The following is a 112,252-nucleotide window of genomic DNA, read 5'->3' on the forward strand; positions in this document are numbered from 1 at the left end:
TCGCACCTGTAGCCTGCGGGCGTCCCGGCGCAGCATGCCGCGCCGGCCGCTCGCCCTGCACACCTTGCCGCGATGCCGGCCATTCCGGCATGGCGTGGCGCTGTCCATCGCTGCTATCCTCTCGACCGTGATTGACTCTCCACGGCGTCGCGATCCGCATGCTGCGGTGCGGCGATGCACGCGGGTGTGAACCCCGTGCGCGCTGAGGTAGCATGACTGAATATCCACGACGATCCGTGACCTGTTTCGTGACTGATTTCCTACCGTCCATGTCCACATGGTCAAGACAACGATGAGCGACGCACCTGAAGCCGCGGCGCCCGGCGACGACGAATCGTCCGGCGGCGCGTCGTCCTACCTGGTGCCGGGGCTCGAACGCGGGCTGCGGATCCTCGCCGAATTCTCCGCGCGCGAGCCGGTCCTCGGCGCGCCCGAACTGTCGAAGCGCATCGGCATTCCGCGCACGACCACGTTCCGCCTGCTGCAGACGCTCGAAGCGCTCGGTTTCCTCGAGCGCGTGAACGGCGACCGTTATTTCCGGCTCGGCGTCGGCGTGCTGCGGCTCGGCTTCGAATACCTGAATTCGCTCGAACTGACCGATCTCGGCACGCCCGTGCTCGAACGGCTGCGCGACGCGACCGGGCTGTCGACGCATCTGCTGATCCGCGACCAGCGTGACGTCGTGTTCGTCGCGAAGGCGCAGAGCAACGCGTCGATGTTCGGTTCGGTGAAGGTGCACGTCGGCACGCGCCTGCCCGCGCATGCGACCGTGCACGGCCACGTGCTGATGGGCGACCTGACGCGCGACGCACTGCGCCAGCTGTATCCGGAAAAGCGGCTCGAGCAGTTCACCGAGCGCACGCCGGGCACGGTCGACGAACTGTACGAACGCGTGCGCCACTATGCGCGGCTCGGCTACGCGGTGAGCGAGGCGGCGTTCGAGAGCGGCATATCGGCCGTGACCGCACCCGTACGCGATCATTCGGGCTCGATCGTCGCGGCCATCACCGCGACCGTGCCGCGCTCGGAGATCGGCGAGGCCCGCGAGAAGGAGAGGCTCGTCGAAGCCGTGTGCGGCGCGGCGGTCGACCTGTCACAGCGGCTGAACTATCGTCCGCTCGAAAGCGATCCGACATTCGCGCACGCGCGCCACAAGGTCGCGATGTTCTGAGTATGCCGATGCGCGGCCGGCGGCCGTGCAAATGCAACGCGCAAGACAAAAGCGGCCCGCGGGCCGCTTTTGTCGTTTCGGGCGACGCCCGCCCGACGTCGTTCAGAACGAGTGGTGGATCCCGGTGAGCACGATCACCTGGTTCGCGGTGCTCGACACACCCGCCGTGAAGAACGCGGCCTTCGCACCGCCCGAACCGTGCTCGTACAGCACGTTCGCATAAAGCTGCGTGCGCTTCGACAACGCATAGATGTCGCCGAGTTCGACCTGCGTCCAGCGGCGGCCGGCCAGCGTCGTGGTCGCCGCGCCGCCCGCGATCGTGTTGAACGCGCTGCTGCGGTAATTCACGCCCGCGTCGTAGCTCTGGAACGTGTCCGAAAAGCCGTTCGACTGCATCTTCGTGCGCGTGTACAGGCCATGCACGAGGAAGTCGCCGAACTGATAGGACGCACCCGCGCCGATGTTCTCGACCTTGCTCGCCGTGTAGCCGTTCGCGGTGTTCTGCCCCTGGAACGACGTGATGCCGGTCGTGCTGATCAGGATCGAGCGGTCATGCTCGTTCGAGTACACGGCCGATGCCTTGAACGGCCCGTTCGCATAGTTCAGCGCGACGCCGACCGACTTGCCGGTCGAGAAATTCGTCGTGTTGCCGAGCGCCATCGTCGCCGCGGCCGAGAAGCCCGCGAAGGTCGGTGAGCGGTACTTGACCGAATTGTTGTACGGCACGTTGCCGGTCGCGGCGAGCCCGTCGATGTTGCCGGGGTGGAACGCGTACCAGCTCATCGCGAGGTAGGCCGTGCTGAGCGGATCCAGATAGTCGAACGACAGCGGCGTCTGGCGGCCGAGCGTCAGCGTGCCGTAGCGTTCCGAGCCGAGGCCGACGAAGGCCGCGCGGTTCCAGATCGTGTTCGCGGTCGCGAACTGGCCGTTGTTCGTATAGAAGCCGTTTTCGAGCTGGAAGATCGCCGACAGGCCGTCGCCGAGGTCTTCCTTGCCCTTCAGGCCCCACCGATCGGGCTGCGTATTGCCCTGGATCATCGCCCACTTCGCATGGCCGCCGACGTTGTTCACGTACGCGACGCCCGCATCCATGCTGCCGTACAGCGTCACGCTGCTCTGCGCCCACGCGCCCGACACGGCGCCCACTCCGATCACTGCTGCTGCTACCGCATGCTTGACCATTTGATCTCCTGAATCTCCAACCTGATGAATACGTGCCGCGGCGGCATGCGCGGGAACGGCCGGACGTCGCGCATTTTCGCCATCGGATGGGCATTCGTATGTTCCATATAAGGAACAGTGTGCCTCTGATGGAATGGAGTATAGAGGCGTCGAGCACCGGATCAAAAATAATTTTTTCGGGACGGATGGATGTCGGGCCGATGCCCCGCGTCGGTGCGCGAAGCCCGCGTAAACCCGGTAAATACCCGTCCCATAACAAATAATTTCATTTGACGAGACAGGCGTGCGCGATCGCCGTCCCATCGGTCAGTGTTTTCCCTAGGACATGCAGCTTTTTGTTCTACTCGTGGAAAGTCACTTCTATAATCACCATCCATAAACTGCTGTTCCGGATATGGAACAAATCGGAACAAACCGAGAGTCGATCAGAAGGAAGGGTGTGAGATGTCTGAACAATGGGTTTGCGCCGGGCACGCCGGCGCGCTGTCGGAAGACACGCCGATCGAGTTCAAGCGGACCGACGGCGTCGAAATCGGGATCTACCGCGTCGGCGACGACGTGTATGCGCTCGAGAACGTGTGCCCGCATGCGTATGCGCTGCTGACGCAGGGGTTCGTCGACGAAGGCACGGTCGAATGCCCGCTGCACGAGGCCGTGTTCGACATCAAGACGGGCGAATGCCTGAAGGGTCCGGGCGGACGCGCACTGAAGCAGTACGCGGTGCGGCTCGCCGGCGAGGAAATCCAGATCAAGGTGGAGTGACATGAAAGAAGCGACCGTGAATTTCAATCCCTTCCTGAAGCCGTGGGTGGCGCCGCAGCCGAACAACGTCGCGGGCAAGGGGCAGATCGAGATCCCCGGCCAGGTCGAGAACCAGGTCTGGCAAAACCGCAAGGCCGCACCGACCCAGTATGAAAACGACCTCGGCGATGCGCTCGAACGCGTGTTCGAAGCCGGCGCGGTCGAGCTGGACGAGGTCGTCGCGGGCCTGAACCGCATCGGCTTTCGCGCGCCGGACGGCACGGTATGGACACCTGAGCGCTTTCGCGCCGAAATGGCCTCGCTCGCGGAATGACCGCGTAAGCGCCGACCGCCGACCCGACGACAACCGCATCCGGAGCACACTGATGACGTCCCCCGAACAACACGCAGCACAACACGACCCGGTCCGTGCGTACCTCGACCGCGGCATCAAGAACTACTGGTATCCCGTCGCGCCGAGCTGGCAGGTGTCGAATGCACCGGTCGGCCTCACGCGCCTGTCCGAGCAGATCGTGCTGTGGCGCGATCACGACGGCAAGGTCCACGCGCTCGAGGATCGCTGCCCGCATCGCGGCGCGCGCCTGTCGCTCGGCTGGAACCTCGGCGGCAACATCGCCTGCTGGTATCACGGCATCGAAGTCGACGGCGGCGGCACGGTCAATCGCGTGCCGGCCGTATCGAACTGTCCGCTCGAAGGCACGAAGTGCGTGAAGTCGTATCCGGTCGAGGAGAAGGCCGGTGCGATCTTCCTGTGGTTCGGCGACGAAGCGCACGGCGAGCCGGCGCCGCTGAACCTGCCCGAGGAACTGGTCGACGACGCGTACGGCCACTTCCTGTGCGTGTCGAACTGGAAGTGCAATTACCAGTACGCGATCGACAACGTGATGGACCCGATGCACGGCGCGTACCTGCATGCCACCTCGCACTCGATGGCCGAAGGCGACAAGCAGGCCGACATGCGCGTGCGCAAGACGGAAACGGGCCTGATGTTCGAGAAGATCGGCCAGCGCGACGTGAACTTCGACTGGGTCGAGCTCGGCGAAACGGGCTGCCTGTGGATGCGTCTCGCGATTCCGTACAAGCAGAAGTTCGGCCCGGGCGGCAACTTCGGGATCATCGGCTTCGCGACGCCGGTCGACGGCGACAACTGCCAGGTCTACTTCTGGCGCACCCGCAAGGTCAGCGGCTGGCAGCGCGACGTGTGGCGCTTCATGTATCGCAACCGCCTCGAGGGCCTGCACTGGGACGTGCTCGAGCAGGACCGCTACGTCCTCGAAAGCCTCGCGCCGAATGCGCGCGATCACGAGTACCTGTACCAGCACGACGTCGGCATGACGCGCGTGCGCCGGATGCTGCGCACACGTGCGCAGGAGCATCTCTCCGCGCTCGACGCGCATCGCGCGGCGCAGGCGCAGGCCGCATCGGAGCCGGCAAATGGCTGAGCGCGCTCCGGTCGTGTCGCTCGCGGGGCGCCGCGTGCTCGTCACGGGCGGCGCGCGCGGGCTCGGCGCGGCGTTCGTGAAGGCGCTCGTCGAAGCGGGCGCGCAGGTCGCGTTCGGCGACGTGCTGGCCGACGAAGGCCGCGCGCTTGCCGCGCAACTCGCCGAAGCCGGCCATGTCGCGCATTGCTTCGCACTCGACCTCGCCGATCCGGCGAGCGTCACCGCGTTCGTCGCGCAGGGCGCGGCGGCGCTCGGCGGTATCGATGCACTGATCAACAACGCGGCGATCACGAACTCGGGCGGCAAGCTGTCGACCGAGCTCGACGTGTCGACCTGGGACGCGGTGATGAACGTGAACGTGCGCGGCCTGTGGCTCGTCAGCAATGCGGCGCTGCCGTATCTCGCGCAGTCGGGCCGCGGCGCGATCGTGAACCTCGCATCGGACACCGCGCTGTGGGGCGCGCCGAAGTTGCTCGCGTACGTCGCGAGCAAGGGCGCGGTGATCGCGATGACCCATGCGCAGGCACGCGAGTTCGGCGCGCACGGCGTGACGGTCAATGCGATCGCGCCGGGGCTGACCGAAGTCGAGGCGACGGCCTACGTGCCGGCCGAGCGCCACGCGTTCTACATGCAGGGCCGCGCGCTGACGCGTGCGCAGGTGCCCGACGACGTGACGGGCCCCGTGCTGTTCCTGCTGTCGGACGGCGCGCGCTTCGTGACGGGTCAACTGCTGCCGGTAAACGGCGGCTTCGTGATGAATTGATTGAATTGAAGTTTTCACTCTGATGAAGGAGAGGACGATGGCGGACGCCGATCTCGAACGCAAGTCGTGGGACCAGCCGGAAGGCGCAAGCTTCAACGACTGGATGGAAGGGCGCGTGGCGCGCTATGCGACGCGTCGCTACGACTGGGACGCACTGAAGTTCCAGGCCGACTACGACCCGAAGTACCGCCGTGCGCAGATGCGCTACGTCGGCACGGGCGGCACGGGCGTCGCGAAAGACGTCAACACGGTGCCGGCCGGCGGCTTCACGTTCTCGACGATGGTCATCCCGGCCGGCAACATCGGCCCGAGCCACATCCACATGGACGTCGAGGAAATCTTCTTCGTGCTGCGCGGGAAGATGAAGGTGATCTGCGAGCGTGACGGCGAGACGTGGGAAGCGATCCTCGGCGAGCGCGACCTGATCTCGGTGCCGCCGGGCGTGTATCGCACGGAAATCAACATCGGCGAGGAAGATGCGCTGATGTGCGTGATGCTCGGTTCGCCGAAGCCGGTCACGCCGACGTATCCGCCCGATTCGCCGCTCGCGAAGATCAAGCGCTGAGACGGAGCGGGTAAAGCAATGAGTGTCATCGACAAACGTGAACGCGACCGCACCGCGGCGTTCGCCGCGCTGCTCGGGCAGTTCCCCGAACAGCGTTGCGCGGCCGGCGCGGCGGGCACGATCGGATATCGCGAGTCCGGCGCGCACCATGCGGGCCGTGCGTTGCCCGTCGTGCTGCTGCACGGCATCGGCTCGGGCGCCGCATCGTGGGTGCGCCAGCTCGACACGCTCGGCGCATCGCGGCGCGTGCTCGCGTGGGATGCGCCCGGTTACGGCGTGTCGACGCCGGTGCACGGCGCGTCGCCGGCCGCCACCGATTACGCGGCATCGCTGAACGCGTGGCTCGAGGCACTCGGCATCGAACGCTGCGTGCTGGTCGGTCATTCGCTCGGCGCGATCATCGCGGGCGGTCTCATCCGCGTGATGCCCGCGCGGATCGCCGGCCTGCTGCTGGTGTCGCCCGCGGGCGGCTACGGCAGCGCACCGGCCGAAACGCGCGACGCGCGCCGCGACGCGCGGCTCGCGATGCTCGCCGAACTCGGCCCGGCCGGGCTCGCCGAGCAGCGCAGCGGCAACATGCTGTCCGGTTTCGCGAACGAGGATGCGCGTGCGTGGGTGCGCTGGAACATGGCGCGCATCGTGCCGGCCGGCTACGCGCAGGCCACGCAACTGCTCGCGAATGCCGATCTCGCAACGGATCTCGCCGGCTTTCGCGGCCGCACGGCCGTGGCCGTCGGCGCGAACGACGCGATCACGCCGCCCGCCGCGTGCGAGCGGATTGCCGCGGCCGCGCACGTCGGGCTGCAGGTGATTCCACAAGCGGGCCATGCCGGCTACGTGGAAGCACCGGCCGTCTATTCCGCACTGATCGACGCGTTCTGCCGTCAGTGCGACCAACAGCGGGGGCTGGCATGAACGAACCGCTGCAACGACCCGAACTCGAAAACGGCAAGGCCGAAGCCAGCTACGTGGTGCCCGGCCTCGAACGCGGGCTGCGGATTCTCGCCGAATTCTCGCCGCGCGAGCCCGTGCTCGGCGCGCCCGAATTGTCGAAGCGGCTCGGCATTCCGCGCACGACGGTGTTCCGTCTGCTGCAGACGCTCGAATCGCTCGGCTTCCTCGAGCGCGCGGACAAGGATCGCAACTACAAGCTCGGCATCGCCGTGCTGCGGCTCGGTTTCGAATACCTGAGCTCGCTGGAGCTGACCGATCTCGGCCTGCCCGTGATCGAAAGCCTGCGCGATGCGACCGGCTTCACGACGCACATCGTGATCCGTGACGGCCGCGACGTGGTGTTCGTCGCGAAGGCGCAGAGCCAGGCGCCGGTGTTCAGCTCGATCCGCGTGAACGTCGGCACGCGCTTGCCCGCGCATGCGACGACGCACGGTCACGTGCTGATGGGCGACCTGTCGCTGAAGGAACTGCATGCGCTGTATCCGGAAGGCGCGCTGAACCGGATGACGAACGCGACGCCGGAAACGGTCGATGCGCTGTACGAAGTGATCCGCGAGGATGCGCTGCGCGGCTACGGCGTCAGCAATTCGTCGTTCGAGCGCGGCATCTCGGTGGTCACCGCGCCGGTGCGTAACGAGACACAGAGGATCGTGGCGTGCATCACGGTGACGGTGCCGAGGCCGGAAATCGACGCGGCGCTGATCGCGGACGGCCTGATCGACAAGGTACAGCGCGCGGCGGCGGAACTGTCGCGGCGGCTCAATTACCGCTCGGATGACGAGCACACGTTTTTGAAGGCTTTAGGACTCCGATGATTGAAATCGATCTGACCGGGCAAGTAGCGGTGGTGACGGGCGGTTCGTCCGGCATCGGCCTCGCGACGGCCGAACGGTTCCTGCAGGCCGGCGCATCGGTCGCAATCTGCGGCCGCGACAACGAACGCCTCGCGCGCGCCGAAGCGTTGCTGCGCGACAAGTACGCCGATGCACAACTGCTCGCCGCACGCTGCAACGTGCTCGACGAGCAGGATGTGGCCGCGTTCGCGCGAGCCGTATCGACGCGTTTCGGCCGCGCCGACATGCTGGTCAACAACGCGGGCCAGGGCCGGGTGTCGACTTTCGCCGACACGACCGACGACGCATGGCGCGAAGAACTCGAGCTGAAGTATTTCAGCATCATCCGCCCGACACGCGCATTCCTGCCGCTGCTGCGCGATGCAGCCGCGCCGACGATCACCTGCGTGAACTCGCTGCTCGCACTGCAGCCGGAGCCGCACATGGTTGCGACGTCGTCGGCGCGCGCGGGCGTGCTGAGTCTCGTGAAGTCGCTTGCCACCGAACTTGCGCCGCAGCGCATCCGCGTGAACTCGATCCTGATCGGCATCGTCGAGTCGGGCCAGTGGCGCCGCCGTTACGAAATGCAGGCGCAGTCCGGCGAAAGCTGGGAGGACTGGACGGGCGCGCTCGCCCGCACGAAGAACATTCCGCTGAACCGCTTCGGCAAGCCTGACGAGGCCGCTTGGGCACTGTTTTATCTCGCAACGCATCTGTCGTCCTACACGACGGGCAGCCATATCGACGTTTCTGGAGGCTTTGCACGCCATGTCTGAAAAAACCACGGTTGGCGAGCTGATTGCCGCCTTTCTCGAGCAGTGCGGCGTGAAGACCGCATTCGGTGTCATCTCGATCCACAACATGCCGATCCTCGACGCGATCAATTCGCGCGGCAACATCCGGTATGTCGGTGCACGCGGCGAAGCCGGCGCGCTGAACATGGCCGACGGGCTGGCGCGCGTATCGGGCGGCCTCGGCGTCGCGTTCACGAGCACGGGCACGGCGGCGGGCAACGCGGCCGGTGCGATGGTCGAGGCGCTGACGGCCGGCACCGCGCTGCTGCACGTCACGGGGCAGATCGAGACGCCGTACCTCGACCAGGATCTCGCGTATATCCACGAAGCGCCGGACCAGCTGTCGATGCTGCATTCGATTTCGAAGGCCGCGTTCCGTGTGCGCACCGTCGAAACCGTGCTGCCGACGATCCGCGAAGCCGTGCGCATCGCGCAGACCGCGCCGACGGGCCCGGTGTCGGTCGAGATTCCGATCGACATCCAGGCCGCTGAAATCGAATGGCCGGAGGACCTCGCGCCGGCACACGTCGCGGTGCGCGAGCACGACACCGCTCGCGTCGCGAAACTCGCCGATGCTCTCGCGGCCAAGCGCCGCCCGCTGCTGTGGCTCGGCGGCGGCGCGCGCCACGCACGCGAGGAAGTCGAGCGCCTCGTGAAGCTCGGCTTCGGCGTCGTGACGAGCGTGCAGGGTCGCGGCGTGCTGCCCGAAGATCACCCGGCGTCGCTCGGCGCGTTCAACGTGCATGCATCCGTCGAGGCGTTCTACAAGACCTGCGATGCGCTCGTCGTCGTCGGCTCGCGCCTGCGCGGCAACGAAACGCTGAAGTACAAGCTCGCGCTGCCGCAGCCGCTGTTTCGCGTCGATGCCGACGCGCTCGCCGACAACCGCGGCTATCGCAACGAGCTGTTCGTGCATGGCGATTCGAAGCGCGTGCTGGCCGAGCTGGCCGACCGGCTCGAAGGCCGCCTGTCGGTCGATCCGCAGTTCGCCGCCGATCTCGCGGCCGCCCGCGAGCAGGCGGTGGCCGACGTGTCGAAGGGCCTCGGGCCGTACAAGCAGCTCGTCGACACGCTGCAGGGCGCCGTCGGCCGCGACTACAACTGGGTGCGCGACGTGACGATCTCGAACAGCACGTGGGGCAACCGCCTGCTGAAGATCTTCGAGCCGCGCTCCGGCGTGCATGCGCTCGGCGGCGGCATCGGCCAGGGCATCCAGATGGGTATCGGCGCGGCGCTGGCCGGCGCGGCGGCGAAGACGGTGTGCCTCGTCGGCGACGGCGGCCTGATGGTCAACGTCGGCGAGCTCGTCACGGCCGTGCAGGAAAACGCGAACGTGATGATCGTGCTGATGAACGACCAGTGCTACGGCGTGATCCGCAACATCCAGGACGCGCACTACGGTGGCCGCCGCTGCTTCGTGCAGCTGCACCAGCCCGATTTCGCGCACTTCTGCGCGAGCTTCGGCCTCACGCACTACCGGATCACGTCGCTCGACCAGGCGGAAGCGATCGTGCGCGAAGGGATGGCGAAGGCCGGCCCGGTGATGGTCGAGGTCGACATGCTGTCGGTTGGCGCGTTCGCATCGAACTTCGCGGGCCCGCCGGTCAAGAAGGAAGAGCCGTCGGAGCGCCAATATGCTTAACGGGCAAAAGCGGGCGCACGCACCCGTCGACGTCGCGATGATCGGCTTCGGTGCGATCGGCGCGGCCGTGTACCACGCGGTCGAGCACGATGCGTCGCTGCGCGTCGCGCACGTGATCGTGCCGGAACACCAGCGCGCGGCGGTGCAGGGCGTGCTGGGCGGTGCGGTGGAGGTCGTGTCGTCGGTCGATGCACTGGCCCGCCGCCCCGAGTTCGCGCTCGAATGCGCAGGCCACAGCGCGCTCGTCGATCACGTCGTGCCGCTGCTGAAGGCCGGCACCGACTGCGCGGTCGCGTCGATCGGCGCGCTGTCCGATCTCGCGCTGCTGGACGTGCTGGCGCAGGCCGCCGACGAAGGCGACGCGACGGTGACGCTGCTGTCCGGCGCGATCGGCGGGATCGATGCGCTGGCATCCGCGAAGCAGGGCGGCCTCGACGAAGTGCTGTACGTGGGCCGCAAGCCGCCCCTCGGCTGGCTCGGCACGCCCGCCGAGGAACTGTGCGACCTGCGCGCGATGACCGCGGAAAAGGTGATCTTCGAAGGCAGCGCACGCGACGCCGCGCGCCTGTATCCGAAGAACGCGAACGTCGCGGCCACCGTCGCGCTCGCGGGCCTCGGCCTCGACGCGACGCACGTGCGCCTGATCGCCGATCCGGCCGTCGAGCGCAACGTGCACCGCATCACCGCGCGCGGCGCATTCGGCGAGATGTCGCTGGAGATGAGCGGCAAACCGCTTCCCGACAACCCGAAGACGTCCGCGCTGACGGCGTACAGCGCGATCCGCGCGCTGCGCAACCGCGCGGCCCGCTGCGTGATCTGACCGGGCCATTGAATGGCCGCCCGCGCCACGGCGGGGGCGGACGTGCAGAGACAGATATGTGGGACTTGTGACATGACTCCTTTCGATACGAGCCTCGTGCCCGACGGCAACATCCTGATCGGCGGCGAATGGCGGCGCGGCCGTGGCGCGCCTTACGCGAGCATCTATCCGGCCGACCAGTCGCTGAACATGGAAGTGTCGACCGCGAATGCGGAAGACGCGGCCGAAGCCGTCGTGGCCGCCGACGCCGCATGGCGCCGCGCCGACTGGGCCGGGCTGAAGCCGCACCTGCGCGCGCAGGTGCTGTACCGCATCGCCGATCTGATCATGCAGCGCCACGAAGCGCTCGCGAACCTGCAGCGCCGCGACAACGGCAAGCCGATCGGCGAGACGCGCGTGCTGGTGGCGAGCGCCGCGAACACATTCCGCTATTTCGCCGCGTGTCTCGAAACGCTCGACGAGGAACTGACGCCGTCGCGCGGCGACTACCTGACGATGAGCGTGTACGAGCCGATCGGCGTGATCGCAGCGATCACGCCGTGGAATTCGCCGATCGCGTCCGATGCGCAGAAGCTCGCACCGGCGCTGGCCGGCGGCAACGCGGTGGTGCTCAAGCCGGCCGAAGTCACGCCGCTCGTGTCGCTCGCGCTGGCACGCATCTGCGAGGAAGCCGGCGTGCCGAAGGGCGTGCTGAGCGTGCTGCCCGGCAAGGGCTCGGTGATCGGCGACGTGCTCGTGCGCCATCCGCTGGTGAAGAAGGTGTCGTTCACCGGCGGCACCGAAGTGGGCCGCGGCATCGCGCGCATCGCGGCCGAGAAGCTGATGCCCGTGTCGCTCGAACTCGGCGGCAAGTCGCCGACGATCGTATGCGATGACGCCGATCTCGATCATGCGGTCAACGGCGTGCTGTACGGCATCTTCAGTTCGTCGGGCGAAGCGTGCATCGCGGGTTCGCGGCTGTTCGTGCAGCGCGCGGTGTACGACGAATTCATGAAGCGTTTGGTGGCCGGCGCACGCAAGCTGCGCGTGGGCGACCCGACGCGGGCAGACACGCAGATGGGGCCGCTGATCACCGCGAAACATCGCGAATCGGTGGAGCGCTACGTGGCGCTCGGCCTCGAGGAAGGCGGCCGCCTGCTGTGCGGCGGCGAGCGGCCGTCGGGCGACGGGCGCGAGAACGGCTTCTTCTATCAGCCGACGATCCTCGAAGGCTTGCCGAACAGCGCGCGCATCTGCCAGGAAGAAATCTTCGGCCCGGTGCTCGTCGCGATGCCGTTCGACGACGAAGCGTCGCTGATCGCGCAGGCGAACGACAGCGTGTTCGGCCTGGCGGCCGGCATCTGGACGCGCGACTACAAGCGCGCCTGGCGTATCGCGCGTGCGCTGGAGACGGGCACGGTCTGGATCAACACGTACAAGCTGTTCTCGATCTCCACGCCGTTCTCGGGCTGGAAGGAGAGCGGGATGGGGTGCGAGAAAGGGCGTCTCGGTATCCGCGAGTACATGCAGCAGAAGAGCCTCTACTGGGGCTTGAACGACGCGCCGCTGCCGTGGGCGAACTGAGCGAAGGGGAATGACGCAATGAGCATTTTGGGAATCGAGCAGATCACGTACGGCGTCGACGATCTCGCGACCTGCCGGCGCTTTTTCGCCGACTGGGGGATGAAGGAAGTCTCGCACGACGACACGCGCGCACGCTTCGAGACGCTGAACGGCTGCACCGTGCTGGTCGTCAAGGCCGACGATCCGTCGCTGCCGCCCGCGTTCGAAGCGGGGCCGACGCTGCGGGAAGTCACGTGGGGCGTCGCGACGCAGGCCGAACTCGATGCACTACGCACGAAACTGGCCGGCCAGCCCGGCTATTACGCGCAGGACGATGCGGTCGGCTGCATCGACCCGAACGGGATGGCGATCCGCATCGAAGTCACGCGCAAGCGTGAACTCGACATCACGGGCTCGCCGTCGAACGTGTGGGGCCAGACGCTGCGCGTCGACCAGCCGAGCCCGATCTATGCACGCGCGGAACCGGTCGAGGTCGGGCACGTGGTGTTCTTCACGAACTGCCTCGACGCGCAGGAAAAGTTCTATCACGCGCTGCTGGGCTTCGAGACGTCCGACCGTTACCCGGGCCGTGGCGCGTTCATGCGCTGCGCACCGCACGGCGGCCACCACGACCTGTTCCTGCTCGCGCTGCCGAACGGCAAACGCGGCCTGAACCACGTCGCGTTCACCGTGCGCGACATCCACGAGGTGTTCGGCGGCGGCATGCACATCGACCGCTGCGGCTGGGAAACGCAACTCGGCCCGGGGCGCCATCCGGTGTCGTCCGCGTACTTCTGGTACTTCCAGAACCCGGCCGGCGCGCTGATCGAGTACTACGCGGATGAAGACGTGCTGACGCCCGAATGGCAGCCGCGAGAATTCGAGCCGGGCCCGACGGTGTTCGCCGAGTGGGCCGTCGACGGCGGCCTCGACGGCAACACGCGCCGGCAGAAGAACGCGAAGGCGCCGGAAGGCAAGTTCATGACGGAGCGCAAATCGTGAGCGAAGAGAACGCACAGGAGCAGCCCGCGCCGGGCACGGTCGTCGTGATCGGCGGCGGCCAGGCCGCCGGCTGGGTGCTGAAGACGCTGCGCGCGGAAGGCTTCGCGGGCCGCCTCGTGATGATCGCCGACGAACCGCATCTGCCGTACGAGCGCCCGCCACTGTCGAAGGCCGTGCTGGCCGGCGACGCCGACATCGAAACCGTGCGTGTCGTGCGTCCTGACGAATTCGACGCGCTGAACGTCGAAGCATGGCAGCCGGAACGCGCCGCGTCGATCGACCGCGCGCGTCGCGTCGTGACAACCGAAAGCGGCCGCGAGATCGCATACGACCGGCTCGTGATCGCGACCGGCGGCACGTCGCGCCGCTTGCCGGATTCGATCGTGAGGACCCCGAACCTGCATTACCTGCGCACGCTCGACGAAGCGGCCGCGCTCGGCGAGAAGCTGCGCGCGAGCCGGCGCGTGCTCGTGATCGGCGGCGGCTGGATCGGCCTCGAAGTCGCGGCGACCGCGCGCAAGCTCGGCGTCGACGCGGTGGTCGTCGAAGGCGCGCCGCGGCTGTGCGGCCGCTCGGTGCCGCAGATCGTGTCGGATTTCCTGCTCGACCTGCATCGCGCGAACGGTGTCGACGTACGCCTCGGCGCGGCGCTCGCATCGCTCGACGCGCAGCCGGACGACGCGTCGAAGGTTCGCGCGACGCTCGCCGACGGCACGACGATCGACGCCGATTTCGCGGTGGCCGGCATCGGCCTCGCGTTGAACGCGTCGCTCGCGAGCGACGCGGGGCTGGCCATCGACGACGGCATCGTCGTCGACGAATTCGGTGCGACGAGTGACCCGGCGATCTTCGCGTGCGGCGACGTCGCGAACCATCACAACGGCTGGCTGAAGCGGCGCGTGCGGCTCGAATCGTGGGCCAACGCGCAGAACCAGGCGATCGCGGCTGCGAAGGCCGTGCTCGGCGTACGTGCCCCGTACGCGGAGATTCCGTGGTTCTGGTCCGATCAGTACGACGTGAACCTGCAGATCCTCGGCGATCTGCCGGCCGATGCGCAGCTCGTCGTGCGCGGCGAGCTTGCCGCGCGACGCGCGACGCTGTTTTTCGTGGGCGAAGGGCATGTGAGAGGTGTCATCGCCGTCAACAACGCACGTGAGCTGAAGCTCGCGCGCAAGTGGATGAACCAGGGCCGGGCAGTGGATACGGAAGCCCTGGCAGACACGAGCAGGACACTGGCCTGACCGGCGACGAGATACAGGAGACACCCCGCATGAGCACTTTCGACAACGTCGTGGCCGGACGCGCCACGATGGAAGCTGCCGCCTCCACGCCCGGCGCGATCATCGCACGGCTCGAGCGGCTTCCGGCCAACGCGATGCAGATCCGCGCCCGCGTGCTGATCGGCACAGCGACGTTCTTCGACGGCTTCGACGTGATCACGATCGCGGCGACGCTGCCGCTGCTGATTCACAAATGGGGGCTGTCGCCGACGCAGATCGGCATGCTGATCGCGTCCGGCGCGATCGGCCAGCTGATCGGCGCCTTCCTGTTTCCCGCGCTGGCGGAGAAGCACGGCCGCGTGAAGGCGATCGCATGGAGCTCGGCCGTGATCGGCGTCACGAGCATCGCGTGCGGGTTCGCGCCGACCTTCGAGATCTTCGTGCTGCTGCGGATCCTGCAGGGCCTGGGTCTCGGCGGCGAGTTGCCGGTCGCCGCGACGTACATCAACGAGATCACGCGCGCGCATGGCCGCGGCCGCTTCGTGCTGCTGTACGAGATCGTGTTCCCGATCGGCCTGCTCGTGTCGATGGCGCTCGGTGCGTGGCTCGTGCCGCGCTTCGGCTGGGAGATCATGTACTTCGTCGGTGGCCTGCCGCTGATCCTGTCGCTCGTGCTCACGCGCCTCGTGCCGGAGTCGCCGCGCTGGCTCGCGTCACGCGGGCGGCTGGCAGAAGCCGGGCGGGCGGTCGGCGAGTTCGAAGCGTCGGTGCGCGGCGAGCTGCCGCCCGTCACGCAGGCGGCCGCGTTCGACGAGATGGTGCGCCAGCATCCGAAGCGCAAGATGAGCGACCTGTTCAGCGCCGCGTATCGCAAGCGCACGCTCGCGGTGGCGACGTTGTGGGCGACCTGCGGGTTCATCCAGTACGGGCTGTCGACGTGGCTGCCTACGATCTACAAGAACTTCTATCACGCACCGCTGCAGCTCGCGCTGAATCTTGCGGTGATCGGCTCGGTGATGGGCGTGCTCGGGTCGCTGGCGTCGGCGCTGCTCGTCGACAAGCTCGGCCGCAAGCCGGTGATCGTATGGTCGTTCGTACTGTGCGCGCTGTCGCTGGCGTTCGCGGGCTTCTATCACGCGTCGTCGGTGTATGTCGTGTCGATCTTCTGCTCGCTGTCGCTCGGGTTGATGGCGTCGGGGTTCATTACCGCGTACGTCTATACGCCGGAGCAGTATCCGACGAGCATCCGCGCGTCGGGCTGCGGCCTCGGCAGCGCGTGGCTGAAGATCGCATCGTTCGTCGCGCCGATGGTGGTGCCGCACGCGATCATCGGCGGCAACCTCGCGCCGGCGTTCTACCTGATCGGCATCGTGCCGCTGATCGCGGCGCTGACCGTGCACTTCGTCGGCATCGAAACGAAGGGGAAGGTGCTCGAAGCGCTCGAAGCGTAAGCGCGGTCGGCCGGCGGTATCGGATGAGGTGGAGAGGCCCGGGCGATGTCCGGGCCTTGTTGTTTGGCGGCGATCCGGTTGTTGCGGAGGGGCGCGACGGATCGTTCGAATGCGTGACATAGCCGACTTTCGGCTTGCATGTTCTAATTCACGATCCCGTTTTTCGACCGACCGTCGCCATGCCCCTGTTCGAACCCGTCACGCTGCATACCTCCCGCCTCGTCATGCGGCCGCTACGCGAAGCCGATGCGCATGCCTTCTTCGAGATCTGGTCGGATGCGGAAGCGATGCGCTATTTCTCGTTCTCGCCGATGACGCATATCGACCAGGCGATCGAGCGCGTCGCGCGCAACGTGAAGACGTCCGCGAGCGGGCAGGACCTGATCTGCGTGCTCGAATCGCGGGAAACCGGCGAGGCGCTCGGCGAATGCGTGCTGTTCCATGCGAACGAGCAATGCCGGCGCGCCGAGATCGGCTTCAGCCTGCGGCGGAAGTACTGGCGTGGCGGATACATGCGCGAGGCGGCATCGGCCATGATCGATCACGCGTTCGGCACGCTGCGGCTGAAACGGCTCGAAGCCGATATCGATCCGCGCAACGTCGCGTCTGCGGGGCTGCTCGAACGGCTGGGCTTCGTGCGGGAAGGGCTGCTGCGCGAACGCTGGATCGTCGGTGACGAAGTGTCGGACAGCGCGCTGTATGGGTTGCTGGCGAGCGACCGGCGCTGATGCGCTGCGGCGGCAGCGCATCATTTCTCGGCACGAACGATCGCGCGCGCGTTGATGCAACGACGCTGGGAAATCGGGTTCGGCTCGCCGGGTTCGACTCGGCGGCCGGCCGATGAGGTCGTATTCATAACTTCGCGAGCCAGCCCTCGACCATCTCTTTTCCGCGCAGCATTGCAACCCATCGATCGGGCAACGCCTGTTCGCCGTACTGCGCGCCGGCGAGGCCGCCGGCGATGGCCGCGGTCGTATCCGTGTCGTTGCCGAGCGCGATCGCGCGCTTCACGCAGTCCTCGTAGCTGCCCGTCGACAGCAGGCAATGGATCGCCGACCAGAAACTGTCGACCACATAACCCGATCCTTGCGGCGCGTCGAAGCGGCCGTCGAGCACGATCTTCAGTTCGATTTCGTCGGCCGTGCCTTCGTAGTGCGCGAGCAGTTCGTCCTCTGCCGCGCGCACCGCGTGGGGCGCGGGCTGGCCGTCGACGATCCTCAGCGCCGTCAGGCAATAGAGCGCGCAGCAAAGCTGCGAACGCACGTGGCCATGCGTGACGACGCTCTGCTTGTGCGCGAGCCGGATCGCGTCGTCGCGCGACGCGGCGACCATCACGACGGGGAAGCAGCGCATCAGCGAGCCGTTGCCGTTGTCGCGCTCGTCGCGGGGCCCGGCCGCTGCGGGCGCGGCGCCGGCCGCCAGCGCATGGAACGCGCGTTGAGTCTGCAGGCCGACGTCGAATACGCGGCCGTCCGGCGTGAATGCGCCGCGATGGAACCAGTTCAGCAGGTTGCCGGCGAACGTATCGAGATTCAGGTCGTGCTCGCGCAGCAGTGCGTCGAGCAGCGCGAGCGCCTGCGCACCGTCGTCGCTCCAGGTGCCGGGCGGTACGCCGTCGTGCGCGCGAGCGAAGCCCGGCGGCGGGATCATGTCGATCCCGGCAGGCGGAGGAATCGAAGCGGCGCCGTGGAATTCGTACGGCACGCCGAGCGCGTCGCCGATCAGCAGGCCAAGCAGGCCGCCGCGAAGGCGGGATCGTCGGTTCGGAATCGGTGTCATCAAAGGGAATTCGGATTGGGGCGGCTTGCGCCGGGGAAGACAATGCACAAGATCTCGAGCTGAACCGCGTCATTATGCAGTCGCCGCCAAGTGACGTACTGTTCCGGCTGTTCGCCGGGCGCCTTCGCGCGGTGGCGGCCGCAGTCGCTGTTGAAACGACCCACGACGATTACGTCAACGCCCGCCCGGCCAGCACGTCGACAGGCATTTCACGCTCCAGCGCCCTGGCGGCGAGTTCCCCGACCCAGTCTGCATCGGCGGGATCGACGACGCCATATTGGGCCGGCGGAAAAAAAGCAAAGAGGTGAGCCGCCGCAGTCAGGCGTTCGCATTCGGCGTGAGACAGCAGACAGGACGTCACGGTCAATGGCGCGGCCGGTCCACTCCATCTCAATCCGATGCGGATATGGGTGCGTGGCGCAAATGCGATTGCCAATTCTCGCCTCGGGATCAACCATTTCGTCTCCAAGGGGAACGTTGGCGGCCCGTACCAATTGTCAGCCGCAATCAGATCAGCCAGCACCAGCCAATGACCGACGGACGTTCGGGCCAGGATCCACTGTCTCATTCGGGCCTTGCTGGATCTGAGCTTGCCGTCGATCCATTCCTCGACGTAGAGGGGCTCCGGATCGTAGTCGTCCGACCACACGACGATGGCTGAACATAGCGTATGGCGCTCCAGTTCGACATGCCCGTTGGACGGCATTTCTCGCCAGTACCGCTGCCGGGTACCGTACGTCGCGACGCACCAGTTCAGGCCGATCCATGCTGCGATGAAGAGCGCCGTGACCCATATGAGGGTGACGACTGTTCCGTCAACTGCACGATCCAGATCAAAGGCCGGATCGACCATTCCGCGGTATGCAAGTATGCCCAGCAAATACGTGAGCACCGGGATCACAGGCCCGAATACGACCGGCAACGCCAGAATGGCGAGCCAGTTTCGGACATGCACGCTCCCCGCCGATTTGGCGCGCGCACGCTCCTCATCGCTCATCGCCGCGATTTCCCGCGCGGCAATCTCGTCGCTCGGCGTGTGGAACCGCTCATACGTATTCTGGCATTTGGGCATTCGTCGGGGCGTTCGATGAAAAGGGGGCGATAAGGCAGGGGTTTCCTCGAGGAACTGATTCTTGCATACGTCAGGGGCGGTTTTCAGGCGGACGCATATGCGTTCCCTGCGGAAAACAAAGCTGATGCGCTGCGGCCGGTGCGAAACCATGTCGCACGGGCCCGTATGCGCAGGAGGCCCGGAGTCGAACGGTAGCGATTGAAACGACGCCTGGAAGACACCGACGCGCGGGGATCATCGCGAGCGGGTGACTTGCCGGATTCACCGGGCGAACGTACGCTTGGTCGATACCACGATCGACCCACAGGCTCCCGACCATGCAAGCCCATCCTTTGCGACTTTCTCCCGGCGACGATCTGCGCGGCGCCATCGAAGCGGCACTCCGTCGACACGAAGCGCACGCCGCCTTCGTGATCCAGGGCATCGGCAGCCTGAGCGTCGCGCAGTTGCGTTTCGCCGGCGCGGACCAGCCGACCGAGCTGCGCGGCGACCTCGAAATCCTGACGCTGGCCGGCACGGTGTCGCCGGACGGCGCGCACCTGCACATGTCGATCTCGGATGCGGCCGGCCGCGTGACGGGCGGCCATGTGGCGAGCGGCTGCGTGGTGCGCACGACGGCCGAGATCCTGCTCGCGCTGCTGCCTGCGCATCGCTTCTCGCGCGAGCTCGACGCGGGCACCGGCTTCAACGAGCTGGTGATCCGGCGCGAGCCGGACGCCGACACCGAATGAAAAAAGGCGCCGCAGGCCTTTCAGCCCGCGGCGCCTTTTCGCGGTGGCGCTGCGACGTCGACCACCCGTCGCAGCCCGACTGCGTGCTTACACCTGCACGGTGTCGGCCACTTCCTTGAAGTCTTCGATCTGGTCGAAGTTCATGTACTTGTAGATCTTGTCGCCGTTCGCGCTGAGCACGCCCATGTCGGCCATGTACTCTTCCTTGGTCGGGATCTTGCCCAGACGCGAGCAGATCGCCGCCAGTTCCGCCGAGCCGAGATACACGTTCGTGTTCTTGCCGAGACGGTTCGGGAAGTTGCGGGTCGACGTCGACATGACCGTCGCGCCTTCGCGCACCTGAGCCTGGTTACCCATGCACAGCGAGCAGCCCGGCATTTCGGTGCGCGCACCGGCCGTGCCGAACACGCCGTAGTGGCCTTCTTCGGTCAGCTGCTTCTGGTCCATCTTGGTCGGCGGCGCGACCCACAGCTTGACCGGAATGTCGCGCTTGCCTTCGAGCAGCTTCGACGCCGCACGGAAGTGACCGATGTTGGTCATGCACGAGCCGATGAACACTTCGTCGATCTTCGCGCCGGCGACGTCCGACAGCGTCTTCACGTCGTCCGGGTCGTTCGGGCATGCGACGATCGGCTCGTGGATGTCGGCGAGGTCGATCTCGATGACGGCCGCGTACTCGGCGTCGGCATCCGGTGCGAGCAGTTGCGGGTCGGCCAGCCACTGTTCCATCGCCTGGATGCGGCGCTGCAGGCTGCGCGGATCCTGGTAGCCCTGCGCGATCATCCATTTCAGCAGCGTGATGTTGCTGTTCAGGTACTCGATGATCGGTTCCTTGTTCAGGTGGACCGAGCAACCGGCTGCCGAACGCTCGGCCGACGCATCCGACAGCTCGAACGCTTGCTCGACCTTCAGGTCGGGCAGGCCTTCGATTTCGAGGATGCGCCCCGAGAAGATGTTCTTCTTGCCTTGCTTGGCGACCGTCAGCATGCCTTGCTTGATCGCGTACAGCGGAATCGCGTTGACGAGGTCACGCAGCGTGACGCCCGGCTGCATCTTGCCCTTGAAGCGGACCAGCACCGATTCCGGCATGTCCAGCGGCATCGTGCCGGTGGCGGCCGCGAACGCGACCAGGCCCGAACCTGCCGGGAAGCTGATGCCGATCGGGAAGCGCGTGTGCGAATCGCCGCCGGTGCCGACGGTGTCGGGCAGCAGCATGCGGTTCAGCCACGAGTGGATCACGCCGTCGCCCGGGCGCAGCGCGATGCCGCCGCGCGTGCTGATGAAGTTCGGCAGCGTCTGGTGCGTCTTCACGTCGACCGGCTTCGGATAAGCGGCGGTGTGGCAGAACGACTGCATCACGAGATCGGCCGAGAAGCCGAGGCACGCGAGATCCTTCAGTTCGTCGCGGGTCATCGGGCCCGTGGTGTCCTGCGAGCCGACCGAGGTCATCTTCGGCTCGCAGTACGTGCCCGGGCGCACGCCCTGGCCTTCCGGCAGACCGCATGCGCGGCCGACCATCTTCTGTGCGAGCGAGAAGCCCTTGCCGCTGTCGGCCGGCTGGTGCGGCAGGCGGAACAGCGTCGACGGCGCGAGGCCGAGCGCTTCACGTGCCTTCGCGGTCAGGCCGCGGCCGATGATCAGCGGAATGCGGCCGCCGGCGCGCACTTCGTCGAACAGCACGTCGGACTTCACCTGGAATTCGGCGATGACCTTGCCGTCCTTCAGCGCCTTGCCTTCGTACGGGCGCAGTTCGACCACGTCGCCCATTTCCATCTGCGACACGTCGAGCTCGATCGGCAGTGCGCCGGCGTCTTCCATCGTGTTGTAGAAGATCGGGGCGATCTTGCCGCCGAGGCACACGCCGCCGAAGCGCTTGTTCGGCACGAATGGGATGTCTTCGCCCGTGAACCACAGCACCGAGTTGGTGGCCGACTTGCGCGAGGAGCCGGTGCCGACCACGTCGCCCACGTAGGCGACCAGGTGACCCTTTTCCTTCAGCGATTCGATGAACTTGACCGGGCCGCGCTTGCCGTCTTCTTCCGGCGTGATGCCCGGGCGTGCGTTCTTCAGCATCGCCAGTGCGTGCATCGGGATGTCCGGGCGGGTGGTGGCGTCCGGTGCCGGCGACAGGTCGTCGGTGTTGGTTTCGCCCGTCACCTTGAACACGGTGATGGTCAGGCTTTGCGGCACTTCCGGGCGGCTCGTGAACCATTCGGCATCGGCCCAGCTCTGCAGCACGGCCTTCGCGTGCGCGTTGCCCTTGTCGGCGAGTTCCTTGACGTCATGGAACTGGTCGAACATCAGCAGGGTTTTCTTCAGTGCGTTGGCAGCCACGGCAGCCACGGCTTCATCGGACAGCAGCTCGATCAGCGGCTGGATGTTGTAGCCGCCCAGCATCGTGCCGAGCAGTTCGGTCGCGCGTTCGCGCGAGATCAGCGGGCAGGCGGTCTCGCCCTTGGCCACGGCGGCCAGGAAGCCGGCCTTCACGCGGGCGGCTTCGTCGACGCCGGCAGGCACGCGATGGGTGATCAGGTCGAGCAGCGTCTGCTCTTCGCCGGCGGGCGGGTTCGTCAGCAGTTCCACCAGTTCGGCGGTCTGCTGAGCCGTCAGCGGCAGGGGAGGAATACCGAGCGCGGCGCGGGCGGCCACGTGAGCACGAAAGTTTTCAAGCATGGGGAGACCTGCTGATATTGCGTTTGAGGGGAAGGCCTTGCCGGCACTCCGGGGCTGTTCCAGACACTGCTTTGAGCGGGATTCTAATCTCAATGATCTTTAACGTCAAATGTCTTATGTCTTATATAAGACTTGGCGGTCGGGACACGGGGAAGCGTGGTGGCATGGAGGCGGCGGTGTTTGGAGGCGTGTTCCGGAGGTTCGCCTGGGCGCGGATGCGAGCAAGGTGTTCCGGGTGGTTCTGGCGAGGACTGCGGGAGGCGCGGAGGGCGGCGAGGTGCGCTACCGGTAACGAAGCCTGGGAGCCCGGTTGCCGGCGGCGCATATATCTGCACAAGCACGCAAGAAACGTCACATACGGGCCGCGTTCGCGCGCCGATGCTCTATTTCATGCGACTTTCAATCGAATTCATGCGACTTTCAATCGAATTTCAAAAGACGGAGCGGGCGTCGGTGCGTGCCGCTCGCCTGTCAAGGAACCGCGTGGAGGGCCGCGAGCCCTTGAATCCGGTCGATCGAGCACATGCCGATGAAGCCATGACGGTATGCGCTATTTCCGCTTGGCGCGATACGCGTCGAGGTTCTTCCGCGCCTGCGCACGGATCGCGCGTTGCACGAAAGGCGTCCAGCCGAGCAGGGCGCCTTTCAGCCCCAGTGCCTGTCGCGCCCAGCGCCACAGGTCGAAGCTGTCGCGATGCTCGGCAATGCGTCCGTCGCGAAACCGGAACCGTGCATCGATCCGGTTGACCACCATCCGGCCGGTCGCGGTGAAGCGGTACTGGGCGATCCACTCGGCACGCCCGGCCTGTTGATCCGCGGCGACGTCGCCGAACGTCAATGAAAAATCCTGCGCACGCGCCACCAGCATGCGCCACATGTCGCGTGCGAGGTCGCCGCGCAGCTCGCCGAATGCGGGATCGCTGAAGACGACGTCATCGGCATAGCAGTCGAGCATCGCGTCGATGTCGCGCTGCTGGAACGCCGTGTAGAAGCGCTGGATCAATTCGGTGTGCGGGTGGCTCATCTTGGGGTGTGTTGTCGTTGGAGATGAAGCGGGGTCTCGACGCGGCGGCTGGAAATTATGCCAGTTGAACGTCAGGTGCGTGCCATGCGGCAAGGACGCGCCGATCGACTCGATATCGACGCGTCTTCCACGCCGCGATGCAGGTTACATGCAGATGTATGGTGTGGCCACCGTCAAGGCCGTGACATGTGTCGCGACATCGATCGAAAAAGCGGGAATGAATGCGGGCGCGTGCGGTTCCGGTTCAGCCGTCGTGACCTGAGCGTGACCGGGGCGTCACCTGGCACCCGTCAGCGGTTCGCCAGCGCGACGTCCTGATTGCCGCGCCCCGTCACCAGGCAGCCCGACATGAAGGCTTCGCTCTGGCTGCTGGCGGCTGCTTCGCCGAAGCCGCGGCCGAGCGCGTCGACCTTCACCTGCGCGGCACCCTGTTCGCACGCGAGCGGGCTGGTGTCGCGGCCCTGCGCATGCAGGATCGCGCGATCGCCAATGAGATACGCCAGCAGCGCGAAAACAGCGATATGTACGGCTCGTCTCATGGTTCGTCTCCTCGTGGCTCAAGCGTAACGCGGACCCGTTCGACGAAGCACTTGGGGGTTCCCCCGGTAAACGTCTGCTGAAATGGGGGCGTGCCGAGTGATCCCGTCCCGTTTTTCGTGGTGTGCGGGAGGAGGGAAGGCGTCGCTTCAGTGCGCGTGGCAGGCGACACCGGACGGGCAGTGAGGCGTTCGCGCGACGGTCGTCCGTGCGACAGGCGCGCGATTCACGGGAGTTTGACGAATGTCAGGATACGGACGGGAGGGGGCGGTCGCGCAGCCGTTCAAGGCGATAGCATGAATTCATGATTTGACGGAACGCGATCGCAAAGGAATGCATCGGTTCCGGCAAGCAGGTGCGTGTTGAACATCGCTATCGAAATAGTGAGGAATCCAAATGCTTAACGTCTCTTCCGTCCTGATCAGCCTCGCCCCGATGTGGGCCATCCTGCTCGTTGCGTCAACGGCCGCCGCTTATTTCGTGTTCTGGCGCAAGGTCATCAAGTAAGCGCTGCAAACAGGTCGATCCGCGTGTGGGCGGCAGCGCGCACACGTGTCATACCGCTCATTGCAATTCATCGGCCCGTCACCGAACGAGCCGCCGCCGCGCGTCATCCCCGTCACTGCACGGCCGTGACCGGCACATTCGAAATCCGCACCAGCCGGCTCATCACGCTGCGACGGAACACCGACAGCAGCGCATGCAACGGGTCGTGTCGAGGCGCCACGACCACGATCTCGTCGCAGCCCGTTTCCGCCGCCACGGCCGCGATCGTATCGGCCACAGGGCCGACCTTCATCACGACGCTGTACTTGACGCCCGCTTCCTTCAGGATCCGCTCGGCCATGGCCAGATCGTCGGACGCGAATTTCTCCTCGATCGAACGCAGCCGCGACAGCGGATGGTAGGCCTCGAGCCGCGTCGATTCGAGCGGTGCCTGAACATTGATCAGCACGATCTCCGACGCGCACCGTTCGCGATACAGGAATGTCGCGTGGCGAACCGCCTGAAGCGAGCGGGGAGAGTGGCCGACCGGAACCAGCAGTTTGAGCATGAATGTTGTCCAGGGAACGAGATGATTCCAGCGTAGCGCGCCGCCGGGCCGGACGATCTAAAGAGAACGGGCGAGCGCGTAAAAATGTCGTTAACGCGCGCCGCCTCGTGTTGCGCCTAATAGAAATATAAGAAATTTAAGTTTATGCGCATAAACGATTTCATCGGCCGGGGCGGCGCGTGCGAAACGGGGGGCGCCGCTCCGATTCAGTCGGAACCGCAATGAATCGCGGCGGAAAATATCGGAGGTCGCCGCTCGGGCGTCGCGTAGAGTAGTGCATCGGCCGCGCCGCGGCCGCTCCCGGCTGGCTCGGGAGCGACCGCCGCCAAGCGGCCCGCCATTCCATTCCGATTCCAGGAGACTCCGCATGCCGCACGGCGCCCCGCAGCTTCTCGCCCCCGCTTCCATCCCCGTCGACCCGATCGTGCGCCTGTCGGCGGGCGAGCTCGCGTCGGCGATCCGCGGCAAGGCCGTGTCGTGCGTCGAGACGATGCGCGCGTATCTCGATCACGTCGAGCGCGTGAACGGCGCGGTCAATGCGATCGTCGCGCTGCGCGATCGAGACGTATTGCTTGCCGAGGCCGCGGAAAAGGATGCCGCGCTGGCGCGCGGCGAGTACCACGGCTGGATGCACGGGATGCCGCAGGCGCCGAAGGATCTGGCGATGACGAAGGGGCTGCGGACGACCTACGGCTCGCCGATCTTCCGCGAGAACGTGCCGCAGGCCGATTCCGTCGGCGTCGCGCGGATGCGCGCGGCCGGCGCGATCTTCATCGGCAAGACCAATACGCCCGAATTCGGCCTCGGCTCGCACACGTTCAACGAGGTCTACGGCGCGACGCGCAACCCGTACGACCTGACGAAGAGCGCGGGCGGCAGCAGCGGAGGCACAGCGGCTGCGCTCGCGTCACGGATGCTGCCGGTGGCGGACGGCAGCGATTTCGGCGGTTCGCTGCGCAATCCGGCTGCGTTCTGCAGCATCTACGGCTTTCGTCCGTCGCAGGGCCGCGTGCCGCGCTGGCCGGGCGTCGACGTGTTCGTGCAGCAGCTCGGCATCGAAGGGCCGATGGGCCGTACCGTCGGCGACGTCGCGCAACTGCTCGCGATCCAGGCCGGCTACGACCGCAACGATCCGCTGTCGCTCGCGGACGATTCGGCCGTGTTCGCGCAGCCGCTCGACGCCGACCTGCGCGGCAAGCGCATCGCGTGGGTCGGCGACTGGAACGGCTATCTCGCGACCGAGGCCGGCGTGCTCGCGCTGTGCGAACAAGGGCTGGCGACGCTGCGCGAGATCGGCTGCGACGTCGATGCCGCGCTGCCGGCGTTCGCGCCCGACCGGATCTGGCGCCTGTGGCTCGCGCACCGGCACCTGCTGTCCGGCGGCGGGCTGCTTGCCCTCTATCGCGACCCGGCGCGGCGCGCGCTGCTCAAGCCCGAGGCGATCTACGAGGTCGAAGGGCTGCTCGCGATGCAGGGTGCGGCCGTGTTCGACGCGAGCGTCGAGCGCACCGCGTGGCATCAGGCCGTGCTGAGCTTCTTCGACCGCTACGACTTCATCGCGGCGCCGACGGCGCAGGTGTTCCCGTTCGACGTCGACCAGCGCTGGCCGAAGGAGATCGCGGGCCGTGCGATGGATACCTATCACCGCTGGATGGAGACGGTCGTGCCGTGGACGCTGGCCGGCTGCCCGGTGATCAGCGTGCCGGTCGGCTTCAACGACGCGGGGCTGCCGATGGGGATGCAGCTGATCGGGCGTCCGCGTGCCGATCTCGCCGTGCTCCAGCTCGCGCGCGGTTACGAGCAGGCGGCTGACCGGGTCGGCGGGCGGGCGCCGGCGTGGATGGCTGCGTAACGGTGTTGCCGGCAGGCAGGGTGTCGCCGGCAGGCAGCCGGTCGCGGCTGGATGACGAAACGGGCAGCGACACGCTGCCCGTTTCTTTTACATCGCTCGACGCGGAGCGCGTCGGCGGATGCGTTCCGTCGCGTCGCCGGCGCAAGCCGGAACCGCCATCCATTGATGCAACCGGAGAAAGAATCGCGATGCGTGCGCGGCATCGCGCGGCAAACGCACGCGAATCTGCGCGACGGGGCCCGTCGGCTGCCGAATTGCAAGCCGCTGCGCGGCGTGATTTCGTTTCGATGTGTTTCAGTCGTTGCGGCCGTGCGCGGCGCGCTTCGACAATATCGGCCTCGACAAAATTCAGGCACGAGGGAAACACATGAAGCAGATTCTCGCGACGGGCCGGTACCTGGCCTCGGCAGGCATTGCGTTCGGCCTCCTGGCAAGCGGCGCCGCGCATGCGCAGCTCGACCTGCAGTCGATCGGCGCATCGCTGCTCGGCGGCGGGCAGCAGCAGGCGGCGCCCGCGCAGGGCGGCGTCGCGCAATTGCTGCAGGCCTATGTCGGCGCGAACCAGCAGGTGCTGACCGGCCAGTCGTCGCTTGCGTCGGCGATGGGCCTGACCGGCGCGGCCGGGCAGGCGCAACAGGCCGCGAGCCAGCTGACCGGCGGCGATGCGCTGACGCCGGCCGCGCTGTCGCAGATGGGCGGCGCGCAGCAATCGGTATCGCAGGCGCTCGGCCAGGCATTTGCGAGCGGCGGCGCGACGCACGGCCCGATCGACAAGCAGGCGTTCAGCAACGGCCTCGCGTCGCTCGGGCAGGGGCTCACGCGGTATTCGCAACTGCAGTCGGGGCTCGGCAATCTCGGGTCGACGAGCGCGGCGTCGCTGTTGCAGTCGGGCCTGAATCCGCAGAACATGCAGGCTGCGTCGTATATCGCGCAAAGCGCGCCGGGCCAGTTGCAGTCGCTCGCGACGACGCTCAGCCAGGCCGTGCAGTTCGCGACGAGCCAGGGCATTTCGGTGCCGTCGGTCGCATCGTCCGCGCTGAAGCTGCTGCCGTAACGTTGCGCGGGGCCGCGCGCGATGCGGCGCCGGCATCGCGCGACGACGAAGATGACCCCACCCGACATGGGGATGGCGCACGATGCTATCGTGGCGTGTCCCCTTTTTCGGTGCAGGTTCATGACAGACTCGTTCGACCTCTCGCGCTATTTCTCCCGCATCGGCTACGACGGCCCGGTCGAGCCGACGCTCGACGTGCTGCGCCGGCTGCATCTGCTGCACCCGCAGGCGATTCCGTTCGAAAACCTCAATCCGCTGACCGGTGCGCGCGTCGCGCTCGATCTGCCTTCGATCGCCGACAAGGTGCTCACGCATCGCCGTGGCGGCTACTGCTTCGAACTCAACAAACTGTTCCATGCCGCGCTCACGGCGATCGGTTTTCGCGTGACGCCGATGATCGCGCGCGTGCGCTGGATGCAGCCGCCGGAAGTCGCCACCGCGCATACGCACATGCTGCTGCGCATCGATCTCGACGGCGCGGCCTGGCTCGCGGACATCGGCTTCGGCAGCGCGACGCTCACCGCGCCGCTGCGTTTCGTGCGGGACGAGCGGCAACTGACGCCGCACGGCGCGTTTCGCGTCGTCGCCGCGCCGGTCGACGGTGAATTCGACATGCAGATCGAGACGCCCGACGGCTGGCAGACCACCTATCGTTTCCAGCCGAAGCGGGTCGAGTGGATCGATTACGACGCCGCGAACTGGTTCACGTCGACGTACCCCGAATCGATCTTTCTGCATAACCTGATCGCCTGCCGCGTGCTGCCGGACGGCCGTGCCGCGCTGCGCAACACCACGCTGACGATCCGCGACGCGGCGGGCGTCGGGCGCACCGTCACGTTCGACGATGCGGCCGCATGGGGCGCGTGCCTGCGCGACACGATCGGCATCGACACGACGGGATTCGATCTCGATGCGCTGTTTGCGCGACTGGCGGCGCCCGCCGCCGCGTAACCCGTATCACGATCGATAGCCGACGGCGGCCCGCGTCCACGGGCCGTGCCCTCGGTTGACTTTTGCTAGATTGCTAGCATACTAGCCATCATGACCGACGAAGAAGTGAAGCAGTTCAACGTGTACCTGCCGCTCAGCCTGATCCGGCAGGTCAAGCATCGCGCCATCGAAACGGAGCAATCGCTGTCCGCGCTGGTGGCCGACGCATTGCGCGCGTACCTGGCCGCGCCGCCGCCGGGCGCGGGGCCGTCCACCAAGGAGGAGTGACATGTCATCCGAGCGAATCGAAGCCGTGTACCTGACGACGCACAACTGGGGCAAGTCGGCGAAGTTCTTCCAGGCGCTGGGCTTCACGCTGGAGTTCGAAACCGATCACCACTCGGGCCAGCTGCGCAGCGGCGACGGCCCCTTTCTGTTCATCGCCGAAGTGCCGCCGGGCGAGACGCCGGACATGCAGGTCGTGCTCAAGGTGGCGGATGAGCAGGCAGTGCGGCCGCAGCCGATCGTCGACGTCGTCACGCCGTTCGAGGACACCCACTGGGGCACGCGCGACATGACCGTGCGCGATCCGGACGGTCGCGTGTGGCGCCTGCAGGCGCCGGGCAAGCAGGGCGCGTGAGGCGGCCATGACCGAACCCCGCGAAAGCGCCCCCGACAGCACCGCGGCGCGCGTCGCGCTGTGGCGCGCGCTGCACGTCGAACTCGACGCGCCGCCGCACGTGCTCGCCGACGAAGTCGGGCTGCAACTGCTCGCGCCGGAACCCGGCTGGCAGCAGCGCGGCGACATGGATCCGCAGTTCACGCGGCCGTTCCGCGCGTCGATCGTCGCCCGGGCACGCTTCATCGAGGATTGGGTGGTCGAACAGGCCGCGCGCGGCGTGAGCCAGTACGTGATCCTTGGCGCGGGCCTCGACAGTTTCGTGCAGCGCCGGCCGGAGATGGCGTCGCGCGTGATCGTCTTCGAAGTCGACCCGCCCGCGCCGCAGGCATGGAAGCAGCGCCGCCTGGTCGAGCTCGGTTTCGGCGTGCCCGACTGGCTGCGTTTCGTGCCGGTCGATTTCGAGGCGAAGCAGTCCTGGCGTGCTGCGCTGGTCGGCGCGGGCTTTGATGCCGGCAAGCCGGCGGTCGTGGTGTCGACCGGCGTCAGCATGTACCTGACGCACGAAGCGAACGCGGCCGCGTTGCGCGAAGTCGCGTCGCTCGCGCCGGGCTCGACGCTCGCGATGACGTTCCTGTTGCCGCTGGAGAATGCGGATCCGGACGTGCGCCCCGCGCTGGAAATGGCCGCGAAGGGCGCGCGCGCCAGCGGCACGCCGTTCATCAGCTTCTTCATGCCGGCGCAGATCCAGGCTCTCGCGCGGGAGGCCGGCTTCGCGCAAGCCGCGCACGTATCGGCCGCCGATCTGACGCGCCGTTACTTCGCCGATCGCACCGACGGCCTGCGGCCGCCGGACAACGCGGAAGAGCTGCTGATCGCGACGGTCTGAGCGGGCCCGGCCACAGCGACCACGGCAACCATCACGCCCGTTCGAGCACGGCCATCTCCCGCACGACCACGAGCAGCACCGCGAGGCTCGCGCCGCCTGATGCGCGCAGGTCCGCGAGCAGGTGCTCGTAGCGCGCGAGCGCGGTTTCGCGGCGCGCGCGCCACGCGCCGACGATCGTCTCCGGCGTCGTCGAATCCGGCGATTCCGCGAGAGCGCTCGTCGCGAGCGTGCGCTTGAGGCGCGCGACTTCCGCGAGCGCGGCCGCGCGCGCCAGCATGTCCCAGTGCGTCGGCGTCGGCAGCGTCGCCGCGCGTTCGCCGATCCAGCTGTAATTGAGCAGCGTGCCGAGCGAGAAATAGACGCCCGCGACGAGTTCGAGGCTGCGGTTGCCGGTCGCGGCCACTTCGGCGATATCGAGCAGCGCGGCCGAGATGTCGCCGCTCGCGACGCGCACCGCGAGCGCACTGTCGACACCGGCTTCGACCAGCACGCGCTGCCGTTCGGACAGCGCGTCGAGATCGCCGGCCGGCAGCAGCGACGGCAGTTGCGGCGCAAGCCGCTCCGCCGCGTCGCGGCAGCGCGCGATCAGCTCGGTGACGCCTCCGTCGGCCACCGCGCCGGATTGCAGGTGCCGCAGGAACCACAGCGCCGCGCGCTCCAGCAGCCGCGCGACGTCGACGAACATGCGCGCCTGCACGTCGTCGGCGACGCGGTTGTCGAGTGCGTCGATATCGCGCCACACCGCATCGAGGTCGAACACGTCGCGCGCCATGATGCACGCCCGCACGATGTCGCCGGGCTTCGCGTCGGTTTCCTCCATCAGCCGGTGCACGAACGTGCAGCCGACGCGGTTGACGAGCGCATTGGTCAGGTGCGTCGCGAGGATCTCGCGGCGCAGCGGATGGCGGCGCATCGGCTCGCTGAAGCGCTGCTGCAGCGGCTTCGGGAAGTAGTCGACGAGCATCGCGGCCACCAGCGGATCCTCGGGCACGTCGGATTCGAGCAGCGCGTCGTACAGCCACATCTTGCTGTACGCGAGCAGTACCGCGCGTTCCGGCGACGTGAGGCCGAGCTTCGCGGCCTGCCGTTCGGCGACTTCATCGTCGGTCGGCAGGAATTCGATCACGCGATTCAGGCGGCCCGCGCGTTCGAGCCAGCGCATCAGGCGCGCTTCGGCATCGAGCAGCTCCACCGCGTAGCGCCCGGCGATCGACAGCGCCTGCGTCTGGTAGTAGTTGTCGCGCAGCACGAGCAGCCCGACTTCGTCGGTCATCTCCGCGAGCAGCGCGTTGCGCTGCTTCTCGGTCATCTCGCCGTCGGACACGACGAGCCCGAGCAGGATCTTGATGTTGACTTCGTGATCCGAACAATCGACACCGGCCGAATTGTCGATCGCATCGGTGTTGATGCGCCCGCCGCGTTGCGCGAACTCGATCCGGCCGAACTGCGTGCAGCCGAGGTTGCCGCCTTCGCCGACTACCTTGCAGCGCAGGTCCGCGCCGTTCACGCGCACCGCGTCGTTCGCGCGGTCGCCCACCTGAAGATGGGTTTCGCGCGCCGCCTTCACGTAGGTGCCGATGCCGCCGTTGTACAGCAGGTCGACCGGCGCCTGGAGGATCGCGCGGATCAGCTCGGCCGGCGGCAGCGCATTCGCGTCGATGCCGAGCGCGGCCTGCACGGCCGGCGACAGCGGGATCGTCTTCGCGGTGCGCGGGTAGACGCCGCCGCCCGTCGAAATCGCGGCCGGATCGTAGTCGGCCCAGCTCGAGCGTTCGAGCGCGAACACGCGCGCGCGCTCGGCGAAGCTCGTCGCGGGATCGGGGTTCGGGTCGAGGAACACGTGCCGGTGATCGAATGCGGCGACGAGCCGGATATGCGGCGACAGCAGCATCCCGTTACCGAACACGTCGCCCGACATGTCGCCGACGCCGACTACCGTGAAGTCGGTCGTCTGCGTGTCGATGCCCATCTCGCGGAAGTGCCGCTTCACCGATTCCCACGCGCCGCGCGCGGTGATCGCCATTTTCTTGTGGTCGTAGCCGACCGAGCCGCCGGACGCGAATGCGTCGTCGAGCCAGAAGCCGTATTCGTGCGAGATCGCGTTCGCGTAGTCGGAGAAGGTGGCCGTGCCCTTGTCGGCCGCGACGACCAGGTAAGGGTCGTCCGGATCGTGACGCACGACGTCGGGCGGCGGCACGATCGCGTTGCTCACGAGGTTGTCGGTCAGGTCGAGCAGGCCGCGCAGGAAGGTCTGGTAGCACGCGATGCCTTCGCGCATCCACGCTTCGCGATCGCTCGGCGGCGGCGGGTGCTTCACGACGAAGCCGCCTTTCGAGCCGACCGGCACGATCACGACGTTCTTCACCATCTGCGCCTTCATCAGCCCGAGCACCTCGGTGCGGAAATCCTCGCGGCGATCCGACCAGCGCAGGCCGCCGCGCGCGACGCGCCCGCCGCGCAGGTGCACGCCTTCGACACGCGGCGAATACACCCAGATTTCGAACATCGGTTTCGGTTCGGGCAGCCCGGGCACCTTCGCCGGATTGAACTTGAACGACAGGTACGGTTTCGGTTCGCCGTTCGCATCGAGCAGGAAGTAGTTGGTGCGCTCGGTCGCGTTGATCACGCCGAGGAACTGGCGCAGGATGCGGTCCTCGTCGAGGTTCGGCACCTGGTCGAGCGCGCCCTCGATCGCCAACAGCAGCCGCTCGGCCTGCACATCGCGCGTGTCGCCGGTGGCCGGGTCGAAACGCAGCAGGAACAGCTCGACGAGCTGCCGCGCGATCGCCGGGTTGCCGGTCAGCGCGCGCTCGATATACGCGTCGCTGAAGGTCGAGCCGACTTGCCGCAGGTACTTCGCATACGCGCGCAGGATCGTCACTTCGCGTGCGCTCAGATGGGCGCGCAGCACGAGGCGGTTGAAGTCGTCGTTCTCGATCCGGCCGCTCCAGATCTGGTCGAACGCGTCCTCGAACAGGCCCTTCACGCGCTCGATGTCGAATTCGGTGTCGTCGGCGAGCTCGAGGCCGAAGTCGTGTACCCACGCATGCGCGGCGTCCTGCGTCTGGATCCGGTACGGCCGCTCCTCGTCGACGCGCACGCCGAGATGCTCGAGCATCGGCAGGCTGCGCGACAGCGCGATCGGGTCGCCTGCGCGATAGACCTTGAAGCGGAACGCACGCGCTTCGGCCTCGATCGGCCGGTACAGGTTCATCGCGAGCTGCCCCGAATCCTTCACGCGCTCGATCAGCTCGATGTCGCGCACGGCGGTGCGCGCCGGATAGTCGTCGCGATAGCCGGCCGGGAACGAATCGGCATAGCGCTGCAGCAGGCGGTTGCCTTGCTCTTCGCCGAATGCGTCGAGCAGCGCGTCGGCGAGATCGTCCTGCCAGCGGCGCGTGACCTGCACGAGCCGCGTTTCGAGCTCGCGCGTGTCGACGTCGGGCATCGTGCCCGGTTCCGCATGCACGACGAAATGAATGCGCGCGATCGCCGATTCCGACAGCAGCGGCGTGAATTCGACGGTCACGCCGTTGTACGCATCGATGAGCAGCTTCGCGATGCGCCGGCGCAGGTCGGTGTTGTACTTGTCGCGCGGCACGAACACGAGGCACGACACGAAGCGGTCGAAGCGGTCGCGGCGCACGAACAGGCGCGTGCGCTGGTGTTCCTGCAGCCGCAGGATACCGAGCGCGATGTCGTAGAGCTGGTCTTCGTCGGCCTGGAACAGCTCGTCGCGCGGATAGGTTTCCAGTACCGTCACGAGCGACTTGCCGAGATGCCCCTTCGGCAGGAAGCCCGCGCGCCGCACGATGTTCGCGCACTTGCGGCGCACGATCGGGATATCCGCATACGAGCCGAAATAGGCCGTCGACGTATAGAGCCCGATGAAGCGGCGCTCGCCCGCGACCTTGCCGTCCGGCCCGACGAGTTTCACGCCCACGTAGTCGAGATAGCCGGGCCGGTGCACGGTCGCGCGCGAATTCGCCTTGGTCAGGAAGATCGGCCACGCGCCGGTGATGATGTCGGCCGCGGCCGGCGGCAGCGGCGTGACGTCGGGCGTGCCCGACGTGCGCAGCGATTCGCGCAGGATGCCGAAGCCGGTGCCCTCGACGCCGCGCAGCCCGAAGCCCGTGCCGTCAGACACCAGCGCGTAGTCGCGCTGGCCGAGGAACGTGAAGTGATCGGCGGCCATCCATTCGAGGAATGCGCGCGCTTCGATGTCTTCCGCGGTCGATTCGCGCGCCTTCATTTCCTTGATCGTCGCGCGCGCGATCTCGACGATCTTCGGCCAGTCTTCCACCGACGCGCGCACGTCGCCGAGCACGTGGGCGATGTCGTTGCGCAACGTGTCGAGCAGCGCGGCATCGCCGCAGCGGTCGACTTCGAAATGGATGAACGACGCGAGTTGCGACTGGCCGTCGCCGGGCGTCGCGCCGCCTGCGTCGACGCGCTCGATGCCGCCGTCGCGGCCGCGCCAGATGCGGAATACCGGGTGCAGTGCCGAATGCAGCGCGAGCCCGAGGCGGTTGACGGCCATCGTCACCGAATCGACGAGGAACGGCATGTCGTCGTTGACGATCTCGATGACCGTGTGATCGGAATGCCAGCCGTGCTGTTCGAGGATCGGGTTGTACACGCGCAGCCGTTCGCTGCCGGGCACGAATTTCTGGGCGGTCTGCCAGTGCGCCATCGCGGCGCCGTAGAGATCGGCGATGCTGCGGCTCTGCAGATCGTCGGCATCGACGAAATCGTAGTAATGACGCAGGAAGGGTTCGACGATCCGGAACGTGGCTTCGGGCAGGCGCCCGCGCGCGAATTCGACGACGTCGGAGAGCAGGTGTGCGACGACTTCCTCGTTCTTCGCTTCCATGGCGGTCTCCTCGTCGGGTGGCCATCGGCTGCTGCGTCTGTCCGGCATTATGCGCCGATTGCGTGACAAAGCGATGTGCGGGCGCACAACGGGCGGCGGCCGGAGAAGGCCGCGTGCAGCACCCGTCGCAGGCGCTGCAGCGTGTGTATCAGTGCAGCGCAGGCAGCGCCGAAGCGACGCCGCCTTTGACGCTCAGCGCTCGTCGCTCCACAGCTTGCCGGCCGTCGCCCAGTTCTCTTTCTTCACGTCGGTGAGGATGATGTCGACCGAGCCCGGCTCGCAGCCGAGCGTCTCGCACGTGACGCGCGTGATGGCTTCGACGAATGCGCGCTTCTGGTCGACGGTGCGGCCTTCGAAGAGCTGGATATTGAAAGTCGGCATGACGGAGTGCTCCGATGGTTGGAGTGAATGATGCGTTGAAAGCCGGCGGCGTCAGTCGCGATACGTCGGATCGATCCGGTCGAGCCGGCGCAGCAGCGCCGGCCATTCCAGTTCGCCCTCGATCGCGCCGCCGTCGCGCAGCTGTTCGGCGGTTCGGTCGGCGACGGCCGGGTCGGGCAGCACGAGCGGCCCGCCGCCGGCCTGCGCGCGCACCTGGATGTCGCATGCCTTGATCAGCGTATCCATCAGCACATAGGCTTCGGCCACGGTGCGGCCGACCGTCAGCGTGCCGTGGTTGCGCAGCAGCATCGCGGATTTCGCGCCGAGGCTCGCGGTCAGCCGCGCGCCCTCGGCCGGCGAGAACGCGAGCGCCTCGTAGTCGTGGTACCCGAGGTCGCCGTGAAACCGTAGCGCGTGCTGCGACGCGGGCAGCAGCCCGTCGCGCTGGATCGACACGGCGATGCCGGCCGTATTGTGCAGATGCATCACGCACACGGCGTCGGCGCGCGCGGCATGCACGGCCGCGTGCAGCGCGAAGCCCGTCACGTTGACCGCATGCTCGCTGTCGCCGATGCGGTTGCCGGCCAGGTCGATCTTCACGAGATTCGACGCGCGGACTTCGTCGAACGTGAGGCCGAACGGGTTGATCAGGAAGTGGCCGGGCTCGCCGGGCACGGTCGCGGAAAGGTGCGTGTAGATCAGGTCGTCCCAGCCGTTCAGCGCGACGAGCCGGTACGCGGCGGCGAGGTCGACGCGCATCCGGCGTTCGGCGTCCGAGATCGGGCCGCCGGGTTTCACGGCATCAGGACGGTGTGCGAATGACGACATCGGGTTCTCCGAGGGTGAAGCGGCGCGCGACGATGACCGTGACCCACGACGCGAGCGCGAACGGCGCCGTGAACGCGGGAATGCCGGCGCGCGTCGCGAGCCACTGGATCAGCGCGGCGAGTGCGGCGGCCGCGAACGCCGCGCGCGGGCCGTGCGGCATCAGCGCGAGTGCGGCGAGCGCGCCGTTGAAGCCGAGCAGGCCGTCCGCGAACGATGCGCTGCTCGCGCCGAGTGCGACCAGCAGCACGGTCGATGCCAGCGCGCCGCCGAGCGCGAACGCGGCCGCGCGGCGCGATGCAACGGCGAGGCCCGCGACGATCAGCACGCCGGCCCATGCACCTTGCGCGAAGGTGGTCTGCGCGACGCCTGACAGAAGGGCGTCGGCGGCGGCAACAAGCGTCAGCGCCGGGGACGCCATCGCGCCGCTCGCATGCTGCAGCGCGAGGAACGGCAGCCACAGCGCGGTGACGATGAGGCACGGGCTCGAATACGGGCACTGGCGCCAGCGTGCAAGCGGCTTGCGCATCGCGCGGTGCACGAGCGCCGCGCCGATCGAGACCAGCGGCACCAGTGCGACGGCGGCGAGCTGATGCGGCGCGAACTGCACGGCGATCAGCGCGGCGAGCGCGCCGTTGAAGCCGTGCAGCCCCTGCCCGACGTCGCGGCGCTCGGCGCCCGTCAGCACCGCCGTCATGCTGGCGGCGGCCGAGCCGACCAGCGCCGCGCTCGCGAGCCGCAGGTCGGTCAGCGCCAGCGCGGCGAGCAGCAGCGCGCCGGTGAGCGCATTCGCCTGCAGCACGATCTGCCCGATGCCGCGCAGCAGGATACGCAGGTCGATCGACGGCGAAACGGGGCGGGCGGTAGGCATGGTGGCGGCGGAACAGGACGAGCCGCGAGCATAGGACACAATCTCATGCACCGGAATAGGGAATTCTGGATAGTCAGGATTTGTGGTCGATGCCCCGAAACGGTGAATCCCGCCGTCGATTCGTGCCCGCACTCCGCGCAGTCGGCCCGTTTGACGGGTTGCCCCGTTCGGGAATCGAATCCTGGTGATGGCCGGCACCTTCGCCGAGCGATCTGTGCGACGATGCCTCGCATCGTCCGGAATACCGGGAGGGGCAGAGATGCGCGAAGTGCGTTGGGCGTCGCTCGAAGGCGACGGAGTCGAACATCTGACGTTCGACCGGAGCGGCGGCGGGATCGTCGTCGAAAGCGCGGTGGTCGGCCAGCGGTACGGCCGTGCGTACGGGCTCGCGTATCGCGTCGAGTGCGATACGCACTGGCGCGTGACCCATGCGGTGCTCAAGGTGATGGGCGGCGGCACGCTCGAATTGCGCGGCGACGGCGCCGGCCACTGGCACGACGGCTCGGGCCGCGCACTGCCGGAACTCGACGGCTGCATCGACATCGACATCGCGGCGACGCCGTTCACGAATTCGCTGCCGATCGGCCGCCTCGGGCTCGCGCGCGGCGAGCGGCAACCGATCGACGTCGCGTACATCTCGACGCCGGACCTGAAGGTCACGCCGGTCAAGCAGGCCTACGCGTGCCTCGAGCCGGGCCGGCGCTACCGCTACGAAGGGATCTTCCGCGACTTCACGGCCGAGATGGAGATCGACGACGACGGGCTCGTCGTCGATTACGAAACGCTGTTCAGACGCCTCCCGGCGCCGGCGCCCGCGGTGCGCTGAACCCTGGCGGCGACCGCGGTGAGCGCCGGCCGCTCCTGCGCGGACGCGAAGCGGTCGATCCGCGACGCGATCATGTCGGGGTGGCGCAGCACGATCCAGTGCGTGCCGTCGATCTCCTCGCGCACGTGGTCGCCGAGCCAGCGGTCGAGGTCGACCGACATCTCGGGCGTCACGTAGCGGTCGCGCACCGGCACCAGGATCTGCACGGGCGCCTGCGCGTACCGCTCGCGCGGCTTGCGGGCCCGTGCGATGAAGTTCGCGCGGTACAACTGCAGCCCGTTCAGCGCGTTCTTCAGTTGCACGGGATCGCGCTCCGCGCGCACGCGCTCGGTGAGCTGCAACCAGCGCGGCCACAATGCCGCGCCGCCGAGCCGCCATACCAGCGACGGCACGAGCGGCAGGTGGAAGAACGCGATGTACCACGACTTCAGGCTTTGCTTGAGCCGCATCTTCGCGCGGAACACGTGATCGAGGCACGGGCCCGAGATCGACGTGTACGACGCGATCCGGCCGCGGAACGCGGGGTCGGTCACGGCCTCCCAGCACTGGATCGAGCCCCAGTCGTGGCCGACGAGGTGAAATGGCCGGCCGCCGCAGGTTGCGTCGGCCACCGCCTTCAGGTCGGCGGCGAGCCGTTCGAGCGTGTAGTCGGCACGGCGGCGCGGCGCATCGGACGCACCGGCGCCGCGCACGTCGTATGCGATCACGCGATAGCGCTTCGCGAGCCGCGCCCGGATCGGCGCCCACACGGCCGCCGAATCGGGGTAGCCGTGCACGAGGATCAGCGGCGGCGCGCGACGCGACCCGCTGACGTAGACGGCGAGTTTCACGTCGCCGGACTGGACGGTCAGCATCTCGTGAGCGCGTGCCATGGCGTCATGCCTGCGCGACCGAGTGCAGCGGCACGCGGCGCGGGGCGGCTTGCGCGGCGTAGCGCGCGTTGGTCGCGTCGATGTTCTCGAGCAGCGTGTCGAGCTCCTGCAGGTACTGATGGTTGTCGTGATCCCACGGGTGGAAGCCCGGGCGGAAGTAGTCGAGCCATTCGCGCGCGATGCTCGGGAACACGCCATGCTTCGGGCTGTACAGGTATTTCACGAGGCGCCACATGCCGCCGAACTTGCCGTGCTCGCGACGGTGCGCGCGCATCAGCCGCACGTGGAAGTCGAACACGATGGCCCAGAAGAACACGGTCGTCGTCAGCATCGTGCCGGTGCGCAGCAGGTAGCTGCCGAGGCCCGGCTTCATCACGGTGCGCCACACGTCGTAGGACACCGCCTTGTGCTCGGTTTCCTCCATCGCGTGCCACATCCACATCTGCTGGTAGCCTTCGACCGAGCCGTCGATGCGGTGCTCGTGGCCGGACAGCAATTGGTTCGCGAGGATCGCCGTGTAGTGCTCGAGTGCGATCGTGATCGCGAGCTGCATCGAATGCGGCAGCACTTTCTTGAACCAGCCGAGGATCGTCCACAGGCGCTTGTCGAGCTTGTGCGCGGGCAGGCCGGACGCCTGCAGCAGGTCGTTGTATTCGATGTGCTCGCGCGTGTGCATCGCTTCCTGACCGATGAAGCCGAGCACCTGCTTCTTCAGCTCGGGATCCTCGATCTGGTCGCGATAGTTGCGCACCGAATCCATGAAGAAGCGTTCGCCGGCCGGGAACAGCAGCGACAGCGCGTTCATGAAGTGCGTGACCGGTACGCCCTGCACGTGCCAGTCGCGCGCGCGTTCGGGGGGCAGCGCGAAACGGATGTCGCGCCGCACGGGCATCATGTTCGGGGTCGTCATGATTGTTCTCCTCCCTGGTTGCCTGCATTGTTGTAGGTGGCGTGCAGCGGCGCGGCCGCCGGCGTGCCGCGCGCGGCGCGGCGGGCCTTCGCGGCCTCGCGGCGCGTCGCGAGCACGACGAGCGCCTGGTACGCGGCGGGCAGGATGCGCGCCATCCAGTCCGCGCCCTTCGCGTCGCGGCCGATCAGGACGCGGCGCTTGTTCTTGCGCACGCCGGCGAGGATCGTGCGCGCGGCCTCGTCGGCGGTCGTGATGAAGAACTTCTCGAAGCTGTCCTTGCCTTGCTGTTCGCTCTCGACGATGAAGCCGACCATGTTCTTCGCGACGCGGCTCGATTGCGCGATGTTCGTGCGGATGCCGCCCGGATGCACGCAGGTCGCCGACACGCCGCACTTCATCATGTCGAGTTCCTGGCGCAGCGATTCGGTGAAGCCGCGCACGGCGAACTTGGTCGCGTTGTAGCCGCTCATGCCCGGCTGCGCGAAGATCCCGAAGATGCTCGACGTGTTGATCACGTGGCCTTCGCCCGATGCCTTCAGGTGCGGCAGGAACGCCTTCGTGCCGTGCACGACGCCCCAGAAGTTGATGTTCACGATCCACTCGAGATCGCTGTATTCCATCCCTTCGATCGTGCTCGACAGCGCGACGCCCGCGTTGTTGAAGATCAGGTTGACCTTGCCGTGTTCCTTCGCGGTGTCGTCGGCCCACGCGAACATCGCGTCGCGGTCGCCTACATCGAGCACGCGCGTCGACACGCGCACGTTCGGCGCGATCGCGCGGACGATCCGTTCGGTTTCGGCGAGGCCCACGCCGTTCTTGTCGGCGAGCGATACGTGGCAGCCGGCCTGCGCGAGCTGGATCGCGAGCGAGCGGCCCATGCCCGAGCCGGCACCCGTGATCGCGGCGACCTTGTTGGCGAAATCTCTCATGTCGGTGGCTCCTTGTCTGGCTCAGGCCGCTTCTGCGGACGGGGAAGTCGAAGCGGAAGCGGCGGGCGCGGCGGCGGGCCGTGCGGTCGTGTCGTGTTGCGGCGCGCGATACGCGTGGTAGTCGGCGATCGAGAAGTGCGCGGTCGCCTGGCGGAAACGCCACGTGAAGCCCGGCCACAGCGTCGTGTTCTTGCCGGTGCGCGGATCGAGGTACCAGCTCTTGCAGCCGCCCGTCGACCAGATCGCCTTCTTCAGCTTGCCTTGCAGGTCGTTGTTGAACTGCGCCTCGACGTGCGGGCGCACCTCAATTGCGTCCGCCCGTTCGCGACGCATCGCCTGCAGCGCGCCGAGGATGTACTCGATCTGCGACTCGATCATGAACACCATCGAGTTGTGGCCGAGGCCCGTGTTCGGGCCGACGATCATGAAGAAGTTCGGGTAGCCGGGCAGCGTCGAGCCGAGATACGCGTGCGCGCCGTCGCGCCATGCGTCGACGATGTCGAGCCCGCCGCGGCCGATGATCGCGCCGCGCGGATACGGATCGGCCACCTGGAAGCCCGTGCCGTAGATCAGGCAGTCGACTTCATGACGCTTGCCGTCGGTCGTCACGACCGCGTCGGCTTCGATGTGGTCGATGCCGGTCGTGATCACGTCGACGTTCTTGCGCGACAGCGCCGGGTAGTAGTCGTTCGAGATCAGCACGCGCTTGCAGCCGAGCGTGTAATTCGGCGTGACGGTCTTGCGCAGCTCCGGATCGGGAATCTGCTTGCGGATGTGGCGCAGCGCGAGCTTCTGCACGTTCTTCATCAGCGACGGGTGGATCGCGAAGCCGAGCACGCGCGATTCGAGCATCCAGTAGATGCCGTTGCGCACGATCTTCTGCGTGAACGGCAGCGTGCGGAACAGCCATTTCTCGAGCCCGGTCAGGTTGCGGTCGGGTTTCGGCATGATCCACGGCGGCGTGCGCTGGAACAGCGCGAGTTCCTTCACGCGCGGTGCGATCTGCGGTACGAACTGGATCGCGCTCGCGCCGGTGCCGATCACCGCGACGCGCTTGCCTTCGAGCGCATAGTCGTGATCCCACTGCTGCGAATGGAACGCGCGGCCCTTGAAGGTTTCGACGCCGGGAATCGCCGGCAGCGCGGCGCGCGACAGCCCGCCCATCCCCGACACCAGCACGCGCGCGGACAGCCGCTTGCCGTTCGCGAACGTGAGGCGCCAGCGTTGCGCGGCCTCGTCGTACTCGGCGCGCTGCAGTTCGTGGTTCAGGCGCAGGTGCGAGCCGATCCCGAAACGCTGCACGCAGTCTTCCAGATAGGCGCGGATTTCCGGCTGCGGCGCGAACATGCGCGTCCAGCGCGGGTTCGGCGCGAACGAGAACGAATAGACGTGCGATTGCACGTCGCATGCACACCCGGGGTAATGATTGTCGCGCCACGTGCCGCCGACCGACGCGGCCTTCTCGAGGACGACGAAGTCGGTCACGCCTGTCTGACGCAGGCGGATCGCCATCCCGAGGCCGGCGAAGCCGGTGCCGATGATGGCAGTGTCGATGGTTTCGTCCTGGCCGTCGTGGCCGGGTGGACCGAAAGGCAACGTGCGAGCATTCATCCGGGTGTCTCCGATTTGGCTCATTTTCGAATGTTACATTGTTTGATGTAACGATAGTGAATGAACCCGGAAACCGCAAGAGGCTAGAAGGGGCGCTCTAAGGGCCGGAAGCCAGGCGGGAAAAGGCTGAGCGGGGTTTGGAACGGGCCGGCTTCCACGCTGCGGGATAAGCGGAAAGGGCCGTCGACAGGGCGAGAGAGGGCGCGGACCAGGCCGCCGGCGTGCGGCGGCCTGTTTGAAACGGTATCAGGGACGGATCGAGCGGGCGGCCGTCTCATGGAAAACCCCGGCCACGATCGTGACCTGCGCGAGCGCGTAGAGGCCCCAGATCAGGTAATCGATGCCCGGAAAACCGCCGAGGAAGCGGCCGACGCCGATCAGCGTATCGGAGCCGACGAAGATCAGGCTGCCGATGGCCACCAGCGGGCCGTGCGTACGGGCGGCGAGCGCGAAGCTCGCCATCGCGCACAGCACGAGCATGTAGACGGCGACCGGCGCCATCAGCTCGCCGAGGTGCGGGAAGAACGCCACGTAGAACGCGGGCGCGGCGATCCACAGCCCGACGAGCGCGACGATGCGCCAGCCGTGCAGCCGCGCGCGCCAGCGCATGAAGATCGCGCAGTAGCACAGGTGCGTGAGCAGGAATGCGCCGAGGCCGAGGACGAACGACAGCGGCCAGTCGGGCAGCGCAAGCAGCACGTCGCCGAGCACGGCCGTCACGAGCGCCGCGCACAGCCACGCGCGTTCGCGCGGTGCGGCGCAGGTGCTGCCCGCCGCGAGCAGCAGGATGCCCATCGCGGCTTTCGCGGCGGCCTGGCCCGGATAGGGCGCCGCGGCGAGCGACAGTCCATATAGCAGCGCGGCGACGACGGCGAGCGGCCAGAGCCGGCGGTAGGTGGCGGGAAGCGTGGCGATCAAGGCGGGGTCTCCGGTTTGTTGTTGTCTGCGGTGGACGGCGCGCGGTCGAGGGCGCGGCTGTCGGCCATTATCCGGAAGAACGGGTGTGCGAAAACCGGCGATTCCTTCTAGGAAACGACCGGGAGCGCCATTCAGAAGGATCGCCCGCCGGCGCAGCAATCCGGCGATGCCGGGCTCCGATGCCTGGGCGCGGCCGCCGGATTTTCTCCGCGCGTTGCCCCGGTTGAACCGGGGCAACGACTGCAATTCGGCTTGCTATGATCGCCGCGGTATTGCCGTTGTCGATGTGGTTGTTGCTGTCGTTGCCGTTGTTTCCGCCCGGCCGCGCGACTGGATGCGCAAGCCGGTGCGGGCCCGATGAATCCCGGCCGTGCCCGGCCCGTGCGCTGATGCGAAGCGGGGCGGGCGGGCCTCCCCACGAAAACAGGTCCGACCATGACCGAACTTCTCCACGGCGACGGCGCGATCCGTCGCACGACGCCGTACGGCTCGTCGATCGAAAACACCTATGCGGGCGTGCTGTCGTTCATGCGCCGCAACTATTCGCGCGCGCTCGACGGCGTCGACGTCGCGATCTCCGGCGTGCCGCTCGACCTCGCGACGACCTACCGCTCCGGCGCGCGGCTCGGCCCGGCGGCGATTCGCGCGGCGAGCGTGCAGCTCGCGGAGCTTCATCCGTATCCGTGGGGCTTCAACCCGTTCGACGATCTCGCGGCGGTCGACTATGGCGATTGCTGGTTCGACGCGCACAACCCGCTGTCGATCAAGCCCGCGATCGTCGAGCATGCGCGCACGATCCTCGGTTCCGGCGCGAAGATGCTGACGCTCGGCGGCGACCACTACATCACGTATCCGCTGCTGGTCGCGCATGCGGAGCGCTACGGCAAGCCGCTGTCGCTGATCCATTTCGACGCGCACTGCGATACGTGGGCCGACGACGATCCGGACAGCCTCAATCACGGGACGATGTTCTACAAGGCCGTGAAGGAAGGGTTGATCGATCCGGCGACGTCGGTGCAGGTCGGGATTCGCACGTGGAACGACGACTTCCTGGGGATCGAGCGGCTCGATGCGGCGTGGGTGCATGACCATGGCGCGCGCGCGGCGGTCGAACGGATCGTCGACATCGTCGGCGCGCGGCCGGCGTACCTGACGTTCGATATCGATTGCCTCGATCCGGCGTTCGCGCCTGGTACCGGCACGCCGGTCGCGGGCGGGCTTTCGTCGGCTCAGGCGCTTGCGATCGTGCGTGCGCTCGGCGCGGTGAACCTGGTCGGCGCGGATGTGGTCGAGGTCGCGCCCGCGTACGACCACGCGGACATCACGGCGATCGCGGCCGCGCATGTCGCGTGTGACTTGCTGTGTTTGTGGCGGCAGAAGAAGGTGGCGGGGGCGCTGAAGTAACTCGGTATGCGCGTGCCGCAGGTGCGGTGCGCGCATTGCCGGATCGAGGTGCCTTGTGCCGTTTGCCTGTCACGTAGCAGGCGAAAGAAGTCCTCGTGGATTTCCGTGGAGGGGGCCTGCCGACCCGTCGGCGAAATCCGCGAAACGTCAGCGGGTAGCTGCTTTCGTTCACCAACGAAGCACCGGCGTGTCATCGATGACGTGCGCCGGCGTCATCGCATCAAGCAAAACGCTATCGACTCCTGAAAAAGGCGGCAAGCATGTCGTCTTTCGGCACTGCCGGTTGCGTTGCTTGCCGCTTTCCCGAGCGTCCGCGGGATCGAGGGTGATCCGCTCCGGCCCCGGCGCCATCTGGCCAGGTCCCCGTATAAACCGCACGCGGCCTGATGAGATCGGATTGCTCGCGCTGCTCCAGCCCGTGCGCGATCCAGCCGATCGAACGGCCGAGCGCGAACAGGCCGAATGCGGCGCCGACGGGCAGCCGCAAATGTCGGCGTAACGCCACCAGCGCGAGATCCAGCGAAGGCTTCTGGCCAACGAGCGCGCTCCCGGCATCGATCATCTTTTTCCACTGAGGATGACGCGGCAGGATCCGCGACAACAGATACGTCGCGCGCACGTCGCCATCGGGATAGAGCGCATGTCCGAAGCCCGGCAAGCCGTCTCCCCGGGCGAGACGCGCGGCCATTTTTTGCTCGACGTCCTTGTTGCCCAGCTCGTCCCACAGTGCTTCGCCGCGCGCGGTGGTGGCGCCATGCCGCTCGCCCGACAGGCCGGCCAGGCCGCCGACCACGACGGCCCGCAAGCTTGCGTTCGTCGACGCGATGCATCGCCCCGTGAAGCTCGACGCGTTCAGTTCGTGGTCCGCGCACAGCACGAGCGCCATCCTGATCAGTTCGGCGCCTGCCGGCCCGACGCCCCATGCCCGCGCGCATTGCTCGTGGATGGGTGCCGTATCGATCCGGGTGCGCAGCAGGCATGCCGCCAGAATCCGCACGAGATCGCCGCAGCCCTGCGCCTGACGATCGGCCGACTGATGCCAGATCGCCGTCGGCGCGTCCTCGCTCGCGACGGTGAAGAGCGGCAGCAGCGCCTGTTCGGCGCGTTGTTCGGCGTAGTGCCTGAAGAGCGTTCGCAGTACCGACGGCGTAGTGGGGGCGCGTCGGCCGAACGCGGTCTGCTCGTCGCATCGCCACAGCAGCGCCGCGACTTCCTCGAGACTCGCGCGGGCAGCGAGATCGAGTGCATCCACACCGCGATAGAAGAGCCGGCCGCCCTCGATCAACGTGATGCTCGATTCGAGCACGGGCGATCCCCAGTTCAGCGCGGCCTTCGCCACTTCCTTCGGCTTGCGGCCGCGTGCACGTTGATCCGCGAGCCGGTCGACATCGGCCGCGAGGTAGCGGCTTTCACGGTGACTGCCGCCCGGTTCCGCGCGAAGCAGGCCGCGGCTGACGTACGCGTAGAGGGTTTGCCGCGAGACACCGAGCCTTGCCGCGGCTTCGGTCGAATTCAGGTAGTTCGACATCGTGCGCAGGGGGAATCGTTCGACAGGTTGATCAGGATAATCAACGTTGACAGCAAATGCGAGCGAGACGATCTTTGCCTCACCTAAATCATGCGAGGCGAACATGCGAGTTGATCAAACGTCGACGGAACGGGCCGCGTCCGATGAGGATCGTGTGTCGCGTCAACTACGGGCGTTCTGGCTCGCGGCGGGCGGGTCCCAGGCGTTCCTCGAGTCGTGCAGTTTCAGCGGGGCGGGCGAACTGGTGTCGGCATTTCGCGTCACCGACATGGCGACGGCGGCGATCGGCGCGGCAGGAACGTCCGTCGCCGAATTGCTGCATGCGTCGACCGGAACGTTGCCGTCGGTGCGGGTCGACCGGCGCATGGCGTCGCTATGGTTCGGCACGTCGCTGCGTCCGCACGGCTGGACGATGCCGCCTCAATGGGATCCGGTGGCCGGCAACTATCGGGCGCGCGATCGCTGGATCCGGTTGCACACGAATGCGCCGCATCATCGGCTGGCCGCGTTGTCGGTGCTCGACTGCGCCGCCGATGCGCAGTCGGTCGCGCAAGCGGTGAGTCGCTGGGATGCCGGCGCGCTCGAAGACGCGATCGTCGAGCGCGGCGGTTGTGCCGCGGCGATGTACTCGGCACGGGAGTGGGCCGGGCATCCGCAGGGCAAGGCGGTCGCAACCGAACCGTTGCTGCACGTTCGTGCCGCGACCGATGGCGTCGCGCATGCGTGGCGGCCTTCGAAAGACCGGCCGTTGCGCGGCATTCGCGTGCTCGACCTGACGCGCATTCTCGCCGGCCCCGTGGCGACACGCTTTCTTGCGGGCCTGGGCGCCGATGTGCTGCGCATCGATCCGTACGGCTGGGAAGAACCGGGCACGGTGCCCGAAGTCGTCCTGGGCAAGCGGTGTGCGCGGCTGAACCTGAAAGATGCCGCGGATCTCGATACGCTCGAGCAATTGCTGCGCGGCGCGGATATCGTCGTGCACGGTTACCGGTCGGACGCGCTCGCGCGCCTCGGACTCGATGCGGCGCATCGGCGCGAACTGAATCCTGCGCTCGTCGACGTGTCGCTCGACGCTTATGGCTGGAGTGGTGAATGGCGATGCCGGCGCGGCTTCGACAGTCTCATTCAAATGAGCACGGGAATCGCCGAGGCGGGCATGCGCGCGATGGGTGGCGACGAGCCGGTGAACTTGCCCGTTCAAGCGATCGACCATGCGACGGGCTACCTGATGGCGGCGGCCGCCATCCGCGGGCTGACGACGCGAATGAAGGAGGGCGTCGGTACCGAGGCCCGCGCTTCGCTGGCGCGGACGGCGGCCGAGTTGCAGTTGCGGTCGGAGCCGATGAGCGAGGTGGTCGAACTGGTTGCTGACGATCGGCGTGATCGTGCGGCGCACGTCGAACCGACGTCGTGGGGGCCGGCATCCCGGCTCCTTCCGCCCGTGCAGATCGACGATGCGCCGCTCCGATGGTTTCATCCGGCGCGCGCACTGGGTTCGTTTGAACCCGGGTGGTCGTCGTCGAACGACGATCTTTGAAGCGGTGCGCTGAATCGGCCGGTGCCGGCGCGTTGCGCGCGTCGCTGGAACGCCGCCGCGGGATTGCCTTTAACCGCGCGTGTCGACCCAGTTGCGTGCCCAGCGCGCCGAATGCTGCAACGCCTGCTCCTCGCTCGCGAAGTAATCGAGCGAATAGAACTGGTAGCGGCCTTCGCTGCGTGCGCTGCCGGCGCGTTCGAGCAGCAGGTTGGATGAAAAGCTTCCGTCGGGCAAACGATGCGCCGAGGGTTGAACGGCATAGCCGTTGTACTGATGAGTTTGTTTGTTGTGCATTTTAATTTTAATAATGTTCGAGTGCGCGCGTGCCGTGCGGATGTGCACGGTTACGCCGATTCAAAGCCATTGCGAGCTGAATCCGACGCAGTCGTAAAGCGAAAAAGGGCTTGGCAGCCTGAGGGGGAATGAAGTGCAACGAGGCGTGTGGCGCGCGGCGAGCTGCGGCATGAACCGATGCAGCCAAGAGCAATCGCGCCAACTTTGGGAGACCAGGCTCCGCGAGGATGTCGCTGCAACCCGGCGCCCGTTACGGGCGGCCGGATCCTTCAAACTTTACAGCGGCTTGATGTTGGCCGCTTGCAGACCCTTCGGGCCTTGCTTCGTTTCGAAGCTCACTTTCTGATTTTCAGCCAGCGTCTTGAAGCCGTCGGCGCGAATTTCCGAGAAATGAGCGAAGAGGTCGTCGCCGCCGTTGTCGGGCGTGATGAAGCCGAAGCCTTTGCTGTCGTTGAACCACTTGACGATACCGGTATCCATGAAGATTCCTTGAAAAAAATATGAGAATTTGCTCTGAAAAGAGCGCGTGAAGCGTCAAGGAGGGAGAGGACAACGAATACCGCTGAGGAGCGATCAATTGATGAACAGCAATCGGACTTCTTGAACTTCGAACGAGACATTAACCGCTGGGTAGCGGTGGCGTCAATCGTTAACTTGTAACTGTTTCACCGCGCGGCTCGTTTTGCGGATGAAGCGATGTGGCCCTGTCTGGCCGCGCGTGCTGCGCGGCATGTTGTGCAGGGGCGCCCACGACAAACGTGAAAGCGGGATTCGTGCTCCGGCGCGAACGCCGACAGTGCGTCCCGCGTTTCCCCGAAATTCGACAAGAACAAAAAAGGCCGACGAGTCATGTGCCCGGCGGCCTTCGACAAGTTGCGCGCTGCGTTCCTGCTACTTCGCCGCGAGCGCACCCTGCACGTTTTTGTCGACCCATGCGTTGTCGGCCACGTTCAGCTTCTGCGGAATCAGCTTCGCCGCATAAAACGCATCGGCAACGCCTTGCTGGGTCGCGACGATCTTTTCGTCGAGCGGCACCGCGCCGAACGGGACACGCTTGAGCCACGTCTCGACGAGCGGTTGCGGCAGGCCGACCTTGGGTGCGATCAGCGCGGCCGTGTCGGCCGGATGCGAGTTGACCCACTGGCCGGTCTCGCGCGCCTGCTTCAGGATCGCGCCGACCACGTCGGGATGCTGCTGCGCGAAGTCCCGCGTCGCTTCGTAGAAGTTGTTGGTTGCAGTGAGGCCCGTGTAGTCGGACAGCGTACGCACCTTCAGCGCGTTTTGCGCGGCTGCATAGTAAGGATCCCAGACGACCCACGCATCGACGTTACCGCTCTCGAATGCGGCGCGCGCGTCGGCTGGCGGAAGATACACGGGGCGGATTTCGTCGTAGCGCACACCGGCCTGCTTCAGCGCTTCGAGCAGCAGGTAGTTCGCGCTCGAACCCTTCTGCAGTGCGACCTTCTTGCCGCGCAGGCCGGCGACCGACCGGATCGGCGAATCGGCCTTCACGACCACGGCTTCGTTGTGCGGCGCCGGCGGTTCCGCGCCGACATAGACGAAGTGCACGCCGGCCGCCTGTGCGAACACGGGCGGCGGCGCGCCCGTATAGCCGAAGTCGATGCTGTTCGCGTTCAGCGCTTCGAGCAGCTGCGGGCCGGCCGGGAACTCGAACCACTGCACGCCATAGCCGAGCGGCTTGAGCCGCGCTTCGAGCGAACCTTGCGCCTTGACGACCGACAGCAGGCCGGCCTTCTGGTAGCCGATGCGCACGACCTTGTCGGCGCCGCCTTGCGCGAAGGCTGACGCCGCGGACAGCGCGACGAGCGTGGTGACGGCCGCGGTGCGGGCGATCCAGCGGGTGAAACGAATCATCGAACGGACTCCATGCAAAACGTCTTCGGGTGAGCGGCGGTGGTGCCGCTGGGTTGGAAGAATCGTCGCATGGGCGATTGCGCCAGCAAACGAAGCATTGCCGATATCAATATGACGGCGGCGCGCCTATGCTTCGTCGCTGCCGTTTTCCGGTGAAGGTGTGCCGGACTGCCGCGCGGCCTCGTCGCTGAGCTTCTTGTCGAGGATCGTCGCGACGCGGCCGCCGAGATAGGCGCTTGCCGCGGTTTCCAGTGCGCGGTTCGTCTCGCCTTCGACGAACACGGCCGCGAGCGGGCGCAGGCGCCAGATCGCGTCGACCAGCTCGGGCACGTCGGTGGCGGGCGGCAGCGTGCCCGCGTCGTAGCGGTCGAGCCGCTTCACGACGAGATCGACGAGCAGCCGCGCGATCGCGTCGAAATGCGGCCGCGCGAGGCTGATCACGTCGAGCAGCTCGCGCGGCGGGATGCCTTCCTTCGTCATCGCGGCTGCCGCTTCGAGCAGCGCGGGGCTCTTGGCGACGAACGACAGGCCGCGTCGTTCGAGCAGGCCGAGTTCGGTCACGCGTGACAGCTGCGTGGTGGCCTGCGGGCCGAACATCTGCGCGAGCGCGGCGAGCGAATAGGTCTTCGGCAGTTCGTGCGACCAGCGGCCGCCGATCGCGTTTTCGAGGCCGAGGATCGAACGCAGGTCGTGGCCTTCGTCGATCGCCTTGATCAGGTCCTGGATGTTCGACAGCGTATAGCCGCGCGCGAGCAGGTGGTTGATCAGCTTCAGGCGCGCGACGTGCGTGTCGTCGTAGATGCCGACGCGGCCGCGCTTTTCCGGCGGTGCGAGCAAACCGCGATCCTGGTACGCGCGGACATTGCGCACGGTCGTGTCGGACACGCGCGCGAGTTCGTCGACCGTGTACTCGTTGCGGGAATCCGGCGCCGCCTCGTCGGGTGTGGAATGAGTCTGTTTTGACATGCGGCCATTCTAGCGCGACGCGGGAGGCTACGGCGACACGGGGAGCGTGTCCGCGCCGTCGCCGAGCGGCCGCTGCAGCAGCGCCGTATCGATCCAGCGGCCGTGCTTGAAACCGGCCGCCTTCAGCGTGCCGGCCGGCTCGAAGCCGAACGCGCGATGCAGCGACGTCGAGCCTCCGGTGCCGCCGTCGGCGATCACCGCGATCATCTGCCGCCACGGGCCGGCCTCGCAGCGTTCGATCAGCGCGGCGAGCAGCGCGCGGCCGATTCCGCGCCCGCGCTGCGCATCGTCGATGTAGATCGAATCCTCGATCGTGAAGCGGTACGCGCGGCGCGTGCGGTACGGCGTCGCGTACGCATAGCCGGCTACGCGGCCGTCGCATTCGGCGACGAGATACGGCAGCCCGTCGCGAAGCACCGCGGCACGGCGCGCGCGGAGTTCGGTGACGTCGGGCGGCGTTTCCTCGAACGATGCGACGCTGTGGTGCACGTGGTGCGCGTAGATCGCCTGGATCGCATCGAGATCGGCGTCGGTTGCGTCGCGAACGACGCAGGCGGGGGCGGTGGGCATGGCGGCAGGTCCGGTGAATTCAGAACGGAAGACGCTACTATGCCAGCCGCCGGAGCGTGCCGCAAAGCCGGTGCGGAGGCGGCCGCCTACAGCCGTCCGTTCGCCGCGTGGACCGCCTCGGCGATCGCTTCGGCAACGCGCTGCACGCGCGGCGACCGGCGCACGTCCGGGTGGACGACGAGCCAGATCTCGCGCTCGATGTCGCAACGGGGCGCGGCCGTCAGCTCGACGAGCGGCGCACCGGCGTGCGCAGCCGGATCGTCGACGAGAAACCGCGGCAGCAGCGCGACGCCGGCGCCGGCCGCGCATGCGCGATGCTGAGCAGCCAGGTCATTGGTGACGAACGCGAAACGGCGGCCGGCCGCGAAGCGGGCGAGCCACTGATGCTGCGGCGTTTGCGCGAGCGCGTCGTCGTAGCCGACGAACGGCCAGGTGTCGGGCGGCGCGTCCGCCCATTCCGGCGACGCGCACAGCGCGAAGCGCATCGTGCCGAGCCGGCGCGCGGCGAGCCCAGGCTCGGTCGGCCGCGACAGCCGCACGGCGAGGTCGGCTTCGCGCGCATACAGGTTCGCCGCGTGCATCTCGCCCAGCAGGTCGATGCGCAGCGCCGGCCACGCGTGCTGCGCGCGGGCGAGCCGCGGCGCGAGGAAGTGGCTGGCAAACACCGGTGACGCCGATACGCGCACCACGCCGTCGAGCGCCGCCGCGCCCTGGGCGGCGCGCGCGAACGCGTGCGCGTCGGTTTCGATGCGTGCCGCGTGCTCGGCAAGGTGCAGCCCTTCATCGGTCGGCGGCCAGCCGCGCGGCAGCCGGTCGAACAGCCGGATGCCGAGCGCGGACTCCAGCGCGTCGATGCGCCGCGCGACCGTCGAATGCTGAACCTGCAGCGCCCGCGCGGCGGCCGACAGGCTGCCGCCGCGCATCACCGCGAGGAAATAGCGGATGTCGTCCCAGCTCATTGGCAGCGCGGACGCGGCAAAGGGATCCGGATCGGTCGAATTTTGCACAGTAGATGGGCGTTTGGCGTGAATTCCGTTCGATTATGCACGATGGGATGATCGTGTCACTTCAATTCGATTGTGAGGAACGCCATGACCCAGACTGCCACCGCCATCCGGATCGGGATCGACCGTTACGGCGACGCCGGCGTGCTGCGCCGCGTCGATGCGCCCGTCGCGCCGCCCGGTGCCGGCGAAGTGCGGATTCGCCAGACCGCGATCGGCGTGAATTTCGTCGACATCTATTTCAGGACGGGCGCGCACGCATTGCCTGCGCTGCCGGATGCGCTCGGCGTCGAGGCGGCCGGCGTGATCGACGCGGTCGGCCCGGGCGTGACGGATCTCGTCCCCGGGCAGCGCGTCGCGTATGCGGGCATGCCGACCGGCAGCTATGCGAGCCTGCGCACGATGCCGGCCGAGCGTGTGTTGCCGGTCCCCGACGGCCTGGGCGACGACGCGGTGGCCGCCGGGCTGCTGAAAGGAATCACCGTCTACATGCTGCTGCATCGGGTCCGGCCGGTCGTCGCCGGCGACGCGGTGCTCGTGCATGCGGCGGCCGGCGGCGTCGGGCTGCTGGCGACGCAATGGGCGCGGGCGCTCGGCGCGCGGGTGATCGGCACGGTCGGGTCGGCCGCGAAAGCCGTGCTCGCGCGCAAGCATGGCGCCGACGCGGTGGTCGATTACCGCGAGGAGGATTTCGTCGCGGCGGCACGCGCGTTCGGCGGCGGCGCGGGAGTTGATTTTGCGATCGACGGGATCGGCGGCGATGTGCTGACGCGCACGCTCGGCGCGGTCCGTCCGTTCGGGATGGTCGCGAGCATCGGGCAGGTGGCCGCGATCGGTGCGCGGCAGACGTTCGATCTCGACGAACTGGGGCCGGCGCGGTCGATCGCGCTGGCGCGGCCGAGCGTGCTCGGTTTCATCGCGCGTGACGTCGACGGCTATCGGGAGGCTGCGCGCGCGACGCTCGAGCGGCTCGCGGGCGGAATGCATGTGGAGATCGGCGCGCGGCTGCCGCTCGAACAGGCGGCCGATGCGCACCGGTTGCTGGAGTCGCGCGCGACGACGGGAGGCGTCGTGCTGGTGCCTTGACCGCGGGCGGATCGGGATCGCGATGCGGCTCGACGTTCGCATTGCGATCCGCTCCACGGGAAACTCAGTTGTGCTTGCGCAGCGGCGCATCCTCGACGAACCACGCGAGCACGAACGCGATCGCGATGACCGTCGCCGCGGCCAGGTACACGACATGCAGCGAACCGGCGAACGCATGCAGGTACGCGTCGCGCACGGCATCCGGCAACTGGTGAACGGCGGCCGGGCCGAGTGCCGGCGGCAGCGCCGTGCCGGCCGGCAGCGCAGCCATCACCCGCGACTGCAGCCCGTGCGAGAACAGCGCGCCGAACGCCGCGACACCGATCGAACCGCCGATCGAGCGGAACAGCGTCGCGCCCGACGTTGCGACGCCCATGTGCCGGAATTCGACCGTGTTCTGCACGGCGAGCGTCAGCACGGGCATCACCATGCCGAGGCCGATCCCGAGCAGCGCCATGTACGCGTACATCGTGTGCAGCGGCGTATCGAGCGTCAGCGTCGACAGCAGCGCCATCGCGATGCCGCCGGTCAGCGTGCCCAGGATCGGGAACATCCGGTACGAGCCGAGCCGCGAGATCAGCCGGCCGCTGACGATCGACGTCACGAGCATCCCGCCCATCATCGGCAGCAGCTGCATCCCGGCCTGCGACGGCGTCGAGCCCTTCACGACCTGCAGGTAGAGCGGGATGAACGTGACCGAGCCGAACAGTGCGATACCGACGACGAAGCCGATCAGGCTGACCAGCACGAAGGTGCGATGGCGAAACAGTTCGAGTGGCATGATCGGCTCGGCCGCGAGCCGCTCTTCGTAAATGAAGCCGCCGATCGCGACGACGCCGAGCACGAGCGTCATCCACAGTTGCGGCGACGTCCACGGCAGCAGCGAGCCACCTTCGCTCGTGAACAGGATCACGCAGGTGAGGGCGGTGGCGAGGAATGCGGCGCCCATGTAGTCGATCCGGTGCTTCACGTGCGCGGTGTGCGGCCGGAACGCGACGCCGATCACCGCGAGCGCGAGAAAGCCGAGCGGCAGGTTGATCGTGAAGATCCAGCGCCACGACAGGTGCTCGACCAGGAAGCCGCCGAGCAGCGGGCCGATGATCGTCGCGAGGCCGTACACGCCGCCGAACATCCCCTGGTAGCGCGCACGGCGATCGGGCGGCACCAGATCGCCGATCGCGGCCATCGTGACGACCATCAGGCCGCCGCCGCCCAGCCCCTGCAGCGCGCGCAGCACGATCAGCTGCGTCATGTCCTGCGCGACGCCGCACAGTGCTGAACCCGCCAGGAACAGCACGATCGCGGCCTGCAGCACGACCTTGCGGCCGTACAGGTCGCCGAGCTTGCCGTACAGCGGCAGCACGACGGTGGAGGAGAGCAGGTACGCGGTGACGACCCACGACAACTGGTCGAGCCCGCCGAGCTCGCCGACGATCGTCGGCAGCGCGGTCGACACGATCGTCTGGTCGAGTGCGGACAGCAGCATGACGAGCAGCAGCGCGCCGACGATCAGCCCGGTCGGCGCGTCGCGGCGGGCCGTTTCGGCGGCCGGCGGAGTGAGGAGGGTGTCGGTTGTCATCGAGATATCTGCCATGGCAGGGAGTTGTGTCGAACTATAGCGACGGATAGTTGACTGGTCAATTTCTGCCCAGCCTCGATGTGTTGCAACCGTAACAGGAGATTGCCGGCCCGGAAAATTGACCGGGATCAGGGGAAAGCGGGGACCGGCTCAAGTTTTTTGCAGGCAAACCGTAATACAGAGTGCTGCGGACCGATTGCCGCGGCACTTTTCACCGCTCACGTCCCGTCATGAACCTGAACGCCCTGTTTTCCCGTTTCTCGATCCGTACGCGGATCTTCTCCACGCTCGGCCTCGTCGCCGTGCTGCTCGTCGTGTCGGGGCTGATCGGCCTCGCCGGCATGCAGAGCTCGAACCGCGCACTCGACGAGGCTTATACGCAGCAACTGGCTGCAAAGACCGCGCTGTCGGCGGCCAGCCTGAACCTGACGATCGTGCGCACGACGCTCGACCGCGCGATGCTGCATCCGGAAGCGCCGGAAGTGCCCGATCTCGTCAAGAAGGCCGAGAGCTATCTCGCGAAGGCCGACACCGCCTGGCGCGGCTACGCGTCGATGCCGCACGACGGCGACGAAGGCCCGCTCGCGAGCCGCCTCGACGCCGCGCGCCAGGCGCTGATCGGGCAGGCGCTGAAGCCGATGATCGACGCGGTTCGCGACGGCCGTCGCGACGAGGCCGACCGGCTGCTGATGTCGGTTGCGCCGCCGCTGTCGGTCGCGCTCACGCAGGCGACCGATGCGCTCGATGCGTACCAGGTCGCACGCGGCAAGGACGTGTACGACACCGCGCAAACTTATTACGGCTGGATGCGCGCGGGCGCGATCGCCGGTATCGCATTCGGCCTGGCCGCGTGCCTCGGTTGCGCGATCGGCCTGCACTATGCGATCACGCAGCCGGTGAACCGCCTGCTGTCGCATTTCCGCCGTCTGTCGGACGGCGACCTGACGTCGGAAGTGCACTGGTCGTCGCGCGACGAGATGGCCGAGCTGGTCAAGGGCGTGACCGGCATGCAGCGCAGTCTCGCGGATACGGTCCGCCAGGTCAGCCAGGGCTCCGAAGCGATCTCGACGGCGACGCACCAGATCGCGGCAGGCAACACCGACCTGTCGCAGCGCACCGAGGAACAGGCGTCCGCGCTGCAGCAGACGGCCGCGAGCATGGAGCAACTCACCGCGACCGTGAAGCAGAACGCGGACAATGCGATGGAAGCGCAGGCTTGCGCGGATACCGCGAGCGAGATCGCCACGCGCGGCGCGACGGTGGTTGGCGAAGTGATCGGCACGATGAACGAGATCGACCAGAGCTCGCAGAAGGTCGCCGACATCATCGGCACGATCGAGGGCATCGCGTTCCAGACCAACATCCTCGCGCTGAACGCGGCGGTCGAAGCCGCGCGCGCGGGCGAGCAGGGCCGCGGCTTCGCGGTGGTCGCGGGCGAGGTGCGCACGCTCGCGCAACGCTCGGCGTCGGCGGCGAAGGAAATCCGCACGCTGATCGGCGAATCGGTGGAGCGCGTCGCGACCGGCTCGCGGCTCGTCGGCACGGCTGGCGCGACGATGCAGGACATCCAGCAGGCGATCGGCCGCGTGACGGGCATCATGACGGAGATCGCGGCTGCGTCGAACGAGCAGCGCGACGGGATCGAGCAGGTGAACCGCGCGGTGTCGCAGATGGACCAGGTGTCGCAGCAGAACGCTGCGCTCGTCGAGCAGGCCGCGGCGGCGGCCGCATCGCTGGAAGAGCAGGCCGACGGGCTGCGCCGCGCGGTCGGCGCGTTCCGCGTCGCCTGATCGATCGCGGGCGGCCACGGGCGGGCGCTTGCCCGCCTGCCTGCCGCCCGTTACGTCAGACGGCCGCGAGTTGCGCGGCCGCGCGCGACGACGCGACGATCAGCAGCTTCATCGTCGCCCGCGTCGCGCCGACGAACAGCTTGCGCGCGGCACGCGCGTCGAGCGTGTCGAAGTCGACCTCGGTAAGGATCACGCACGGTGCCGACTGGCCCTTGAAGCGGTAGATCGAATCGAGCAGCACGTCGCCTTCGCGATACTCCGGATTGCCGAACAGGTCGTACTTGCCGGTAAAGCTCTTGAGCCGGTGCGGGCCGAGCTGGTCGAGCGGCGCGAGCACCGAGCCTTCGCGGCCGCGATACGACAGCACCGCGATGTCCTGCTTGCGGAAGCCGAGCGACAGCGCGTGCGTGATCGCCCGCTTGGTCGCATCGATGCAGGCGTCGGCCAGTGCGTCTCCCGACGCGCCTTCTTCCCCGTACGACGACACCGACGGATCCGAACCGTCGAACGGGCTGCCCGAGCGCAGCTCGGCTGCCAGCGGCTCGACCCGGCCGACGATGTCGCGCACGAATTCGAGCAGGTCGCGCGGGCTGCGGTAGTTCGTGAGCGCCTTCAGCGTGACCCAGCCCGGCAGCGCGACGGGCTCGCGCATGTACAGGTTCTGCAGCGGATCTTCCAGCCACCACCATGCGCCGTCCGGCGCCAGCAAGCGCTCCAGGGCGGCCGCCCATGGCGCATGGAAATCCTGCCCTTCGTCGACGACCAGCACGTCGAAGCGCCAGTGCCCCGGAATCGGCGTATCTGCGAAGCGCGCCTCGAGCCGCTCGAATTCGCCGGGCACCTGGAAGTCGGGCGTATAGCCGCCGTCGCGCGCGACCCAGTCGCACAGCTGGTGGTAGTTCGCGATCTTCGCGCCGGGCGGCGCGATGCGCGCGATGTAGTCGGCGAGCGGCCGGTTGAAACACACGTAGAGCACGCGCTTGCCGGCCGCGACCGCATCGCGCATCGCCTGCACGGCGAGCTGCGTCTTGCCCGAGCCGGCCGTGCCGGTGACGCGCAGCCGGAACGGCGTGAATTCGAGCTGGCGCGCCCACGCGGCGAGCCCGCCCGACAGCCGCGTGACGAGCGTGCCGGCCTGACCGACGAGCGCGCTCGTGTCGGGCGTGAGCGCGAGCTCGTCCGCGAGGAAATGGTGGAGTTTCGGCGCGTTCGGGAAGTGCTCGTCGTCTTCCGGCAGGATCTGCAGGATCACCTGCCCGAGCTGCGCCTTGCGCGACGCATCGACGATGCGGTCGGCCGCGACGCCGGCGATCGATGCGTCGCGGATCGAGTAGTCGGGGCAGTACAGCAGCGCCTCGACGCCGTAGACGCCCGCGCCGAGCGCGGCCGTCAGGCGCCGATGCAGGGTTTCCTGCGTGCGCGCGAGCTGGATCGGGACGTTGCGTTCCTTCTGCAGATAGACTTTCACGAGCCCCTTCGGCGTTTCGCGCAGGAAGCCGGCCTTCTGCTCGATCAGCAGCACGCGGCCGGCCGGGCTCACGACGACGAACGCGGCCTCGCCGAATACCGAGAACGCCTGGTCGGCGCGGGTCCAGTGCACGCCGTGATACACGGTGTAGCTGTCGGGCAGCGCGTGTTCGAGCGCGGCGAGCGTTTCGCGCTCGCGTTCGGCCGCGCCGGTCGCGGCGAGGCTTTTCCAGTCGTCGGGGATGAGGCGGGCCATGGCGTCGGGCGGCGGATGCCGGCGTGGGCGTGAACGGGTGCGGCTATTGTACTGAGCTGTGCACCTGTTCACGACCGCCGTACCGCGCGGACGCCGGCCGTCCGGAGGAGGAACGGCCCGGGGGCGTTATCCGCGGGCGAGCCGTTTCGCGAGATCGGCGCTGAGGATTGCCATGCGCGCGGGCTTTTCGTAGCAGACGACGTCGAACGCGCGAATCACTTCGCTGATGTCGGCTTCGCTCGCGCGGCCGGTGAGCAGGTCGCCGGTCAGCACGAAGATCGGCGCACCCGGGTTGTCGGACGTGCGCACGGCCTTGATCGCAGTGGCGGCCGTGCTGTCGTCGAACAGCCATTCGGTCAGGACCGCGTCGAACGCCTGGCCCTGCAGCGCGTCGACGAACGGCGCGAGGCCGTCGAATGCGGCGGTCGCGAAACCCTGGCGTTCGAGATAGCGGCACAGCTCGGTTGCGCTGACGCGATCGGGGTCGATCACCGCGACGACGAGCTTGTCGCTTTCCGCGCGGCGCGGATAGATCTCGATCTTGTGCACGTCGTAGGCGTTCTGGTACAGCACGCCGGTGTGGCGCAGCACGCGCCAGCGGCCGTTTTGTTCGTACGCGACGAATTCGGGGCGCGCGCCGGCTTCGAGCGGCGCGCCGATCCATGCGGTGCACGGAATCTCGGCGACGCCCGCGTAAAGGACGGCTTCCTGGGAATAGGCGCCGACCATGCCGGGGTCGAGCGTTTGCGCGCCGAACAGCTGCGCGGCGGGTTCGCCGTACGCTTCGGCGACTTTCTTGATCTGCGCGAGCGTCCAGGGGCTGCTGCCGCGCAGCTTGCGGTGGCCTTGCGAGAAACTCAGGTCGAGGATGCGGCACAGCTCGGTGGTCTGCTGGCGCTTGCCGATGCCGTTGCGGGTCATCAGCTCGCGCACGCGCTCGGCAACCGCGAGGGAATCCGTGGTGATTGCTTCAGTGGTCATGCTACGGGAACGGATCGTGACGTTCAGAACGACGCCTTGCGGCAGTCTCGACGGACAGTCTTCATGACGTCCAGGGGCGAGCCGACCGGCCACGCGCAGAAAAGATAACTTTACCGCAAAATGGTCGTTATTCAGCGTGGCGAAAGGTGCGTTTGTGTGAAAGGTGTGTCACGACGTTACCACCGCCGCCCACATTCGAATGCATTAACGCCTGACAGGAAACAATGACGACAACCTATCCGCTGCATGATGCCCTGACCCTCGCCGACACGCCATTCCCGCTTGAAGCCGACGTCGTGATCGCCGGCGCCGGCATCATGGGCTGCGCAGCCGCATATTACCTGGGCCTGCGCGGCCTGAAGGCCGTCGTGCTCGACAAGTCGCGCATCGCCGGACAGCAGTCGACCCGTGCGTGGGGCTTCGTGCGGCAGCAGGGTCGCGAAGCGGCCGAGGTGCCGCTGATGATGGCCGGCATCAAGATCTGGGAGGAGTTAGAGGAAACCCTCGGTTTCGATCTCGAATGGCGGCAGGGCGGCTGTCTTTATATTGCGGACAACGAAACGGACTGGGCGTCGTTCAACGCGTGGCTCGCCGTCGCGCGCGAGCACGGGCTCGACACGCGTACGCTGACCCGCGCGCAGATCGACGAGCGCGTCAGCGGCCTTTCGCCGGACGCACGCACGCTCGGCGGGCTGTACACCGCGACCGACGGGCAGGCCGAGCCGCGTCGCGTGGCCGCCGCGTTCGCCGCGCGCGCCGCGGAGGCGGGCGCCCGTTTCTTCGAAGGCTGCGGCGTGACCGCGATCGAGACGGCCGGCGGCGCGGTGGTCGGCGTCGTGACCGAGCGCGGCACGATCCGCACGCGGCGCGTGATCTGCGCGGCCGGCGCGACCAGCTTCCGGCTGCTCGACGGCGTCGGCATCCGGCTCCCGCAACACGCCGTGCGCGGCACCTGCATGCGCACCAATGTGGTGCCGCCGGTGTCGGCGTCGACGGTGTGGGGCCACGGCCTCGGCATCCGGCAGCGCAAGAGCGGTGCGATCAATCTCGCCGACGACATGCAGGTCGACGTCGACCTGACGCTCGGCCACCTGCGCGGGTTGAGCCTGTTCTGGCCGCAGTTCTGGTCGCAGCGCGACAAATTCCGGCTGCACGTGAACGGGGCCGCATGGCGCGATGCGCTTGCCCGCATCAACGGGGCGACCGGGCCGATCGAGCCGCGCGATCCGCAGCCGCAGCCGAATCGCGCGCACGCGCCGCGCGCGCTCGCGAAGCTCAAGGCGATCTTTCCCGCGCTGAAGGACGCGCAGATCGTCGAGGCCTGGGCCGGCCTGATCGACGTGCTGCCCGACGGCATTCCGGTGATCGATGCGCCGGGCACGCCGTCCGGGCTGGCGATTGCGACGGGGTTCTGCGGCCACGGCTTCGCGATGGGGCCGATCGTCGGGCGGCTGCTTGCCGAATGGATCGACACGGGCGCACCGTCGCTCGACCTGTCGGCGTTTCGCGCGCAGCGCTTCGTCGACGGCACGATGGTGCGGCCGCGCAGCATGCTGTGACGAACGAGCCGGCGCGCTGACGTCGGCCGGCCGCGGTCGACCCATCGTAGAATCGAGCCCGCATCCTTCAGGAGATTCCCCCGTTGGCTTCGCCTTCCGCCCAGCGCCGCTCGTTGCGCTCACGCCTGCGTCGCGCCCGCAACCCGTGGCAGGCGCCGCGTGCGCGCACGCTGTTCACGCGTCCCGCGACGTCGCCGCGGCGCACGCTGCTGTTTCGTATCGGCGCGGTCGTGCTGCTGTGCACGCTCGCGTTCCTCGTGCTGTATCTCGATCGCGACGGGTTGCGCGATTCGACCAAGAGCACGCCGATGACCGTCTCCGATCTCGTGTACTTCACGATGGTCACGGTCGCGACGGTCGGCTATGGCGACATCGTGCCCGTCACCGCGCGGGCGCGCCTGATCGATGCGTTCTTCATCGTGCCGATCCGCATCGTCATCTGGTTCATTTTCCTGGGCACGGCGTATCAGTTCGTGATCCAGCGCGTCATCGAGGAATTCCGCATGAAACGCCTGCAGAAACAATTGTCCGATCACATCGTCGTCTGCGGCTATGGCCTGTCCGGCTCGATCGCGGTGCGCGAACTGCTCGAGAGCGGCGTCGATCCGGCGACGCTCATCGTGATCGATTCGCAGCAGCAGGCGATCGAGGCCGCGACGTCGCTCGGCGTGGCGGGATTGCTCGGCGATCCCGCGCACGAGGATCTGCTGCAGCAGGCACAGGTGCGTGAAGCGAAGGCCGTGATCATTTCGGTGACCGACGATCCGACCGCGATCCTGCTCACGTTGTCGGTGCGCAGCATCGCGCCCGATACGAAGATCGTCGTGCGGATCCAGGAGAACCTGTACCAGCGGCAACTGCGGCAGGCGGGCGCCGACGTGATCGTGTCGTCGACGAAGATCGGCGCGCTGCTGCTCGCGGATGCCGTGCATAGCCGCTATATCGTGCCGTTCGTGAACGACATGCTGTCGACGCGCGGCCGCGCGACGCTGCTGGAGCGCGAGGCGATGCCGCAGGAGGTCGGCTGCATGACGAACGTCGTGCCGGGCGCGATCGTCGTCGGGCTAGATCGATGCGGGAAGATCTTTTCGTTCTACGAGGATCCGCCGTGCCGGATCGAGAAGGGGGACACGCTGGTCGTGATTCAGTCGGCGCGGATTCCGGATCCGGATGTGTAAGCATTTGGTATCAGGTGAAGCGCATGTTTCCAGACGCTTGACGATGTCTCGTCGCGCGCGTGTCGACGTGATCCTTGTCGTGCAGGCGCGATGCGGGCGATTAGCGTCCACCGAACGTGATGGCCACAGGCACGCGATCGCGCAGCAGGACGGTGCACGGAAATCGCCGCGTGTTCGCGCACGCGCGGCGGGCATCGGATGGGAGATTGCCCTACGCCAGGAGCGGTCGAGCGCTACGGCGCCATCTCCTGCGCAATCTCCGCGATCTGCCCGCGCAACCACCCGTACGCCGGATCGTCGTGCGTGCGCTCGTGCCAGATCATCGTCAACGCAAACGGCGGCACGTCGACCGGCAGTTCGGCGAGCGTGACCGGCATCGACTGCGCGACGTGCTGCGCAAGGCGGCGCGGCAGCACCACGGTCATGTCGCTTTTCGCGACGACCATCGGCGCCACCAGAAAATGCGGCAACCGCATCGCGATGCGCCGGTGCAGCCCTTGCCGCGCGAGCGCCGCGTCGACCAGTTCGCCACCGCGGCCGCCGATCGTCACCAGCACGTGCGACAGCGCCGCGAAACACTTCGGCGTCAGCCGCGACGACAACACCGGATGCCCGTTGCGCACGATGCAGACCAGGCTGTCGTCGTAGAGCTTGCGACGATAGATGCCGGCGGGCAGCGTATCGTCGTCGAACGCGCCGAGCGCGACGCCCGCCGTGCCGTCCGCCACGCGTTCGACGTTGTTGCCGCGTGACGGCGGCACGACGAGATCCATGCCGGGCGCGCGCTGTTCCAGCCGCGCATTCACGTCAGGTATCAGCGTCAGCGCCATGTGATCGAGGCTCGCGATCGAGAACTCTCCGCGCGCGGTGGCCGGATCGAATTCGGCAGGCGCGACGATGCTGGCCGCTTCCGCCAGCACGCGCGACACGCGCAGCGCGAGCGACGCCGCGCGCGGCGTGAACTCCAGCCCCTTCGGCGTGCGCACGACGACACGATCGTCGAGCAGCGTGCGCAGCCGGCCCAGCGCGCGGCTTGCCGCCGGTTGCGTCAGGCCGAGCCGCACGCCGGCGCGCGTGACGCTGCGTTCCTTGAGCAATGCGTCGAGCAGCTTGAGCAGGTTGAGATCGACGGTGCGCAAATCCACTTCGTGCATGCTTGACATGATTGGTATGCATTTGAGTTATGTGAAGCCAGCGTACATCATCGAAGCCATCGCTCCAACGGGTGGGGCGGCTGTCGGAGGAAAATATGTTTGTTGTCACGGGTGTCACCGGCCGCACGGGCGCCGTCGCGGCCCAGGCCCTGATCAATGCGGGCGTCGCGGTGCGCGTGGTCGTGCGCGATCGCGCGAAGGCGGCGCGCTGGGCCGAACAGGGCGCGGAAGTGGCCGTTGCCGATCTGGCCGATTCCGCTGCATTGACGCGTGCCTTTGCCGGTGCGCACGGTGCGTATCTGGTCAAGCCGCCCAACTATGCGCTGGAGAACCTGTTCGAACACGCGGACGTGACGGCGCGCGCCGTTGCCGAAGCGGTGCGCGCGGCGGGCTTGCCGAAACTCGTGCTGCTGTCGTCGGTCGGCGCGGACCGGCCGAGCGGCACCGGCGTGATCGCGACCAACCGCACGGCCGAGCAACGACTGGCCGAGCTGGGCATTCCGGTCGTGTTCCTGCGCGCGGCGTACTTCATGGAGAACTGGGCCCGCGTCGTCGAGCCGGTGCGCACGCAGGGCATCCTGCCGAGCCTGCTCGTGCCGATCGAGCGCGCCATTCCGATGGTCGCGACCGAGGACATCGGCCGCGTCGCGGCGGATTTGCTGCGTGAAGACTGGACAGGTATCCGCAAGATCGGCCTGGAAGGGCCGGCTGCCTATTCGCCTGCCGACATCGCGGCGATCTTTGCGTGCGCGCTCGATCGACCGGTGAGGCCGATGGCGCTCGCGCCTTCGGAGTGGGCTGGCGTACTCGCGATGAATCCGTTCTCCAGTGCGGCGATCAACGGATTCATCGGACTGAATCACGGGCTGAACAGCGGGCACATCGATTTCGGAAGCGACGATACCGTCGAGCGTCGACAAGGGCGGGTGACGTTCGAACAGGTCGCCGAGGAGATCCTGCGGGCCTGATGCTGTACATCCGCAGGCGGCGCATCACCGCGGCATCTCGGCGTTCGTGAGCGGCGGTGCCGCGGCGCTGCCCGGATACGGCGCCCTCGCGTGCGTCGAGCGGCCGCAATGGCCCGCACGGCATCACGCGCGATCCGGCTCCATCGTGGAGCCGGTCATTTCCCGGTCGCGAGTGACCTTCCCCGGTCAACGCACGGGCTCGGCCGTGGCCAGCAGGCTACGCAGGAACACCATGATCATGTGCCCGATCGGCACCTCGGACAGGATCGACTGCTGCAGCGCCAGGCCTTGCGAGAGCCCCATGAACGAAATGGCCAGGACGGCCGGCGGTTCGGGCGGCACTTTCTTCAGCCGCGCGAAAATCTGCTCGATGCAATAGGCGAGGCCATCGCGATGGGCGTCCAGCAATGCCTGCGACGCGATGGCGAAAGCGGGGTTGCGCCGCCCCTGAAGCTTGAATTCGACGCCCAGCACCGACCACTCGGGCTCGGCATCGACGGTCCGCGACCAGACATCCAGCGCATTCAGGATGTCCTCCCCGGACGCGGACGGGTCGCTCAGCGCCCGCGCGATGTCGGCCACCTGCGTCGTCGAACGCTCCCGCATCAGTTCGACGAACAATTCCTCCTTGCTCGCGAAATTCGAATAGAACGCGCCCTGCGTATAACCGGCCTCGGCCGCGATATCCCTGAGCGACGTGCCGCCGAACCCGCGATCGACGAACAGCCGTTTCGCCGCGGCGAGCAAATGGGCACGGGTCTGCTGCCGGCTTTCTTCGCGGCTCAGCCGCGGGGGAAGGGAGGACATGTTCATGGCACGCAGGATATCAGTTGATATTTGAGATAGATACCATTACGATCGCATTTCAAATATCACTTGATATTTGAAATGCAGGGCGCGATTGTGTCGCCGGACGTGTGCAGTGGGGACTCCCCGGGCGGACGTTCGCGGCGACGCGGGCGCGCGCACTGTGAACCGGTGCGCGGCGGTGTGTCGTTGCCCGCGTGTCGCGTGCTTCGATGCGCCGACGCGAGCCGCTAGCCGATCGAGTGGATCCCGTCGTCACGGGGCGTCGTGAAACAGTCAGTTAGTGATGCGAATCATGGCGGTTCGCATGCAGATGTGGATGCGGGGCATGAAGAAGATGAGCGCGAGCAAGACCTATGCACAGCTCGTAGTCGAGCTGGCCGAACTGGACGAGGAAATCGAGCGAGCACGCGCGCGCGAACGCGTCGATGCGATCGCGGCGGTTCACTCGTTGATGGACACCTATGCGATCAAGCATCGCGACCTGGTCGGCCGCAACGGCAGCCGGGGTTCATACGTCGTGAAAGTGCTGCCGGCGCGCTATCGCGACCCGGCGAGCGGAAAGGAGTGGAGCGGGCGCGGCAATGCGCCGCTCTGGATCAGGGGCAAGGATCGTCGTCAGTTCGTGATCGCCAGGCCGCCGTCCACCGGCAAGAAAACCCGGGCCGGCTGACGCACGGCACCAGGCTACGGCGACCGCAGCTTCGGCGGTGCCTGACCCGGCGGCGTGAGCACCACGAGCAGCGTCCCGCCTTCGGGTAACGGCGCCACGCACGCATGCGGCCGATGCGACGAGATCAGCGCGCGGTCACCGGCGCGCTGATCTCATCGGTTTGGCGTGCTCGAAGTGCAGCTCGAGTTCGCCCGACAGTAAGTGACGTCGTCAGCAATCATCGGCGGGTGATGCCTGCCGCTGCGGGCCGGCCTGGACGGGCGTCGCGAGCGCTTCGTTCAGCCTCGGCCGACGAACGGCATCGCGGTCGCCATGATCGTCATGTTCAGGATGTTCGTGTCGAGCGGCAGGTTCGCCATCTGGACGATCGCGTTCGCGACATGCGTGACGTCCATGCGCGCCTCGGGCGCGAGGCTGCCGTCGGCCTGCGGGACGCCTTGCGTCATCCGTTCCGTGAGCGACGTCGCCGCGTTGCCGATGTCGATCTGGCCGCACGCGATGTTGTACCGGCGGCCGTCGAGGGCCAGCGACCGGGTGATCCCGGTCACCGCATGCTTGGTGGCCGTGTACGCGATCGTATCGGGGCGCGGCGCATGGGCCGAGATCGAGCCGTTGTTGATGATCCTGCCGCCCTGCGGCGATTGCGCTTTCATCAGGCGCCACGCGGCTCGCGCACACAGGAAGACGCCGGTCAGGTTCGTCGCGACGACGCTGTTCCACACGTCGAATTCGTATTCGTCGAGGGAAACCGGCGGCGCGTTGCGGCCGGCGTTGTTGAACAGCACGTCGAGCCGGCCGAACTGCTGCGCGATCTGCGCGAACGCGTGGTCGACCGATGCTTCGTCGGTGACGTCCGCCGGAAACGCGTGTGCGTCGCCCCCGGCGGTGCGGATCGCATCCTGCGTTTCGCGCAACGATGCTTTGGTGCGTCCGAGCAGTGCGACGGTGAATCCCGCCTGGGCGAGCGCGATGGCCGCTGCGCGACCGATGCCGGAGCCGGCGCCCGTGACGGCTGCGAATTTCTTCGAGACAGACATGGCGTGATTTCCTGCGAGTTGAATGACGGGTGAGGCTGGGGGATGAACGATGACCTTGCTGCTTCGGCAATGTAGTCGAAATGCGCGGCACGCATGTTCGAGCAACATCGTAAGGCACGCTCGATCACGTCGACGACTTCTTCCGGCCAGGTACGGCTTTCCGCGCCCGCGTGCCTGACTCCGCAAACAGATCGACCACCACGTCGCGCAGCCATTTGTTCCCTTCGTCCTGATTGACCCGCGTATGCCAGAGCATGTGAATCGGCGCGCCCGGCAGCGTGACGGGCAACGCGCGCCAGCCCAGCGAAAACGGTGCGGCGAGCTGCTGCGCGAGATGCTCGGGCACCGTCGCGATCAGGTCGGTGCGCTGCAGGATGTAGCCGACGCTCATGAAGTGCGGCACCGTGAGCCGCACCTGGCGCGCCACGCGGCGGCGCTTCAGCCATTCGTCCACCTGCCCGTGACCGGTGCCGGCCGACACCACGACCAGGTGCTCCGCATTGCGCCACGTGTCGACCGTCAGCGGCGCGTCTTCGAGCGGGTGCCCGCGCCGGAACAGGCACACATAGCGCTGATCGAACAGCCGGCGCTGGTAGAAGCCGCCCTTGAGCTGCGGCAGCAGGCCGATCGCGAGGTCGACGCGGCCGTCGGCCATTGCGTCGCCGAGGTTGACGCTCGTGTCGCGCACCGTATTGAGTGCGATGCCCGGCGCTGCTTGCGACAGGTGTTCGAGCAGCGCCGGCAGGAACACGACTTCGCCGATATCGGTCATGCCGATCGTCAGCGTGCGCGTGGCGCGCAGCGGATCGAAACCGGTCTCGGGGTTGAGCGCGGCGTGCAGCGTCGCGAGCGCGTGCGACACGGGTTCCGCGAGGCGCAGTGCGAACGGTGTCGGCACCACGCCGCCCGGCCCGCGCACGAACAGCGGATCGCCGAGCCGGCGGCGCAGCTTCGCGAGCGCATTGCTCACGCCCGGCTGGCTCATGTTCATCTGCTCGGCGACGCTCGATACGCGCCGTTCCTGCATCAGCCGCTGGAAAAGCAGCAGCAGGTTGAGGTCGACATCGCTCAGTTCCATGGTTGGGCCTCGCCGGGTTCATTGCATTCAGTGATGAAGCAGATTCCGGTCATTTTATTGCGGGATGAAAGTCCGCTCCCGAGAATGCCGATACGGCTCATGCAATCGACATGACCGCTGCGCACGCCGCAGAGCCCACATCGGAACATCGGAGACACCTTCATCATGCAGACGAACCTGAAGATTGCGATCGTCGGCGCCGGGATCGGCGGCCTGACGCTCGCGCTCGCCCTGCGCGAGCACGGCATCGACGCGCAGCTCTACGAACAGACGGAGGTGTTGCGCGAAGTCGGCGCGGCCGTCGCGCTGTCGGCCAATGCGACGCGCTTCTACGAGCGGATGGGATTGCGGGCGGCCTTCGACGCGGTGTGCGCGGACATCCCGGGGCTCGTCTATCGCGACGGCCGCAGCGGCGCGGTGATCGGCCATCATCGCGGCGACCCCGACTATCGCCGGCAATTCGGCGGCGCGTACTGGGGCGTGCATCGCGCGGATCTGCAGGCCGTGCTGTCGAAGGCGGTCGGCCTCGACGCCATCCATCTCGGCCACCGGCTGATCGATCTCGCGCAGCATCCCGATCGCGTCACGCTGTCGTTCGACAACGGGGCGCGCGTCGACGCCGATCTCGTGATCGGCGCGGACGGCGCTCGCTCGCTCACGCGGCGCTGGATGCTCGGCTACGACGATGCGCTGTATTCGGGGTGTTCGGGGTTTCGCGGCGTGGTGCCGGCCGCGCGGCTGAGCCTTTTGCCCGATCCCGAAACGCTGCAGTACTGGATCGGGCCGCACGGGCACCTGCTGCACTATCCGATCGGCGACGACGGCGACCAGAATTTCCTGCTGGTCGAGCGTCATCCGTCACCGTGGCCGTCGCGCGACTGGGTGATGCCGTCGGAAGAGGGCGAGCAACTGCGCGTGTTCGGGGATTGGCATCCGGCGGTGGTGCAGATGATCACTGCCGTGCCGATCAGCCAGCGCTGGGGGCTATTCCACCGGCCGCCGCTGGGCCGCTGGAGCCGCGGGCGCGTGACGCTGATCGGCGACGCCGCGCATGCGCTGGTGCCGCATCACGGTCAGGGCGCGAACCAGTCGATCGAGGATGCGGTGGTGCTCGCCGCGCAACTGGCGCAGGCCGGGCCGGGCAACTGGCGCGAAGCGCAGGACGCGTATGAGCGACTGCGTCGCGGCCGCACGCGCAAGGTGCAGTACGCGTCGATTTCCGTGGCCGACGTGCTGCACCTGCCCGACGGGCCGGCCGCGCAGGCGCGCAATGCGCGTCTGGCCGAGCGCGACAGCGTGCTGCATCACCTGGACTGGATTCACGATTTCGATGCGCTGGCGCAGGAGCCGAGCGAGAGGCAGGGCGGCACCTGGCTTTGAGCCTGCCGTCGGGATCAGGGGCGCGGCGGCCAGCGCCACGCGTGCGCCCTCAGGCGCGACAGGCTCGCCGGGATTGCAGGCGCCGGGCATGACATGGGTCGACGGCCTGCGGCCCGCCGGTCACCGGCCAGCCTGACGAAAACGGGCGGGGTAACGCCCGTCCGCCGTCACTTCACGCATTCGAGCGCGTACTTCAACCCCTGCCCGAGCAGGCCGCGCCATACATCCCACGTATGCCCGCCGTCGACGATGCGCAACTCGGCCGGGTTCTGCGCACGGCGCAGCTGCGTGTACAGCACGCTCGATTCGGCCTGGATGGTCAGGTCGTCGTCGCCGGCCGCGATGAACATCGGGATCCGCCAGCTGCGCGCGAAGTAGCCGCGCATCAGCGCCGGGTAATTGAGCTCGTGCCACACGCGCGGGTCGAACTGGCGGTCGCCGAACACGCCGACGTAGCGCGCGGCGGAATTGAGCGGCGGCTCGTTCGCGTAGATCGCGGGGCTCAGCAGCATCGCGCCGCAGAACAGGCCGGGTTCGAGCAGCGAGAAGCGCAGCGCGCCGAAGCCGCCCATCGACACGCCGCCGATCGCGCGGCCCGCGCGCTGGTTCGACACCGCGAAGTGCGCTTCGACCTCGGGCAGCAGGTCGTTGAGGAACGCGCTCTGCATCTTCTCCTTGCGGTCGACGTACCAATCGGTGCCGCCCTGCGGCATCACGATCACGACCGGCGGGATCTCGCGGCGCTCGATCAGCGTGTCGGCGGTGGCCTGTAGCCGGCCCTGCGTGACCCAGTCGTTCGCGTTGCCGGCGTTGCCGTGCAGCAGGTACATCACGGGGTAGCGCGCGCCTTCCGGGTTGTAGCCGGGCGGCAGGTAGACCGTGTACGACCAGTCGCGCTTCAGCGACGCCGACCGGAACGTGCGCAGCACGACGCTGCTGCCCGGATTGAGCGCGCTCTCCTGGGCGGCCGACGGGGTCGTCGCGGTCTGGACGGCCGGCGGCGGCGCGGGCGCTGCCACCGGCGCGGGCGGCGTGGCGCGGGCGGTGGCGATGGAGCCGGCGATCAGGGCGGGGGCGAACGCAAGGGCGAGTCGGCGCATGTCGAATTGTTTCAGGAGAGGCGCCGGCTATCGTAGCAGCGGCGCATGACGGCGCGGCGCGTCATCGCCGCGAACGGAACGGCAGCCGCGCGACGAGCGGCCCGTAGAGCTTGGCGACGAGATACAGCAGGCCCATCGCGACGACGTCGGCAATCAGGCCGAGCTTCACATCGAGATAGCCTTCGGTCGCCTGGTAGAGCACCGAATCGACCGCGAGCGAGATGGCGGTGCCCGCGACGAAGCACAGCAGCCCCTGCCGGCCGATCGTGCCGATCCACGGCATCGCGTGCGCAACCTTCTTCATCCAGCCGAGGTGGACCAGCTTGGCCGCGAGCCACGCGATCGCGAGAAAGTTCGCGAGCCGCAGCGCGCCGAGGTTCTGCTTGATCGACGGATCGGTCGGGAACGGCTCGATGCGCAGCCGGTAGTACGCGCCGGCCGCGACGATCGCGAGCGCCGCGGCCGTCAGCAGCCAGCCCTGCGGCTTCGGCGCGAGTGTCTGGTAGACCGGCTGGCAGCGCGCGATCACGCCGAGCACGAACAGGAACTGCCATGCGAACGGATTGAAGTCCCACGGCGCGCCTTCGACGGTCGGCAAGAAGCGCGCGACGTGCGGCGCCGCGTACCACAGCGATCCGCTGAACGCGAGCAGCAGCCACGGCTGCGTGCGCGCGAGCGGCAGCGTGAGCGGGACGAGCAGCGCGAAGAACGCGTACATCGGCAGCACCGACGCGAGGTACGGCTGGCGGCGGAACAGCAGAATGTCGCGCAGCGCGGCGAGCGGCTTGTGGAGCAGGCCGTCGAGGTCGTTGGTCGGCATGTTCGGGCCGTCGATCGCGAACGCGTTCAGCGCGGCCGTGATCAGCAGCATCAGGCCGGCCGTCACCAGGAATGCACGATAGATCTCGAACGCGCGCCGGATGAAGCGCTGGCGAGCTGCGGCCTCGTCGTGCCGTTCGGCGAGCGAGTTGTAGGCGATCGCGGTGGCGAAGCCGCCGAGGAACACGAAGACCTCGGCCGCGTCGCACAGCGCGTACGCGTGCAGCGTCACGCGTGACAGGATGCTGCCGCCGATGTGGTCGACGACGATGACGAGCAGCACGAGGCCGCGGAAGAAATCGAGCTCGGCGTAGCGGCCGGCCCGGGCCGGTGCGGTCATCGGACCGCCTCCCGGCGCGGGCCGCGGGCGCGGCCGGCACGCGCCGCGCATGAATCGGGGTGAAGCATGACTTCGTGAAGAAATGACGAACGGATGCGCATTGTGCCACCGATGCGGTGCACATCGGGTTTACGCGAATGGCCGGCCGTCGTGCCGCTGCCGATAAGCCGGGTCAGGCAGTCCGTGCAACTGGGCAGTTGGACGAGCGCAACGGTTTGCGCGGGGTTCATCTACCCCGATGGACGGACGGTTTGCGACGTGACACCATTTTGACCTCACGCGGCCGCACACCGCGTCGTCCGCCCTGCGGGCCACACCTAAAACAGACCAAACATTCGCCGGGCGCTCGACCATGCCCGGCCACCCGGCTCCGGAGAACCGTCATGAAGAAGCACATCATTTTTACCGCCGCGCTGGCCGCTTTTGCCGCGCCGGTCTTCGCCCAGAACAGCGTGACGCTGTACGGTGTGATCGATGAAGGCTTCAATTACACGAACAACGTGAACGTCAATGGGGTCGGAAAAACGAATTACCAGCTCGCGAGCGGCTATGCGCAGGGCAGCCGCTGGGGCCTGAAGGGTAGCGAGGATCTCGGGGGCGGGCTGAAGGCGATCTTCACGCTGGAAAACGGTTTTGACGTGAACAACGGCCGGCTCGGCCAGGGCGGCCGCATGTTCGGCCGCCAGGCGTTCGTCGGGCTGAGCGCGCCGCGCTTCGGCACGCTGACCTTCGGCCGTCAGTACGATTCCGTCGTCGACTATCTCGCGCCGCTCACCGCCAACGGCAACTGGGGCGGCACGCTGTTCTCGCACCCGTTCGACAACGACAACACGGACAATTCGTTCCGCGTCAACAACACGGTCAAGTATGCGAGCGCCGACTGGAACGGCCTGACGTTCGGCGGCACGTACAGCTTCAGCAACAGCACCGGCTTCTCGAACAACCGTCAGTACAGCCTCGGCGCGCAGTACTCGCTGGCCGGGCTGCAGGTTGCGGCTGCGTACCTGCAGGCGAACAACCCGGGTATCGGCAGCGCGGGCGCGATCTCGGCGGATGACGCGAACTTCGTCGCCGACCGCCTGCGGATCTTCGGCGGCGGCGTCAACTACACGTTCGGTCCGGCCACGGTCGGCTTCGTCTACACGAAGACGGACGTGAAGAACCCGGTGTCGACCGTCTACCTGCCGGCATCGACGTTCGCCGGCCTCGGGCTGACCGCGACGAAGTTCCAGAACTTCGAGATCAACGGCAAGTACCAGCTCACGCCCGATTTCTATCTCGGCGCGCAGTACGTGTACACGGACGGCAAGTACGATGCCGCGGCCGGGACGTTCAAGCCGAAATACCACACGGTCGGCCTGATGGCCGATTACAGCCTGTCGAAGCGCACCGACGTCTACCTGCAGGGCGCATGGCAGAAGGTGGGCGGCGACAAGACCGGCACGGCGGCCGACGGCGGCTACGTGGTCGGCACGGACGGCCCGTCGGCGTCGTCGAACCAGTTCGCGGTGCGCGCCGCGATCCGTCACAAGTTCTGACGTTCCAAGCGGGCGGCGCCGGGGCGAGTGCCCCGGCGCCTGCCGTCAATCCGCCCGGGGTACGCCCCCGAGCGTTTCCGCAAGCCAGTCGACGAAGATCCGCACGCGCGGTGCGAGATGTCGGCCGGTCGGAAACACCACCGACACGGGCAGCGGCTCGGCATTCCATTCCGGCAGCACTTCGACCAGCGAGCCGTCGGCGAGCAGCGGCCCGAGCCCTTCGCGCGGCGCCTGGATCAGCCCGAGGCCCGCAAGACAGCACGCGAGATACGCCTGCGAGCTGTTGACCGACACGACGCTGCGCATCTTGACCGCGTGCAGCTCGCCCGTATCCATATCCGCATATTCCCAGTCCAGCTCGCGGCCCGTGCGGCTCGAGAAATAGCCGACCGCGACGTGGTCCGGCAGCTCGTCCGGCGAGCGCGGCGTGCCGTGCCGCTCGAGATACGCGGGCGCCGCGCAATTGATCTGCGCCAGCTCGCCGATGCGCCGCGCGACGAGCGACGTATCGGACATCGCGCCAACCCGCACCGCGCAGTCGATGCCGTCGGCGACGAGGTCGACGAAGCGGTCGGTCGTGCCGATCACGACGCGCAGGTCGGGGTAGCGCGCGTGGAAACCCGGTAGCGCCGGAATCACCTGGTTCAGCGCAAAGCGTTCGGGCAGGTCGACGCGGATCGCGCCGCGCGGCGTCGTGCCGGCGTCTTCGAACAGCGTTTCCGCGTCGTCCAGATCGGCCAGCAACCGCGTGCAGCGCTCGTAATAGGTCGCGCCTTCGGCCGTCAGCGCGACGCGCCGCGTCGTGCGCTGCAGCAGGCGGACCTTCAGGTGTTTTTCCAGATACTGGACGGCGTTGCTGACCGTCGGGCGCGGCAGTTGCAGCTGTTCGGCGGCTTTCGTGAAGCTGCCGAGATGGGCGACGCGCGCGAAGATGCGCATTGCTTGCAGGTGATCCATGCGGGGCGGGTGCGTGGGTAGAGGGGAGCAGGCTCCATTGTTAATCAGCGTCGAACGGTTTGGTTGAGTGTTTCGCGTTTATCGCGCGCCGCAATGCGCCCAGAATCCGGCCTGTTCATTCATCAATCGAGGAAACGGACATGGAAACGCGTGAACTGGGCCGTACCGGCCCGCGGGTGTCGGCACTCGCGCTCGGCTGCATGGGGATGTCGGACTTCTACGGCCCGGCCGACCGCGACGAAAGCATCGCGACGCTGCACGCGGCGCTCGACCACGGCATCACGATGCTCGACACCGGCGATTTCTACGGCATGGGCGACAACGAGATGCTGATCCGCGATGCGTTGCGCGGCCGGGCCCGCGACCAGGTGCTGATCAGCGTGAAATTCGGCGCGCTGCGCGATCCGTCCGGCGGGTTTGCCGGCTGCGACGCGCGGCCGGCGGCGATCCGCAACTTCGTCGCGTACTCGCTGAAACGGCTCGGCACCGACCACATCGACATCTACCGGCCGGCGCGCGTCGATCCGGCGGTGCCGATCGAGGAGACGATCGGCGCGATCGCCGATCTCGTGAAGGCCGGGTACGTGCGCCATATCGGCCTGTCGGAAGCCGGCGTCGACACGATCCGCCGCGCCGCGGCCGTCGCGCCGATCGCCGACCTGCAGATCGAATACTCGCTGCTGTCGCGCGGCATCGAGGCCGGAATCCTGCCTGCGTGCCGCGAACTCGGGATCGGCGTGACGGCCTACGGCGTGCTGTCGCGCGGGCTGCTTGGCGGGCGCTGGAGCACGGCGCGGGAAGGCGAACGAGATTTCCGTGCGGCGAGCCCGCGCTTCCAGGGCGAGAACCTCGCGCACAACCTTGCGCTCGTCGATGCGCTGCGCGTGATCGCCGACGAGAAGGGCAGCAATCCGGCGCAAGTCGCGATCGCGTGGGTGCTGTCGCGCGGCGGCGATATCGTGCCGCTGATCGGCGCGCGCAAGCGCCTTCAGCTTCAGGACGCGCTGCAAGCGACTGAAATGCAACTAACGGTCAATGACATCGCTCGCATCGAAGCGGCGGTTCCCGCCGGGGCGGCTGCCGGTGAGCGTTATCCGGCCGCACAGATGGCGCACCTCGACAGCGAGCAGGGCCGGGGGGCATCTCACGGGGGCTGATCGGGCCGGATTGGTGCTCGTTCAGGGGCCGGCCCGGTATTCAGCTCGGATTCGGGAGTCGAAGCGGGGTTCTGCAACCCGGATGCATGGTCCGGCCCCGCCTGCGTTGAGCGAGGCGGCTGGTTTTTCGTCGGCGCCGCGGCGCGCCAGCCCATCGGCGCGATCGCGCCGCCGCTCCATCCGGCAAACCCTAGCCAGCCTCAGGCAAAACCAGATGGCGAGCGGCGCGCTCGGGGTTCACCATCGGCGCCGTACTCGACCGGACGGAATGCCTTTCATGCAAGTTCATACGCTGACGATCATCGCGGTGGTTTTCCTGCTGGCCGGCGCGGTCAAGGGCATGATCGGGCTCGGGCTGCCGACGATCGCGATGGGGCTGCTGACGCTCGCGATGCCGCCGTCGGCTGCCGCGAGCCTGCTGCTCGTGCCGTCGTTCATCACCAATCTGTGGCAGTTGTGGCTCGGCCCGTCGTTCCGGCCGCTGCTGCGCCGGCTGTGGCCGCTGCTCGCCGGCCTGACGATCGGCACGCTGACGGGCGGGCTGCCCGCGCTCGCTGCCGGCAGCACCTGGACGCATGCGGCGCTGGGCGTGGTGCTGATTCTCTACGGGCTGTGGGGGCTGGCCGCCGCGCGGCTGCCGGCGCCGGGCCGCCATGAAAAGTGGCTGTCGGCCGTGGTCGGCTACCTGACGGGCGTCGTGACGGCCGCGACCGGTGTGTTCGTCGTGCCGGCCGTGCCGTATCTGCAGGCGCTGCGGCTGTCGAAGGACGACCTGATCCAGGCGCTCGGGCTGTCGTTCACCGCATCGACGATCGTGCTCGGCCTGCAACTGCGCGTGACGGGTGCGTTGCAAACGGTCGATCTCGGCGTGTCGGCGCTCGCACTCGTGCCGGCGCTGGCGGGCATGGCAGGCGGGCAATATGCGCGCCGCGTGATGAGCGAACAGGTGTTCAAGCGCTGCTTCTTCGTCGGGCTCATCGCGCTCGGCGCGTACATGGCGGCTTCGGGGTGGCTGTAAGCGGGCATCGCTGACGAGCGCGATGCCCGCTGTCCGTGACGCGCCCAAAGCCGGTTTCGACAACAGCGGGCTTCGGGCGCGTTCACCGGGCGTGGGCGACATCGCTCAGGCCGGATCGGCGTACTTCAGCGTCCACCCGAACGTGCGGGTCGCGCCCGCGCCGAGTGAAAACGGCTTCGTCGTACAGGCGAAGTTCGAATGCAACTGGCCGATCGGCGTCGTCGACAGCGGATTCGTCGTGCCGTTCGCCGTGTCGAAGGCCGACAGCACGCAGGTGTCGAACCCGGACGCCGCATAGCCGGTCGCGGCGCTGCTCGCGTAGGTTACCGACACGCCGTCGCCGTTCGCCTGCGTCGACGCGAAATCCGCGAACGACGTGAAGTCGGTCTCGACCGACAGGTTGCCGGTGAGCGAGCCCGTGCTCAGCGTATCGCTGCGGGCGACCGAGCCGTGCGCGAACGTCAGCACCGTATGCACCTGCAGGTCGAGATCCGTCGTGTACGCCGCATTCTTCGAGGCGAGCCGGAACTTCGCGGTATCGAACGACACGACCACCTGCCCGTTGCTTTGCTGGACGTTCAGGTTCTTGTAGTACGTGACGGGAATGTAGGTCTTCCCGTTGTACGACACCTGCGGCACCAGCAGCGCGTAGCCGAGATCGGTCGTGCCGTAGATCAGCTTGTCGGAGAACGGCACCGGGTAGTACGGCGTGTACGAGTTGTAGTCGGGCGCCTGGCTGAGGTTCAGGTTGATCACGCGCCGGCCGTCGCGCACGGTGACGAGCGCCGCGCTGTACGGATGCGCGGTGTCGCCCGGCTGGTTGTACCAGGTGAGCGTGTAGTGCGGCAGCGCGTCGAGCCACGCGTTGTAGTCCGTATCGGCCATCGGCGCCTTGCCGCCGAAGCCGAGCTTGTTCCACCACGCGTTCACGTACAGGTACTGATGCAGCAGGCTGAAGTTCTCGCCCATCACGCGCGGCTTGCCGCGATACGCGTCCGTGCCGCGACCCTTGACCCACATGTTCACCGACGGCGTCGGCAGCGACGGGTCGTACCAGTACGTGTCGAAACGCTGCGCGGCCTGGTAGATGAACCTGTATGCAACCTGCTTCTCCTGGTCGGTCAGCACGCCGGCATTGGCCGCGGCCGTCAGCACTTCCATGAACGCCGAATCGCCGTACGGGCCGATCGAGCGGCCGTAGTTGAATCCCTGGCCGTTCGCGTTCAGCTGCGGCAGGATCAGGTCGACCGACTTGCGCAGATAGCCCTTCAGCTCCGGCGTGAGGTTTGCCTCGTTGCCCATCTCGAACGTGCGCTCGGTCACTTCACCGATCAGCAGCGTGCTGTAGCGGTCGAAGCGCGCCTGGTCGTAGTAGGTCGTATGCGTGTTCGACGCTTCGTCAGAGAACCCGCCCGACGAGTCGTTGCGGATATGGTTCGTGAGCGTGTACAGCAGCGCGTCGCGCGCGCCCATTGTCGCGACCGACGGATCGGTCTTCGATGCAAACGACGGGCTGCTCCAGCCGAGCTTCTGGCGCAGCCCGGCAATTCCGTAGGACACCGCATAGTAGTTCTGCGCGGTGTTGAGCGACGCGATGTCGATCGGCGTGCCGGCGGCGGGGCACGTATCGGTCTTGCCACTCGCATCGGGGCCGAACATGTCGCAGAAGGTGAGCCGCCGCTGCAGCGTCGCGAGCATCGTGTCGCTGAAGACTTCGTTGAGCATCCCGTGCGCGTTCAGGTTGTTCAGCGTGATGAGGTAGTAGTACTCGCCCCAGGACGTATTCGCATATGCGTAGTTGCTGCCCGACTGCGCCATCATCGCGGTCGTGATCGTCTGGTACGTCGCGAGGTAGCTGGCGTATTGCGGGTCGTTCTTCGACTTCATGTCGATCAGGATGTACGACAGGCCGAGCGCGAGCTTGCCCGGCAGGAATTTGTCGCCGGTGTTCGTGTCGAGCACGTGGACCGGCGTGCCGTCGCCTAGATCCATCACGACCTGCGTGAAGTCGGGCGATTTCCGGATCAGGTCGAACAACGCGCGCATCTGGCCCATCATCGTGACCGGAATGTTCGCACCGGCCGGCACGCTGGTGTCGGGCGCGCCATAGACGAGCGCCTGCAGCGAGTTCGACGCGAGCGTCGGTGTCGTGGACGGGGGCGGCGAAGATGACGAAGGCGGCGGCGTGTCGGTCACGTCGTTGCCGCCGCAGGCGCTGACGAACAGGACGGAAAGGGCGCTGAGCGCGGCGCCGAGCGCGAATCTGCTGCGCGGATGCATTGTGTCTCCAGTTTTGAATAGTGATGAAGGACGGGCGGGTGTAGCCGTTGCCGCGCTCGATGCCCGTACCCGGCCGCCGTCTTGCAACCCTGATCCCTGAAGACGGACGGCCTGAATCACCTGTCGAGCGGGCAAGCGTTCTCCCTGCACGGGCCGTGGCCGGCGTCGCGCGGAGGTGATGGAAAACGTTTTCCAAATTTAGGCATCGAGCGGCGTGATGTCAATGAACTTTCACGTCGGACGGGGCGGGAAAAACCCGGAGGGTGGGAAGACGGGAGTGAAGGGGGGGAAACGAAACGTTGCAGAAATTACCGGGATTTCTTCTTTTTGAGGCGAGATGAAGCGCCGGATATCGATGCGGATAGGGCGAGCAGAATGACTATCCGGCGATGCGTTCTCGCCGGGATGTGAGAGAAAACGTTATCCATAAGGATCGAGGTGAACCCGGCGGACATCGGGGCATGGCGGCGATCGGCAACCATGCGGTTCCGGCGAGACTAAAGCTGTGCCTCGATCGCGGCCTTGTCGATCACCGACCAGACCCGGCGGATCTTGCCGTCATGAAATTCGTAGAACACGTTCTCGCAGAACGTGACCTTCCGGCCGTCGACGGCGAGCCCCATGAACGTCCCGCTCGGCGAGCAGGCGAAGCGAAGGCGGCATGCGATGCGCGGCGGCTCGCACACGAGCAGCCGGATGTCGAAACGGAGATCGGGAATGTCGCGGAAGTCCTGTTCCAGCATCGCGCGGTAACCGGGCAGGCCGAGCGGCCGGTCGTTGTGGATCACGTCGTCGGCGACATATTCGCCGAGCGCTGGCCAGTCCTGCCGGTTCAGGCAGTCGATGTACGCGCGGTAGCGGGTTGCAAGATCGGTGTCGGTCATGGCCGTGCCTCCGTGTGTCGACGCGATGAGCCGGATGCGGCGCGCATCACTGCTGCGCGGTTTCGCCCGACAGGAACGTGACGAACTCCCGCGTGTATTTCGGCAGCGCATCGAACGACCGCGCGCACAGCTTCAGCCGGCGATGGCTCCACGCATCGGACAGCTCGACGAGCCGCACGTCCATCGTCTGCATCGCGCGCTCGGCCGCATGGCGCGACACGATGCCGATGCCCACGCCGCTCGCGATCACGCGGCAGATCGCATCGAAGCTCTTCAGTTGCACGCGATAGCGGATCCGCTTGCCGAGCGCGCGCGCCTGGTCGGCGAGATGCACCTGCAGCGCGCTGCCGTCGGTGAGGCCGATGAAGTCGGCATCGGCGATCGAGTCGAACGCAACCTTCTCCTGCGATGCGAGCGGATGCGCGGCCGGCACGACGACGATCAGCCAGTCCTCGCGGAACGGCTTCTGTTCGAGCCCGCCGAGCCCGACCGAATCGGCGACGATGCCGACCTCGGCCGTCTTGTTGCGGATCGCATGCACGATCTCCTGGCTCGAGCGCTCCTCGACGCTGATCGACAGCTTCGGGTGATGCGGCAGGTAGTCGGCCAGCGCGTCGGGCAGGTATTCGCTCAGCGACGCCGTGTTGCACAGCAGCCGGATATGCCCGCGCAGCCCCTGGCCGTATTGCTGCAGTTCGCCGCGCATGTGGTCGATCTGCTGCAGCACCGTGCGCGCGTGGTGTTCGAGCGCGCGGCCCGCATCGGTGGCCTGCGCGCCCGATTTGGTCCGGTGCAGCAGCGGCACGCCGAGCTCGTCCTCCATGCCGCGGATGCGCTCGCTCGCGGCCTGCAGCGTGATGTGGGTGCGCTCGGCGCCGCTCGTGATCGTGCCGGCCTCGCAGATGTTCAGGAAGAGCCGCAAGTCGGTCAGGTCGAAGCGCATGATGGGGGACGATCGTATTGGAATAGTCGATAAGTTAGCAGGGAACCGCGGCCGGGGTCTCAGGCGCAGCTTGAGGCCCGATTCGCCGGTTCCGCATTTTCGGGGCGCGATCGATCGCGGATCATGGCCGCACATCAACCGGGGAGCCTGCCATGCAGATCGATCCGTCGTGGGGCGTGTCGTTCAAGATCGCGTTGCACGTGCTGTTCCTGTGCATCGGCATCGCGTGGGCGTGCGCCGAACTCGTCGCGTGGTTGCGTTGAACGTCGCGGCGATCGCCGCTTCGTGCCTATTGAAACAAATCCGTCATAGTTCCTCGAGACGAAAATTCTTCCGCTTTCCTGCAAAAAGACCATCAAGTTTTCCCGAATCGGACCGTATTACCGGTAGCGAATGCCGGCCGGCATCCGGTTCGTGATCGTTTGTCATCATTGTTTGCATCCGGTTACACGTCGGCCGTTCCGTTTTTGAGATGCTTGAAAGATTGTCAAACCGGAGTCGGATCGTCCATGAAAACGCGCGAGATTCACCGCAACGCGGCGTGGTTGCCAGGCTTGGCCGCCGCGCTCGTCATGGCCGGTTGTGCAAGCACGCAGTCCGTTCCGCCGAGCGACACGCTGGCGGGGCAGTCGTCATCGTCGAGCCAGCCCGCCGCTGCGCCGTCGGCCGCCACGCCGCCACCGGCGCCGATTTTCGTCGCGCAGAAGTACGTCGTGAAACGCGGCGACACGCTGACGGGCATCGCGTCCGCAAACGGCTGCAGCGTGGCCGACCTGCGCACCTGGAACAGGCTGGGCGCGAACGGCAGGCTGCGCATGGGGCAGGTGCTGCGCATCGTCAAGCAGCAGCCGTTGCCGGCGCCGGGCGCGGCCGGCGCGCAGGTAGCCGCATCGTCGGCGTCGGGCAATGGTGCAGCGAGCAACCCGGCAGCCACGCAGGCCACTGCGTCGAATGCGAGCGACCGTCAGGTCGTCAAGGAAACGAAGCGGCACGCGGGCGGCGTCGCGCTCAAGTGGCCCGCGAGCGGCAAGATCGTCGACGGCTTCCGGCCGGGGCGGAACCGCGGCATCCAGATTGCCGGCCGGCCGGGCGACCCGGTCCGCGCCGCGGCCGACGGCCGCGTGATGTACGCGGGCACCGGCCTGAACGATTACGGCAGCCTGATCATCGTCCAGCACAACGCGGATTTCCTGACCGCCTATGCGCACAACCGCAAGCTGCTCGTGAAGACGGGCGACATCGTGCGCCAGGGCGACGAGATCGCCGAGATGGGCGACCTCGACAACTCGCGTGTCGCGCTGCTGTTCGAAGTGCGACGCGACGGCAAGCCGGTCAATCCGATGCCGTATCTGCCTTCGTCGCAAGGGTGAAGCAGGGCCGTTTCGCTGGAACGTCGCGGCGGTCGCTGCTACGCTAGGGTCTGTTCATGCGAGTCCCGCGCTTCGCGGGGCCGACGGTCGTCTTTCGGGGATGCGCGGCGTATGCCGTCGCGAGCCGGCCGCCGGCGTGAACGGGCACGCTTCTCCAACGCGTGCCCGAACTGCTTCGTGCCACCGATTCCGACAGAACCCACGACATTCATGGAACACTCTCCGACCCGCCGCTCGCTGTTGCTCGCCGCCGTTGCCGCGCCGTTCGTCGCCGCGTGCACGTCCGCGCCTGTCGCCGACCAGGGGCGCGCCCATACCGCCCAGGCTGAATTGACCGCGCTCGAGAAGGCCTCGAATGGCCGGCTCGGCGTCGCCGCGCTCGATACGTCGAACGGCGTGCGCATCGCTCACCATGCGCGCGAGCGCTTTCCGCTATGCGGCACGTATGCGGTTGCCGCGGCTGCCGCGATGCTCGCGCGCGGCTCGCTCGACGCGTCGCTGCTGCCGCGCCGCATCCTGTATCGCCGCTACGAAATCGTTGCGGGCTCACCGATCACGGAAAGCCACGTCGACACGGGCATGACGATCGAGCAGCTTTGCGTGGCGATGCTGCAATCGGGCGACAAGGGCGCCGGCAACCTGCTGATGGGCGTGCTCGGCGGCCCGCAGGCCGTCACGGCGTTCGCGCGCGCGAGCGGTGACATGTCGTTCCGCCTCGATCACTGGGAACCCGAACTGAACAACGCGGCGCCCGGCGACGAACGCGATACGTCGACGCCGGTCGAGATGGTCGACACGTTGCAGCGGCTGCTGCTCGGCAACACGCTGCAGGAGCCGCAACGCACGCAACTGACGGAATGGATGGTCGGCGGCGCGCGCGGGGCGACCGGGATCGCGGCGGGCGTGCCGCCCGGCTGGCGCATCGCGAACAAGGCCGGCACGGGCGGCTACGGCACGACGACCGACGTCGCGGTGCTGTGGCCGCCGTCGCGTGCGCCGATCGTGATGGCCGTGTCGTTCACGCAGCCGCAGGCCGCCGCGGCGGCCCGCGCGGACGTCGTTGCGTCGGCGGCGCGCATCGTGGCGGCCGCGCTCACCGCGACGGCCTGAGCGTCCCGCGCCTCGCGCAAAGCCGGCGTTTGGCTTATCGTGTCGGACAGTGCGCGCCGGGGTCGGCGCGCGGTCCTTCCGCGCCGTTTTTCCGTTTGCCTTCTTCATGCGCCGACTTCCGCCCCTGCATGCGCTGCAGATCTTCTCGACGGTGGCTCGCCACCGCAGCTTCACGCGTGCGGCCGAGCAGCTGTGCATCACGCAGGGCGCGGTGAGCCGGCAGATCCAGACGCTCGAGGCGCATTACGGTTTTCCGTTGTTCAAGCGGCATGCGAAGGGTCTCACGCTGACGGCGGAGGGCGAGCAGTTGCTGCCGGTGGTCAACGAGAGCTTCGCGCGGATCGAGGACATTTCGATGAGGCTCACGCGGCAGCGCACCGACCTTGCACTGAAGGTGCCGACCTGCGTGATGCGCTGGATGCTGCCGCGCATCATGCGCTTCCAGGGCGAGCATCCCGATCTGCATGTGCAGATCACCACCGCGTGGCAGCACGTCGTCGACTTCTCGACCGAGCCGTTCGATGCGGCCGTTGTCTACGGCACGTCGCCGGGCGCCGGCGTGTTTGCGCTGCCGCTGTTCGACGAGCGGTTGACGCCCGTCTGCGCGCCCGAACTGCGGCAGACGTCACCGCTCGATGCGACCGGCGATCTTGCCCGCCATACGCTGCTGCATCCGACGCGTGATCATCGCGACTGGCGCGCGTGGCTCGAGCACGCGGGCGAGCGCAGCGTCGATCCAGCGCGCGGGCCGACGTTCGACACGCTCGATCTCGCGACGAACGCGGCGATGCAGGGCTTCGGCGTTGCGATCGGCGACGTGACGCTCGTCGACGACGACGTCAGCGCGCGCCGGCTCGAACGGCCATTCGATATCGTGCTCGAGACGGGCGCGCGTTACTTCTTCGTCTATCCCGAGAACATCGGCAACCAGCAGAAAATCCGTGCGTTCAGCGACTGGATCGCGCGCCATCGCGATTGACCGGCGGTCACGCACATGCGCGGGGCCGGCGCGCAGAACCCGTCGGGTGCCGCGCCTGCGGACGGCTTCACTGGTACGTCACGACGGCGATCATCGGCGCCTGGCTGTTGCCCGGACGGTTCGGTAAAACGATTGCGCGTGAGGCCTGAGTAAAGGTCGTGGTCTTGATGGCCTGCTGGCTCGCTGCGTCGACGAACGCGATCTGGCCGGTTGCCGGGCGCGGACAATCAGGGCGGACTTGTCCGCGGGCGAGATCGGTCGTATCGACCGCGAACGAGCAGGGCGGTTCGACGATCATGCCGGAGAAGTAGATGACGCCGGACGCGCCGGCGGCAAAGGACGAGGAAGTGGCCAGAAGCGAGGCAGCCAGGACGAACGAGGCAGCGATAGGGCGGTGCTTCATGACAGGCTCCAGAGAGGAAGCGCGTCGCAGCGGGCCGCTCGGGTGGCAGTCCGTCAACGCTGCGATGCTGTATGCGTAAACGGCAGAACCATCGAAACTCTTGAGTGGAAAATTACAAATTTGGGATACGAGCAAACGATTTCGTATTGCTGAATTCAATCTATGCCGGATTTGCGAGATATCAAATCAGGGTAATGCCGGTGGTGTACGCTCGACAGGAAAGCGGGGCATCCGATGCCGGTCGCCACGGCAGGTCGTTGCGAAGGCAACGAGTTTACGGATCGTGGAAATGATGCGCGGGTGAATATCGACGCTCCAACGCAAAATGGCCGCTCGTTTCCGAGCGGCCATTTTGCGTTGGAACCGAACGTGTGCCGTTCAGGCCGTGCGCTTGCGTACCGCGCCGACCACCACGAGCAGCACGATCGCGCCGATGATCGACGCGATCCAGCCCGCGCCCTGGCCCGGTGCGTACCAGCCGGCGGCGCGGCCGACGTAGCCGGCGACCAGCGAGCCGACGATGCCGAGCACGGTGGTCATCACGATGCCCATCTTGTCGTCGCCGGGCTTGAGCGCGCGGGCGAGGAGGCCGACGATGAGCCCGACGACCAGGGTTTCGATGAATTGCAGCATGAACGCCTCCCTATTGCGGTTGAGCTGTTGACGAAAGGAAATGGACTCGCGTGCCGCGCCGGGGTTCCCTGCGGCGGCGAACCGGCGCGCGGCGCGTCGAGTATCGCATGCCGCGGCGTCGGGCAGACGTCAGGTCGCGGCGAGGCGCGCGCCGACGTCGTTCATTGGTAGTCGAGCAGGACCTGCGCCGCGGCATGAACGGAACCGCCGCCGATCTTTGCGCCCGTTTGCAGGTAGGACGCACGGAGCGGAATCGACGGCGATCCGCCGGTGGCCCGGTTGTAGTTCGTCACCGTGTGCGATTTCCGCAGCGTCAGCGGCTGGCCGGTTGCGCCATCGGCGATCTGGATGCCGATGCCGCTCGCCTTTGCATCCGGACGCAGGTGCATGCCACCGGGCGCGCCGACGACCATGTCGTCCAGCGGGGCCAGCTGATAGCCGATCCGGTTGTAGCCGGCTGGACAGTTGTTCAACTGCACCTGGAAATCGGTCGCGCCGGCGGTCGAGCCGACGCCGTTGAACACATGGTGCTGCACGGGCGGCAGCGTGACGGTCTGGTCGGGAATCGAGCACGTGCCGTTGATGAAGCTGACTTTCGCGGCGAGGAAGACCTCGGATGATTCGCCCAGGATGCCGGATTTGTAATAAATCCTGTAATAGGCACTGAGCCAGCCGGAATTGAGCGAGCCGTCCTTCGGCTGCCGGCTGTCCCGAAACAGCACGACTTCCAGCGTGTTGCGCAATGTCGTCTTCGTCGACGAGACGGCCACCGTGCCGTCGATTAGCATCCGCGTCGACAAGCCGGATACGTTCGTTTCGAGATCGGGGCCGGGGATGACGCCCACGACGCTGCCCTTGTTGTACATCGAGATACTCGTGATGTCGCAGGTGCTCGCACCGCAAACGTCCTGCGGCGTGAAGTAATGCCGAGCGACGGCGGTACCGGGGGGCGCGTTCGATGGGCTCGACACCGTTGCCTGCCCGAATGCATAGAGAGACGCCGCCGCCGCGTCGGTCGCGAATGCGGCGCATGCGAGCAGAAAGGTCGATGCAACCGCGATCAAGCGGGCCATGCGCCGTGCAACGTCGCCAGATGAGTCGTGCGGGTGCGTGTTGCCTGCACAGCGTGCAAGCCGGTGCGATTCGGATGATGAGTAAGCGTATGGCATCTGGATTCCTTATTGAATGGCGGCGGCCGTCGAATCGGCCTGGCAGACGCTCGTGACGGTCTGTACGCCCGGCGATCGTCCGCGACGTTGCGCGACCGGAAGCTCGTATGCGATGCGGCAGACCGAGCGATCGTCGGCGCCCCATTGAACCGTCAGCGAGCCGCGGTCGTTGAGTCCGCGCGCGAAGATCTTGCTCGCCTGGGCGACGACACCGACTTCCTTGCCGGTCTCGTCGTGCACGACGGCGCCGAACGGCAGCGGCGTGCCGTTGGCCTGCGGCGCCTTGACGAGTGCGGCGCGGCCGGTGTCGGTCGCAAACCGGATGAGCGGCACCGCACCGGCGCGCGGCGCGATCTGACGGCTGGTTTCCTTCAGTTCGACGTCCATCGAGATTCCCTTCGGATCGAGCGCGACCGTATTGAGGCTGTAGGGCGTCAGGTACGGAACGACCGCGTAACCGTTGCCGTCGACCTTGACGCCTGAGGCATTGGTGATGCGCGCGCCGGCCGCACCCGGCGCCTCGACGATCGCGAACGTCTCGGACAACGGCTGCGAGAACGTGATGCCGCCGCGATGCGCGACCAGCGCGCCGCGCACGCCGAGCGAGCCCTGCTGGAACGCCGTGCTCGCGCCCCCGCTCGCATTGAGTTCGGCCATACGCGTGCGGTACGTGACGTTGGCGCTGCCGTCCGTGACCGAATCCGGCCCGGACGCGTGGTTCGCGCTGACGCTGTACGACAGCGCGTGATCGTCGCCGAGCGATCCGGACAGCGTCGACTGCAGGCGTGTGCGGCCGAGCGTATCGCGCGACACGTTGCCGGTGACGGTCACCGGGCGTTCGCGGCCGAACGGGATCGTGACGCTCGCGTAATAGAGCGTGCCCATGTCGCCGCCGGCATTGCGCTGCCGCGTGGCCGTCAGGCTGTAGGACACGTTGCGGAACTGGTTCGTATAGCCGACCGAATAGTTGACGTCCGAGCCCGGGCGGTTCCAGTAGTTCACCGTCGATGCCGTGGCGTTGATGCGCCCGCCGGCCGCGCCGAGACGCTGCGTGAGCGCCAGTGACGCACGGTGACGCTGACGCCAGACCGAACTGACCGAGTGACCGTCCCGTACGGCATCGCGCGCCTGCATTGCGTCGTTGAGGCTGAAATAGCCATCCGTGGAATAGCGATACGCGGCGAGGGCGATGTCGGTGCCCGTCGCCTCGACCGACTTCGCATAGCTGACGCGCACGCTCGAACCGCTGTAGCGCTTCGCGCCTGGGATGGAGGTCATCGCATGCGTGACATCCGCGCCGAATGCGCCGAACGACGTATTGAGGGCGCCACCCAGCATCGCGGATACATATCCGGCCGCGAGCGTGGCGCCGCCGTAGGCCGTCAACAGGTTGGTCAGGCCTCGCTGGTACGTGGCCTGTGCGAACAGCGGCTGGCTCGATCCGTAGGGGTTGCGCAGCGTGCCCGCGACGAAGCTGTAGCGGCCGATGCCCGGCCGCAGCGACATCGGCACGGCGGCGTAGGGCACGGAAAACGTATGCACGGAGCCGTCGGCCTCGGAGACCGACACCTGCAGGTCGCCGCCGTACCCGGTCGGGTACAGGTCGTCGATTTCGAAATTGCCGGGCGCAACCGTCGTCTCATAGATCGTCACGTCGTTCTGGCGGATCGTCACCTTCGCATTGCTGTTCGCGATGCCGCGCACCACGGGCGCATAGCCGCGCAGCGAGTCGGGCAGCATCCGGTCGTCCGTCGACAGGCGCACGCCGCGAAACTGCGTCGAATCGAACAGTTCCCCCGACGTGTAGCTTTCGCCGACGACAAGTTGCGATGACAGCGACGGGAGGTCGCGCTGGAGATAGGTCGCGAGATTCTGGTACCGGCTCTGGCCGCGCGACGACCACGAATAAGAGCCTTCGTGGCGAAAGCGCCAGCTGCCGAGGTTCACGCCGCCGTTCAGGCCGAGATAGCCTTGCGTCTGGGCGGTATGACCGCTGGCCTTCGACGTGTAGAGGTTGAAGTTGTAGCCGAGCAGGCCGACGGTTTCGCCTGCAGTCCATTGATCGGGATTCACGTAGCCGCGCGCCTTGCGCGCGAGCGATGCCTGCGGGATCGACAGCCGCAGTACCTGGCGCGTGAAGTCGAACGCCGCGCTTGCGTCCGGCACGACCTGCTCGATCCGCAGGCATGCGCGGTCGCCTTCAAGCTCGGCGACGATGTCCGGCGTGAGCTTGCCGAAATCGATGCCGACGCGTTCGAGCAGCGCGCGGTCGAAGCACGGCCGGGCATCGCCCGAGTCCGGCGCGGCCGCGAAGCGTACGTCGTAGCGGCCGATCCAGTCGGAGCCGACGTGGATATCGGCGGTGTACACGCCCGGGGCCGTCACGTTGCGCTGCGCGAAGCGCGAGACGTCGAATTGCTTGCCGAGGCGGTTCTGCAGGAAAGCCCCGTCGAACTCGACTTGCGCGAGCGTGCTTTCGGCGGCGGTTTGGGACGTCGCGCGGCCATCGCTCGACCACGCGCCGACGCACGCCACCACCAGCAGATGGATCGGCTTGATGCGGGGCATGTCGGCCGCGGCGTGGCGCGGCAGTCGAGACGAGATCATGAGTAGTACTCCAGATAGTGTCGAATCGAGCGGATGCGTTGCGCCGACGCAGTCGCGCGGGTGTGCGCGTTGCTGCGTGGCGAAGGCTGATTCCGGGGATTCCAGGCCGTCTGGTCGGGACGGCAAACAGGGGGGGGGCGGACGAAAGACGAGGAAGCGGCAGGCCGCGCCCGTGGCGCGCTGCCGGCTTCGACCGCGTTACGGGGCGACGCTGACCGGACGCTTGATGTCGATTGACCGGCCCCAATCGTTGATGCTGCCGAACTCGACCGTTGCGCTCGCGGCGGGTGCGCCGGCGAGATTCTTGATCGGGAAGCGTTGCGTGCTTCGGGGCAGCACGTAACCCATGCCGGCGTCATGCTTGCGGCCGGCGGAATTCAACAGGACGTTGCCGAAATTGACGACGAACGGCGTGGGATTGCTCGCCTCGAGCGCGTAGCCGCCATCGACGCGAACCACGCGCCAGTCGAGCTGCATCGGCGCATCGTCGGCGCTGCCAGCCAGCCCGTCGGGGCGATACATGATCTTGATACGGGAGCGGAACGCGAGCTGGATGCGGTTCCGGTTTTCGTCCGCGGAGGCCTTCGGCGGGACTTCGAGCACGTTCAGCCAGAACAGCGATTCCCGATCGGCGGGAAGCGGTTCGCCGGTGTGTACGAGACGCAGCGTCTGGCCGTTGCCGGATTCCATTCGGAAGATCGACGGCGTCAGTGTGAACGGCACGTCGATGTTTTCGGGCAAGGCACTGCTATCACCGTTGTCGAGCCATGCCTGCACCAGCGCCGGACGCTTGCTGTCATTCGTGAGTTGGATCGTGACCTCGCGCTCGCTGGACGGGAAGATCACGCGCGTGCCGGCGATCACGACGCTTGCGTCGGCTTGCGACGCGAATGCGGTGACGGCCAGGGCCAGCGTACGGAGGAGCTTCAACAGTTTCATAAGCGTAGAGAGTCGGATCGTTGCAAGGAAGCGGGCGGAAACGGCGGTTTCCGCACCGCGCGGCGTGACGGGACGGAGATCGCCGGGGCGACGACCTCCGCGCCTTCGTCCTTATTGGTAGATCAGCGAGTACTCGACGCGCGAGTTGACGTCGCCGGCCTTCACGGCGCCGGAGGCGTAGTACTCGGCGAAGTAGTTCAGCTTCGCGTTGCCGTCGGCATCGATATCGACGAGTTGCGTGCTTGCACCGGTTTGGGCGCCGATGGGGACCAGTTTCTGTTGATCGTCCAGCACGTTGATCTGCACGCCTTGCGCGGCCTTGTCACCCGAGTCGACCGTCAGACGGCCGGTCGATTGATCGACGTTCGTGCCGTTTTCGAAGACGACGCCGACCTTCACCGGATTGTCGTCGCCGGTCGTGCAGCCCTTGAGCGCCAGCGAGAATGCACTGCGACCGGCCACGGAGCCGACATCCGGGAGCGCCGTGGTGCTGACCGGCGGCAGCGGGACGGTGAAGTCCGATCCGCCCTCGACGCTGCAGGTCGACGAGATGATTTTGCCGACGAAGTTGACGGTGCCGTCTGCCGCGTGGGCCGTGGACGAAAAGGCTGCGCCGGCTGCGACGAGGAGAAAGGGAATTGCGCTGCGCTTGAGGTTTTTCATATTTAAAGCTCCAAATAAAGTTCGACGTTGGAAAGCGCGTATTGAATTTAAATCTCTGAATGACGCGTTTCGGATTGAATTATGCGGATTTCGTAATGACTTTGTAATGTGACTGGTACGAATCGATTACGATTTCAGCTAGTACAAGTACTAAGTTTCTTGGTGCCGGAGACTGCATTCAGCGGGAAGGGGCGTGGGAGCTGGAGGGCGGGGCGTGCGCGCCTCGCCATCGAAAGCGGTCGAGGTGTCGATTTCGTCGGTCGCGCCATTCGATATGGGCGATCACCGCTGCGGGTCCGCTATTCGTCGGCGGTTATTCGTTATTCGAAGCGGATCGAAGCGGATCGAAGCGGGAATGGCCGGCCGGCGGAGGGGCCGGCGGCCGGCATGCCGCGTTGCGGTCGCGGCACGTCATGCGCCGTTTGCGCGTGCGAACGGTCGCGTTGTCGTCGGGCGCGTGTCAGGCCGCGGGCGCGCCCGCCACCGGGTCGAGACGGCGGTAGCCCTCGGTCGCGCGCAGCAGCGTGCGCGTGTAGTCGCGCGCCACCTGCCCGGCGCGTACGTTCTCGATCCGGAGCTGCTCGACGATTTCGCCATGCTGCATCACCGCGACCCGCTGGCACAGGAAGCCGATCACCGCGAGGTTGTGGCTGACGAGGATTATCGTCAGGTTGCGTTCGCGGTGCAGGCGGCGCAGCAGGTTCAGGATCTCGGCCTGCACCGACACGTCGAGCGCGGACGTCGGCTCGTCGAGCAGCAGCACGCGCGGCTCGACGATCAGCGCACGCGCGATCGCGACACGCTGGCGCTGGCCGCCCGACAGCTGGTGCGGGTAGCGGAAGCGGAACGCCGGGCCGAGCCCGACCTCGGACAGCGCGCGGGCGATGCGCGCATCGGTGTCGCCGATGCCGTGGATCGACAGCGGCTCGCGCAGCGTCTGGTCGACCGTGAAGCGCGGATGCAGCGATGCGTACGGATCCTGGAACACCATCTGCACGTGGCGGCGGAAGGCGCGATCGGGCGTGCCGCCTACCGGCCGGCCGTCGATCGACAGGCTGCCGGACGCGAGCGGCACGAGGCCCGTCAGCGCGCGCAGCAGCGTCGACTTGCCGGACCCCGATTCGCCGACGAGCCCGAACACCTCGCCGTCGCGCACGGCGAAGCTCGCATCGCGCACGGCGTCGACGTGACCCGTGCGGGTCGGGAAACGGATCGATGCGTGATCGACGTCGATCATCTTGCTGTCTCCTGTCGATCGGCCGGCGTGCCGGCATGCGACGCGGGTTCGAGCCACGCCGGATCGCGCCGCAGCACGGGCAGTTCGTCCGGCGGGTTCGCGAGCGGCGGGTTCGCTGCGAGCAGCCCGCGCGTATAGGGATGGGAAGCGTCGCGCAGGTCGCGCGCGGCGCAGGTTTCGACCACGCGGCCCGCATACATCACCGCGACGCGATCGCAGAACGACATCACGAGCGGCAGGTCGTGGCTGATGAACATCAGGCCCGTGCCGTGCCGCGCGATCATCGCGTCGAGCACCGCGAGCACCTGCATCGACACGGCGACGTCGAGCGCGGAAGTCGGTTCGTCGGCGATCAGCAGGCGCGGGCCGGTCGACACCATCATCGCGATCATCACGCGCTGGCCCATGCCGCCCGACAGCTCGTGCGGATACGCATCGGCGACGCGTGCGGGGTCACGGATCTGCACGGCCGCGAGCGCGTCGACGATCCGTTCGCGCAGCGCGCGGCCGCGCAGGCCCGGCTCGTGCAGCCGGAATGCCTCGCCCATCTGCTTCGCGACCGTCATCACAGGGTTCAGCGAATATTTCGGGTCCTGCAGGATCATGCCCATCTGGCTGCCGCACAGCCGCCGGCGTTCGCCCGGCGGCATCGCGAGCAGGTCGTGGCCCGCGAAGCGCATCGTGCGGGCCGACCAGCGCGCGGCGTCGGGCAGCAGGCCGAGCAGCGCGCGGCCCGTCAGCGATTTGCCGGAGCCCGATTCGCCGACGATGCCGAGCCGTTCGCCGGGGGCGAGCGTCAGCGACAGGTCGCGCACGGCGTCGGTGACGGTGCCGTCATGGCCGCGAAAGCCGACCTTCAGGCCGTCGATCTCGCAAAGCGGCGCGGACGAGGGGGCGGGATGCATCGGCATGTCACGCTCCATGGCGGGGATCGAAGACGTCGCGCAGCCCGTCGCCGAGCAGGTTGAACGCGAGGCTCACGAGCAGGATCGCGCAGCCGGGCAGCGTCGCGACCCACCACGCGTCGAGCAGCACGTTGCGGCCCGACGCGACCATGAAGCCCCATTCGGGGCTCGGCGGCTGCGCGCCGAGGCCGAGGAAGCCGAGGCCCGCGACGGTCAGGATGATGCCGGCCATGTCGAGTGTCGCGCGCACGATCACCGACGACATGCACAGCGGCACGATGTAACGCAGCAGGATGCGCGGGCCCGATGCGCCCTGCAGGCGCGCGGCGTGGATGAAGTCGGCCTGCGCGATGCGGATCGTCTCCGCGCGCGCGAGCCGCGCATAGGCGGGCCACGCGGTGATCGAGATCGCGACGACCGCGTTGATCACGCCCGGCCCGAGCGCGGCGGCGAACGCGAGTGCGAGCACGATCTTGGGGAACGCGAGCGCGATGTCGGTGATGCGCATCAGCACGCTGTCGACGAAGCCGCCGCAGTAGCCGGCCGTCGTGCCGATCAGGAGGCCGATCGGCACGACGATCACGACGACGAGGATGGCGATGCCGAGCGTGAGGCGCGAACCGGCGATCAACCGCGAAAGGATGTCGCGGCCGAGCTGGTCGGTGCCGAGCCAGTGCGACGGCGAGCCGGGTGGCAGCAGCCGGTCGGACAGCACCTGGCGCAGCGGATCGTGCGGCATGATCAGCGGGCCGACGATCGCGACGACGATCAGTGTGACCAGGATCGCGAGCCCGAACAGGTTGAGCGGGTTGGTGGCGAAACGACGCCAGCGTCGGTACGCGAGGCCGAGCGCGGCCTGCGAGCGCGATGCGGGCGCGTCGGACAGCAGCCACGCGCGCAGCGTGAGGCGCTCGGCGTTCATGATCGGAGGACCTTCGGCATGGGCGACGAAAGAAGCGGAGTGGAGGCGGTCATGTCGAGTCGGCGCCTCAGCGCGCACGCGGATCGAACACGCGGTACAGCGCGTCGGTCAGCAGGTTGACGGTGATGAACATCGCGCCGATCACGAGCGTCGCGCCGAGCACCGCGTTCATGTCGGCGTTCAGCAGCGCGCCGGTCAGGTACGAGCCGAGCCCGGGCCACGCGAACACGATCTCGGTCAGCACCGAGCCTTCGAGCAGGTTGCTGTACGTGAGCGCGATCACGGTGAGCAGCGGCACCATGATGTTGCCGAACGCATGCCGCCAGATCACGCGCCGTTCCGACAAGCCCTTCGCGCGCGCGGTGACGATGTATTCCTGGCTCAGCTGGTCGAGCATGAACGAGCGCGTCATCCGGCTCAGGTACGCGACCGAGTAGTAGCCGAGGATCGCGGCCGGCAGCGCGATGTGCGACACCGCGTTGCGGAACACGTCCCACTCACCCGCGAGCGCCGCGTCGATCAGCAGGCTGCCCGTGCGCGGGTCGACCATCCCGTCGTACACGGGATCGAGCCGGCCGGGGCCGCCGACCCAGTGCAGCCGCGCGTAGAACAGCAGCAGCCCCATCAGGCCGAGCCAGAACACCGGCACCGAATTGCCGATCAGCCCGACGAAGCGCGCGACGTGGTCGATCGGCCGGTTGTGCTTCACGGCCGCCGCGACGCCGAGCGGCACGCCGATCGCGATGCCGATCAGCGTCGCGATCGTCGCCAGTTCGAGCGTGGCCGGGAACACGCGCTTGATGTCGTCGAGCACGGGGTTCGCGGTCAGCAGCGACATGCCGAGATTGCCGTGCAGCACGTCGCGCGCATAGATCAGGAATTGCGTGACGAGCGGCTTGTCGAGGCCGAGCGCGATGCGTTCGGCCGCGTACGCCTCGGCCGACGCGCGATCGCCGAGGATCGCGAGCACGGGATCGATCGGCACCTTGCGGCCGATCACGAACGTCAGCGCGAGCAGCCCCGCGAACGTGACGGCGAGCGTGAGCGCCCAGCGCAGCACGCGCAGGGCCCAGCGCACGGCCGGGCGCCGCGCGGGCAGCGTGCGCAGTGCTTCGAGGGAGGAGGCGGGAGTCGACATGCGGCGAATCTTATTGCTTCTTCAGGTTGCGGTACGACACGAGATCGTTGATCGGCCCGACTTCGAGCCCGCTCACGCCGGGCCGCGTCGCGACCTGCGCGACTTTCTCGAACATGATCACGAACGGCGAGCGCGCGAGCATGTCCTTCTGCATCGCCTGGTACCGTTGCGCGCGTTTCGCGGCGGTCGGTTCGGCGAGCGCCGTGTCGGTTTCCTTCGTCAGTTGCGGGATGTCCCAGCTGTTGCGCCAGGCCAGCATTTTATAGCTCGACTTGTCGGAATTGTCCGGATTCCACGCAAAACCCTGCGCGTTGCTGTGCGGATCGATGTAGTCGGCCGACCATTCGCCGATGTAGATGTCGTGCTGGCGCGCGCGGTATTTCGCGAGCGTCTGCTTGTTGTCGCCGGGGATCAGCTGCACCTTGATGCCGGCTTGCGCGAAGTTCGCCTGCACGGCCTGCGCGATTTCGGTGTACGGATAATCGTTGCGCACGTCCATCGTCACCGAAAAGCCGTTCGGCACGCCGGCCTTCGCGAGCAGCGCCTTCGCCTTCGCGACGTCGAGCTTGTACGGGTTCGCGTTCAGCGTGCCGAGGAAGCCTTCGGGCAGGAAGGTCTGGTGGACCTTGTAGGTCGTCTTCACCACGTTGCCCTGGATGCCCGCATAGTCGACCAACCACTTCAGCGCTTCCTGCACGTCCGGTTTCGCGAGCGTCGGGTTCTTCGTGTTCAGGCCGAGATACAGCAGCGTCGCCTGCGGCGAGGCCGACACCTTCGCCTTGCCGGATTTCACGACCGACGCCAGATCGTCGGGGCTCAGGTCGCGCGCCGCGTCGACATCGCCGTTTTCCAGCAGCAGGCGCTGGCTCGCGGCTTCGGGCACGTGGCGCAGCACGATGCGCTTCATCGCGAGCGGCAGACGGTAGCCATCGAAGCGCTGCAGCACGACGCTGTCGCCGGCCGTCCATTTCACGAGCTTGTAGCCGCCGGAGCCGGCTTCGTTGGTCTTCAGCCACGCGTTGCCGAAATCGTTGCCCTGCTGGTGCGACAGCAGCAGCTTCTTGTCGACCACCGATGCGGGCCACGAGCCGAGCACGTTCAGCACGAAGGTCGGTGCGTATTTCTGGTCGGTCGTGACCGATACCGTCAGGTCGTCGAGCTTCTTCACGTTGGCGACGACGTTCGCCTTCGTGAGCCCGATGCCGGTCAGCACGGCAGCCGGGCCCTTGTCGAGCAGCACCGCGCGCTGGATCGACCAGGCGACGTCGTCGGCCGTCAGCGGGTTGCCCGAGTGGAACTTGAGGCCGGGGCGCAGCTTGAACGTATAGGTCAGCCCGTCGGTGCTCACCGTCCACGATTGCGCGACGTCGCCGTTGAATTTCGACGGGTCGCGCAGGTCGACGCGCACGAGCCGGTCATACGTGTTCGCGACGTACTCCTCCGGCACCAGTTCGTAGATCTCGCCCGGGTCCAGCGTCGTGAACTCGTCGAGCAGCGTGGCCATCACGAACATGTCCTTCGGCGTTTCTGCACGCGCGGCGGAAAGCGGAACGGCGGCGAGAACGGACGCGGCGGCCAGCGCCGCGACGAGCCGGGATGTCAGGAAATTCATGGTCGCTCCATCGGTTGTCGAACGTGAACGGGAAGGGGGACGTGCATCACATCAGGTGCCACGGGCCGCTGTCGGCATTGTCGATCTGCGGCAGCGCGCGTGAGCCCGGCAATTCGTAGTGCCACCATTCGCTGTCGATGTGCGCGAAGCCGGCGGCGTGCATCACGCCGAGCAGCAGCAGGCGATTGCGCTGCACGGCTTGCGGCAGCCCCGCGTGGAAGTGGCCGGAGGCGGCGACCATCTCGTCGAAGCCGGTGCCCATGTCGAGCGGTTCGCCGTCCGCGCCGACGAGCGTCAGGTCGAGCGCGGTGCCGCGGCTGTGATTCGAGCCGCGGCCGAGATCGGCGATGAAATTCGGATCGGGCAGGCAATCCCACAGCACCTGCTGCGCCTGCGGCGGCCGGTACGCGTCGTAGATGCGCAGCGTGAAGCCGGCTTGGGCCGCGATGTCCACCGCGCGGCGCAGTGCGGCTTCGGCCGGCGCCAGCAGCAGGCAGTGCGCGTGGCGGTAGATCGGCTTGCCGGTCAGGTTGCGGTCGGTCGCGTAGACGAGATCGATGTCGACGCGATGCGTGGCAGGCGTGATTTCAACGAGGCGGTGAGCGTTCATCGGCGGTTCGGAAGGCACTCGCATTCAGGATTCGAATTGATCGAACGTGTGCTGCAGTTCGCGGTTGCGCGCGATGCGCCGGTCGATCGCCGGGCCGAGACGGTCGACCACGGCCGTGATCAGCAGGTTGAACAGGCAGGTGAGCGGCGCGAGCGAATCCCAGAACTGGCCGACGTCGGTCTTCACCTGCAACAGGTCGGCCGGCCAGTCGCGCGCCCACGGGCACGAGAGATCGGTGACCAGCGCGAACGGCTGCCCGCGCTCGGCGGCCGCCTGGCAATAGCGGCGCGCACTGCGCGAATACGCGCGCGTATCGGTGACGATGCAGTACGGCCGCTCGAATTCCGAGTTCAGCGAATCGACGTACGAGCCCGACTGACCATCGGAATAGAACACGCGCGGGCGCAGGTACTCGAGGTAGCTGCTGAACGCGTTGCTGATCCCGCGCGTCGACTGGATGCCGAGGATGAACACGGCGTCCGCATGCGCGATCCGGTCGGCCACCTGCGCGAACACGGGGCCTTCGGCGAGCCGGTACACGTGGCGGATCGCATCCAGCTCGCGCTCGAGCGACGACGCGAGCGGGCCTGCACTGTCGTTGCCGCCGGCTCCGGCCGGTGGCGTCCCGGAGATGCGACGGTATTCGTCGAGCCGGTCCGTGATCATCCACGGGCGGTCGCCGCCGCCGCGCAACTCGCGCTTCAGGTCGTCGAGGTTGCGGTAGCCGACGCTGCGCAGGAACCGCCCGACCGAGATGCCGCTGGTGCCGGCCTGCTGCGCGATCTGGTCGGCCGTCTCGAGCCCGAGCCGGTCGAGGTTCGCGAGCATGTAGCTCGCGATGCGCTTGGCGGTCGGCGTCAGCTCGGCATAGCGGGATTCGACGGTACGGGCAAACGCGCAGGTCATCGGCTGTTAGATCGTTGTCGTCTGGTGATCGAATGTCATCCATCTAACAAAGCCAAAATCATTCGCGCCAGCGGATAAAAACTATGGTGTGAGGGTAGGTGATAGGGTCGAAAGGGTGATCGGCGGATGGGAGGGGCAGGCGGGGCAATTATTCCTGTCAGGCATAAACGCAAAATATGCCTGACAGGAATAATTGGCGGGCTGGCAATCATTACAAAATTAAAGTGAATCAGATTTACTCATTAATTCAGGTTAATAATTCATTTAAGTTTTAACGGGAATTGTATTTAACTTGCGTCACGGGATGTTCGATTTTCGATAATCCGAAAAACGGCATGTGTTCCGTAATGGAAATTCGCTCAATCTCAGGAATGAAGAGGAAACCATGACGAATCTTTCTCGACGCAAGATGCTGGCGGGAACGGCCGGCGCCATTGCCGCCGCGGGTATCGCGGTATCGGCCAAGGCTGCCTCGTTCGGCAATCCGGACCGCCCGCTGGAAGGCGCGGTGAATGCGCGCAACCGCCAGAGCCTGACCGACCCGGGGCCCAAAAATCCGGCAATCGCCAATCAATTCCCGTCCTTTCAGGATCCGCCGGCTACCGATATCAACGGGATGCCATTATTCTGGGCGTCATTCAATAATGCGCATAAACGTATTCAAAATGGCGGATGGGCACGTGAAGTCACGCAGGACGATTTTGCGATTTCCGAAACCATATCCGGCGTCAACATGCGCCTCACCCGCGGCGGCATTCGCGAGATGCACTGGCACCAGCAGGCCGAGTGGGCCATCATGCTCGACGGCCGCTGCCGGATCACGGTGCTCGACGAACTCGGCCGGCCGTCGGTGCAGGACGTGAAGACCGGCGATCTCTGGTATTTCCCGCCCGGCCTGCCGCATTCGCTGCAGGGCATCGGCACCGACGGCGCCGAATTCCTGCTCGCGTTCGATAACGGCCGCGCGTCCGAATTCAACACGCTGCTGCTGACCGACTGGATCGCGCACACGCCGCCCGACGTGCTCGCACTCAACTTCGGCGTACCGGCCGACGCGTTCAGGAACATTCCGCTCGACAACCTGTGGATCTTCCAGGGCGACGAACCGGGCCCGCTCGCGGAGGCGCAGCGCGCATCGGCATCGTCGGCCGGGGCGCCGCCGCATCCGTTCATCTTCTCGCTCGGCGACATGAAGCCGGTCAGGAAGACCCGCGGCGGCGAAGTGAGGATCGCGGACAGCACGAACTTCAACGTGTCGACCACGGTCGCGGCGGCGCTCGTCACCGTGCATCCGGGCGGCATGCGCGAGCTGCACTGGCATCCGAACGCGGACGAATGGCAGTACTACCTGCAGGGCGACGCACGGATGACCGTGTTCGACACGGGGCCGAAGGCGCAGACGGCCGACTTCCGTGCGGGCGACGTCGGCTACGTGAAGAAGAGCCTCGGGCACTACGTGCAGAACACCGGCAGCACCGACCTGGTGTTCCTCGAGATTTTCAAGACCGACCGCTATGCGGAAGTGTCGCTGTCCGACTGGCTCGCGCATACGCCGCCGCAGCTCGTCGAAGCACACCTGAACGTCGCGCCGGACGTGATCGCGCAGTTTCCGCGCAACCGTCCCGACGTCGTGCCGCTGTAACGCCGCCGTGGCCGGCAGGCGGCATGCCGGCCACGACGCCCGAACTTCAGGAAGCCTTCCTCATTCGAACGGAACCTCACCATGATTCCCGTCACGAGCAAACCTGCCGGCGGTTTCGCGCTGCCGGACCTGCCCACCGGGCACACCGACGGCGCGGCGCGCGCCGCGCTGGAAGGGCGCCGCACCGGCGTCGCCGCGCTGCTGCCGTTCGTCGGCCCGGCCGTGATCGCGTCGATCGGCTACATGGATCCCGGCAACTTCGCGACCAACATCCAGGCCGGCGCCGCGTACGGCTACCGGCTGCTGTGGGTCGTGCTGGCCGCGAACGCGATCGCGATGCTGTTCCAGGCGATGTCGGCGAAGCTCGGCATCGTGACCGGCCGCAATCTCGCGGAGCTGTGCCGCGACCGCTTTCCCGCGCCGGTCGTGTGGGGCATGTGGGTCGCGTCCGAGATCGCCGCGATGGCGACCGACCTCGCCGAATTCCTCGGCGGCGCGCTCGCATTCGGGCTGTTGTGCCACCTGTCGCTGTTCACGGGGATGATCGCGACGGCGCTCGCGACCGGCGCGATCCTCGCGCTCGAAAAGCGCGGCTTCCGGCCGCTGGAAGCCGCGATCGCGGCGCTGGTCGGCGTGATCGGCGCGTGCTATCTCGGTGAGCTGCTGATCGCGCCGCAAGATTGGCATGCGGCCGCGTTTCACCTGGTCGTCCCGCAGATTCCGGATCATGCGGCGCTGACGATCGCGGTGGGGATCATCGGCGCGACGATCATGCCGCACACGCTGTATCTGCATTCGGGTCTCACGCAGGATCGCAACGCGCCGCGCGACGATGCGGAGCGGCGGCGGCTCGTGCGTTTCTCGAACCGCGAGGTCGTCGTCGCGCTCGGGCTGGCCGGGTTCGTAAATCTCGCGATGGTGATGATGGCGTCGTCGGCGTTTCACGCGAGCGCGCCGGGCATGACCGACATCGGCGACGCGTATCACACGCTGATCCCGGTACTCGGGCCGGCGGCCGGCGCGCTGTTTCTCGTCGCGCTGCTGACGTCGGGCGTGTCGAGTTCGGTGGTGGGCACGATGGCCGGGCAGGTCGTGATGCAGGGCTTCATCCACCGCCGCATGCCGGTCTGGGTGCGGCGCGCGGTGACGGTCGTGCCCGCATTCGCGGTGGTCGCGCTCGGCTGCGACGTCACGCGCGCGATGGTCGTGAGCCAGGTCGTGCTGAGCTTCGTGCTGCCGCTGCCGATGATCGCGCTGCTGTTGCTGTCGGCGCGCGCGGACGTGATGGGTGCCTATGCGATGCGACTGCCGATGCGGATCGTCGCCGGTGCGGCGACGGTCGTGATCGTCGGGTTGAATGCGTACCTGGTGTGGGCGGCCTTCAATTGAACGGCCGCGGGCCGGCAGCCTACTGCTGCATGTCCGGCGCCTCGCGCAGCCGCCAGATCACGTTGCACTGCTGGCCGCCGAGGCTCGTCGAGCGCAGCGTGATGACAGTGCCGGCCACGACCTGATACCAGAAGTGCGCCATCAGTTCGGTGCCCTTGCGCTGGGGCTGCCCGTCGACCAGCACTTCGCACAGCAGCGGCGACGGCGAGCCGGATGGATGCGTGACGTAGATGTTCAGCCGCGCGATGTCGCGGGTCGCGGTGAGCACGATTTCGTGGTTCCCGCTGCCGATCAGCATCGTGCCGCCGGGTTCGTCGATCGCCTGCAGGTAGGCGCCGGTGCTTTCCTCGATCGCCGCAGCCGCGACGGTCAGCCCGGCCGAGCGCACGTAGCCGGTCGTCGCGATGCGCGCGGCAACCGCGTCGGATTGCACCGGCGTGCCGTCCGACAGCGCGAACGGGATGCCGTCGCGCAGCGCGGCGTCGGTGTGGTTCGCGTAGTAGCGCCACCGGTCGAGGAAGCGGATATCGCCGGTCATGTGCAGCGCGCGGATCGGCTCGCCGTGATACCGGAGCGTCGTCGTGCCGGTGCTTGCGTCGAACGCTTCGTGAATGCCGTACTTGCTGACGAAGTTCTGGACCGGATCGAGCAGTGCCGTTTCACCCTGTGCGCTCCACAGGTGCAGGAAGGTCGTATCGATTCCGAAGCATTCCTGGAAATCGGTGCCGATGCGCGCGATGCAGTCGCGCAGGTGGCCGGCGTAGCGGGTCCAGGCATCGGCGGTCCCGGCCACGAGCCCGGCCTGCAACGCGCCGCCGTGGCGCGCGGAGACTTCGTCGACGACGAGACGCCAGTGATGGTCGCGCCGCTCGCCGATCAGCGGCGTGACGACGAACGTGCAGAACAGAGGGTCGGGGCACGCGTGGATCCGGTCGTCGCCGATCTGCGAGAACAGGTCGAACCCCGGCGCGCAGAACCAGATGTCAGCGTCGTACAGCGCGAGCTTGCGGATTTGCGGGTTGCGGGCGCAATACTCGGCGGCCTCGATGAAGCGCCCGACCGGCAGCGCATACGTGCCCGATGCCTCGATCACGTCGACCGACTGGCTCGCCAGGATCTGCCGCTTGCGTTCGGAGAGGCCGTAGCCGATCACCGCGATCCGGCCGTCGTAGCCGGTGTGCCGCAGCGACAGCAGGAACGGCACGAGCATTTCGTACCAGGCGCGGTTGTTGTCGTTGATCGCCACGCAGACCGCGTGCTCGCTCGAATGCATGTTCGTTCCCCGGTGTGCGTGCCCGACTCAGTAGCCGACGTGGCGCTCGCAGACGACCGCGCCGCAGCCGCGGCTGTCGTGATACGTAATATGAAACTGCTTGTTGTCCCACAGCCACTGGAACACGGCCTGGTACACGCCGGCCGTGGTCATGTCGTGCAGCACGATCTTCTTGCGTGCCAGCGGGCCGAAGCGGTTCAGTTCGGCGAGCGTCTGCTCGTACGTATGCGTGGTGTCGATGAACAGCAGGTCGGATGCCAGCGGCTCCATCGCCAGATCGTCGGCGATCCTGAATTCGAAGTCGACCGACAGTTCCTTCGCGGCCTGCTCCAGCTCGTGCCGGATGCGGAAGTGCTCGTCGGAGATGTCGACCGACACGAGGCGCTTCGGTTGCGCGAGCATGAAGGCCGTCGTGGTGAGCCCGGTAAACACGCCGAGCTCGAGGATGGTGTCGCACCCGATCGCCGTTTCCGTATAGAAGTCGAAGCGGGAAGGGCTGTCGCCGAGCCAGCCGATCGGTTCGATCTTGTACTGCAGGAACTCCAGTCTCAGTTGTTGTAGCGTGCGCATCCTGTTTTCCTTCGCGAAGCGACTTCGGTGGTGGGTGCCATCGCCGGGACCCGCCGGCCCTCGCGGCGCCGGCCATTGTAGATCGCCGGCCGTCGCCCGGCATAGCGCCGGCGCGTCGGTCGCGGCGATTACCCGCGCGCCGGCAGGGCCGTTCGCGCGGGCAGCCCCGATTACTTCGCGAGCGTGCGGTATGACACGAGGTCGTTGATCGGCCCGATTTCCGGCCCCGTCACGCCGGGGCGCGTCGCGACCTGCACGACCTTCTCGAACATGATGATGAACGGCGAATTCGCGAGCACGGCCTTCTGCAGCGCTTCGTAACGCTGTGCGCGCTTCGCGGGCGACGGCTCGACGAGTGCGGCCTCGGTGTCCTTCGTCAGTTGCGGAATGTCCCAGCTGTTGCGCCACGCGAGCATCTTCGTCGGCGACTGGTCGGAGTTGTCCGGATTCCACGCGAAGCCGCGCGCATTGCTGTTCGGGTCCATGTAGTCGGGCGACCACTCGCCGACGAAGATGTCATGCTGGCGCGCGCGATACTTGCCGATCGCCTGCTTCGCATCGCCCGGAATCAGCTTCACGCGGATGCCGCCCTGCGCGAAGTTCGCCTGCAGCGCCTGCGCGATCTCGAGGTACGGATAGTCGTTCGGCATGTCCATCGTCACGTCGAAGCCGTTCGGCAAGCCGGCCTTGGCGAGCAGCGCTTTCGCCTTCGCGACGTCCTGCTTGTACGGCCGCGCGTTCGACGTGCCGAGGAAGCCCTCGGGCAGGAAGGTTTCATGCACCTTGTAGGTCGTGCTGACGATGTTGCGCTGGATGCCGTCGTAGTCGACGAGCCATTTCATGGCCTGCTGCACCTCGGGTTTCGCGAGGTTCGGATTCTTCGTGTTCAGGCTCAGGTACAGGAGCGCGGACACCGGCCACGTCGTGACCTTGATCTTGCCGGCTTTCGTCAGCGCGGCGAGGCTGTCGGGGCTCAGGTTGCGCGCGGCGTCGGCGTCGCCGTTCTCCAGCAGCAGCCGTTGCGCGGATGCTTCGGGCACGTGGCGCAGCACGACGCGCTTCATCGGGTACGGCGTGCGGTATTTCTCGAAGCGCTGCAGCACGATGGTCTCGTTGGGCGTCCACTTGACGAGCTGGTACGGGCCCGAGCCCGCGTCGTTGGTCCGCAGCCACGCGCTGCCTAGATCGTTGCCTTGCTGATGCGACAGCAGCAGCTTCTTGTCGAAGACCGATGCCGGGCACGCGCTCAGCACGTTGAGCACGAAGCTCGGTGCGTACTTGCGGTCGGTTTCGAGCACGACGGTCTGCGGATCGACCACGCGCACCTTCTGCATCACGTTTGCTTTCGTGAGGCCAAGATCGGCGAGCACGCCGGCCGGCCCCTTGTCGAGCAGGATGGTGCGCTGCAGCGACCACGCGACGTCGTCGGCGGTCACCGGGTTGCCGGAGTGGAACGTGAGGCCGGGGCGCAGCTTGAACGTATAGGTCACGCCGTCCGCGCCGACCGTCCACGATTGCGCGATCTGCCCGTCGAAGCGCGTCGGGTCCTTCAGGTCGACGCGCACCAGGCGTTCGTAGGTGTTCGCGACGTATTCGGACGGCACCAGCTCGTAGATCCCGCTCGGGTCGAGGGTCGTGAATTCGCCGAGCTGCGTGGCGACGACGAAGATGCCGGGCGGCGTGGCCGCCTGCGCCGGCAATGCCGGAACAAGCGCGACGAGCGTGGCGCTGACGAACAGGCGGGACAGCAGGTGCTTCATGCGGGCTCCGTTGAAAGGGAATCGTGGGTGCGATTCTCTCATCGACGGCTGCCCGGATGAAAATATTCGGCGTGCGCGCCGGCGGGGTGGCGCGCAGCCGCGAGCCGGGCGGGCGCCCGGCATCGGCAGGTTCGAATCAGATCGCGCAGCGCGCGATCGCGAAGCGCATCGCTTCCTCGGCCGGCTCGTTGCCCGAGCCGCGCACGACCTTGATGACCGAACCGTTGCCCGACGGCGTCAGCGTGACGAAGTACGAGTTCGAGCCGATGGCGATGTCGGTCACGCCGTTGTGCTGCGATTGCTCGGTGCCCGACAGGCGGCTGTCGAGGCAGTTGGCGACCGCGTAGGCCGGACGTTGCGACGACACGTAGATCATCGGCGCTGCGCCGGAGGCGGACGCGGAGCCCGAGTCGGACGAGGGCGCGGAACCGCAGGCGGCGAGCAGGGCGGCGGGAAGGAGCAGCAGGAATCGTTTCATGATGGGTCGTCGGGTGTCTCGTATCGAGGCTGGGGCGCGGGGTAGGCGAAACGCGAAGCTTCGCGACGAAACCGCCCGGAATCGGGCCGTTTTTGACGGACGACGATGCGACAGGCGGCTGACGACGGAGTATACCCGCAGCGTTTGACGGCGCTGGGGCGTTGAAACGATTCGATACACAACAAGCACCCGCTGCCGCATCGCGGCAGCGGGCGTTTCAGGTGACGGCGAATGGGCACTTGCCGGTGTTGTCGATCTTATTGGCCGATCTGGTGGCTGACCGCATTTTCCTGCTGGTTCAGCACGTGCTTTTCGCTCTTCGTGATGTGGCTGTGATCCTGCGCAGCCATGTCCCGCTCTTCCCGGCGGATCTTGCGGTCGTCACGATGCAGGCGCGCGGCCTCGGCGTGCGACATTTCACCTTCCTTCACTTCGTGATGGATTCGGCGATTCTGGTTGGCGAGGCGCTGGTTGACCTCTTCGCGGCGCGGATGCGCCTGTTGCCACGGCGTGTCGGCGAACGCGGTACCGGTCAGCACCGACATCAGGGTGGCGGCAATCGCAAGATGGCGGGCAAGGGTTCGCATGGTGTTTTCTCCTGTCGTTGCGCGTCCGGATCACGGGCGCTTGTCCAAAGGACGCGGAGCGGGCACCGGCTGTTGACGTTTCGGCCTGTATCGATTGCAAGTCTTTATTACGTCGGCACGTTGCGGCGCGGGCCCCGACGCGTGCGGTACGGGGCCCGGCCGTCGCACATGCGGATCAATGCGCGCCGGCTGCCGCCGCATCGGCATCGCCGCCGCCCGAGCGCGCCGGTTTCGTGATCCAGATCAGCGGAATGATCGCGACGAAGATGATCGCCGACACGTAGAAGATGTCGTTCAACCCCATCACGGCCGCCTGCGAATCGACCGAGGCGTTGAAGAACGCGAGTGCCGAATCGGGGCCGAGGTGCAGCAGCGAACGCGTCGTGTCGACGTGCAGAGCGAAAGTCGGGTTGGTGACGCTCGCCTGTTCGGTGAGCCGCACGTGATGCAGGATCGTGCGGTCGTTCCATGCGTTGCTGATCAGTGACGTGCCCACCGCGCCGCAGAACGTACGGCCGAAATTCGACAGGCCGGCGGCGGCCGGGATCTTCTCCGGCGGCAGCCCGGACAGGATGATCGACGTCAGCGGCACGAAGAACATCGCCATCGGAATGCCCTGCAGCAGCGTCGGCAGTACGAGATCCCAGCGCGACACGTCGGTGTAGAAGGTCGTGCGCATCATGAACACGACCGCGAAGCCGACGAACGCGAGCGTCGCGATGTAGCGCGGATCGGTGCGCGGCAGCAGGCGCCCCATGACCGGCGTGAGCAGGATCGCGAACACGCCGAGAGGCGCCGTGGCGAGCCCGGAATCGACCGCGCGGTAGCCGAGATAGCCCTGCATCCACTGCGGCAGCAGCACCAGCGTGCCGAAGAACATCCCGTACGCAACCGAGATCGCGATCGTGCCGCCCGCGAAATTGCGCTGCGTGAACAGGCGCAGATCGACGATCGGATTGGCTTCGTAGATCTCCCACACGAGGAAGAACGCGAAGCCGATCAGCGCGACGACGCCGAGCGCGACCACGACGGGCGAGTTGAACCAGTCGAGATCCTTGCCCTTGTCGAGCATGATCTGCAGCGAGGCGACCCACAGTACGAGCAGCAACAGGCCGATCGTATCGATCGGCATGCGTTTCGTGGCCGATTCGCGGTCGCGGAACACGATCCACGTGACGGCGGCCGCGAAGAAGCCGACCGGGATGTTGATGTAGAAGATCCACGACCAGTTGTAGTCGTACGTGATCCAGCCGCCGAGCGACGGCCCCGCGATCGGGCCGACGAGCGCGGTCATCGACCACAGCGCCAGCGCGCTCGACGATTTTTGCCGCGGCCACGCGCCGAGCAGCAGCGCCTGCGACAGTGGCGCGAGCGGCCCGGCGACCGCGCCTTGCAGGATCCGTGCGGCGAGCAGCGTCGGCAGGTTCGGTGCGATCCCGCACAGCCACGACGCGAACACGAACAGCAGGATCGACGTGACGAACAGGCGCACCTGGCCGAAGCGCTGCGTGAGCCAGCCGGTCAACGGAATCGACACCGCGTTCGCTGCCGCGAAGATCGTGATCACCCACGTGCCTTCGTCGACCGACACGCCGAGGTCGCCCGAGATCGTCGGAATGGCGACGTTCGCGATCGACGAGTCGAGCACGTTCATGAACATCGCGAGCGATACCGCGATCGTGCCGATCGCGAGGCGGCCGCCCGATAACGGGGCTGAAGATGACGGAGAGGACATGGGTTTCCTGCGTAAGGAGCGTAAGGGGCGGAACGGATGCGACCCGTTGCGGCGGGCACGCGGCCGCGTACGCGCGTGCGAAAGCGACGCACGGACGGCGCGACTGCTGAACGGAAGGGAGCACGGCGCGCGCGACGCGGCCCGGCAGAGGGGGCCGACGCGTGCCACGTGCTGCTCGATCGAATGTACGAAGCCGTGGCGGCCTTCGGGAGGTGGAATGCTGCCGGTCAGGAAGGCGGGACGCGCGTGACGCGCCTGCGGGCAGCGCTCAGGCGGCTACCGTCGCGTGTGGAATGGTTTTGCATCGCGACAGGCTAACGATGTGGCGAGGCGCCATCAACACGGGCCGGCTCATTAATCGATTTCGCTTGCTGCAATAATCGGTGTGCGAACCGTGCCGGTTACGGTGCGGTGCGCCAATCGTCGAACACTTCCGCCAGGAATTCGACGAACGCGCGTACCTTGCTGTCGAGCGTCGCGCGCCGCGGATACAGCACGTGCAGCTCGACGTCGTCGGTCCGGTGCCAGTCGGGCAGCACGATTTCGAGTTCGTTCCGCTCGAGCCGCCGGGCCGTGTAGTGCGTCGAGACCAGCGCGATGCCGCTGCCGCTCGCGGCCTGGCGCAGTACCGTCACCGATTCGTTGGTGATCAGTACCGGCCGCACCGGCACGTCGGCCACTTCGCCGGCCGCATTGGTGAGCCGCAGCGTCAGGCCGGGCGCATCGCGACCGACGAGCAGCAGGTCGTGCTGCGCGAGGTCCTGCGGTGTGGCAGGCCGCCCGGCGCGGTCGAGATAGGCGGGGCTCGCGGCGAGCTTCGCCTGCGACCAGCCGAGCGAGCGCGCGATGTAGCTGGAGTCGGTCAGCACGCCCGCGCGCAGCGCCACGTCGAAGCCGTGTTCGACGAGATCGAGCGGGTTGTTGTCGTAGATCAGCACGAGCTGGACCAGCGGGTAGCGCCGGCGAAACTCCGCGAGCGCCGGCTCCAGTTCGAACAGGCCGATCGAATAGGGCACCAGCACGCGCAGCATGCCCTCCGGCGCCGTGCGCAGCGCACGGGCCTGACGGTCGGCGTCGAGCAGGATGTCCTCGGCGCGCAGGCAGCGCTCGTAGTAGTCGCGTCCGGCCTCGGTGACGGAGACGCGGCGCGTGGTGCGGTACAGCAGCTGGACGCCGAGGTCGTCCTCGAGCTGCTTGACCTTGCGGCTCACGCGGCTGAGCGGCATGTCGAGATGCGTGGCGGCGGCGGTGAAGTTGCCGCGCTCGACCACGCGCAGGAATATCCGGATGCTTTCGAAGTCCATACGAGGTGCTTCAGTGTTCGACCTGCGCGCATCTTACCTGCGCCGGCCGAATCGCTTCGTGCGGCGGCGATTATCCTGCCCGGTGCAATAACGCATCCTGCCCGCGCCTCTTAGTGGCGGCGGCGCGCCCCCGTATGCTCGCCGCATGAAATTCGCCTTGCCTTCTCTGCCGCCGCTCGCAGCCGTTCGCACCGCGCTGCGCGACGCCCGGCCCACGCTGCCGCCCGGCGCCCTCGGCTTCGCGTTGCGCAACACCGCCGCGTCGCTCCTCGCGCTCTACATCGCGTTCCGGATGAATCTCGACGACCCGAAATGGGCCGCGTCGACGGTGTGGATCGTCGCGCAGGGCAGCCGCGGGATGGGCTTGTCGAAGAGTCAGTACCGGATTCTCGGCACCGCAATCGGCGCGGCCGTCGCGCTCGTGCTGACCGGGGCTTTCGCGCAGACGCCCGAACTGTTCCTGCCGGCGCTCGCCGCGTGGATCGGCCTGTGCGCGGGCGTCGCGACCTTCCTGCGCAATTTCCGCGCGTATGCGGCGGTGCTCGCGGGCTATACGGCGGCGATCATCGCGATGGATGCCGTCTCCGCGCCGCTGCACGCATTCGACATCGCGACCGCGCGCTTCCTGTACGTGGTGGTCGGCATCCTGTGCGCCGCCGCATTCGAGACGGTATTCGCGCCCGGTTCGCCGCTGGCCGATGTCCGCACGCGGCTCGCGCGCTATCTCGACCGCGCGGCGGCCGTCGGCGCGGGCGCGCTGCGCCGCGAGCCGAACGGCGCGGCCGTGCACCGGCTGTTCGCCGATGCGCTCGAACTCGATACGGCGGCCGAGTATGCGGCCGCCGGTGCGCCCCCGGTGCGCAACGCGATCGGGCATCTGCGCGCAGCGGTGCTGGGCGTGCTTTCCGCGCAAGCCGCGGGGCAGGCGCTGCACGAGCACGCGGCACGCAGCGGCGGCACGCCGGACCCGCTGGTCGCCGATGCCGCGCAGGTGCTCGACGGCATGGCCGCGACGGGCGAAGCGGGCCCGGCGCTGATCGCATTGCGTGCGCGCGTGGACGACGCGGTGCGTGCCGAGGTCGCGGAGCCGGCCGGCTCGGACCCGGCGCGCCTGCTCACGCTCGACCGGCTGGCGGCGCTGCTTGCCGGGTTCGACGCTGCCTTTGCGGGCAAGGTGCAGCTGGACCGGCCGAATCCGCCGGCGTCGCGCGTGCGCTATGCGTTCCACCACGATCCGGTGCTCGCGTGGCACAACGGGATTCGCGCGTTCGTCGCGGTGCTGGTCGCGTCGGCGCTCTGGATTCTCACCGCGTGGCCGTCGGGCGCCGGGTTCGTGGCGATCACGGGCGTGGTCTGCGCGCTGTTCTCGACACGTCCGAACTCGGTGGGCGCCACCGTCGGCTTCCTGAAAGGCGCGGCCTGCGCGGCGGTCGCGGGTGCGCTGTGCAATTTCGTGCTGCTGCCGGCGGTGTCGGGCTTCGAGATGCTCGCGACCATTCTCGGTGTGTTCATGATCGGCACGGGCATCGCGATGCGCAATCCGCGCACCGCCGGCATCGGCAGCGGCTTCTCGATCTTCTTCTGGAATTTCACGTCGCCGGACAATACGGCGCGCATCGGCGACGCGGCCTTTCTCAATTCGGCGCTCGCCACGCTGCTCGGCATTGCGTTCGGGGCGCTGGTGTTCGCGCTCGTGTTTCCAGGCGATCCCGGCACGAGCCGGCGGCGCCTGCATCGCGCGGTGCGCGACGATCTGGTTCGCATCGCACGCAATCCACGGGCATGGCGGGCGAGTGCCTGGCTGAGCCGCACGGCCGACCGCCTCGGGCGCGAACTCGGTTTCGCTGGCCGTTTGTCACCCACGCTCATCGAGCGCGACCTGCGCGATCTGCTCGCGGCCTGGACGATCGGCGACAGCCTGCTGGCGTTGGCCGAACTGGCGACGCGAGAGCCGGCGGCGCGCCGGGCGGTCGCGTTGGTGCGGGGGCGGGCCGGGCGCGCGGATTTCGCGCGGCTGGCGCGGACCAGCGACGCGGCAGCCCGCGTGCTGTTGCGTCGCGTGACGGAGGTCGACAGCGACGACGGCCGCGCGCTGCTGCGTGGTGCGGTGTTGCTGAGGACGATCGCGGAGACGGCGGCCGCGCACGAGGGCTTCCTGCGAGGTCGTCAGGATTGACGGAGGGTTCGACGCGTGAGTCGGGGGAAATTCTCGGGAAGAATTCGCTCAATTGGCCAAGTTGGCTCGCATAGCTTTCTTTAAGTCGAGACGAAAATATTGACGAAGATCGTTTGCTACTTGTTGGGAGGGGAGGGGGCTATAGTTCACCAATGCTCTCCTTGCTCAAATAGTTCGCGATTAGTCGCTACGTAGTATGGAATCTTTCTATTTTCATCATTGAGCATCAGCCGGAGCGAACGCGAAAACATGATGCAAACGACGGCAATGATAAATGTTTCGCTGCCTTTGATAATGACTTCGTCAGGTGAGTATCTATTGAGGCCAAGTGTGGCGAGCCACAATCCGAGCGGGACTGCGGCCGTGCACAGGAAAAGCATTGTTGATTCCATCGTCGACCGATAACCAGCAGGGATGGAAATCGCGCGCTTCGAGTTCACTGTCACATTAAATGTAGTGAGTCCGATCCCAAGCATCATGTTAAATACGCAAAGCGCCCAGAAGTTTTCAGAAAATCCGCAGGCGAATGTGGTCAGGCCTATCAACGCAATGCTGCCGCAAGCGAGCGTATGTTCGGAAGAGACTTTCTGAAGTCTGGAGATTATCAAGCTGGACGATAATAAAACTCCAATTCCTAATGAAAGTTCGATGATGGCCAGGTCGAACATTGAAAATCCGCTGCGTAATAGTTTCGTCGGTAGGATCAGAGAAAAAAACGGGACAAAAAGTATGTTCGCGAAAAGGGATGCGATGGCGATGGCCCTTTCTGCCTTGATAAGGAAAACGCGCTTGACCCCAGATTGCAGCTCAATGAAAAACGAAAATCTGCTGGAGCGATCACCTTTCGGGAGCATTTGCGGGGAAAACGCTGAAAGAAACGCGAGGGAAAGCAATAGTCCGATGATTGCGGACACAGCGCTAAGAATAAGTGCCGCGTTTCCGCCGACGCGCCCGATTGCTAGTCCGGCTAATGTTGGCCCGAGTAGCAAATTAATGAAAAACATTGAAGATTTTAGCCGCATTCCCTTGTGAATATCAGCTTCTTGATCTGTTATCTCCGGAAGTAATGATGTGCCCAGTGGATAAAGGGCGGCAGTAGCTGAACTCGAGACGACACCGCTAAGCATCAATGAAATCAATAAGTGATAGTTTGTGTTGGCGGACTTGAAAATGTGTGCGGCCAATATGCTGATAATGCTTGCCAAAACTGAAAGCAGCGCCGCTATTGTCAGGATATGGCTTTTCTTGACTCGCTCCGCCATGACACCCCAAAACGGGAGAAGCACCAAGCTCGCAATCGAGGTGGCAAGTAGGATGGACCCAAGTGCACTTTGGTCAAAAAGCAGTTTTACAAAATGCCATGTGCAATATATTTGAAGCGTGCGGGAGGCCACGTTAAGCACTGCGTCCGCTGCGACATAGAGACATATCTGTTGCCAAGACGTGAGGCGCATATATCTCCCTATTTTTACTTTCTGCGTCGTCAGTTATTTCTTTAAGCGCGGCGGCGGTGTTGAAGGCATGTGTGCTACAGGTGAAAACGGCTCCAGGACTG

101 protein-coding genes (1 of these 101 running past the window's edge) are annotated in these 112,252 nt (G+C 67.0%); 44 read left to right on the forward strand and 57 right to left on the reverse strand.

Features of this window, described 5'->3' with window-relative positions; all coding sequences use genetic code 11:
* Both tecA and FFS49_RS13720 read left to right on the forward strand, forming a co-directional pair.
* A protein-coding gene (tecA, locus tag FFS49_RS13715) for a type 6 secretion system effector deamidase TecA (protein WP_039344081.1) crosses the window boundary here: on the forward strand, nucleotides 1-12 show its 3' end. 468 nt of this gene lie to the left of the window's left edge; only the last 12 of its 480 coding nucleotides appear in the window; its start codon lies beyond the left edge, outside the window; it ends in the stop codon at nucleotides 10-12.
* Nucleotides 13-277: 265 nt separating this feature from the next.
* Entirely contained in the window at nucleotides 278-1,171 is an 894-nt protein-coding gene (locus FFS49_RS13720) for an IclR family transcriptional regulator (protein WP_039344083.1), read from the forward strand.
* A gap of 102 nt (nucleotides 1,172-1,273) precedes the next feature.
* Here the strand turns inward: FFS49_RS13720 and FFS49_RS13725 are convergent, their stop codons facing one another.
* Nucleotides 1,274-2,353: a porin gene (locus FFS49_RS13725; RefSeq protein ID WP_039344086.1), complete on the reverse strand. Its 1,080-nt coding sequence runs from the start codon at nucleotides 2,351-2,353 to the stop codon at nucleotides 1,274-1,276.
* Between the two features lie 444 nt (nucleotides 2,354-2,797).
* Here FFS49_RS13725 and FFS49_RS13730 point away from each other — a divergent pair, with 444 nt between their 5' ends.
* The 15 genes from FFS49_RS13730 (at nucleotide 2,798) to FFS49_RS13800 (ending at nucleotide 16,871) form a co-directional block, all read left to right on the forward strand.
* Nucleotides 2,798-3,115, forward strand: coding sequence for a non-heme iron oxygenase ferredoxin subunit (locus tag FFS49_RS13730; RefSeq protein ID WP_011354710.1), 318 nt, complete (start codon nucleotides 2,798-2,800; stop codon nucleotides 3,113-3,115).
* Nucleotide 3,116: 1 nt separating this feature from the next.
* On the forward strand, nucleotides 3,117-3,428 hold the full coding sequence (locus FFS49_RS13735; protein ID WP_039344088.1) for a recombinase-like helix-turn-helix domain-containing protein: 312 nt from the start codon (nucleotides 3,117-3,119) through the stop codon (nucleotides 3,426-3,428).
* A 52-nt stretch (nucleotides 3,429-3,480) separates the two neighbouring features.
* Nucleotides 3,481-4,557, forward strand: a complete 1,077-nt coding sequence (locus FFS49_RS13740) for an aromatic ring-hydroxylating dioxygenase subunit alpha (RefSeq protein ID WP_039344090.1) — start codon at nucleotides 3,481-3,483, stop codon at nucleotides 4,555-4,557.
* Nucleotides 4,550-5,320, forward strand: coding sequence for an SDR family oxidoreductase (locus tag FFS49_RS13745; protein WP_039344092.1), 771 nt, complete (start codon nucleotides 4,550-4,552; stop codon nucleotides 5,318-5,320). The genes FFS49_RS13740 and FFS49_RS13745 overlap by 8 nt, the downstream gene beginning before the upstream one ends.
* Nucleotides 5,321-5,357: 37 nt before the next feature.
* Complete coding sequence (locus FFS49_RS13750) at nucleotides 5,358-5,885, forward strand: cupin domain-containing protein (protein WP_039344094.1); 528 nt, start codon at nucleotides 5,358-5,360, stop codon at nucleotides 5,883-5,885.
* Nucleotides 5,886-5,903: 18 nt separating this feature from the next.
* Nucleotides 5,904-6,800: an alpha/beta fold hydrolase gene (locus FFS49_RS13755; protein WP_105818004.1), complete on the forward strand. Its 897-nt coding sequence runs from the start codon at nucleotides 5,904-5,906 to the stop codon at nucleotides 6,798-6,800.
* Nucleotides 6,797-7,654: an IclR family transcriptional regulator gene (locus FFS49_RS13760; RefSeq protein ID WP_105818003.1), complete on the forward strand. Its 858-nt coding sequence runs from the start codon at nucleotides 6,797-6,799 to the stop codon at nucleotides 7,652-7,654. Before FFS49_RS13755 ends, FFS49_RS13760 begins: the two co-directional genes overlap by 4 nt.
* Nucleotides 7,651-8,448: an SDR family oxidoreductase gene (locus FFS49_RS13765; RefSeq protein WP_105818002.1), complete on the forward strand. Its 798-nt coding sequence runs from the start codon at nucleotides 7,651-7,653 to the stop codon at nucleotides 8,446-8,448. The genes FFS49_RS13760 and FFS49_RS13765 overlap by 4 nt, the downstream gene beginning before the upstream one ends.
* Nucleotides 8,441-10,108 carry a thiamine pyrophosphate-binding protein gene (locus FFS49_RS13770; RefSeq protein ID WP_105818001.1) on the forward strand — a complete coding sequence of 556 codons (1,668 nt, stop codon included), beginning with the start codon at nucleotides 8,441-8,443 and terminating at the stop codon, nucleotides 10,106-10,108. Before FFS49_RS13765 ends, FFS49_RS13770 begins: the two co-directional genes overlap by 8 nt.
* On the forward strand, nucleotides 10,101-10,928 hold the full coding sequence (locus FFS49_RS13775; RefSeq protein ID WP_047849734.1) for an aspartate dehydrogenase: 828 nt from the start codon (nucleotides 10,101-10,103) through the stop codon (nucleotides 10,926-10,928). Before FFS49_RS13770 ends, FFS49_RS13775 begins: the two co-directional genes overlap by 8 nt.
* 72 nt (nucleotides 10,929-11,000) lie before the next feature.
* Complete coding sequence (locus FFS49_RS13780; RefSeq protein ID WP_071332351.1) at nucleotides 11,001-12,491, forward strand: aldehyde dehydrogenase; 1,491 nt, start codon at nucleotides 11,001-11,003, stop codon at nucleotides 12,489-12,491.
* A gap of 18 nt (nucleotides 12,492-12,509) precedes the next feature.
* Complete coding sequence (locus FFS49_RS13785) at nucleotides 12,510-13,472, forward strand: VOC family protein (protein WP_105818000.1); 963 nt, start codon at nucleotides 12,510-12,512, stop codon at nucleotides 13,470-13,472.
* Entirely contained in the window at nucleotides 13,469-14,713 is a 1,245-nt protein-coding gene (locus FFS49_RS13790; RefSeq protein WP_105817999.1) for an FAD-dependent oxidoreductase, read from the forward strand. Before FFS49_RS13785 ends, FFS49_RS13790 begins: the two co-directional genes overlap by 4 nt.
* A 29-nt stretch (nucleotides 14,714-14,742) precedes the next feature.
* Nucleotides 14,743-16,143, forward strand: a complete 1,401-nt coding sequence (locus tag FFS49_RS13795; RefSeq protein WP_105817998.1) for an MFS transporter — start codon at nucleotides 14,743-14,745, stop codon at nucleotides 16,141-16,143.
* 179 nt (nucleotides 16,144-16,322) lie between these two features.
* Nucleotides 16,323-16,871: a GNAT family N-acetyltransferase gene (locus tag FFS49_RS13800; RefSeq protein ID WP_105817997.1), complete on the forward strand. Its 549-nt coding sequence runs from the start codon at nucleotides 16,323-16,325 to the stop codon at nucleotides 16,869-16,871.
* Between the two features lie 124 nt (nucleotides 16,872-16,995).
* Here FFS49_RS13800 and FFS49_RS13805 read toward each other — a convergent pair whose 3' ends face one another.
* Entirely contained in the window at nucleotides 16,996-17,922 is a 927-nt protein-coding gene (locus FFS49_RS13805) for an ADP-ribosylglycohydrolase family protein (RefSeq protein WP_105817996.1), read from the reverse strand.
* A gap of 169 nt (nucleotides 17,923-18,091) precedes the next feature.
* Entirely contained in the window at nucleotides 18,092-18,994 is a 903-nt protein-coding gene (locus FFS49_RS13810) for a hypothetical protein (RefSeq protein ID WP_071332354.1), read from the reverse strand.
* A 317-nt stretch (nucleotides 18,995-19,311) separates the two neighbouring features.
* On the opposite strand from FFS49_RS13810, the gene FFS49_RS13815 reads away from it, so the two are divergent.
* Nucleotides 19,312-19,725 (forward strand): PPC domain-containing DNA-binding protein, encoded by a 414-nt coding sequence (locus tag FFS49_RS13815; protein WP_105817994.1) that lies wholly within the window; start codon nucleotides 19,312-19,314, stop codon nucleotides 19,723-19,725.
* An 87-nt stretch (nucleotides 19,726-19,812) separates the two neighbouring features.
* Here the strand turns inward: FFS49_RS13815 and acnB are convergent, their stop codons facing one another.
* The 4 genes from acnB to FFS49_RS13840 all read right to left on the reverse strand — a co-directional run bounded on the left by acnB (nucleotide 19,813) and on the right by FFS49_RS13840 (nucleotide 25,013).
* A complete protein-coding gene (gene acnB, locus FFS49_RS13820; protein ID WP_071332356.1) occupies nucleotides 19,813-22,398 on the reverse strand; it encodes a bifunctional aconitate hydratase 2/2-methylisocitrate dehydratase in 2,586 nt (861 codons plus the stop codon).
* 550 nt (nucleotides 22,399-22,948) lie between these two features.
* Nucleotides 22,949-23,422, reverse strand: coding sequence for a nuclear transport factor 2 family protein (locus tag FFS49_RS13830; protein WP_046548135.1), 474 nt, complete (start codon nucleotides 23,420-23,422; stop codon nucleotides 22,949-22,951).
* 290 nt (nucleotides 23,423-23,712) lie between these two features.
* Nucleotides 23,713-23,961: a hypothetical protein gene (locus tag FFS49_RS13835; protein ID WP_039344123.1), complete on the reverse strand. Its 249-nt coding sequence runs from the start codon at nucleotides 23,959-23,961 to the stop codon at nucleotides 23,713-23,715.
* Between the two features lie 617 nt (nucleotides 23,962-24,578).
* The gene (locus tag FFS49_RS13840; protein WP_039344125.1) at nucleotides 24,579-25,013 is read right to left on the reverse strand and encodes a universal stress protein; all 435 of its coding nucleotides are present in this window, start codon (nucleotides 25,011-25,013) and stop codon (nucleotides 24,579-24,581) included.
* A gap of 367 nt (nucleotides 25,014-25,380) precedes the next feature.
* On the opposite strand from FFS49_RS13840, the gene FFS49_RS13845 reads away from it, so the two are divergent.
* The 6 genes from FFS49_RS13845 (at nucleotide 25,381) to FFS49_RS13870 (ending at nucleotide 30,357) form a co-directional block, all read left to right on the forward strand.
* Complete coding sequence (locus tag FFS49_RS13845) at nucleotides 25,381-26,865, forward strand: amidase (RefSeq protein ID WP_105817992.1); 1,485 nt, start codon at nucleotides 25,381-25,383, stop codon at nucleotides 26,863-26,865.
* 367 nt (nucleotides 26,866-27,232) lie between these two features.
* Complete coding sequence (locus tag FFS49_RS13850) at nucleotides 27,233-27,919, forward strand: hypothetical protein (RefSeq protein ID WP_137909892.1); 687 nt, start codon at nucleotides 27,233-27,235, stop codon at nucleotides 27,917-27,919.
* Nucleotides 27,920-28,039: 120 nt separating this feature from the next.
* A complete protein-coding gene (locus FFS49_RS13855) occupies nucleotides 28,040-28,870 on the forward strand; it encodes an arylamine N-acetyltransferase (protein ID WP_105817990.1) in 831 nt (276 codons plus the stop codon).
* 90 nt (nucleotides 28,871-28,960) lie between these two features.
* Nucleotides 28,961-29,137, forward strand: a complete 177-nt coding sequence (locus FFS49_RS13860) for a ribbon-helix-helix domain-containing protein (protein WP_039344130.1) — start codon at nucleotides 28,961-28,963, stop codon at nucleotides 29,135-29,137.
* Between the two features lies 1 nt (nucleotide 29,138).
* Nucleotides 29,139-29,489 (forward strand): glyoxalase/bleomycin resistance/dioxygenase family protein, encoded by a 351-nt coding sequence (locus FFS49_RS13865; RefSeq protein WP_046548131.1) that lies wholly within the window; start codon nucleotides 29,139-29,141, stop codon nucleotides 29,487-29,489.
* Nucleotides 29,490-29,496: 7 nt separating this feature from the next.
* Nucleotides 29,497-30,357 (forward strand): class I SAM-dependent methyltransferase, encoded by an 861-nt coding sequence (locus tag FFS49_RS13870; protein WP_105817989.1) that lies wholly within the window; start codon nucleotides 29,497-29,499, stop codon nucleotides 30,355-30,357.
* A gap of 31 nt (nucleotides 30,358-30,388) precedes the next feature.
* Here the strand turns inward: FFS49_RS13870 and FFS49_RS13875 are convergent, their stop codons facing one another.
* The 4 genes from FFS49_RS13875 to FFS49_RS13890 all read right to left on the reverse strand — a co-directional run bounded on the left by FFS49_RS13875 (nucleotide 30,389) and on the right by FFS49_RS13890 (nucleotide 37,307).
* A complete protein-coding gene (locus tag FFS49_RS13875; protein WP_105817988.1) occupies nucleotides 30,389-35,230 on the reverse strand; it encodes an NAD-glutamate dehydrogenase in 4,842 nt (1,613 codons plus the stop codon).
* Between the two features lie 192 nt (nucleotides 35,231-35,422).
* Nucleotides 35,423-35,611 carry a 4-oxalocrotonate tautomerase gene (locus tag FFS49_RS13880; protein WP_039344138.1) on the reverse strand — a complete coding sequence of 63 codons (189 nt, stop codon included), beginning with the start codon at nucleotides 35,609-35,611 and terminating at the stop codon, nucleotides 35,423-35,425.
* 51 nt (nucleotides 35,612-35,662) lie between these two features.
* Nucleotides 35,663-36,439, reverse strand: coding sequence for a class II aldolase/adducin family protein (locus FFS49_RS13885; RefSeq protein ID WP_047849749.1), 777 nt, complete (start codon nucleotides 36,437-36,439; stop codon nucleotides 35,663-35,665).
* Nucleotides 36,414-37,307, reverse strand: coding sequence for an urea transporter (locus FFS49_RS13890; RefSeq protein ID WP_105817987.1), 894 nt, complete (start codon nucleotides 37,305-37,307; stop codon nucleotides 36,414-36,416). Before FFS49_RS13890 ends, FFS49_RS13885 begins: the two co-directional genes overlap by 26 nt.
* 259 nt (nucleotides 37,308-37,566) lie before the next feature.
* Between FFS49_RS13890 and FFS49_RS13895 the strand changes: the two genes are divergently transcribed.
* Nucleotides 37,567-38,133: a putative glycolipid-binding domain-containing protein gene (locus tag FFS49_RS13895; RefSeq protein ID WP_039344144.1), complete on the forward strand. Its 567-nt coding sequence runs from the start codon at nucleotides 37,567-37,569 to the stop codon at nucleotides 38,131-38,133.
* Here the strand turns inward: FFS49_RS13895 and FFS49_RS13900 are convergent.
* The 5 genes from FFS49_RS13900 to FFS49_RS13920 form a co-directional block, all read right to left on the reverse strand.
* Nucleotides 38,082-39,005, reverse strand: a complete 924-nt coding sequence (locus FFS49_RS13900; RefSeq protein ID WP_105817986.1) for an alpha/beta fold hydrolase — start codon at nucleotides 39,003-39,005, stop codon at nucleotides 38,082-38,084. The two genes, FFS49_RS13895 and FFS49_RS13900, sit on opposite strands and share 52 nt — an antisense overlap.
* Nucleotides 39,006-39,009: 4 nt before the next feature.
* A complete protein-coding gene (locus FFS49_RS13905) occupies nucleotides 39,010-39,915 on the reverse strand; it encodes a metal-dependent hydrolase (protein ID WP_039344147.1) in 906 nt (301 codons plus the stop codon).
* Nucleotides 39,912-40,844, reverse strand: a complete 933-nt coding sequence (locus tag FFS49_RS13910) for an SDR family oxidoreductase (protein ID WP_071332367.1) — start codon at nucleotides 40,842-40,844, stop codon at nucleotides 39,912-39,914. Before FFS49_RS13910 ends, FFS49_RS13905 begins: the two co-directional genes overlap by 4 nt.
* 21 nt (nucleotides 40,845-40,865) lie before the next feature.
* Complete coding sequence (locus tag FFS49_RS13915) at nucleotides 40,866-42,455, reverse strand: NAD(P)/FAD-dependent oxidoreductase (protein ID WP_105817985.1); 1,590 nt, start codon at nucleotides 42,453-42,455, stop codon at nucleotides 40,866-40,868.
* Nucleotides 42,456-42,701: 246 nt separating this feature from the next.
* Complete coding sequence (locus FFS49_RS13920) at nucleotides 42,702-43,373, reverse strand: lysoplasmalogenase (protein ID WP_071332369.1); 672 nt, start codon at nucleotides 43,371-43,373, stop codon at nucleotides 42,702-42,704.
* A 166-nt stretch (nucleotides 43,374-43,539) separates the two neighbouring features.
* Between FFS49_RS13920 and FFS49_RS13925 the strand changes: the two genes are divergently transcribed.
* Nucleotides 43,540-43,734, forward strand: coding sequence for a hypothetical protein (locus tag FFS49_RS13925; protein WP_137909891.1), 195 nt, complete (start codon nucleotides 43,540-43,542; stop codon nucleotides 43,732-43,734).
* A 74-nt stretch (nucleotides 43,735-43,808) separates the two neighbouring features.
* Nucleotides 43,809-44,777 carry an agmatinase gene (gene speB / locus FFS49_RS13930; RefSeq protein ID WP_071332370.1) on the forward strand — a complete coding sequence of 323 codons (969 nt, stop codon included), beginning with the start codon at nucleotides 43,809-43,811 and terminating at the stop codon, nucleotides 44,775-44,777.
* A 232-nt stretch (nucleotides 44,778-45,009) separates the two neighbouring features.
* On the opposite strand, the gene FFS49_RS13935 is transcribed toward speB, so the two are convergent.
* Nucleotides 45,010-46,305: a citrate synthase family protein gene (locus tag FFS49_RS13935; RefSeq protein WP_105817984.1), complete on the reverse strand. Its 1,296-nt coding sequence runs from the start codon at nucleotides 46,303-46,305 to the stop codon at nucleotides 45,010-45,012.
* 103 nt (nucleotides 46,306-46,408) lie between these two features.
* Between FFS49_RS13935 and FFS49_RS13940 the strand changes: the two genes are divergently transcribed.
* The gene (locus FFS49_RS13940; RefSeq protein ID WP_105817983.1) at nucleotides 46,409-47,842 is read left to right on the forward strand and encodes a CoA transferase; all 1,434 of its coding nucleotides are present in this window, start codon (nucleotides 46,409-46,411) and stop codon (nucleotides 47,840-47,842) included.
* 69 nt (nucleotides 47,843-47,911) lie between these two features.
* Here FFS49_RS13940 and FFS49_RS13945 read toward each other — a convergent pair whose 3' ends face one another.
* From FFS49_RS13945 to FFS49_RS13970, 6 genes are all read right to left on the reverse strand, one after another.
* A complete protein-coding gene (locus FFS49_RS13945; protein ID WP_039352774.1) occupies nucleotides 47,912-48,136 on the reverse strand; it encodes a hypothetical protein in 225 nt (74 codons plus the stop codon).
* 276 nt (nucleotides 48,137-48,412) lie between these two features.
* A complete protein-coding gene (locus FFS49_RS13950) occupies nucleotides 48,413-48,616 on the reverse strand; it encodes a cold-shock protein (RefSeq protein ID WP_006485974.1) in 204 nt (67 codons plus the stop codon).
* 411 nt (nucleotides 48,617-49,027) lie between these two features.
* Complete coding sequence (locus tag FFS49_RS13955; RefSeq protein WP_039352794.1) at nucleotides 49,028-50,011, reverse strand: sulfonate ABC transporter substrate-binding protein; 984 nt, start codon at nucleotides 50,009-50,011, stop codon at nucleotides 49,028-49,030.
* Between the two features lie 126 nt (nucleotides 50,012-50,137).
* Nucleotides 50,138-50,977 (reverse strand): MerR family transcriptional regulator, encoded by an 840-nt coding sequence (locus FFS49_RS13960; protein WP_046548116.1) that lies wholly within the window; start codon nucleotides 50,975-50,977, stop codon nucleotides 50,138-50,140.
* A gap of 27 nt (nucleotides 50,978-51,004) precedes the next feature.
* Nucleotides 51,005-51,547 carry a GNAT family N-acetyltransferase gene (locus FFS49_RS13965; protein ID WP_071332373.1) on the reverse strand — a complete coding sequence of 181 codons (543 nt, stop codon included), beginning with the start codon at nucleotides 51,545-51,547 and terminating at the stop codon, nucleotides 51,005-51,007.
* A gap of 86 nt (nucleotides 51,548-51,633) precedes the next feature.
* Entirely contained in the window at nucleotides 51,634-52,506 is an 873-nt protein-coding gene (locus FFS49_RS13970) for a LysR family transcriptional regulator (RefSeq protein WP_105817982.1), read from the reverse strand.
* Between the two features lie 132 nt (nucleotides 52,507-52,638).
* Here FFS49_RS13970 and FFS49_RS13975 point away from each other — a divergent pair, with 132 nt between their 5' ends.
* Nucleotides 52,639-53,637 (forward strand): quinone oxidoreductase, encoded by a 999-nt coding sequence (locus FFS49_RS13975; RefSeq protein WP_105817981.1) that lies wholly within the window; start codon nucleotides 52,639-52,641, stop codon nucleotides 53,635-53,637.
* A gap of 64 nt (nucleotides 53,638-53,701) precedes the next feature.
* Here FFS49_RS13975 and FFS49_RS13980 read toward each other — a convergent pair whose 3' ends face one another.
* Nucleotides 53,702-55,216, reverse strand: a complete 1,515-nt coding sequence (locus FFS49_RS13980; protein WP_105817980.1) for an MDR family MFS transporter — start codon at nucleotides 55,214-55,216, stop codon at nucleotides 53,702-53,704.
* A gap of 230 nt (nucleotides 55,217-55,446) precedes the next feature.
* On the opposite strand from FFS49_RS13980, the gene FFS49_RS13985 reads away from it, so the two are divergent.
* Nucleotides 55,447-57,006 (forward strand): methyl-accepting chemotaxis protein, encoded by a 1,560-nt coding sequence (locus tag FFS49_RS13985; protein WP_039352812.1) that lies wholly within the window; start codon nucleotides 55,447-55,449, stop codon nucleotides 57,004-57,006.
* 55 nt (nucleotides 57,007-57,061) lie between these two features.
* Here FFS49_RS13985 and FFS49_RS13990 read toward each other — a convergent pair whose 3' ends face one another.
* Together FFS49_RS13990 and FFS49_RS13995 are read right to left on the reverse strand one after the other, a co-directional pair.
* Nucleotides 57,062-58,729 carry an ATP-dependent helicase gene (locus FFS49_RS13990; protein ID WP_071332375.1) on the reverse strand — a complete coding sequence of 556 codons (1,668 nt, stop codon included), beginning with the start codon at nucleotides 58,727-58,729 and terminating at the stop codon, nucleotides 57,062-57,064.
* Between the two features lie 126 nt (nucleotides 58,730-58,855).
* Nucleotides 58,856-59,710, reverse strand: coding sequence for a helix-turn-helix domain-containing protein (locus FFS49_RS13995; protein WP_006485970.1), 855 nt, complete (start codon nucleotides 59,708-59,710; stop codon nucleotides 58,856-58,858).
* A gap of 224 nt (nucleotides 59,711-59,934) precedes the next feature.
* On the opposite strand from FFS49_RS13995, the gene FFS49_RS14000 reads away from it, so the two are divergent.
* Both FFS49_RS14000 and FFS49_RS14005 read left to right on the forward strand, forming a co-directional pair.
* Nucleotides 59,935-61,269, forward strand: a complete 1,335-nt coding sequence (locus FFS49_RS14000) for an FAD-binding oxidoreductase (protein WP_105817979.1) — start codon at nucleotides 59,935-59,937, stop codon at nucleotides 61,267-61,269.
* 83 nt (nucleotides 61,270-61,352) lie between these two features.
* Nucleotides 61,353-62,447, forward strand: coding sequence for a potassium channel protein (locus FFS49_RS14005; protein WP_039352822.1), 1,095 nt, complete (start codon nucleotides 61,353-61,355; stop codon nucleotides 62,445-62,447).
* 233 nt (nucleotides 62,448-62,680) lie between these two features.
* Here the strand turns inward: FFS49_RS14005 and FFS49_RS14010 are convergent, their stop codons facing one another.
* Entirely contained in the window at nucleotides 62,681-63,610 is a 930-nt protein-coding gene (locus tag FFS49_RS14010; protein ID WP_224755865.1) for a LysR family transcriptional regulator, read from the reverse strand.
* A gap of 86 nt (nucleotides 63,611-63,696) precedes the next feature.
* On the opposite strand from FFS49_RS14010, the gene FFS49_RS14015 reads away from it, so the two are divergent.
* A complete protein-coding gene (locus tag FFS49_RS14015) occupies nucleotides 63,697-64,569 on the forward strand; it encodes an NmrA family NAD(P)-binding protein (protein ID WP_105817977.1) in 873 nt (290 codons plus the stop codon).
* 186 nt (nucleotides 64,570-64,755) lie between these two features.
* Here FFS49_RS14015 and FFS49_RS14020 read toward each other — a convergent pair whose 3' ends face one another.
* Nucleotides 64,756-65,376 carry a TetR/AcrR family transcriptional regulator gene (locus FFS49_RS14020; protein ID WP_224755866.1) on the reverse strand — a complete coding sequence of 207 codons (621 nt, stop codon included), beginning with the start codon at nucleotides 65,374-65,376 and terminating at the stop codon, nucleotides 64,756-64,758.
* Nucleotides 65,377-65,704: 328 nt separating this feature from the next.
* Between FFS49_RS14020 and FFS49_RS14025 the strand changes: the two genes are divergently transcribed.
* Nucleotides 65,705-66,049, forward strand: coding sequence for an H-NS histone family protein (locus FFS49_RS14025; RefSeq protein ID WP_039352965.1), 345 nt, complete (start codon nucleotides 65,705-65,707; stop codon nucleotides 66,047-66,049).
* Nucleotides 66,050-66,327: 278 nt separating this feature from the next.
* Here FFS49_RS14025 and FFS49_RS14030 read toward each other — a convergent pair whose 3' ends face one another.
* Together FFS49_RS14030 and FFS49_RS14035 are read right to left on the reverse strand one after the other, a co-directional pair.
* Complete coding sequence (locus FFS49_RS14030; protein ID WP_105817975.1) at nucleotides 66,328-67,086, reverse strand: SDR family oxidoreductase; 759 nt, start codon at nucleotides 67,084-67,086, stop codon at nucleotides 66,328-66,330.
* Between the two features lie 124 nt (nucleotides 67,087-67,210).
* A complete protein-coding gene (locus FFS49_RS14035; protein WP_039352865.1) occupies nucleotides 67,211-68,164 on the reverse strand; it encodes a LysR family transcriptional regulator in 954 nt (317 codons plus the stop codon).
* Nucleotides 68,165-68,329: 165 nt separating this feature from the next.
* Here FFS49_RS14035 and FFS49_RS14040 point away from each other — a divergent pair, with 165 nt between their 5' ends.
* Nucleotides 68,330-69,544, forward strand: a complete 1,215-nt coding sequence (locus tag FFS49_RS14040; protein ID WP_105817974.1) for an FAD-dependent monooxygenase — start codon at nucleotides 68,330-68,332, stop codon at nucleotides 69,542-69,544.
* Between the two features lie 167 nt (nucleotides 69,545-69,711).
* Here the strand turns inward: FFS49_RS14040 and FFS49_RS14045 are convergent, their stop codons facing one another.
* Both FFS49_RS14045 and FFS49_RS14050 read right to left on the reverse strand, forming a co-directional pair.
* Nucleotides 69,712-70,644: an alpha/beta hydrolase-fold protein gene (locus FFS49_RS14045; RefSeq protein WP_089458456.1), complete on the reverse strand. Its 933-nt coding sequence runs from the start codon at nucleotides 70,642-70,644 to the stop codon at nucleotides 69,712-69,714.
* Between the two features lie 61 nt (nucleotides 70,645-70,705).
* Nucleotides 70,706-71,803, reverse strand: a complete 1,098-nt coding sequence (locus tag FFS49_RS14050; RefSeq protein WP_046548090.1) for an OpgC domain-containing protein — start codon at nucleotides 71,801-71,803, stop codon at nucleotides 70,706-70,708.
* A gap of 383 nt (nucleotides 71,804-72,186) precedes the next feature.
* Here FFS49_RS14050 and FFS49_RS14055 point away from each other — a divergent pair, with 383 nt between their 5' ends.
* A complete protein-coding gene (locus tag FFS49_RS14055) occupies nucleotides 72,187-73,341 on the forward strand; it encodes a porin (protein WP_105817973.1) in 1,155 nt (384 codons plus the stop codon).
* 45 nt (nucleotides 73,342-73,386) lie between these two features.
* On the opposite strand, the gene FFS49_RS14060 is transcribed toward FFS49_RS14055, so the two are convergent.
* Nucleotides 73,387-74,298: a LysR family transcriptional regulator gene (locus FFS49_RS14060; protein WP_039352877.1), complete on the reverse strand. Its 912-nt coding sequence runs from the start codon at nucleotides 74,296-74,298 to the stop codon at nucleotides 73,387-73,389.
* Between the two features lie 140 nt (nucleotides 74,299-74,438).
* Between FFS49_RS14060 and FFS49_RS14065 the strand changes: the two genes are divergently transcribed.
* Together FFS49_RS14065 and FFS49_RS14070 are read left to right on the forward strand one after the other, a co-directional pair.
* Nucleotides 74,439-75,455: an aldo/keto reductase gene (locus tag FFS49_RS14065; RefSeq protein ID WP_105817972.1), complete on the forward strand. Its 1,017-nt coding sequence runs from the start codon at nucleotides 74,439-74,441 to the stop codon at nucleotides 75,453-75,455.
* Between the two features lie 277 nt (nucleotides 75,456-75,732).
* Nucleotides 75,733-76,473 (forward strand): sulfite exporter TauE/SafE family protein, encoded by a 741-nt coding sequence (locus FFS49_RS14070; protein ID WP_171026762.1) that lies wholly within the window; start codon nucleotides 75,733-75,735, stop codon nucleotides 76,471-76,473.
* 105 nt (nucleotides 76,474-76,578) lie between these two features.
* On the opposite strand, the gene FFS49_RS14075 is transcribed toward FFS49_RS14070, so the two are convergent.
* The 3 genes from FFS49_RS14075 to FFS49_RS14085 form a co-directional block, all read right to left on the reverse strand.
* Complete coding sequence (locus tag FFS49_RS14075; protein WP_105817970.1) at nucleotides 76,579-78,753, reverse strand: hypothetical protein; 2,175 nt, start codon at nucleotides 78,751-78,753, stop codon at nucleotides 76,579-76,581.
* Nucleotides 78,754-79,250: 497 nt separating this feature from the next.
* On the reverse strand, nucleotides 79,251-79,637 hold the full coding sequence (locus tag FFS49_RS14080; protein ID WP_105817969.1) for an ester cyclase: 387 nt from the start codon (nucleotides 79,635-79,637) through the stop codon (nucleotides 79,251-79,253).
* A 46-nt stretch (nucleotides 79,638-79,683) separates the two neighbouring features.
* Nucleotides 79,684-80,580: a LysR family transcriptional regulator gene (locus FFS49_RS14085; protein WP_039352893.1), complete on the reverse strand. Its 897-nt coding sequence runs from the start codon at nucleotides 80,578-80,580 to the stop codon at nucleotides 79,684-79,686.
* Nucleotides 80,581-81,089: 509 nt separating this feature from the next.
* Between FFS49_RS14085 and FFS49_RS14090 the strand changes: the two genes are divergently transcribed.
* From FFS49_RS14090 to FFS49_RS14100, 3 genes are all read left to right on the forward strand, one after another.
* Complete coding sequence (locus FFS49_RS14090; RefSeq protein ID WP_105817967.1) at nucleotides 81,090-81,950, forward strand: peptidoglycan DD-metalloendopeptidase family protein; 861 nt, start codon at nucleotides 81,090-81,092, stop codon at nucleotides 81,948-81,950.
* Nucleotides 81,951-82,160: 210 nt separating this feature from the next.
* Nucleotides 82,161-83,060 carry a class A beta-lactamase gene (gene bla, locus FFS49_RS14095; RefSeq protein WP_105817966.1) on the forward strand — a complete coding sequence of 300 codons (900 nt, stop codon included), beginning with the start codon at nucleotides 82,161-82,163 and terminating at the stop codon, nucleotides 83,058-83,060.
* A 106-nt stretch (nucleotides 83,061-83,166) separates the two neighbouring features.
* Nucleotides 83,167-84,039 carry a LysR substrate-binding domain-containing protein gene (locus FFS49_RS14100; protein ID WP_105818368.1) on the forward strand — a complete coding sequence of 291 codons (873 nt, stop codon included), beginning with the start codon at nucleotides 83,167-83,169 and terminating at the stop codon, nucleotides 84,037-84,039.
* 67 nt (nucleotides 84,040-84,106) lie between these two features.
* On the opposite strand, the gene FFS49_RS14105 is transcribed toward FFS49_RS14100, so the two are convergent.
* The 13 genes from FFS49_RS14105 to FFS49_RS14165 form a co-directional block, all read right to left on the reverse strand.
* On the reverse strand, nucleotides 84,107-84,442 hold the full coding sequence (locus FFS49_RS14105; protein WP_105817965.1) for a type 1 fimbrial protein: 336 nt from the start codon (nucleotides 84,440-84,442) through the stop codon (nucleotides 84,107-84,109).
* Nucleotides 84,443-84,820: 378 nt separating this feature from the next.
* Nucleotides 84,821-85,075 carry a GlsB/YeaQ/YmgE family stress response membrane protein gene (locus tag FFS49_RS14110; protein WP_071332392.1) on the reverse strand — a complete coding sequence of 85 codons (255 nt, stop codon included), beginning with the start codon at nucleotides 85,073-85,075 and terminating at the stop codon, nucleotides 84,821-84,823.
* A gap of 161 nt (nucleotides 85,076-85,236) precedes the next feature.
* Complete coding sequence (locus tag FFS49_RS14115) at nucleotides 85,237-86,148, reverse strand: fimbrial protein (protein WP_224755867.1); 912 nt, start codon at nucleotides 86,146-86,148, stop codon at nucleotides 85,237-85,239.
* A 105-nt stretch (nucleotides 86,149-86,253) separates the two neighbouring features.
* Complete coding sequence (locus FFS49_RS14120; RefSeq protein ID WP_105817963.1) at nucleotides 86,254-88,851, reverse strand: fimbria/pilus outer membrane usher protein; 2,598 nt, start codon at nucleotides 88,849-88,851, stop codon at nucleotides 86,254-86,256.
* A 198-nt stretch (nucleotides 88,852-89,049) separates the two neighbouring features.
* Nucleotides 89,050-89,790, reverse strand: coding sequence for a fimbria/pilus periplasmic chaperone (locus tag FFS49_RS14125; RefSeq protein ID WP_105817962.1), 741 nt, complete (start codon nucleotides 89,788-89,790; stop codon nucleotides 89,050-89,052).
* Nucleotides 89,791-89,901: 111 nt separating this feature from the next.
* On the reverse strand, nucleotides 89,902-90,453 hold the full coding sequence (locus FFS49_RS14130) for a fimbrial protein (RefSeq protein ID WP_105817961.1): 552 nt from the start codon (nucleotides 90,451-90,453) through the stop codon (nucleotides 89,902-89,904).
* A 460-nt stretch (nucleotides 90,454-90,913) separates the two neighbouring features.
* A complete protein-coding gene (locus FFS49_RS14135) occupies nucleotides 90,914-91,690 on the reverse strand; it encodes an ABC transporter ATP-binding protein (RefSeq protein WP_105817960.1) in 777 nt (258 codons plus the stop codon).
* Nucleotides 91,687-92,601 (reverse strand): ABC transporter ATP-binding protein, encoded by a 915-nt coding sequence (locus FFS49_RS14140; protein WP_105817959.1) that lies wholly within the window; start codon nucleotides 92,599-92,601, stop codon nucleotides 91,687-91,689. The genes FFS49_RS14135 and FFS49_RS14140 overlap by 4 nt, the downstream gene beginning before the upstream one ends.
* 1 nt (nucleotide 92,602) lies before the next feature.
* A complete protein-coding gene (gene nikC / locus FFS49_RS14145; RefSeq protein WP_039352908.1) occupies nucleotides 92,603-93,517 on the reverse strand; it encodes a nickel transporter permease in 915 nt (304 codons plus the stop codon).
* Nucleotides 93,518-93,584: 67 nt separating this feature from the next.
* Entirely contained in the window at nucleotides 93,585-94,655 is a 1,071-nt protein-coding gene (locus tag FFS49_RS14150) for an ABC transporter permease (RefSeq protein WP_039352911.1), read from the reverse strand.
* Nucleotides 94,656-94,665: 10 nt separating this feature from the next.
* Nucleotides 94,666-96,267: an ABC transporter substrate-binding protein gene (locus tag FFS49_RS14155; RefSeq protein WP_039352914.1), complete on the reverse strand. Its 1,602-nt coding sequence runs from the start codon at nucleotides 96,265-96,267 to the stop codon at nucleotides 94,666-94,668.
* Nucleotides 96,268-96,313: 46 nt separating this feature from the next.
* Nucleotides 96,314-96,877, reverse strand: a complete 564-nt coding sequence (ddpX, locus tag FFS49_RS14160; RefSeq protein WP_105818367.1) for a D-alanyl-D-alanine dipeptidase — start codon at nucleotides 96,875-96,877, stop codon at nucleotides 96,314-96,316.
* A gap of 24 nt (nucleotides 96,878-96,901) precedes the next feature.
* Entirely contained in the window at nucleotides 96,902-97,783 is an 882-nt protein-coding gene (locus tag FFS49_RS14165) for a sap1 transcriptional regulator SapR (protein WP_046548068.1), read from the reverse strand.
* Nucleotides 97,784-98,168: 385 nt separating this feature from the next.
* Between FFS49_RS14165 and FFS49_RS14170 the strand changes: the two genes are divergently transcribed.
* Both FFS49_RS14170 and FFS49_RS14175 read left to right on the forward strand, forming a co-directional pair.
* Nucleotides 98,169-99,425, forward strand: a complete 1,257-nt coding sequence (locus FFS49_RS14170) for an oxalate decarboxylase family bicupin (protein WP_105817958.1) — start codon at nucleotides 98,169-98,171, stop codon at nucleotides 99,423-99,425.
* An 81-nt stretch (nucleotides 99,426-99,506) separates the two neighbouring features.
* Nucleotides 99,507-100,814: an Nramp family divalent metal transporter gene (locus FFS49_RS14175; protein WP_105817957.1), complete on the forward strand. Its 1,308-nt coding sequence runs from the start codon at nucleotides 99,507-99,509 to the stop codon at nucleotides 100,812-100,814.
* A 19-nt stretch (nucleotides 100,815-100,833) separates the two neighbouring features.
* On the opposite strand, the gene FFS49_RS14180 is transcribed toward FFS49_RS14175, so the two are convergent.
* The 7 genes from FFS49_RS14180 to FFS49_RS14210 all read right to left on the reverse strand — a co-directional run bounded on the left by FFS49_RS14180 (nucleotide 100,834) and on the right by FFS49_RS14210 (nucleotide 108,521).
* The gene (locus FFS49_RS14180; protein ID WP_105817956.1) at nucleotides 100,834-102,087 is read right to left on the reverse strand and encodes a hypothetical protein; all 1,254 of its coding nucleotides are present in this window, start codon (nucleotides 102,085-102,087) and stop codon (nucleotides 100,834-100,836) included.
* Between the two features lie 27 nt (nucleotides 102,088-102,114).
* A complete protein-coding gene (locus FFS49_RS14185) occupies nucleotides 102,115-102,657 on the reverse strand; it encodes a class I SAM-dependent methyltransferase (RefSeq protein ID WP_039352928.1) in 543 nt (180 codons plus the stop codon).
* Between the two features lie 170 nt (nucleotides 102,658-102,827).
* Complete coding sequence (locus FFS49_RS14190; RefSeq protein WP_105817955.1) at nucleotides 102,828-104,417, reverse strand: ABC transporter substrate-binding protein; 1,590 nt, start codon at nucleotides 104,415-104,417, stop codon at nucleotides 102,828-102,830.
* Between the two features lie 136 nt (nucleotides 104,418-104,553).
* Nucleotides 104,554-104,895 (reverse strand): sugar ABC transporter ATPase, encoded by a 342-nt coding sequence (locus tag FFS49_RS14195; protein ID WP_039352934.1) that lies wholly within the window; start codon nucleotides 104,893-104,895, stop codon nucleotides 104,554-104,556.
* A 257-nt stretch (nucleotides 104,896-105,152) separates the two neighbouring features.
* Entirely contained in the window at nucleotides 105,153-105,482 is a 330-nt protein-coding gene (locus tag FFS49_RS14200; protein ID WP_047849789.1) for a hypothetical protein, read from the reverse strand.
* Between the two features lie 175 nt (nucleotides 105,483-105,657).
* The gene (locus FFS49_RS14205) at nucleotides 105,658-107,217 is read right to left on the reverse strand and encodes a DHA2 family efflux MFS transporter permease subunit (protein WP_105817954.1); all 1,560 of its coding nucleotides are present in this window, start codon (nucleotides 107,215-107,217) and stop codon (nucleotides 105,658-105,660) included.
* 401 nt (nucleotides 107,218-107,618) lie between these two features.
* On the reverse strand, nucleotides 107,619-108,521 hold the full coding sequence (locus tag FFS49_RS14210; RefSeq protein WP_105817953.1) for a LysR family transcriptional regulator: 903 nt from the start codon (nucleotides 108,519-108,521) through the stop codon (nucleotides 107,619-107,621).
* 145 nt (nucleotides 108,522-108,666) lie between these two features.
* Between FFS49_RS14210 and FFS49_RS14215 the strand changes: the two genes are divergently transcribed.
* Nucleotides 108,667-110,697 carry an FUSC family protein gene (locus FFS49_RS14215; protein WP_105817952.1) on the forward strand — a complete coding sequence of 677 codons (2,031 nt, stop codon included), beginning with the start codon at nucleotides 108,667-108,669 and terminating at the stop codon, nucleotides 110,695-110,697.
* 146 nt (nucleotides 110,698-110,843) lie between these two features.
* On the opposite strand, the gene FFS49_RS14220 is transcribed toward FFS49_RS14215, so the two are convergent.
* Entirely contained in the window at nucleotides 110,844-112,091 is a 1,248-nt protein-coding gene (locus tag FFS49_RS14220) for an MFS transporter (RefSeq protein ID WP_171026763.1), read from the reverse strand.
* Between the last annotated feature and the right edge of the window lie 161 nt (nucleotides 112,092-112,252).

The organism is Burkholderia sp. 4NA327C6, assembly GCF_005502655.1.
Classification (GTDB): domain Bacteria; phylum Pseudomonadota; class Gammaproteobacteria; order Burkholderiales; family Burkholderiaceae; genus Burkholderia; species Burkholderia contaminans.

Excerpts from the sequence above, each read along its gene's own strand:
- nikC (WP_039352908.1), bottom strand. The coding sequence starts at position 93,517 with ATGAACGCCGAGCGCCTCACGCTGCGCGCGTGGCTGCTGTCCGACGCG.
- FFS49_RS14050 (WP_046548090.1), bottom strand. The coding sequence starts at position 71,803 with ATGACCGCACCGGCCCGGGCCGGCCGCTACGCCGAGCTCGATTTCTTC.
- FFS49_RS13835 (WP_039344123.1), bottom strand. The coding sequence starts at position 23,961 with ATGAGACGAGCCGTACATATCGCTGTTTTCGCGCTGCTGGCGTATCTC.
- FFS49_RS14075 (WP_105817970.1), bottom strand. The coding sequence starts at position 78,753 with ATGCATCCGCGCAGCAGATTCGCGCTCGGCGCCGCGCTCAGCGCCCTT.
- FFS49_RS14175 (WP_105817957.1), top strand. The coding sequence starts at position 99,507 with ATGATTCCCGTCACGAGCAAACCTGCCGGCGGTTTCGCGCTGCCGGAC.
- FFS49_RS14080 (WP_105817969.1), bottom strand. The coding sequence starts at position 79,637 with ATGACCGACACCGATCTTGCAACCCGCTACCGCGCGTACATCGACTGC.
- FFS49_RS13950 (WP_006485974.1), bottom strand. The coding sequence starts at position 48,616 with ATGGATACCGGTATCGTCAAGTGGTTCAACGACAGCAAAGGCTTCGGC.
- FFS49_RS14000 (WP_105817979.1), top strand. The coding sequence starts at position 59,935 with ATGACGACAACCTATCCGCTGCATGATGCCCTGACCCTCGCCGACACG.
- FFS49_RS14040 (WP_105817974.1), top strand. The coding sequence starts at position 68,330 with ATGCAGACGAACCTGAAGATTGCGATCGTCGGCGCCGGGATCGGCGGC.
- FFS49_RS13850 (WP_137909892.1), top strand. The coding sequence starts at position 27,233 with ATGAAGCAGATTCTCGCGACGGGCCGGTACCTGGCCTCGGCAGGCATT.
- FFS49_RS14085 (WP_039352893.1), bottom strand. The coding sequence starts at position 80,580 with ATGCGCTTCGACCTGACCGACTTGCGGCTCTTCCTGAACATCTGCGAG.
- FFS49_RS14210 (WP_105817953.1), bottom strand. The coding sequence starts at position 108,521 with ATGGACTTCGAAAGCATCCGGATATTCCTGCGCGTGGTCGAGCGCGGC.
- FFS49_RS14015 (WP_105817977.1), top strand. The coding sequence starts at position 63,697 with ATGTTTGTTGTCACGGGTGTCACCGGCCGCACGGGCGCCGTCGCGGCC.
- FFS49_RS14060 (WP_039352877.1), bottom strand. The coding sequence starts at position 74,298 with ATGGATCACCTGCAAGCAATGCGCATCTTCGCGCGCGTCGCCCATCTC.
- FFS49_RS13865 (WP_046548131.1), top strand. The coding sequence starts at position 29,139 with ATGTCATCCGAGCGAATCGAAGCCGTGTACCTGACGACGCACAACTGG.
- FFS49_RS13860 (WP_039344130.1), top strand. The coding sequence starts at position 28,961 with ATGACCGACGAAGAAGTGAAGCAGTTCAACGTGTACCTGCCGCTCAGC.
- FFS49_RS14035 (WP_039352865.1), bottom strand. The coding sequence starts at position 68,164 with ATGGAACTGAGCGATGTCGACCTCAACCTGCTGCTGCTTTTCCAGCGG.
- FFS49_RS14215 (WP_105817952.1), top strand. The coding sequence starts at position 108,667 with ATGAAATTCGCCTTGCCTTCTCTGCCGCCGCTCGCAGCCGTTCGCACC.
- FFS49_RS13895 (WP_039344144.1), top strand. The coding sequence starts at position 37,567 with ATGCGCGAAGTGCGTTGGGCGTCGCTCGAAGGCGACGGAGTCGAACAT.
- FFS49_RS13960 (WP_046548116.1), bottom strand. The coding sequence starts at position 50,977 with ATGTCAAAACAGACTCATTCCACACCCGACGAGGCGGCGCCGGATTCC.
- FFS49_RS13910 (WP_071332367.1), bottom strand. The coding sequence starts at position 40,844 with ATGAGAGATTTCGCCAACAAGGTCGCCGCGATCACGGGTGCCGGCTCG.
- FFS49_RS13880 (WP_039344138.1), bottom strand. The coding sequence starts at position 35,611 with ATGCCGACTTTCAATATCCAGCTCTTCGAAGGCCGCACCGTCGACCAG.
- FFS49_RS14135 (WP_105817960.1), bottom strand. The coding sequence starts at position 91,690 with ATGATCGACGTCGATCACGCATCGATCCGTTTCCCGACCCGCACGGGT.
- ddpX (WP_105818367.1), bottom strand. The coding sequence starts at position 96,877 with ATGAACGCTCACCGCCTCGTTGAAATCACGCCTGCCACGCATCGCGTC.
- FFS49_RS14170 (WP_105817958.1), top strand. The coding sequence starts at position 98,169 with ATGACGAATCTTTCTCGACGCAAGATGCTGGCGGGAACGGCCGGCGCC.
- FFS49_RS14195 (WP_039352934.1), bottom strand. The coding sequence starts at position 104,895 with ATGAAACGATTCCTGCTGCTCCTTCCCGCCGCCCTGCTCGCCGCCTGC.
- FFS49_RS13935 (WP_105817984.1), bottom strand. The coding sequence starts at position 46,305 with ATGTCGAACTACCTGAATTCGACCGAAGCCGCGGCAAGGCTCGGTGTC.
- FFS49_RS13970 (WP_105817982.1), bottom strand. The coding sequence starts at position 52,506 with ATGAGCTGGGACGACATCCGCTATTTCCTCGCGGTGATGCGCGGCGGC.
- FFS49_RS13775 (WP_047849734.1), top strand. The coding sequence starts at position 10,101 with ATGCTTAACGGGCAAAAGCGGGCGCACGCACCCGTCGACGTCGCGATG.
- FFS49_RS14120 (WP_105817963.1), bottom strand. The coding sequence starts at position 88,851 with ATGATCTCGTCTCGACTGCCGCGCCACGCCGCGGCCGACATGCCCCGC.
- FFS49_RS14070 (WP_171026762.1), top strand. The coding sequence starts at position 75,733 with ATGCAAGTTCATACGCTGACGATCATCGCGGTGGTTTTCCTGCTGGCC.
- speB (WP_071332370.1), top strand. The coding sequence starts at position 43,809 with ATGACCGAACTTCTCCACGGCGACGGCGCGATCCGTCGCACGACGCCG.
- FFS49_RS13840 (WP_039344125.1), bottom strand. The coding sequence starts at position 25,013 with ATGCTCAAACTGCTGGTTCCGGTCGGCCACTCTCCCCGCTCGCTTCAG.
- acnB (WP_071332356.1), bottom strand. The coding sequence starts at position 22,398 with ATGCTTGAAAACTTTCGTGCTCACGTGGCCGCCCGCGCCGCGCTCGGT.
- FFS49_RS14030 (WP_105817975.1), bottom strand. The coding sequence starts at position 67,086 with ATGTCTGTCTCGAAGAAATTCGCAGCCGTCACGGGCGCCGGCTCCGGC.
- FFS49_RS13870 (WP_105817989.1), top strand. The coding sequence starts at position 29,497 with ATGACCGAACCCCGCGAAAGCGCCCCCGACAGCACCGCGGCGCGCGTC.
- FFS49_RS13720 (WP_039344083.1), top strand. The coding sequence starts at position 278 with ATGGTCAAGACAACGATGAGCGACGCACCTGAAGCCGCGGCGCCCGGC.
- FFS49_RS13800 (WP_105817997.1), top strand. The coding sequence starts at position 16,323 with ATGCCCCTGTTCGAACCCGTCACGCTGCATACCTCCCGCCTCGTCATG.
- FFS49_RS13760 (WP_105818003.1), top strand. The coding sequence starts at position 6,797 with ATGAACGAACCGCTGCAACGACCCGAACTCGAAAACGGCAAGGCCGAA.
- FFS49_RS13745 (WP_039344092.1), top strand. The coding sequence starts at position 4,550 with ATGGCTGAGCGCGCTCCGGTCGTGTCGCTCGCGGGGCGCCGCGTGCTC.
- FFS49_RS14185 (WP_039352928.1), bottom strand. The coding sequence starts at position 102,657 with ATGCGCACGCTACAACAACTGAGACTGGAGTTCCTGCAGTACAAGATC.
- FFS49_RS13750 (WP_039344094.1), top strand. The coding sequence starts at position 5,358 with ATGGCGGACGCCGATCTCGAACGCAAGTCGTGGGACCAGCCGGAAGGC.
- FFS49_RS13830 (WP_046548135.1), bottom strand. The coding sequence starts at position 23,422 with ATGAGCCACCCGCACACCGAATTGATCCAGCGCTTCTACACGGCGTTC.
- FFS49_RS14165 (WP_046548068.1), bottom strand. The coding sequence starts at position 97,783 with ATGACCTGCGCGTTTGCCCGTACCGTCGAATCCCGCTATGCCGAGCTG.
- FFS49_RS14190 (WP_105817955.1), bottom strand. The coding sequence starts at position 104,417 with ATGAAGCACCTGCTGTCCCGCCTGTTCGTCAGCGCCACGCTCGTCGCG.
- FFS49_RS14065 (WP_105817972.1), top strand. The coding sequence starts at position 74,439 with ATGGAAACGCGTGAACTGGGCCGTACCGGCCCGCGGGTGTCGGCACTC.
- FFS49_RS14150 (WP_039352911.1), bottom strand. The coding sequence starts at position 94,655 with ATGTCGACTCCCGCCTCCTCCCTCGAAGCACTGCGCACGCTGCCCGCG.
- bla (WP_105817966.1), top strand. The coding sequence starts at position 82,161 with ATGGAACACTCTCCGACCCGCCGCTCGCTGTTGCTCGCCGCCGTTGCC.
- FFS49_RS13980 (WP_105817980.1), bottom strand. The coding sequence starts at position 55,216 with ATGACAACCGACACCCTCCTCACTCCGCCGGCCGCCGAAACGGCCCGC.
- FFS49_RS13765 (WP_105818002.1), top strand. The coding sequence starts at position 7,651 with ATGATTGAAATCGATCTGACCGGGCAAGTAGCGGTGGTGACGGGCGGT.
- FFS49_RS14110 (WP_071332392.1), bottom strand. The coding sequence starts at position 85,075 with ATGCTGCAATTCATCGAAACCCTGGTCGTCGGGCTCATCGTCGGCCTC.
- FFS49_RS13810 (WP_071332354.1), bottom strand. The coding sequence starts at position 18,994 with ATGCCCAAATGCCAGAATACGTATGAGCGGTTCCACACGCCGAGCGAC.
- FFS49_RS14010 (WP_224755865.1), bottom strand. The coding sequence starts at position 63,610 with ATGTCAAGCATGCACGAAGTGGATTTGCGCACCGTCGATCTCAACCTG.
- FFS49_RS13725 (WP_039344086.1), bottom strand. The coding sequence starts at position 2,353 with ATGGTCAAGCATGCGGTAGCAGCAGCAGTGATCGGAGTGGGCGCCGTG.
- FFS49_RS14200 (WP_047849789.1), bottom strand. The coding sequence starts at position 105,482 with ATGCGAACCCTTGCCCGCCATCTTGCGATTGCCGCCACCCTGATGTCG.
- FFS49_RS13815 (WP_105817994.1), top strand. The coding sequence starts at position 19,312 with ATGCAAGCCCATCCTTTGCGACTTTCTCCCGGCGACGATCTGCGCGGC.
- FFS49_RS13985 (WP_039352812.1), top strand. The coding sequence starts at position 55,447 with ATGAACCTGAACGCCCTGTTTTCCCGTTTCTCGATCCGTACGCGGATC.
- FFS49_RS14125 (WP_105817962.1), bottom strand. The coding sequence starts at position 89,790 with ATGAAACTGTTGAAGCTCCTCCGTACGCTGGCCCTGGCCGTCACCGCA.
- FFS49_RS14115 (WP_224755867.1), bottom strand. The coding sequence starts at position 86,148 with ATGGCCCGCTTGATCGCGGTTGCATCGACCTTTCTGCTCGCATGCGCC.
- FFS49_RS13990 (WP_071332375.1), bottom strand. The coding sequence starts at position 58,729 with ATGGCCCGCCTCATCCCCGACGACTGGAAAAGCCTCGCCGCGACCGGC.
- FFS49_RS14130 (WP_105817961.1), bottom strand. The coding sequence starts at position 90,453 with ATGAAAAACCTCAAGCGCAGCGCAATTCCCTTTCTCCTCGTCGCAGCC.
- FFS49_RS14100 (WP_105818368.1), top strand. The coding sequence starts at position 83,167 with ATGCGCCGACTTCCGCCCCTGCATGCGCTGCAGATCTTCTCGACGGTG.
- FFS49_RS13925 (WP_137909891.1), top strand. The coding sequence starts at position 43,540 with ATGCCGGGCTCCGATGCCTGGGCGCGGCCGCCGGATTTTCTCCGCGCG.
- FFS49_RS13945 (WP_039352774.1), bottom strand. The coding sequence starts at position 48,136 with ATGCACAACAAACAAACTCATCAGTACAACGGCTATGCCGTTCAACCC.
- FFS49_RS14105 (WP_105817965.1), bottom strand. The coding sequence starts at position 84,442 with ATGAAGCACCGCCCTATCGCTGCCTCGTTCGTCCTGGCTGCCTCGCTT.
- FFS49_RS13805 (WP_105817996.1), bottom strand. The coding sequence starts at position 17,922 with ATGACACCGATTCCGAACCGACGATCCCGCCTTCGCGGCGGCCTGCTT.
- FFS49_RS13905 (WP_039344147.1), bottom strand. The coding sequence starts at position 39,915 with ATGACGACCCCGAACATGATGCCCGTGCGGCGCGACATCCGTTTCGCG.
- FFS49_RS13900 (WP_105817986.1), bottom strand. The coding sequence starts at position 39,005 with ATGGCACGCGCTCACGAGATGCTGACCGTCCAGTCCGGCGACGTGAAA.
- FFS49_RS13875 (WP_105817988.1), bottom strand. The coding sequence starts at position 35,230 with ATGGAAGCGAAGAACGAGGAAGTCGTCGCACACCTGCTCTCCGACGTC.
- FFS49_RS14055 (WP_105817973.1), top strand. The coding sequence starts at position 72,187 with ATGAAGAAGCACATCATTTTTACCGCCGCGCTGGCCGCTTTTGCCGCG.
- FFS49_RS14045 (WP_089458456.1), bottom strand. The coding sequence starts at position 70,644 with ATGCGCCGACTCGCCCTTGCGTTCGCCCCCGCCCTGATCGCCGGCTCC.
- FFS49_RS13995 (WP_006485970.1), bottom strand. The coding sequence starts at position 59,710 with ATGACCACTGAAGCAATCACCACGGATTCCCTCGCGGTTGCCGAGCGC.
- FFS49_RS13740 (WP_039344090.1), top strand. The coding sequence starts at position 3,481 with ATGACGTCCCCCGAACAACACGCAGCACAACACGACCCGGTCCGTGCG.
- FFS49_RS13940 (WP_105817983.1), top strand. The coding sequence starts at position 46,409 with ATGCGAGTTGATCAAACGTCGACGGAACGGGCCGCGTCCGATGAGGAT.
- FFS49_RS13770 (WP_105818001.1), top strand. The coding sequence starts at position 8,441 with ATGTCTGAAAAAACCACGGTTGGCGAGCTGATTGCCGCCTTTCTCGAG.
- FFS49_RS14020 (WP_224755866.1), bottom strand. The coding sequence starts at position 65,376 with ATGTCCTCCCTTCCCCCGCGGCTGAGCCGCGAAGAAAGCCGGCAGCAG.
- FFS49_RS13915 (WP_105817985.1), bottom strand. The coding sequence starts at position 42,455 with ATGAATGCTCGCACGTTGCCTTTCGGTCCACCCGGCCACGACGGCCAG.
- FFS49_RS14025 (WP_039352965.1), top strand. The coding sequence starts at position 65,705 with ATGAAGAAGATGAGCGCGAGCAAGACCTATGCACAGCTCGTAGTCGAG.
- FFS49_RS14205 (WP_105817954.1), bottom strand. The coding sequence starts at position 107,217 with ATGTCCTCTCCGTCATCTTCAGCCCCGTTATCGGGCGGCCGCCTCGCG.
- FFS49_RS13890 (WP_105817987.1), bottom strand. The coding sequence starts at position 37,307 with ATGCCTACCGCCCGCCCCGTTTCGCCGTCGATCGACCTGCGTATCCTG.
- FFS49_RS13845 (WP_105817992.1), top strand. The coding sequence starts at position 25,381 with ATGCCGCACGGCGCCCCGCAGCTTCTCGCCCCCGCTTCCATCCCCGTC.
- FFS49_RS14155 (WP_039352914.1), bottom strand. The coding sequence starts at position 96,267 with ATGAATTTCCTGACATCCCGGCTCGTCGCGGCGCTGGCCGCCGCGTCC.
- FFS49_RS13955 (WP_039352794.1), bottom strand. The coding sequence starts at position 50,011 with ATGATTCGTTTCACCCGCTGGATCGCCCGCACCGCGGCCGTCACCACG.
- FFS49_RS13975 (WP_105817981.1), top strand. The coding sequence starts at position 52,639 with ATGACCCAGACTGCCACCGCCATCCGGATCGGGATCGACCGTTACGGC.
- FFS49_RS14140 (WP_105817959.1), bottom strand. The coding sequence starts at position 92,601 with ATGCCGATGCATCCCGCCCCCTCGTCCGCGCCGCTTTGCGAGATCGAC.
- FFS49_RS14090 (WP_105817967.1), top strand. The coding sequence starts at position 81,090 with ATGAAAACGCGCGAGATTCACCGCAACGCGGCGTGGTTGCCAGGCTTG.
- FFS49_RS13795 (WP_105817998.1), top strand. The coding sequence starts at position 14,743 with ATGAGCACTTTCGACAACGTCGTGGCCGGACGCGCCACGATGGAAGCT.
- FFS49_RS13755 (WP_105818004.1), top strand. The coding sequence starts at position 5,904 with ATGAGTGTCATCGACAAACGTGAACGCGACCGCACCGCGGCGTTCGCC.
- FFS49_RS13785 (WP_105818000.1), top strand. The coding sequence starts at position 12,510 with ATGAGCATTTTGGGAATCGAGCAGATCACGTACGGCGTCGACGATCTC.
- FFS49_RS13780 (WP_071332351.1), top strand. The coding sequence starts at position 11,001 with ATGACTCCTTTCGATACGAGCCTCGTGCCCGACGGCAACATCCTGATC.
- FFS49_RS13735 (WP_039344088.1), top strand. The coding sequence starts at position 3,117 with ATGAAAGAAGCGACCGTGAATTTCAATCCCTTCCTGAAGCCGTGGGTG.
- FFS49_RS14180 (WP_105817956.1), bottom strand. The coding sequence starts at position 102,087 with ATGCATTCGAGCGAGCACGCGGTCTGCGTGGCGATCAACGACAACAAC.
- FFS49_RS13855 (WP_105817990.1), top strand. The coding sequence starts at position 28,040 with ATGACAGACTCGTTCGACCTCTCGCGCTATTTCTCCCGCATCGGCTAC.
- FFS49_RS13965 (WP_071332373.1), bottom strand. The coding sequence starts at position 51,547 with ATGCCCACCGCCCCCGCCTGCGTCGTTCGCGACGCAACCGACGCCGAT.
- FFS49_RS13730 (WP_011354710.1), top strand. The coding sequence starts at position 2,798 with ATGTCTGAACAATGGGTTTGCGCCGGGCACGCCGGCGCGCTGTCGGAA.
- FFS49_RS13885 (WP_047849749.1), bottom strand. The coding sequence starts at position 36,439 with ATGTCGTCATTCGCACACCGTCCTGATGCCGTGAAACCCGGCGGCCCG.